At 64.1% G+C, this 112,723-nt stretch carries 108 protein-coding genes and 1 tRNA gene (2 of these 109 only partly in view); 71 read left to right on the top strand and 38 right to left on the bottom strand.

Going from position 1 to position 112,723, the window contains the following annotated elements; genetic code table 11:
* The 12 genes from IC614_RS05840 to IC614_RS05785 all read left to right on the top strand — a co-directional run.
* Nucleotides 1–116 carry the 3' portion of a hypothetical protein gene (locus tag IC614_RS05840; protein ID WP_200972950.1) on the top strand. The gene continues 76 nt to the left of window position 1, outside the view, so the window shows 116 of its 192 coding nt (coding positions 77–192); its start codon lies off the left edge, out of view; the stop codon is at nt 114–116.
* 73 nt (nt 117–189) lie between these two features.
* Complete coding sequence (locus tag IC614_RS05835) at nt 190–645, top strand: DUF6265 family protein (protein WP_200972949.1); 456 nt, start codon at nt 190–192, stop codon at nt 643–645.
* Nucleotides 646–776: 131 nt separating this feature from the next.
* Nucleotides 777–1,316, top strand: coding sequence for a hypothetical protein (locus IC614_RS05830; protein ID WP_200972948.1), 540 nt, complete (start codon nt 777–779; stop codon nt 1,314–1,316).
* Complete coding sequence (locus IC614_RS05825) at nt 1,313–2,641, top strand: DNA-packaging protein (protein ID WP_200972947.1); 1,329 nt, start codon at nt 1,313–1,315, stop codon at nt 2,639–2,641. Before IC614_RS05830 ends, IC614_RS05825 begins: the two co-directional genes overlap by 4 nt.
* Nucleotides 2,642–2,684: 43 nt before the next feature.
* The gene (locus IC614_RS05820; RefSeq protein WP_200972946.1) at nt 2,685–3,188 is read left to right on the top strand and encodes a hypothetical protein; all 504 of its coding nucleotides are present in this window, start codon (nt 2,685–2,687) and stop codon (nt 3,186–3,188) included.
* A gap of 62 nt (nt 3,189–3,250) precedes the next feature.
* Nucleotides 3,251–4,393, top strand: a complete 1,143-nt coding sequence (locus IC614_RS05815; protein ID WP_200972945.1) for a phage portal protein — start codon at nt 3,251–3,253, stop codon at nt 4,391–4,393.
* 106 nt (nt 4,394–4,499) lie between these two features.
* Nucleotides 4,500–4,814 (top strand): DUF6127 family protein, encoded by a 315-nt coding sequence (locus IC614_RS05810; RefSeq protein WP_200972944.1) that lies wholly within the window; start codon nt 4,500–4,502, stop codon nt 4,812–4,814.
* A complete protein-coding gene (locus IC614_RS05805) occupies nt 4,811–5,236 on the top strand; it encodes an HK97 family phage prohead protease (protein ID WP_200972943.1) in 426 nt (141 codons plus the stop codon). Before IC614_RS05810 ends, IC614_RS05805 begins: the two co-directional genes overlap by 4 nt.
* A 105-nt stretch (nt 5,237–5,341) precedes the next feature.
* Entirely contained in the window at nt 5,342–6,457 is a 1,116-nt protein-coding gene (locus IC614_RS05800) for a phage major capsid protein (protein ID WP_200972942.1), read from the top strand.
* Between the two features lie 73 nt (nt 6,458–6,530).
* Complete coding sequence (locus tag IC614_RS05795) at nt 6,531–7,061, top strand: head-tail connector protein (RefSeq protein ID WP_200972941.1); 531 nt, start codon at nt 6,531–6,533, stop codon at nt 7,059–7,061.
* Nucleotides 7,061–7,264, top strand: coding sequence for a hypothetical protein (locus tag IC614_RS05790; protein ID WP_200972940.1), 204 nt, complete (start codon nt 7,061–7,063; stop codon nt 7,262–7,264). The genes IC614_RS05795 and IC614_RS05790 overlap by 1 nt, the downstream gene beginning before the upstream one ends.
* On the top strand, nt 7,255–7,644 hold the full coding sequence (locus IC614_RS05785; RefSeq protein WP_200972939.1) for a DUF3168 domain-containing protein: 390 nt from the start codon (nt 7,255–7,257) through the stop codon (nt 7,642–7,644). Before IC614_RS05790 ends, IC614_RS05785 begins: the two co-directional genes overlap by 10 nt.
* 4 nt (nt 7,645–7,648) lie before the next feature.
* Here the strand turns inward: IC614_RS05785 and IC614_RS05780 are convergent, their stop codons facing one another.
* The gene (locus tag IC614_RS05780) at nt 7,649–7,984 is read right to left on the bottom strand and encodes a hypothetical protein (RefSeq protein ID WP_200972938.1); all 336 of its coding nucleotides are present in this window, start codon (nt 7,982–7,984) and stop codon (nt 7,649–7,651) included.
* 41 nt (nt 7,985–8,025) lie between these two features.
* Here IC614_RS05780 and IC614_RS05775 point away from each other — a divergent pair, with 41 nt between their 5' ends.
* The 4 genes from IC614_RS05775 to IC614_RS05760 are packed head-to-tail and all read left to right on the top strand — an operon-like array spanning nt 8,026 to nt 9,685.
* Nucleotides 8,026–8,433: a phage major tail protein, TP901-1 family gene (locus tag IC614_RS05775; RefSeq protein WP_200972937.1), complete on the top strand. Its 408-nt coding sequence runs from the start codon at nt 8,026–8,028 to the stop codon at nt 8,431–8,433.
* 41 nt (nt 8,434–8,474) lie between these two features.
* Nucleotides 8,475–8,819, top strand: a complete 345-nt coding sequence (locus IC614_RS05770) for a gene transfer agent family protein (RefSeq protein ID WP_200973116.1) — start codon at nt 8,475–8,477, stop codon at nt 8,817–8,819.
* Nucleotides 8,819–9,058: a phage tail assembly chaperone gene (locus IC614_RS05765; RefSeq protein ID WP_200972936.1), complete on the top strand. Its 240-nt coding sequence runs from the start codon at nt 8,819–8,821 to the stop codon at nt 9,056–9,058. Before IC614_RS05770 ends, IC614_RS05765 begins: the two co-directional genes overlap by 1 nt.
* Nucleotides 9,059–9,115: 57 nt before the next feature.
* Nucleotides 9,116–9,685, top strand: coding sequence for a phage tail tape measure protein (locus IC614_RS05760; protein ID WP_200972935.1), 570 nt, complete (start codon nt 9,116–9,118; stop codon nt 9,683–9,685).
* Between the two features lie 15 nt (nt 9,686–9,700).
* Here IC614_RS05760 and IC614_RS05755 read toward each other — a convergent pair whose 3' ends face one another.
* Nucleotides 9,701–10,060, bottom strand: coding sequence for an Imm50 family immunity protein (locus IC614_RS05755; protein WP_200972934.1), 360 nt, complete (start codon nt 10,058–10,060; stop codon nt 9,701–9,703).
* Nucleotides 10,061–10,142: 82 nt separating this feature from the next.
* Here IC614_RS05755 and IC614_RS05750 point away from each other — a divergent pair, with 82 nt between their 5' ends.
* The 9 genes from IC614_RS05750 (at nt 10,143) to IC614_RS05710 (ending at nt 20,308) form a co-directional block, all read left to right on the top strand.
* Nucleotides 10,143–12,443, top strand: a complete 2,301-nt coding sequence (locus IC614_RS05750) for a DUF2460 domain-containing protein (RefSeq protein WP_200972933.1) — start codon at nt 10,143–10,145, stop codon at nt 12,441–12,443.
* Nucleotides 12,444–13,256, top strand: a complete 813-nt coding sequence (locus IC614_RS05745) for a DUF2163 domain-containing protein (RefSeq protein ID WP_200972932.1) — start codon at nt 12,444–12,446, stop codon at nt 13,254–13,256.
* 1 nt (nt 13,257) lies between these two features.
* Complete coding sequence (locus IC614_RS05740; RefSeq protein ID WP_226372747.1) at nt 13,258–13,653, top strand: peptidoglycan endopeptidase; 396 nt, start codon at nt 13,258–13,260, stop codon at nt 13,651–13,653.
* Complete coding sequence (locus tag IC614_RS05735; RefSeq protein WP_200972931.1) at nt 13,653–15,830, top strand: phage tail protein; 2,178 nt, start codon at nt 13,653–13,655, stop codon at nt 15,828–15,830. The genes IC614_RS05740 and IC614_RS05735 overlap by 1 nt, the downstream gene beginning before the upstream one ends.
* Before the next feature lie 9 nt (nt 15,831–15,839).
* The gene (locus IC614_RS05730; protein ID WP_200972930.1) at nt 15,840–16,337 is read left to right on the top strand and encodes a DUF2793 domain-containing protein; all 498 of its coding nucleotides are present in this window, start codon (nt 15,840–15,842) and stop codon (nt 16,335–16,337) included.
* 202 nt (nt 16,338–16,539) lie between these two features.
* Complete coding sequence (locus tag IC614_RS05725) at nt 16,540–17,640, top strand: OmpA family protein (RefSeq protein ID WP_200972929.1); 1,101 nt, start codon at nt 16,540–16,542, stop codon at nt 17,638–17,640.
* A 192-nt stretch (nt 17,641–17,832) separates the two neighbouring features.
* Nucleotides 17,833–19,140 carry a UDP-glucose dehydrogenase family protein gene (locus tag IC614_RS05720; RefSeq protein WP_200972928.1) on the top strand — a complete coding sequence of 436 codons (1,308 nt, stop codon included), beginning with the start codon at nt 17,833–17,835 and terminating at the stop codon, nt 19,138–19,140.
* A 170-nt stretch (nt 19,141–19,310) separates the two neighbouring features.
* Nucleotides 19,311–19,736, top strand: a complete 426-nt coding sequence (locus IC614_RS05715; protein WP_226372746.1) for a superoxide dismutase family protein — start codon at nt 19,311–19,313, stop codon at nt 19,734–19,736.
* A 104-nt stretch (nt 19,737–19,840) separates the two neighbouring features.
* Nucleotides 19,841–20,308: a low molecular weight protein-tyrosine-phosphatase gene (locus IC614_RS05710; protein WP_200973114.1), complete on the top strand. Its 468-nt coding sequence runs from the start codon at nt 19,841–19,843 to the stop codon at nt 20,306–20,308.
* A gap of 10 nt (nt 20,309–20,318) precedes the next feature.
* On the opposite strand, the gene thpR is transcribed toward IC614_RS05710, so the two are convergent.
* Nucleotides 20,319–20,852 carry an RNA 2',3'-cyclic phosphodiesterase gene (thpR, locus tag IC614_RS05705; protein ID WP_200972926.1) on the bottom strand — a complete coding sequence of 178 codons (534 nt, stop codon included), beginning with the start codon at nt 20,850–20,852 and terminating at the stop codon, nt 20,319–20,321.
* Between the two features lie 123 nt (nt 20,853–20,975).
* Here thpR and IC614_RS05700 point away from each other — a divergent pair, with 123 nt between their 5' ends.
* Entirely contained in the window at nt 20,976–21,710 is a 735-nt protein-coding gene (locus IC614_RS05700; RefSeq protein ID WP_200972925.1) for a Bax inhibitor-1/YccA family protein, read from the top strand.
* A 109-nt stretch (nt 21,711–21,819) separates the two neighbouring features.
* A complete protein-coding gene (locus tag IC614_RS05695) occupies nt 21,820–22,662 on the top strand; it encodes a hypothetical protein (protein ID WP_200972924.1) in 843 nt (280 codons plus the stop codon).
* A gap of 10 nt (nt 22,663–22,672) precedes the next feature.
* Here IC614_RS05695 and IC614_RS05690 read toward each other — a convergent pair whose 3' ends face one another.
* The 4 genes from IC614_RS05690 to IC614_RS05675 all read right to left on the bottom strand — a co-directional run bounded on the left by IC614_RS05690 (nt 22,673) and on the right by IC614_RS05675 (nt 27,039).
* Nucleotides 22,673–23,551 carry a dienelactone hydrolase family protein gene (locus IC614_RS05690; RefSeq protein ID WP_200972923.1) on the bottom strand — a complete coding sequence of 293 codons (879 nt, stop codon included), beginning with the start codon at nt 23,549–23,551 and terminating at the stop codon, nt 22,673–22,675.
* A gap of 20 nt (nt 23,552–23,571) precedes the next feature.
* Nucleotides 23,572–24,204, bottom strand: coding sequence for a glutathione S-transferase family protein (locus IC614_RS05685; RefSeq protein WP_200972922.1), 633 nt, complete (start codon nt 24,202–24,204; stop codon nt 23,572–23,574).
* A gap of 195 nt (nt 24,205–24,399) precedes the next feature.
* Entirely contained in the window at nt 24,400–26,715 is a 2,316-nt protein-coding gene (gene clpA / locus IC614_RS05680) for an ATP-dependent Clp protease ATP-binding subunit ClpA (protein WP_200972921.1), read from the bottom strand.
* Between the two features lie 126 nt (nt 26,716–26,841).
* Nucleotides 26,842–27,039: a DUF1192 domain-containing protein gene (locus IC614_RS05675; protein ID WP_200972920.1), complete on the bottom strand. Its 198-nt coding sequence runs from the start codon at nt 27,037–27,039 to the stop codon at nt 26,842–26,844.
* A gap of 75 nt (nt 27,040–27,114) precedes the next feature.
* On the opposite strand from IC614_RS05675, the gene IC614_RS05670 reads away from it, so the two are divergent.
* The 11 genes from IC614_RS05670 (at nt 27,115) to queA (ending at nt 37,427) form a co-directional block, all read left to right on the top strand.
* Nucleotides 27,115–28,116 (top strand): NAD(P)H-quinone oxidoreductase, encoded by a 1,002-nt coding sequence (locus IC614_RS05670; RefSeq protein WP_200972919.1) that lies wholly within the window; start codon nt 27,115–27,117, stop codon nt 28,114–28,116.
* A 567-nt stretch (nt 28,117–28,683) separates the two neighbouring features.
* Entirely contained in the window at nt 28,684–29,676 is a 993-nt protein-coding gene (locus IC614_RS05665) for a TonB-dependent receptor (protein WP_200972918.1), read from the top strand.
* Nucleotides 29,568–30,152 carry a TonB-dependent receptor domain-containing protein gene (locus IC614_RS05660; protein WP_200972917.1) on the top strand — a complete coding sequence of 195 codons (585 nt, stop codon included), beginning with the start codon at nt 29,568–29,570 and terminating at the stop codon, nt 30,150–30,152. Before IC614_RS05665 ends, IC614_RS05660 begins: the two co-directional genes overlap by 109 nt.
* A 95-nt stretch (nt 30,153–30,247) precedes the next feature.
* Entirely contained in the window at nt 30,248–30,943 is a 696-nt protein-coding gene (locus IC614_RS05655) for a DUF1013 domain-containing protein (protein WP_226372745.1), read from the top strand.
* Complete coding sequence (locus IC614_RS05650) at nt 30,873–32,009, top strand: MBL fold metallo-hydrolase (protein ID WP_200972916.1); 1,137 nt, start codon at nt 30,873–30,875, stop codon at nt 32,007–32,009. The genes IC614_RS05655 and IC614_RS05650 overlap by 71 nt, the downstream gene beginning before the upstream one ends.
* Before the next feature lie 44 nt (nt 32,010–32,053).
* A complete protein-coding gene (locus IC614_RS05645; RefSeq protein WP_200972915.1) occupies nt 32,054–33,751 on the top strand; it encodes a long-chain-fatty-acid--CoA ligase in 1,698 nt (565 codons plus the stop codon).
* 147 nt (nt 33,752–33,898) lie between these two features.
* Nucleotides 33,899–34,144 carry an exodeoxyribonuclease VII small subunit gene (locus IC614_RS05640; RefSeq protein ID WP_200973112.1) on the top strand — a complete coding sequence of 82 codons (246 nt, stop codon included), beginning with the start codon at nt 33,899–33,901 and terminating at the stop codon, nt 34,142–34,144.
* 8 nt (nt 34,145–34,152) lie between these two features.
* Nucleotides 34,153–35,052: a polyprenyl synthetase family protein gene (locus IC614_RS05635; RefSeq protein WP_200973111.1), complete on the top strand. Its 900-nt coding sequence runs from the start codon at nt 34,153–34,155 to the stop codon at nt 35,050–35,052.
* A gap of 27 nt (nt 35,053–35,079) precedes the next feature.
* Nucleotides 35,080–35,583 carry a pantetheine-phosphate adenylyltransferase gene (gene coaD / locus IC614_RS05630; protein WP_200972914.1) on the top strand — a complete coding sequence of 168 codons (504 nt, stop codon included), beginning with the start codon at nt 35,080–35,082 and terminating at the stop codon, nt 35,581–35,583.
* A gap of 67 nt (nt 35,584–35,650) precedes the next feature.
* Nucleotides 35,651–36,385, top strand: coding sequence for a peptidylprolyl isomerase (locus IC614_RS05625; protein WP_200972913.1), 735 nt, complete (start codon nt 35,651–35,653; stop codon nt 36,383–36,385).
* 10 nt (nt 36,386–36,395) lie between these two features.
* Nucleotides 36,396–37,427 (top strand): tRNA preQ1(34) S-adenosylmethionine ribosyltransferase-isomerase QueA, encoded by a 1,032-nt coding sequence (gene queA, locus IC614_RS05620; RefSeq protein ID WP_200972912.1) that lies wholly within the window; start codon nt 36,396–36,398, stop codon nt 37,425–37,427.
* Here queA and IC614_RS12430 read toward each other — a convergent pair.
* Entirely contained in the window at nt 37,424–37,777 is a 354-nt protein-coding gene (locus IC614_RS12430; RefSeq protein WP_318963683.1) for a GNAT family N-acetyltransferase, read from the bottom strand. The two genes, queA and IC614_RS12430, sit on opposite strands and share 4 nt — an antisense overlap.
* A 395-nt stretch (nt 37,778–38,172) precedes the next feature.
* Here IC614_RS12430 and IC614_RS05610 point away from each other — a divergent pair, with 395 nt between their 5' ends.
* Together IC614_RS05610 and tgt are read left to right on the top strand one after the other, a co-directional pair.
* Nucleotides 38,173–38,619: a MarR family winged helix-turn-helix transcriptional regulator gene (locus tag IC614_RS05610; RefSeq protein WP_207791157.1), complete on the top strand. Its 447-nt coding sequence runs from the start codon at nt 38,173–38,175 to the stop codon at nt 38,617–38,619.
* Between the two features lie 42 nt (nt 38,620–38,661).
* Nucleotides 38,662–39,795, top strand: a complete 1,134-nt coding sequence (tgt, locus tag IC614_RS05605; RefSeq protein WP_200972910.1) for a tRNA guanosine(34) transglycosylase Tgt — start codon at nt 38,662–38,664, stop codon at nt 39,793–39,795.
* Between the two features lie 74 nt (nt 39,796–39,869).
* Here the strand turns inward: tgt and IC614_RS05600 are convergent, their stop codons facing one another.
* The 3 genes from IC614_RS05600 to IC614_RS05590 form a co-directional block, all read right to left on the bottom strand.
* A complete protein-coding gene (locus tag IC614_RS05600) occupies nt 39,870–40,082 on the bottom strand; it encodes a DUF1289 domain-containing protein (protein WP_226372744.1) in 213 nt (70 codons plus the stop codon).
* Complete coding sequence (locus IC614_RS05595; RefSeq protein ID WP_200972909.1) at nt 40,034–41,386, bottom strand: DEAD/DEAH box helicase; 1,353 nt, start codon at nt 41,384–41,386, stop codon at nt 40,034–40,036. Before IC614_RS05595 ends, IC614_RS05600 begins: the two co-directional genes overlap by 49 nt.
* An 84-nt stretch (nt 41,387–41,470) precedes the next feature.
* Nucleotides 41,471–41,914: a hypothetical protein gene (locus tag IC614_RS05590; protein WP_200972908.1), complete on the bottom strand. Its 444-nt coding sequence runs from the start codon at nt 41,912–41,914 to the stop codon at nt 41,471–41,473.
* A gap of 98 nt (nt 41,915–42,012) precedes the next feature.
* Here IC614_RS05590 and IC614_RS05585 point away from each other — a divergent pair, with 98 nt between their 5' ends.
* Nucleotides 42,013–43,446, top strand: a complete 1,434-nt coding sequence (locus IC614_RS05585) for an FAD-binding oxidoreductase (RefSeq protein WP_200972907.1) — start codon at nt 42,013–42,015, stop codon at nt 43,444–43,446.
* A 63-nt stretch (nt 43,447–43,509) separates the two neighbouring features.
* On the top strand, nt 43,510–44,313 hold the full coding sequence (locus tag IC614_RS05580; RefSeq protein WP_200972906.1) for a SapC family protein: 804 nt from the start codon (nt 43,510–43,512) through the stop codon (nt 44,311–44,313).
* A gap of 259 nt (nt 44,314–44,572) precedes the next feature.
* On the opposite strand, the gene IC614_RS05575 is transcribed toward IC614_RS05580, so the two are convergent.
* On the bottom strand, nt 44,573–45,445 hold the full coding sequence (locus IC614_RS05575) for an N-formylglutamate amidohydrolase (RefSeq protein ID WP_200972905.1): 873 nt from the start codon (nt 45,443–45,445) through the stop codon (nt 44,573–44,575).
* 146 nt (nt 45,446–45,591) lie between these two features.
* On the opposite strand from IC614_RS05575, the gene cpdR reads away from it, so the two are divergent.
* Together cpdR and IC614_RS05565 are read left to right on the top strand one after the other, a co-directional pair.
* Nucleotides 45,592–45,969 (top strand): cell cycle two-component system response regulator CpdR, encoded by a 378-nt coding sequence (gene cpdR, locus IC614_RS05570; protein WP_200972904.1) that lies wholly within the window; start codon nt 45,592–45,594, stop codon nt 45,967–45,969.
* A 53-nt stretch (nt 45,970–46,022) separates the two neighbouring features.
* Nucleotides 46,023–46,097 (top strand) — tRNA-Val (locus tag IC614_RS05565).
* Between the two features lie 43 nt (nt 46,098–46,140).
* On the opposite strand, the gene IC614_RS05560 is transcribed toward IC614_RS05565, so the two are convergent.
* Nucleotides 46,141–46,767, bottom strand: a complete 627-nt coding sequence (locus IC614_RS05560; RefSeq protein WP_200972903.1) for a DUF308 domain-containing protein — start codon at nt 46,765–46,767, stop codon at nt 46,141–46,143.
* A gap of 258 nt (nt 46,768–47,025) precedes the next feature.
* Here IC614_RS05560 and IC614_RS05555 point away from each other — a divergent pair, with 258 nt between their 5' ends.
* From IC614_RS05555 to IC614_RS05545, 3 genes are all read left to right on the top strand, one after another.
* Entirely contained in the window at nt 47,026–49,107 is a 2,082-nt protein-coding gene (locus tag IC614_RS05555) for an autotransporter assembly complex protein TamA (RefSeq protein WP_200972902.1), read from the top strand.
* Nucleotides 49,107–53,324: a translocation/assembly module TamB domain-containing protein gene (locus IC614_RS05550; RefSeq protein ID WP_200972901.1), complete on the top strand. Its 4,218-nt coding sequence runs from the start codon at nt 49,107–49,109 to the stop codon at nt 53,322–53,324. Before IC614_RS05555 ends, IC614_RS05550 begins: the two co-directional genes overlap by 1 nt.
* Before the next feature lie 73 nt (nt 53,325–53,397).
* Entirely contained in the window at nt 53,398–54,009 is a 612-nt protein-coding gene (locus IC614_RS05545) for a response regulator (RefSeq protein WP_200972900.1), read from the top strand.
* Between the two features lie 43 nt (nt 54,010–54,052).
* On the opposite strand, the gene IC614_RS05540 is transcribed toward IC614_RS05545, so the two are convergent.
* The 5 genes from IC614_RS05540 to IC614_RS05520 form a co-directional block, all read right to left on the bottom strand.
* The gene (locus IC614_RS05540) at nt 54,053–57,307 is read right to left on the bottom strand and encodes an autotransporter outer membrane beta-barrel domain-containing protein (protein WP_200972899.1); all 3,255 of its coding nucleotides are present in this window, start codon (nt 57,305–57,307) and stop codon (nt 54,053–54,055) included.
* Nucleotides 57,308–57,503: 196 nt separating this feature from the next.
* Entirely contained in the window at nt 57,504–58,742 is a 1,239-nt protein-coding gene (purT, locus tag IC614_RS05535) for a formate-dependent phosphoribosylglycinamide formyltransferase (protein ID WP_226372743.1), read from the bottom strand.
* Nucleotides 58,743–58,763: 21 nt separating this feature from the next.
* On the bottom strand, nt 58,764–59,246 hold the full coding sequence (locus IC614_RS05530) for an HAD family hydrolase (RefSeq protein ID WP_200972897.1): 483 nt from the start codon (nt 59,244–59,246) through the stop codon (nt 58,764–58,766).
* On the bottom strand, nt 59,246–59,659 hold the full coding sequence (locus IC614_RS05525; protein ID WP_226372742.1) for a hypothetical protein: 414 nt from the start codon (nt 59,657–59,659) through the stop codon (nt 59,246–59,248). The genes IC614_RS05530 and IC614_RS05525 overlap by 1 nt, the downstream gene beginning before the upstream one ends.
* A 358-nt stretch (nt 59,660–60,017) precedes the next feature.
* Nucleotides 60,018–61,469, bottom strand: coding sequence for a glycerol-3-phosphate dehydrogenase (locus IC614_RS05520; protein ID WP_200972895.1), 1,452 nt, complete (start codon nt 61,467–61,469; stop codon nt 60,018–60,020).
* Nucleotides 61,470–61,563: 94 nt separating this feature from the next.
* On the opposite strand from IC614_RS05520, the gene glpK reads away from it, so the two are divergent.
* Nucleotides 61,564–63,039, top strand: a complete 1,476-nt coding sequence (glpK, locus tag IC614_RS05515; protein ID WP_200972894.1) for a glycerol kinase GlpK — start codon at nt 61,564–61,566, stop codon at nt 63,037–63,039.
* Between the two features lie 31 nt (nt 63,040–63,070).
* On the opposite strand, the gene IC614_RS05510 is transcribed toward glpK, so the two are convergent.
* The 7 genes from IC614_RS05510 to IC614_RS05480 all read right to left on the bottom strand — a co-directional run bounded on the left by IC614_RS05510 (nt 63,071) and on the right by IC614_RS05480 (nt 71,304).
* Nucleotides 63,071–65,194 carry a M13 family metallopeptidase gene (locus IC614_RS05510; protein WP_226372741.1) on the bottom strand — a complete coding sequence of 708 codons (2,124 nt, stop codon included), beginning with the start codon at nt 65,192–65,194 and terminating at the stop codon, nt 63,071–63,073.
* Between the two features lie 78 nt (nt 65,195–65,272).
* Nucleotides 65,273–66,175 (bottom strand): 3-hydroxyisobutyrate dehydrogenase, encoded by a 903-nt coding sequence (gene mmsB, locus IC614_RS05505; protein ID WP_200972893.1) that lies wholly within the window; start codon nt 66,173–66,175, stop codon nt 65,273–65,275.
* A 65-nt stretch (nt 66,176–66,240) separates the two neighbouring features.
* Nucleotides 66,241–67,017, bottom strand: a complete 777-nt coding sequence (locus IC614_RS05500; RefSeq protein WP_200972892.1) for an enoyl-CoA hydratase — start codon at nt 67,015–67,017, stop codon at nt 66,241–66,243.
* Between the two features lie 47 nt (nt 67,018–67,064).
* Complete coding sequence (locus tag IC614_RS05495) at nt 67,065–68,111, bottom strand: enoyl-CoA hydratase/isomerase family protein (protein ID WP_200972891.1); 1,047 nt, start codon at nt 68,109–68,111, stop codon at nt 67,065–67,067.
* A 92-nt stretch (nt 68,112–68,203) separates the two neighbouring features.
* Complete coding sequence (locus IC614_RS05490) at nt 68,204–69,346, bottom strand: acyl-CoA dehydrogenase family protein (protein WP_200972890.1); 1,143 nt, start codon at nt 69,344–69,346, stop codon at nt 68,204–68,206.
* A gap of 5 nt (nt 69,347–69,351) precedes the next feature.
* The gene (locus tag IC614_RS05485) at nt 69,352–69,804 is read right to left on the bottom strand and encodes a hypothetical protein (RefSeq protein WP_200972889.1); all 453 of its coding nucleotides are present in this window, start codon (nt 69,802–69,804) and stop codon (nt 69,352–69,354) included.
* Nucleotides 69,805–69,807: 3 nt separating this feature from the next.
* Complete coding sequence (locus IC614_RS05480; RefSeq protein ID WP_200972888.1) at nt 69,808–71,304, bottom strand: CoA-acylating methylmalonate-semialdehyde dehydrogenase; 1,497 nt, start codon at nt 71,302–71,304, stop codon at nt 69,808–69,810.
* Between the two features lie 186 nt (nt 71,305–71,490).
* Here IC614_RS05480 and IC614_RS05475 point away from each other — a divergent pair, with 186 nt between their 5' ends.
* Nucleotides 71,491–72,498 (top strand): fumarylacetoacetate hydrolase family protein, encoded by a 1,008-nt coding sequence (locus tag IC614_RS05475; RefSeq protein ID WP_200972887.1) that lies wholly within the window; start codon nt 71,491–71,493, stop codon nt 72,496–72,498.
* A gap of 88 nt (nt 72,499–72,586) precedes the next feature.
* Here the strand turns inward: IC614_RS05475 and IC614_RS05470 are convergent, their stop codons facing one another.
* Nucleotides 72,587–73,216 carry a DUF1579 family protein gene (locus IC614_RS05470; protein WP_200972886.1) on the bottom strand — a complete coding sequence of 210 codons (630 nt, stop codon included), beginning with the start codon at nt 73,214–73,216 and terminating at the stop codon, nt 72,587–72,589.
* Between the two features lie 126 nt (nt 73,217–73,342).
* Here IC614_RS05470 and IC614_RS05465 point away from each other — a divergent pair, with 126 nt between their 5' ends.
* Both IC614_RS05465 and IC614_RS05460 read left to right on the top strand, forming a co-directional pair.
* Nucleotides 73,343–74,740 (top strand): M28 family peptidase, encoded by a 1,398-nt coding sequence (locus IC614_RS05465; RefSeq protein WP_200972885.1) that lies wholly within the window; start codon nt 73,343–73,345, stop codon nt 74,738–74,740.
* A gap of 89 nt (nt 74,741–74,829) precedes the next feature.
* Nucleotides 74,830–77,151, top strand: a complete 2,322-nt coding sequence (locus IC614_RS05460; protein ID WP_200972884.1) for a ribonuclease R family protein — start codon at nt 74,830–74,832, stop codon at nt 77,149–77,151.
* A 6-nt stretch (nt 77,152–77,157) separates the two neighbouring features.
* Here the strand turns inward: IC614_RS05460 and IC614_RS05455 are convergent, their stop codons facing one another.
* The gene (locus IC614_RS05455) at nt 77,158–78,369 is read right to left on the bottom strand and encodes a hypothetical protein (protein WP_200972883.1); all 1,212 of its coding nucleotides are present in this window, start codon (nt 78,367–78,369) and stop codon (nt 77,158–77,160) included.
* Between the two features lie 143 nt (nt 78,370–78,512).
* On the opposite strand from IC614_RS05455, the gene IC614_RS05450 reads away from it, so the two are divergent.
* From IC614_RS05450 to IC614_RS05440, 3 genes are all read left to right on the top strand, one after another.
* Nucleotides 78,513–79,124 (top strand): DUF1579 family protein, encoded by a 612-nt coding sequence (locus IC614_RS05450; protein ID WP_200972882.1) that lies wholly within the window; start codon nt 78,513–78,515, stop codon nt 79,122–79,124.
* A 98-nt stretch (nt 79,125–79,222) separates the two neighbouring features.
* Complete coding sequence (locus IC614_RS05445) at nt 79,223–80,710, top strand: ATP-binding protein (protein ID WP_200972881.1); 1,488 nt, start codon at nt 79,223–79,225, stop codon at nt 80,708–80,710.
* Nucleotides 80,711–80,729: 19 nt separating this feature from the next.
* Complete coding sequence (locus IC614_RS05440; protein ID WP_200972880.1) at nt 80,730–81,290, top strand: NADPH-dependent FMN reductase; 561 nt, start codon at nt 80,730–80,732, stop codon at nt 81,288–81,290.
* 30 nt (nt 81,291–81,320) lie between these two features.
* On the opposite strand, the gene dcd is transcribed toward IC614_RS05440, so the two are convergent.
* Entirely contained in the window at nt 81,321–81,875 is a 555-nt protein-coding gene (dcd, locus tag IC614_RS05435) for a dCTP deaminase (protein WP_200972879.1), read from the bottom strand.
* A 62-nt stretch (nt 81,876–81,937) separates the two neighbouring features.
* Complete coding sequence (locus IC614_RS05430) at nt 81,938–82,402, bottom strand: UPF0262 family protein (protein WP_200972878.1); 465 nt, start codon at nt 82,400–82,402, stop codon at nt 81,938–81,940.
* Nucleotides 82,403–82,505: 103 nt separating this feature from the next.
* On the opposite strand from IC614_RS05430, the gene IC614_RS05425 reads away from it, so the two are divergent.
* The gene (locus IC614_RS05425) at nt 82,506–84,017 is read left to right on the top strand and encodes a replicative DNA helicase (protein WP_200972877.1); all 1,512 of its coding nucleotides are present in this window, start codon (nt 82,506–82,508) and stop codon (nt 84,015–84,017) included.
* Nucleotides 84,018–84,080: 63 nt separating this feature from the next.
* Nucleotides 84,081–85,217: a sensor histidine kinase gene (locus tag IC614_RS05420; RefSeq protein WP_200972876.1), complete on the top strand. Its 1,137-nt coding sequence runs from the start codon at nt 84,081–84,083 to the stop codon at nt 85,215–85,217.
* 124 nt (nt 85,218–85,341) lie between these two features.
* Here IC614_RS05420 and astD read toward each other — a convergent pair whose 3' ends face one another.
* Both astD and IC614_RS05405 read right to left on the bottom strand, forming a co-directional pair.
* Nucleotides 85,342–86,769 (bottom strand): succinylglutamate-semialdehyde dehydrogenase, encoded by a 1,428-nt coding sequence (gene astD / locus IC614_RS05415; RefSeq protein ID WP_200973107.1) that lies wholly within the window; start codon nt 86,767–86,769, stop codon nt 85,342–85,344.
* Nucleotides 86,770–86,820: 51 nt separating this feature from the next.
* Nucleotides 86,821–88,485, bottom strand: coding sequence for a protein adenylyltransferase SelO family protein (locus IC614_RS05405; protein ID WP_226372740.1), 1,665 nt, complete (start codon nt 88,483–88,485; stop codon nt 86,821–86,823).
* Nucleotides 88,486–88,522: 37 nt separating this feature from the next.
* On the opposite strand from IC614_RS05405, the gene IC614_RS05400 reads away from it, so the two are divergent.
* The 6 genes from IC614_RS05400 to otsA all read left to right on the top strand — a co-directional run bounded on the left by IC614_RS05400 (nt 88,523) and on the right by otsA (nt 95,391).
* Complete coding sequence (locus IC614_RS05400; RefSeq protein ID WP_200972875.1) at nt 88,523–89,389, top strand: alpha/beta fold hydrolase; 867 nt, start codon at nt 88,523–88,525, stop codon at nt 89,387–89,389.
* Between the two features lie 62 nt (nt 89,390–89,451).
* Nucleotides 89,452–90,858: an NAD(P)H-dependent flavin oxidoreductase gene (locus IC614_RS05395; protein WP_200972874.1), complete on the top strand. Its 1,407-nt coding sequence runs from the start codon at nt 89,452–89,454 to the stop codon at nt 90,856–90,858.
* 13 nt (nt 90,859–90,871) lie between these two features.
* On the top strand, nt 90,872–91,357 hold the full coding sequence (locus IC614_RS05390) for an SH3 domain-containing protein (RefSeq protein ID WP_226372739.1): 486 nt from the start codon (nt 90,872–90,874) through the stop codon (nt 91,355–91,357).
* A gap of 88 nt (nt 91,358–91,445) precedes the next feature.
* Entirely contained in the window at nt 91,446–92,195 is a 750-nt protein-coding gene (otsB, locus tag IC614_RS05385) for a trehalose-phosphatase (protein ID WP_200972873.1), read from the top strand.
* The gene (locus IC614_RS05380; protein ID WP_200972872.1) at nt 92,192–93,982 is read left to right on the top strand and encodes a glycoside hydrolase family 15 protein; all 1,791 of its coding nucleotides are present in this window, start codon (nt 92,192–92,194) and stop codon (nt 93,980–93,982) included. The genes otsB and IC614_RS05380 overlap by 4 nt, the downstream gene beginning before the upstream one ends.
* Nucleotides 93,979–95,391, top strand: a complete 1,413-nt coding sequence (gene otsA, locus IC614_RS05375) for an alpha,alpha-trehalose-phosphate synthase (UDP-forming) (RefSeq protein WP_200972871.1) — start codon at nt 93,979–93,981, stop codon at nt 95,389–95,391. The genes IC614_RS05380 and otsA overlap by 4 nt, the downstream gene beginning before the upstream one ends.
* Before the next feature lie 94 nt (nt 95,392–95,485).
* Here the strand turns inward: otsA and IC614_RS05370 are convergent, their stop codons facing one another.
* Complete coding sequence (locus tag IC614_RS05370; protein WP_200972870.1) at nt 95,486–96,670, bottom strand: acetyl-CoA C-acyltransferase; 1,185 nt, start codon at nt 96,668–96,670, stop codon at nt 95,486–95,488.
* A gap of 223 nt (nt 96,671–96,893) precedes the next feature.
* Between IC614_RS05370 and IC614_RS05365 the strand changes: the two genes are divergently transcribed.
* The 7 genes from IC614_RS05365 (at nt 96,894) to IC614_RS05335 (ending at nt 104,091) form a co-directional block, all read left to right on the top strand.
* Nucleotides 96,894–98,048 (top strand): isovaleryl-CoA dehydrogenase, encoded by a 1,155-nt coding sequence (locus tag IC614_RS05365; RefSeq protein WP_200972869.1) that lies wholly within the window; start codon nt 96,894–96,896, stop codon nt 98,046–98,048.
* A 103-nt stretch (nt 98,049–98,151) separates the two neighbouring features.
* Nucleotides 98,152–98,406 carry a hypothetical protein gene (locus IC614_RS05360; protein ID WP_200972868.1) on the top strand — a complete coding sequence of 85 codons (255 nt, stop codon included), beginning with the start codon at nt 98,152–98,154 and terminating at the stop codon, nt 98,404–98,406.
* Nucleotides 98,403–99,998 (top strand): carboxyl transferase domain-containing protein, encoded by a 1,596-nt coding sequence (locus IC614_RS05355; RefSeq protein WP_200972867.1) that lies wholly within the window; start codon nt 98,403–98,405, stop codon nt 99,996–99,998. Before IC614_RS05360 ends, IC614_RS05355 begins: the two co-directional genes overlap by 4 nt.
* Before the next feature lie 76 nt (nt 99,999–100,074).
* Nucleotides 100,075–100,485 carry an endonuclease domain-containing protein gene (locus IC614_RS05350; RefSeq protein WP_226372738.1) on the top strand — a complete coding sequence of 137 codons (411 nt, stop codon included), beginning with the start codon at nt 100,075–100,077 and terminating at the stop codon, nt 100,483–100,485.
* Complete coding sequence (locus IC614_RS05345; RefSeq protein ID WP_200972865.1) at nt 100,482–102,410, top strand: acetyl/propionyl/methylcrotonyl-CoA carboxylase subunit alpha; 1,929 nt, start codon at nt 100,482–100,484, stop codon at nt 102,408–102,410. Before IC614_RS05350 ends, IC614_RS05345 begins: the two co-directional genes overlap by 4 nt.
* Before the next feature lie 240 nt (nt 102,411–102,650).
* The gene (locus IC614_RS05340; RefSeq protein ID WP_200972864.1) at nt 102,651–103,103 is read left to right on the top strand and encodes a MaoC family dehydratase; all 453 of its coding nucleotides are present in this window, start codon (nt 102,651–102,653) and stop codon (nt 103,101–103,103) included.
* A 139-nt stretch (nt 103,104–103,242) separates the two neighbouring features.
* Nucleotides 103,243–104,091, top strand: coding sequence for an HpcH/HpaI aldolase/citrate lyase family protein (locus tag IC614_RS05335; RefSeq protein ID WP_200972863.1), 849 nt, complete (start codon nt 103,243–103,245; stop codon nt 104,089–104,091).
* On the opposite strand, the gene IC614_RS05330 is transcribed toward IC614_RS05335, so the two are convergent.
* From IC614_RS05330 to ku, 5 genes are all read right to left on the bottom strand, one after another.
* Complete coding sequence (locus tag IC614_RS05330) at nt 104,078–104,776, bottom strand: hypothetical protein (protein ID WP_200972862.1); 699 nt, start codon at nt 104,774–104,776, stop codon at nt 104,078–104,080. The genes IC614_RS05335 and IC614_RS05330 overlap by 14 nt on opposite strands.
* The gene (locus IC614_RS05325; protein ID WP_200972861.1) at nt 104,773–105,510 is read right to left on the bottom strand and encodes a hypothetical protein; all 738 of its coding nucleotides are present in this window, start codon (nt 105,508–105,510) and stop codon (nt 104,773–104,775) included. The genes IC614_RS05330 and IC614_RS05325 overlap by 4 nt, the downstream gene beginning before the upstream one ends.
* A gap of 1 nt (nt 105,511) precedes the next feature.
* Nucleotides 105,512–106,702, bottom strand: coding sequence for a toxic anion resistance protein (locus IC614_RS05320; RefSeq protein WP_200972860.1), 1,191 nt, complete (start codon nt 106,700–106,702; stop codon nt 105,512–105,514).
* A gap of 92 nt (nt 106,703–106,794) precedes the next feature.
* Nucleotides 106,795–109,344 (bottom strand): DNA ligase D, encoded by a 2,550-nt coding sequence (gene ligD, locus IC614_RS05315; RefSeq protein WP_200972859.1) that lies wholly within the window; start codon nt 109,342–109,344, stop codon nt 106,795–106,797.
* A gap of 105 nt (nt 109,345–109,449) precedes the next feature.
* Complete coding sequence (ku, locus tag IC614_RS05310; RefSeq protein ID WP_200972858.1) at nt 109,450–110,352, bottom strand: non-homologous end joining protein Ku; 903 nt, start codon at nt 110,350–110,352, stop codon at nt 109,450–109,452.
* A 764-nt stretch (nt 110,353–111,116) separates the two neighbouring features.
* Here ku and recO point away from each other — a divergent pair.
* Both recO and apaG read left to right on the top strand, forming a co-directional pair.
* Entirely contained in the window at nt 111,117–111,899 is a 783-nt protein-coding gene (recO, locus tag IC614_RS05305; protein ID WP_200972857.1) for a DNA repair protein RecO, read from the top strand.
* Between the two features lie 8 nt (nt 111,900–111,907).
* A complete protein-coding gene (gene apaG, locus IC614_RS05300; RefSeq protein WP_404829146.1) occupies nt 111,908–112,330 on the top strand; it encodes a Co2+/Mg2+ efflux protein ApaG in 423 nt (140 codons plus the stop codon).
* A gap of 58 nt (nt 112,331–112,388) precedes the next feature.
* Here the strand turns inward: apaG and parE are convergent, their stop codons facing one another.
* Nucleotides 112,389–112,723: the final stretch of a DNA topoisomerase IV subunit B gene (gene parE / locus IC614_RS05295; protein WP_200972855.1), read on the bottom strand. 1,651 nt of this gene lie beyond the right edge of the window; the window shows 335 of its 1,986 coding nt (coding positions 1,652–1,986); its start codon lies beyond the right edge, outside the window; its stop codon occupies nt 112,389–112,391.

Genomic DNA, 112,723 nt, shown 5'->3' with positions numbered 1-112,723 from the left:
CGCTGACGGCGTGCGAGGCGCATCTCAAATTATCGTCGCTGCACATGGAGCGCGCGCGCATCAGCGAAACCCGGACCCTGGCGCAGGGCCACAGGTCGCTCGCCCAATGCGCGTGACGGCGTGATGCCAGTGGGCGTGACGTCCGCCGCCGCGTGACATAAGCTCCCCCCGATCAAAGGGGAGGCAGGCATGATCTGGACGGGCATCATCGCAAGTGCGGCGCTTGGCATGGCCGCGCAAGCGCCGCCAGCAAAGCCGGATCTGAGCTGGCTCGCGGGCTATTGGCTGGAATGCGACGGTGAGCGCGAAGTGACCGAGACGTGGAGCAAACCGAAGGGCGGCATTCAACTGGGCCACAGCATCACGATTGGCAGGAAGAGCGTCAGCTGGGAGCAAATGCGGATCGAATCGCGGAACGGCACCCTCGTCTTCCTCGCCCAGCCGCGCGGCGCGCCCGCCACGGCCTTTCCCCTGGTCGATGCCAAGCCCAATGAAGTGACGTTCGAGAACAAGGCGCATGATTTCCCGCAGCGCATCACATACCGCCGGGACGTGAACCGGCTGACGGCCACCATTTCAGGTACCAACGCTCAGGACAGCGCCTTGTGGATTTATCAGGCGGCGCCGTTCAATTCCCATTGCTGAACCAAATCGGTAAAAATACCTTGACATCGTCACGCTCATATGGCACAAGCAAGGCACGCTGAAGAATTGTAGCCAATGAAAAGGAAGGGCCGGGCGAGAAATCGCACCGGCCCTTTTGCATGGAGTGTGAGATGGCGGACGAAGTGGTGAAGATCGCGCCCGGCAAGGGCCGCTTGCGGCAAGTGCGATCGGTGCGGCGTGACGGCTGGACGCCCAAGAAAAGGAAGATCTTTCTCGATCACCTGGCGGCGGTTTGCAACGTGGCGAAGGCGGCGGAGGCGGCCGGGATGACGGATAACAGCGCGTTCGCGCTCCGCCGCCGCGATCCCGATTTCGCCGAGCAATGGCAGGCGGCGATGATGGCGGGTTACGCCCAGCTGGAAACCATGCTGGTCGAACGGGCGATGAAGGGGCCGCTGACGCTTGAAGGCAAACGGAATGACGATGAAGAAGGGGAGGCGGAGGACGTGCCCCCGCCGCCCGACATCCAGGCGATGGATACCGCGCTGGCCCTCAACCTCCTCCGGCACCAGCTCGGCACCATTCAGGGCAAGATGCGGGCCGCCGGGGTGAAGCCGCGCAAGGCCAGCAACGAGGAATTGACCGAGGCGATCCTGGCCAAGCTCAAAATCCTGAAAGCCCGCCGCGCCCGCAAGGCGGACGGCCAATGAGCGGCGGAGACGGCCTCCAAGAGGTTATCGAAGCCCTGACCGATGCTGAAGAGGACGATCATCGCTGGATCGTCACGCGGCTGACCGAACCGCAGAAGCGGACGCTCAACGAGCATTGGCCCGCCTGGGCGCATGACGGGCAGATCGAACCGCCGGGCACATGGCGCACCTGGCTGTTGATGGCGGGCCGGGGGTTCGGCAAGACGCGGGCCGGGGCCGAATGGGTCTGCGCGCTGGCGCGGGACCATGGCGATGCGCGGATCGCCCTGGTCGGCGGCACCGCCGAGGATGTGCGCAAGGTGATGATCGAGGGGCAAAGCGGCGTGCTGGCCGTCGCCGGCACCGGCGAGCGCCCGCGATGGGAATCCGCGAACGGCCGGCTGGTTTTTCCATCCGGCGCCGAGGCCGCCATCTATTCAGGCGGTGCGCCGGAAAAATTGCGCGGGCCGGAGCATCATTTCGCCTGGTGCGACGAATTGGCGAAATGGCGCTTTCCCGACCAGGCGTGGAGCAATTTGCAGCTGGGCCTGCGGCTGGGGGAGCGGCCCCGCACCCTCATCACGACAACGCCCCGGCCCGTGCGCCTGATCCGCGAACTGGCCGCGGGCGGCGAGGGCGTCGCCGTGCACCGGGGGAAAACGGGGGAGAATGCGAACCTGCCCCCGGCTTTCGTCAAGGCGATGATGCGTGCTTATGCGGGAACCCGGCTGGGGCGGCAGGAACTGGACGGCGAATTGATCGACGATGTCGAGGGCGCATTGTGGACCCGCGCGCTGATCGACGCCTGCAAGGTGGGGGACAAGCCCGCCGGCGAATGGCGCCGCGTCGTGATCGGCGTCGATCCGCCGGCGAGCGCGGAGGGCGATGCGTGCGGCATCGTCGCGGTAGGGCTGGGCATGGACGATGCCGCTTATGTCATCGGCGATCATTCGGTGCAGGGCGCCCGCCCCGAAGGCTGGGCGCGGGCGGTGGCGGGAGCCGCCGCGCGCCATGGCGCCGACCGGGTGATCGCGGAGGCCAATAATGGCGGGCAGATGGTGGAGAGCGTGTTGCGGGCGGCCGAAACCGGACTGCCGGTGAAGCTGGTCCATGCCAGCCGCGGCAAGGTGGCGCGCGCCGAGCCCGTGGCGGCTTTGTTCGAAACAGGGCGCGCCAGGTTCGTCGGGGCCTTCCCGGACCTGGAGGACGAGCTTGCCGGACTGGTGGCGGGCGGCGGCTATCAGGGCCCGGGCCGCTCGCCGGACCGGGCGGACGCGCTGGTGTGGGCGATGACGGAATTGATGCTGGGGAAGGGGGCGGGCGCGCCGTCGGTGCGGTCGCTTTGACTTTACAGGAAGGGCGCATAGGATCGCACCAAGGAGGCCGATCATGCGCTGGGTGGCTGGAATATGGATGCTTGCGGCGGGCGTGCAGCCGGTGACGGCGAAGGAATGGCCGGTGACGGCGGGCTGGACGATCGAGGAAAATGAGGAGCGCAGCGGCTGCCGAATGGACGCCTTTTTCGGGGACGATGCGCGGCTGCGGATCGACTTTTTCAAGAATGAGAGCCCGCTTCTGACCGTTGCCGACAGGGGATTGCGGTCGCCGGCAACCGGCAGCGGCGGCGCCGAATTGTCGCTGGACGAGGGACGGACATTCCATCCCAGCCAGATCGTCTATTTCACAAGCGAGGGGACGAGCGGGTTCATTGCCCCTATCAACGCCTTTTTCGTGGAACAGCTGATGACGGCGGACAGCCTGACCTATGTCTTGCCGGCGCTGGACTATGTCAAAAGGCTGGACGTCAAGAATAGCGGCGAGGCCGTGAGCATGCTGCGCCGATGCGTGGATGAGATGCCAGGCGCGGGCAGCGCGGCGAAAGCGGAAAATTGATGCCAGTGCCGGCTTTCCGCCAGGGACGGGAGCGGTGAAGACACCGTAGAACGGAGACAGATATGAAATGGTGGGGTCGCAAGGCCGTCCGGGATGCCGGGCGGCCTTTTTTGTTGGGCGCGTGGCAGGACCGGAGCGAGGCGGGTTGGCCGCGCTCCTATGAAGGACAGGTGCGGGAGGCGGTGCTCGCCAATCCGGTGGCGCAACGCGCCTTGCGGTTGGTGGCCGAGGGGGTGAGCGGGGCCCCGATCTTCGAAGCGGAGAGCGGCCAGGCGGCAGGTTCGGGACGGGCAACGGCCCTGACCAAGACGGGGGCATTGCTGGAGACGGTGGCGGCGCATTTGCTGCTGCATGGCAATGCCTTCATTCAGGTGATCCAGGATGCGGGCGGCGAGCCGGCGGAATTATTCGCGTTGCGGCCCGAGCGGGTGAGCGTGGAGACGGATGCGGGCGGGTGGCCTGTTGCTTACCTCTACAAGGCTGGCGCGGCGCGGACGCGGTTCGCGGCGCGAGACGGGTTGGGGCGGCCTTCGATCCTGCACCTGAAGGCGGTGCATCCGCTCGACGATCATTATGGGTTGGGATGCCTCGGCGCTGCGGCGGGAGCGGTGGCGATCCACAATGCGGCGACGCGGTGGAACAAGGCCCTGCTCGACAATGCGGCGCGGCCTTCCGGCGCGCTCGTCTATGCGCCGGGAGACGGGGCAGCGCTGTCCGGCGATCAATATCGGCGGCTGAGAGAGGAGATGGAGGCAGCGTTCCAGGGCGCGGGCAATGCCGGGCGGCCGATGCTGCTGGAGGGCGGCCTCAAGTGGCAGGCGATGAGCCTGACCCCAGCCGATATGGATTTCGTGGGGCTGAAGGCGGCGGCGGCGCGGGAGATCGCGCTGGCCTTTGGGGTGCCGCCGATGCTGCTGGGCCTGCCGGGGGACGCGACCTACGCCAATTACCGGGAAGCGAACCGGGCGCTTTGGAGGCTTACCTTGCTGCCGATGCTGGACAAGATTTTGGGCGGGATTTCGGCGGGGCTTTCAGCCTGGTGGCCGGGGGTGAAGCTGGACGTCGATCTCGATCTGGTGACGGCGCTGGCGGAGGACCGGGAGCGGCTCTGGGCGCAAGTGAGCGGCGCGGATTTCCTGACACGGGACGAGAAACGGGAGATGCTGGGCTTCTCCCCTCTCCCAGCGGGAGAGGGGCAGGGGTGAGGGCGAGCGGCTCTCGGTCACCCTCATCCAACTTCGCCTAGGCGGCAGAGCCGCAAGGCTTCGTATCCTTCTCCCACCGGGAGAAGGAACAGACGGGATTACGATAATGGAAAGTGGAAGCGCATCGATGCTGGCCCGCCTGATGGCTCAGGCGGAGGCGAAGGGGGTGGAGCTGGTGACGCTCCGCGCTCTGGTTGAGGAAGCGAGCCAGGCGGGGGCGGAGCGGGCGCTGGGCGCGATCGGCCTCAATGAGCCGGGGGCGCGGCGGGACATGGATGAGTTGCGCGAGCTTTTGCAGGCCTGGCGTGACGCCAAGAAGTCGGCGCGGGCGGCATTCGTCGGCTGGGCGGTGCGGATCGGGCTGATGCTGCTGGTGCTCGGCATGGCGGTGAAGATGGGGGTCAAGGATCTGCTGCCATGAGGCCCCTCTCCCCAACCCCTCTCCCGCAAAGGGGAGAGGGGCTTAGATTTGCGGGCTATGCCGCCGTGTTCGACCGGGTGGACCGGGGCGGGGACGTGGTGCGGGCGGGCGCCTTTGCGCGGGCGCTGAAGCGCGGGGGCGAAGTGCCCTTGCTGTGGCAGCATCAGGCGGGGCGGCCGATCGGGCGGATCGAGCTTTTGGCCGAAGACGGGCGCGGGCTGCGGGTGATCGGGCGCGTGGCGGATGGCGAGGCGGCGCGCTTGCTGGGCGCGGGCGCGGTGCGGGGGCTGTCCTTTGGGTATCGGGTGCGGGCGGCTTCGGGGGCCGAGCCGAGGGAGCTTACCGATCTCGATCTGGTCGAGGTGAGCCTGGTGACCTTTCCGATGCAGCCCAAGGCGCGGGTGCATGCGGTGGAAGGCTGAGGGCTTCCTATTCTGAAAATCTGTGTGGGTGGGGACATCACCCCTCCCCAACCTCTCCCCCCATCGAAGGGAGGGGCTTTTGATCATGCGTGAGGAGAAGAGCGAATGTTGGAAGTGAAAGCGGATCCGTTGGAGGCGTCGTTCGACGCGATCGAGCGGCAGGACGAGGATGTCGCGGCGCTTCGCGAGGAAGTCGCGGCGTTGAGGGGACGGGTCGACGCGGCGGCGGTGGCGGGGGCGCGGGCTCCGCTATCGGGCGTCAAGAGCGCCGCATTTGACGGTTATGTGCGCAAGGGCGTGGAGACGGGGCTGGAGGTGAAAGCGGTGTCGGGCGCCACGGACGCAGCGGGCGGCTATGCGGTGCCGGAGGAGATCGACGCGGCCATCGAGAAGACGCTGACGGCGATTTCCCCGATCCGCGCCATCGCCAATGTCGTGAAGGTGGGATCGGCGGGATATCGCAAGCTGGTGACGACTGGAGGCACGCCATCGGGCTGGGTGTCGGGCACGGCGGGGCGGCCGGAAACGAACACGCCGGATTTCGCCGAAGTGGCGCCGCCGTTCGGGGAGCTTTACGCCAACCCGGCGGCCTCTCAGGCGATGCTCGACGACGCGGCGTTCGATGTCGAGGCGTGGCTGGCGAGCGAGATCGCAACGGAATTTGCGCGGGCCGAGGGCGCGGCGTTCGTGGCGGGGAACGGGACCAACCGTCCGCGCGGCTTCCTGGCTTCGCCGAACAGCGCGCAGGCCGATGGCGTGCGGCCGTTCGGGACGCTTCAGTTCATCACGACCGGCGTCGCGGGCGGTTTCGCGGCGTCCAACCCGCAGGACAAGCTGATCGACCTCGTCCAGGCGCTGCGCTCGCCTTACCGGCAGGGCGCGGTGTTCGTGATGAATAGTGCGACGGCGGCGCGGATCCGGAAGTTCAAGACGAGCGACGGCGCGTTCCTGTGGCAGCCGGGCCTCGTGGCGGGGCAGCCGGACACCTTGCTTGGCTATCCGGTCGCGGAGGCCGAAGACATGCCCGACGTGGCGGCGGACAGCCTGTCCATCGCATTCGGCAATTTCAAGGCGGGCTATCTGATCGCGGAGCGGGCGGAGACGCAGATCCTGCGCGATCCGTTCACCAACAAGCCGTTCGTGCATTTCTATGCGACCAAACGCGTGGGCGGCGCTGTGGTGAATTCGGAAGCGATCAAATTGCTGAAGTTTTCGGCCTAACGCCGATCTTGTCTGCGCCGTCCCGGTTTCCCCCTTTGCCGGGGCGGCGCGACCCTTTCGGGGCGGAGGAATTATGGGGAATGTGATCGAAGGCGCGGCGTTGGCGGAAGCCCTGGCCGCGGTGAAGGCCTATGCGCGGATCGAGGGCGCGAGCGAGGACGCGGTGCTTGGCGTCATGACGGCGAGCGCCGCCGCCCTTTGCGAGGCCTTTACCGGCCAGTGGCTGGTGGCGCGGGATGGAAGCGAGACGATGGCGGGCGAAGCAGGCTGGCGGCGCTTGAGCGCAACGCCGGTCAACGCGATCCTGGGCGTCGTTGATCGGGATGGCGAGGCGCTGCCGACCGGGGATTATGAGATCGACATCGACGCGGCGGGCGACGGTTGGGTGCGGGTGACGAACGGCGTGAAGACGGTGCGCATCACCTTCCGTGCCGGAATCGCCGCGACCTGGACGGAGGTGCCGGAGGCGCTGCGGCAGGGGATCGTGCGGCTCGCGGCGCATTTATACGCGGCGCGCGATACGGGAGACGGCCAAGGTCCGCCGGCGGCAGTGACGGCTTTGTGGCGGCCGTGGCGGCGCATGCCGTTCGGACGATGTGCCTGATGTTCGATATTTTGGAAAAGCGGGTTCAGGCGGCGGCGGAGCGGCGGGTGGAGACGCTTGCCGCGGAAGCGCGCGCATCGCTGCCCGGGGACATTAAAGTGGAAGCCGGGCGGGAGGTCATCAGGCTGACCGGCCCGGGATTGCGGCGCAGGCTGGTTCTGGATCGGGCGTTAAGCTGGTTGCGGATGGGAGGATGGCGATGACGGGAGCGGCGCTTGCCGAAACGCTCAGCGCGGCGCTGACGAATTTGGCCTTGCCGGGCGGCGTGCATCACGGCGCGGCGCAAGGCGCAGCCTTTCCGCATGCGGTGGTCGAGATCGGGCCGGAGAGCGACTGGAGCTGCAAGGATCGCGCGGGACGGGAGGTACGGATCGCGGTCACGATCGCCGACAAAGGGCCGAGCGCGGCGCGATTGCACGCATTGATGGGCGCGGCGGAGGCGGCAATTCTTGCGTCGCCTGCAATGCTGGCGGATTGGGAAATCGTGACCCTGCGTTTCCTGCGCAGCCGCGTCGTGCGAAGCGGAACGGGATGGACCGGCCTCGCGGAATTCAGGGCCCGCTTGCTGGAGCTCGCGCGCTGACCGCTCAGTTCGGTTTCGTCTTGCTTTCCTGATAGCCGCGATAATCCTCCTTCGCGACGGCGAGATAGTCGTCGATCTGAAGGGCCGCGCCCTCTTCGGCATCCTTGCGCTTGAAGCCGCGGGCGAGATCGCTGGCGATCAAGGCCTTTTTCAATTCCGCCTCCGGCGCGGCGCAGGCGCCTTGAAGGAGGCCATCGAAAGCCGAGGCATCGGTTTTCTTGTCGAGATTTTCGATCGTCACCTTGTTGAGGCAGGCGGAATAGGCCTTGCGGGCGGGAATGACGGGATCCGGCGCCGCGGCAGCGGCGGCGAGGACCATGCTGAGTGCAAGAGAAAACATGGCGAATTCCATTGCTGTTTAACCTGAAAGGAGAATGACTCATGCCCGCCGAAAAAGGAAGCGCATTCCTGCTCAAGATCGGGAATGGCGGCGCACCGCCCCAGTTCAATACAGTCGCCGGCATGCGCACGACCCAGATGTCGGTGAGCGGCGAAGCGGTGAACGTCACCAGCAAGGACAGCGGGGGCTGGCGGGAATTGCTGTCAGGCGCGGGTGTGCGATCGGTTTCGGTGGCGGCCAGCGGCATCTTCACCGGTTCGGCGGCGGAGCTGCGGGTCAAGGGCCATGCGCTCACCGGAACGATCGACGATTACGAATTGAGCTTCGAAAGCGGCGAGCGGCTGCGCGGCAAATTCCTCGTCACGCGGCTCGACTATAGCGGCGATTATAATGGCGAGCGCAATTATACGCTGAGCCTGGAAAGCGCTGGCGCGGTCGCCGCCTTGTGAGCGCCGGGGCGGGAAAAGTGCCTGCCGGACACATGGGAACCATGGCCCGGCAGGCAGGGGGATCGTCCTGTGGGGGACGTAAGGCAATAACGGCACGCGGCGAGGCGGCTTTAATCGCGGGCGGCGAAACATTGCTGATCCGCCCGACCTTTGCCGCCCTGGTGGCGGCGGAAGAGGAATTGGGGCCCTTGTTCCCGCTGGCCGAGCGGGCTGCGGCAGGCGGGCTGACGGTAAGCGAGATGGCGGGATTGTTCTGGCATTGCGTTCATGACCGGCCCGAAACCTGCACGCGCGACCTGGTCGGTGCGGCCCTGGTGGAGATGGGGCTGGGCAAGGCCGCACCGCTGCTGCGCACGTTGCTGACGCAGATATTGCAGGGGCGGTGATGTTCGAAGCGGCGGCGGCGCGGCTCGCCGGGCTGACGGGCGTCCTGCTTGGCTGGCGGGCGGACGAATTCTGGAACGCGACGCCTGCCGAATTGGGCGCGGTAATGGCAGCGTTGATGCCGGAAGAGGCAGCCGCTTCGGCGGGCGATCTGAAGCGGCTGATGGAGATGTATCCCGACGGGCCTTGTTCGTCATTCCAGCGAAAGCTGGAATCCATGAACACCGCCTTGTCCGGATAGGTCCGTGTTCATGGACCCCGGGATCAAGTCCGGGGTGACGGTTAAGGTGCTCAGAAGATGGATGAGGAAATCGAAAGCCTGCTCGTCAGTGTGCGGGCGGACACGGCGGCGTTCGCGCGGGACGTGGCGGCTATGCGCGGCGAACTGGACGGGCCGCTGGCGGCGGGCGCGGATCGGGCGGGACGAGCGCTGGAAAATGCGCTGCTGCGCGCGGTGCGGACAGGCAAGATCGGGTTCGACGACCTGAAGCGCGTTGCGCTGTCTGCCATGGCGGAGATTGCCGGAAATGCGGTGCGTGGCGGGGTCGGCGCGATGGCGGGGAATGGCGGGCAGGGGCTGGTGAGCCTGGCCGGGCAATTGCTGGCCGGAGCGCTCGGCCTGCCCGGACGAGCGACGGGCGGTCCGGTGGCGCCGGGCCGTGCCTACCTAGTCGGCGAGCGCGGGCCGGAAGTGTTCGTGCCGACATCGAGCGGACGGGTGGAAACGGGGATCGCGCCAGGCGGCCGGGATGTACGGCTGAGCATCACGATCAACGCCGGGAGTGGCGATGGACCGCAGGCGCTGGCGCAATCAAGCCGTCAAGTCGCGCGAGCGGTGAAGCGGGCGCTGATGCAAGTGGGGGATTAGTCGAAAAAGCTTGGTTCAGACTTGGAGCGGTTCAACAGAAACAGAGATTTTACGGGCTCTAATCTCACCATCAAATCCGGATGATGATGTGATATCCATCACATAGGATTCTCCGTCATATTTGACGTCCAGATCTGAAACATGGTTATCGTTCCACCCTTCGAGATCCAGAGATTCTATTCCCTCGACATAGAAGGTCACTAATGCGTGAAGATCACGCCTAAAATTCTTCTTAGTTCGCCAATAGAATAGCTTTATCAACGAGGGATTAGGATCTCGGCGTAAATCAACAGCGAGGATGATGGCATCATGAAAGACTGGCTTATAGCCAAACCATTCCATCACATCCTTCATGCCAGGTATTTCGTCGTCCATCAGGAATGGATGATATCTGCAGCGTGAATGGCGCGCAAATAATAATCTGAACTTTCTTCACGCATATTGAAAGGATCGCCACATGGGGCACTGGCTGGCGAAGCCGGGCGCTGCGCGCGCGCACGGCACGATCAAGCGGTTCGATGCGCGGTTCTGGACGGTGAATTTTCCCCGGCCGATGATGGCGGGGGTGACGACGATCGGGCCCAATGCGCTGCGGGCCGATGCCGTTTTCTACAAGGCAGACGATCTGGCGGGGCTGATCTGGGAGGCGGAAGATCGGCACGATCATCCACTGCTGCGATACGAGACGAGCCGGGATTTCCGAGCGTGCGTGCTGAAATTCCGTTGGCGGAGCGGGGGATTGAAGGCGCTCGACGCGGTTTTCGGGCCGACGCTGACGATCGAGGGACGGGATGCGGGCGGCGCGGCGCGGGCCTGGTATGTCCGGCTGTGGAATTATGCCGCCGGCAGTCCGACCGACGCGGTGGTGACGCTGGATTTCGCGAAGCTGATGGACGGGTTCAGCCCGGACGGCGGCGATCCGGTCCATGCGGGCGATATCGACCGGCTGTTCATATCGCTGGCGCCCCCCGGCTTCACGCAAGCGGACCAGCCGCTTGGGGCTCCCCAGGAAGGCTGGGTGGAGATGAGCGAGATCGCCTGCGAGGGATCGGGATCGGTGCTGGGCATCGGCGAAACGCTGGTGCCGGAGCACGATCTGCGGATCGCGACGGGATATGACGACCTCTATCACCTGACGGCAGCGCGGGTGCTGCGGAATGCGCTGCATCTCGGCTACCGCGAGGTCATCAATCACTATGTCGGCATGAGCCATTATTTCCGGCTCGAGGCGAATGGCGGGGGTTTCTACATCAGCCTGGCGGGCGGCACGCTGAATGCCCCTTGCGCAGCCTGGCACCGCGACTTCGCGAGCCAGGCCAAGACGCTGGGTTATGAGATCATCTTCTCCCTCTCCTACGAATTGCTCGACCAGCATGTGTGGAACGATTGGAAGCAGAGGACCGAGCAGGGCGCGCCGGCGCTGACCGGATGGGAGCCGCCGTCGACCCTTTTGTCGCCCGCGCATGACGGAGCGATGTATTATCTGCGGGTGGTGGCTCTGGCCTTCGTCGCCATCGCCAAGGCGGCGGGGCAGAAGGTGCGGTTCCAGGTCGGCGAGCCGTGGTGGTGGGTGACGGCGGAGGGCAAGCCTTGCCTTTACGATCAGGCGGCATGGGCGGCGTTCGGCGCGGACATCGTTTCGATCCCGGACGTGAAGGCGCCGATGAACGCGGCGCAGAAACGGATGCTCGACAAAGCGGGGGCGATGCTGTCGGCGTCGACGGCGGCGCTGGCCGGGATCGTGAAATGGGATGCGCCGGGCGCCGAAACCTCGCTGCTCGTCTACCTGCCGACGGTGTTGGACAAAAAGGCACCGGACTTGAAGCGCGCCAATGTGCCGGTGGGATGGGCATCGCCCGCCTTCGATATTCTCCAGCTGGAGGATTATGACTGGGTGACGGCGGGGAATGAGGGGGCGAGCGCGCTCGGCTTTGCGGAGATGCGGCAGCGGCTCGGCTATCCGGTCGAGAGGCAGCATTATTTTTCGGGCTTTGTGCTGAAGCCCGAGGAGAAAGCGCAATGGCGGCCTATCGCCAAGGCCGCGCTGGCGGCCCGGCGGCGAGGGGTGGAGGACGTATTCGTCTGGGCCTTGCCGCAGGTGATGCGGGACGGATTCACTTACTTTCAAGAGGAGCAGCCGGTGGAGGCTTTCGAGGACGTGCGCTTCCCAGTCGCGATCGGGCGCGAGGCGAGCGTGGAGCCGGTTTTTTCAACCCAGGTGGTGACGACGGCGGGCGGGGCCGAGCATCGCACCAGCGATTGGGCCGACGCCCGCCTGCGCTTCGATGCCGGGCCCGGCGTGCGCGGGGAGGCGGAATTGGGCGAACTCATCGCTTTCTTCCGGGCGCGGCGCGGGCAGGCGGTGGCGTTCCGGTTCGAGGATCCGTTCGACCATAGCTCGAACGCGATGACGGTCGCGCCGGGGGCGGGGGACCAGCTGCTGGGCATTGGCGATGGGGTGCGGACGATGTTTCCGCTGGTGAAATCCTATGACGGGCAGGAACGGCGGATCACCCGGCCGGTGAGCGGGACGGTGAAGGTTTCGGTGGGGGGCGTGGAGCGGGTCGGCGGATGGACGCTGGCGCCGCTCGGCATCGTGCAATTCGGGGAGGCGCCCGCGACGGGCGTCACAATCCGGGCGGGATTCCGGTTCGACGTGCCGGTGCGCTTCGCCGAGGACCGGTTGAGCGTCAGCCGCGCGACATTCGCGGCTGGGGAGGCGGCGAGCGTGGCGCTGATCGAGGTGCGGGAGGCGTAGATGGCGGCTTTTCTGGAAGCGCCGGTCGGCACCATCGCCTTCTGTTGGCGGCTGGAGCGAGCCGACGGCGTGTGCATGGGCTTTACGACGCACGACCGCGATCTTGAGATCGGGCATTTGACCTACCGCGCGGCGCCGGGGATGGTGCCTTCCGCCATTGCGATGAGCGACGGGTTCGATGCCGCGCGCCTCGATATCGGCGGGGCGCTGACCAGCGCGGCGATCACCGAAAGCGACTTGCGGAGCGGGCGCTGGGATCGCGCGGCGGTGCGCATCTTCATGGTTGATTGGACGGATCCGGAAGGCGGGCAGGTCGCGCTGGCAAGCGGCGAAATCGGCGATGTGTCGATCGAAGGCGGCGCCTTTTCCGCCGAATTGCGCGGCGCCACCGCGATTCTCGACAGGCCGGTGGTCGAGCAAACGTCGCCCGAATGCCGCGCGCAATTGGGCGACCGGCGGTGCCGCGTCGACCTGGCGCCGCGCAGCCGGATGACGCGGGTCGTCAGCGCGGAGGAGGACGTGGTGGTGGTCGCGGAAGCGGCGGCCGGCAATCCTTACGGCTATGGCCAGCTGCGCTGGATCGGCGGGGCGAATAGCGGCCTTGCAAGCCAGATCGCGGCATCGGACGGGGCGCGGCTCACCTTACGCGAGCCGCCGGTTTTCGCGCCCGCCGCCGGAGATCTCATCGAGATCGTCGAGGGCTGCGACCGCAGCTTCACGACATGCCGGACTCGGTTCGGCAATGCGGCGAATTTCCGCGGCGAGCCGCACCTGCCCGGCATCGACCTTCTCACCCGCTATCCGGGAGCCTGACATGACGAAAATGGGAGACAAGGTCGCCGCGCGCGCGCGGCGGCTGGTAGGCGTACGCTTCCGGCCGCAGGGGCGGAGCGTGGAGACGGGTCTCGACTGCATCGGGCTGGCGGCGCTGGCCGTGCGCGCCAAGGATGTGCGGCGCGATTATGCCCTGCGCGGAGGGACGGCCGAGGAGTTGTTCGCGGGCTTTCGGGCCGCGAACATGCGGCCGGTGAAGGCTTCTATTCCGGGCGATGTGCTGGTGCTGCGCCCTGGTGTGGCGCAACTGCATCTCGCGATCGTGACGAACGGCGGCTTCGTGCATGCCGATGCGGGGGCACGGCGCGTGGTCGAGACGCCCGGGCGGCCGGACTGGCCGGTCATCGCCGTCTGGCGCAAGCGGGCGCGCGGCTGATGGCGACCCTGGTTTTCACCGCGGTCGGCACGGCGATCGGCGGGCCGATCGGCGGCATGATCGGATCGATCATCGGACAGCAGGTCGACAATGCCTTGTTTGCGCCAAAGGGGCGGCAAGGGCCGCGGCTCGGCGACCTCGCCATCCAGACATCCTCATACGGCACGGCGATCCCGAAAATATTCGGCACGCTGCGCGCGGCGGGAACGGTGATCTGGGCGACGGATATCAAGGAGTCGAAAAGCACGTCGGGAGGCGGAAAGGGGCGGCCCAAGACGACGGCCTACAGCTACTCCGCTTCCTTTGCGGTTGCCCTGTCCGGCCGGCCGATCCGGACGGTGCGTCGCATCTGGGCGGACGGCAAGTTGCTGCGCGGAGCGGCGGGTGACTTCAAGAGCAAGACGAAATTTCGCCTCCATACCGGCGGCGAGGATCAGGCGGTCGATCCCCTTATCGCCTCGCGGGAAGGATTGGGCGCAACGCCCGCCTTTCGCGGCATGGCTTATGCCGTGTTCGAAGACCTGCAACTCGCCGATTACGGCAACCGCATTCCATCGCTGACGTTCGAGATCGTGGCGGATGACGGCCCGGTCCCGGCCGGCGGCATCGCGGAAGGGCTGAGCGATGCCATTGCCGCGCCGGTCGCGACGCCCGCTTTTGGCGGTTATGCGGCCAGCGGCAACTCCGTGGGCGGCGCGCTGGAACCCCTCTTCGCGGTCATGCCGCTCTCGCTTTCGGAAATGGAAGGGGCGCTTTTGCTAAAGCCCCGACCGGAGATGCCGATTGAAATCGATGCCGACCTGACCCAGGCGACTTCCGGTGGGAAGGGCGGACGGAGTGAGACCAACCGCCGTGCGGCGACATTGACTCCGGACGATGTGACGATCGCCTATCATGAGCCGGTTCGCGATTATCAGACCGGGCTGCAGCGAGCCTCGCGGGGAAGCGGCGGCCTCAATCGCGAAAATATCGCCATTCCGGCCAGCCTGTCCGCCGCGGAGGCCAAGGGATTTGCCGAATATCGGCTGAAATCCGTCTGGGCCGGGCGCGAAACGGCGAAGGTCCATCTGAGCTGGCGCGATCTGGATCTGAGACCTGGAGAGGCGCTGACGGCCGCCGAATTGGGCGGCTTATGGAAGATCGACCGGCTGACGCTCGAACATATGGTGGTTTCGCTCGACCTCGTGCGCATTCCAGGAGGATTGCCGCAGCCTATCGCAGCCACGCCGGGGCGGTCATCCGAACAAACCGATGCCGTGCATGGCGAAACCGTCCTCGTTCTCGCCGATCTTCCGCTTGGCGAAGAAAGCGTGCGGAACAAACCCCTCCTTCTTGCGGCTGCTGCTGGAACGTCACCTGGTTGGCGGCAGGCGGAGTTGATCGTCAGCTACGATGGTGGAACGAGCTGGGAAGCAGGCGGAATGACTGCAGGCCCCGCGATCATGGGGCGGATCCTCGCTCCGCTCGGTCCTTCGGGGTCGGCCTTGCTGGACCTGACCAATACCATCGAAGTGGAATTGCTGCATGACGACATGTGGCTGGAAAGCTGCGACGACGATGCATTGGCGGCCGGTGCCAACCTGGCCCTGATCGGCAGGGAGCTGATCCAATTCGGAGAGGCGGAGCCGCTTGGCGGCAACCGCTTCAGGTTGAGCCGGTTGCTGCGGGGGCGGAGGGGAAGCGAATGGGCGGCCTCTCACGAGCCCGGCGCCCCTTTTGTACTCATCGAACGGGACAATCTCGCTTCATTCGAGCCTGAAGTCAGCCGGATCGGTCTATCGGCGCGCTTGATCGCTCAGGGTATCGGCGATGCGGCCGAAGGCGTCGAAACGGCTTGCCTCGTCACTGGGGAAGCGCTTCGCCCTCCTTGCCCCGTCCATCTGCAGGCTCGCAAGCAGGAGGATGGCGCTGTCCATATCGCCTGGGCGCGGCGAAGCCGCCAGGGGTGGTCCTGGCTGGACGGGGGCGACACGCCGCTGGTTGAAGAGCGTGAGCATTACATGCTGCGGATTTTCGGCACTGGCTTCTCGCGCATCGTCGAAACGGCGGCACCCCAGCATCTTTATAGCGCGAGTGAGCGAGCAGCCGACGGAAATCCGGACCGGATCACATTGGAAGTCGCGCAGATCGGAACGTTCCATGGCTCCCGGCCTGCAACCTTGACCATCGACCTATGAGGAAACAGCATGACTGAGAAAAGCGCGCGACTAAACCTGCCTTTCCTTGTTCCCGGCCAAGCGCAAAAGGAATTTTTCCATAACGAGGCGCTGGCGCAGATCGATATGATGCTCTGCGCCGCGATTGAAGGGGATGCTCTTTCGTCACCACCTTCGGCACCCGGCATTGGTCGGAGCTGGATCGTTGCGCCCTCTGCCGCAGGTGCCTGGAGCGGTATGGAACATGCCGTTGCATGCTGGACATCCGGCGGATGGCGTTTTGCAATGCCGGCGCAGGGCATGGCGGTCTGGGATAAGTCACGTTCGCTATTCCGGCATTGGAACGGAACCGCCTGGAGCAGCGGAGAATGGAGAGTTTCCAAACTCATTGTCGATGGAAATCAAGTTGTTGGAGCCAGGTTGCCGCCGATTGAAAGTCCTGCGGGCGGTGGCATAGTCGATGCTGAGGCCAGGCAGGCCATTGCCGCCATCCGTGCGGCTCTTATGTCACACGGACTCATCGCTTGAAAAAATTTTAGCTCCGGAATGAAACCTAAGCTCCAAAGCTACGTTTGAGGGCTCGTCTGTCGAAAGGCCGCATCCTGCCAGTCGCGTGAAATGCAGCTTTTTGGCAACAGTAGTGGGACAAGTGCGCTTGCGCCGAAACCTCGCTTACTTTAATTGGTTCTCGTCGTTCCTTGTTCGGAACGCAGAAGAAAGGGGAATATTTATGCGGAAGCTCGCCATTATCATGGCGTTGTCGTCCACGGCCATTGCGGCCCCGGCCGCCGCGCGCGACGGTGCGTGGTATGTCGGCGTCGAAGGCGGTGCGATGATCGTCGAAGACATCGATGTCGACATCGCGGACGACACCGAAGACGCTTTCACCATCGATTTCGATACCGGTTACGATCTTGGCGCCACTGTCGGCTACGATCTTGGCGGGTTCCGTGTCGAAGCTGAAGCAGCCTATAAGAAAGCGGATATCGACTCCATCGTTGATACGAGCGGCGCTCTCGGCGGCGGCGAAATCAGCCCTGTCGGCGGCAGCGCACGCGTTCTGAGCTTCATGGTCAATGCCATGGCCGATTTCGGCGATGACGATCTGAGCGGTTTCGTTGGCGGCGGTGCGGGTATCGCGCGCGTCAAGCATAACGACGTTCGTTTCTATTCGAACCTTGATCCGGTCCTCGACGATTCCGACACCGGTTTCGCGTGGCAGGTGATCGCCGGCGTTCGTCAGGCGGTTACGGAAAATATCGACGTTACTTTGAAGTATCGTTTCTTCAACGTGCCGAACGTCGATCTCGTGACGGCCGGCGGCGACGAGCTTGAATTCCGTCATCGTTCGCACAGCCTGCTCGGCGGCCTGAGCTTCAACTTCGGTGGTGCCGAGCCGGCTCCGCCGCCTCCGCCTCCGCCGCCGCCTCCGCCGCCTCCGCCTCCGCCTCCGCCTCCGCCGCCGCCTCCGCCGCCGCCGGTGCAGCAGGGTCCGTTCATCGTGTTCTTCGATTGGGACAAGGATGACATCACGCCGCAGGCTGCCGCGATCCTCGACAACGCCGCTGCCGCTTGGCAGCAGACGGGTCAGGCGCAGGTTATGCTCGCCGGTAACGCGGACAAGTCGGGTTCGGACGAATATAACGTTGGTCTGTCGCAGCGTCGCGCCAACAATGTTCGTTCCTACCTAGCCGGTCGCGGCATTCCGGACGGCCAGATGACGACCGAAGCCTATGGCGAAAGCCGTCCGCTGGTCGACACGGCCGATGGTGTGCGTGAACCGCAGAACCGGAACGTGCAGATCACCTTCGGTCCGGGTTCGGGCATGTAAGGTTAATCCCTGGGCTTTGACTCAGGGATTGAGAAAGATGGGGTCGGCTCACCAGGGCCGGCCCCTTTTCCATGCTACCAACAGAAGAAATAGACTGACACCTTTGCCAGGAGATGGCGAAATGCTGTTTGGGGCTTGGCTCCGCTATCCAGGCTGGTATCGAGCCATGCAGTCAATCGGTGAGGAATAGGCATGCGTATCGCGATGATCGGGACAGGTTATGTTGGCCTGGTTTCGGGTGCCTGTTTTTCCGATTTCGGTCATGACGTAATTTGCGTGGACAAGGATCAGTCCAAGATCGACGCCCTTCACAAAGGCGTGATGCCGATCTTCGAACCTGGTCTTGACCAGCTTGTCGAACGCAACGTTAGGGCAGGGCGCCTGTCTTTCACTACAGACCTGCAGGAAGGCGTCGCAGGCGCGGAGGCGGTGTTCATCGCGGTCGGCACGCCTTCGCGCCGCGGCGACGGGCATGCAGACCTGAGCTATGTCTATGGCGCGGCCGAGGAGATCGCCGCTGCGCTCACCGGACCGGCGGTGGTGGTGACCAAGTCGACCGTGCCGGTCGGCACCGGCGACGAGGTGGAACGCATCATCCGCGAGGCGCGGCCGGACGGGAAGGCTTTCGTCGTTTCCAATCCCGAATTCTTGCGCGAAGGCGCGGCGATAGAGGATTTCAAACGCCCGGACCGGATCGTCGTCGGGAGCGACGATGAGGAAGCCTGCGCGATCATGCGCGAGGTGTATCGGCCGCTTTACCTGAACAAGGCGCCGCTTCTCTTCACCAGCCGCCGGACGGCCGAGCTCATCAAATATGCGGCGAATGCCTTTCTGGCGACCAAGATCACCTTCATCAACGAGGTCGCAGATCTGTGCGAGGTCGTCGGCGCGGACGTGCAGGACGTGTCGCGCGGGATCGGGCTCGACAACAGGATCGGCGACAAGTTCCTGCATGCGGGACCGGGCTATGGCGGCTCATGCTTCCCGAAGGACACGCTGGCGCTCCTCAAGACCGCCGAGGATTATCAGACGCCGCTGCGTATCGTGGAGGCGGTGGTCGCAGTGAACGATGCGCGCAAGCGGGCAATGGGACGCAAGGTTATTCAGGCGCTTGGCGGCGAGGCGCGGGGCAAAACGGTCGCACTGCTCGGTCTGACGTTCAAACCCAACACCGACGACATGCGCGACGCGCCGTCCATCGCCATCGTTCAGGCGCTGCAGGATGCGGGCGCCGAGGTGCGCGCCTACGATCCAGAAGGCATGGAGCAGGCAAAAAGCGCGATGAAGGGCGTCACGTTCGCGGCGGGGCCTTACGATGCGGCTGCCGGCGCCGACGCCGTAGTGTTGGTTACCGAGTGGGACGCCTTCCGGGCCCTCGATTTAAAGCGTCTCGCCAAGGTCATGGCTCAGCCTGTGTTCGTCGATCTGCGCAACGTCTACCCGCGCCAGGAAATCGAAGCCGCCAGCTTCAAATGGCATGGCGTTGGAAAGCCTGAGTGAGACTATAAGCCTTTCTTTGCAACCGTTTCGCCGCCGGACCGTTTCGCAGTATTGGAACACGGAGAGAGACGATGCAGCGTGCTTTGGCCCTTGCCTCGATTTTGACGCTCGTACTAGGTGGATGTGCGACTTATGAGCCGGAGCCCTCTCCAGTTCCCGCACCAAGTCTCGTGCGTGCGAACCTCCTGGATAGGGATGGGCGTCAGGTAGGGACGGCGGCCGTCGAACAGGTCGGCGACAGCTTGCGCGTCACGATCGATGCGACGGGCATTGCGAATGGAGCGCATGGCGCACATCTTCATCAGACCGGTCTTTGCACGCCGCCCGGTTTCGAAAGCGCAGGCGCGCATTGGAATCCGACCAATCATCGGCACGGCAAGGATAATCCCGCCGGCCTTCACCTTGGCGATCTGCCCAATCTGATCACCGGCACGGATGGGCGCGGCACGCTGGAATATACAATCCCAACGGCTTCGCTTGGCGCCCTGCTCGATCGGGATGGGGCGGCGCTGGTCGTTCATGCGCAACCCGATGATTATCGCACGGATCCATCCGGCAATAGCGGCGGGCGGATTGCCTGCGGGATATTGGGCTAAGCTCCCGCTGCTCGCTGCCGAGGGCTAAACAGCGGCTCCTCTTCAATTGCAGCGCCTGTTGAGGAGAGCTAGTCCATGGCGGCAAGCATTGGAGTATGATGTCAATGAAGCCCGCCATCCTGTTCGTTTGCCTGGGGAATATTTGCCGCTCGCCGCTGGCCGAGGCCGCTTTCCGAGAAGAGGCGGCACGGATCGGGTTGAACGTCCACATCGATTCCGCCGGGACCGGCGACTGGCATATCGGCCACCCGCCCGATCGCCGCGCGGTCGCGGTGGCGGCGCGGAACGGAGTGGATATTACCGGCCTTCGCGCTCGTCAGGTGCGGCCTCGCGATTTTCACGAATTCGACCACATCGTCGCGCTCGATACCCAGAATCTTGCCGACCTGCAGGCGCTGGCGCCGGAAGATGCGACGGCGACGGTCAGTCTGCTGCTCGACCATGTCGAGGGTCGCAGAGGGGAAGCGGTAGCCGATCCTTATTATGGCGACGATAGCGGTTTCGACACAACCTGGGCCGAGGTGGTGGACGGCGCGAGGGCGCTGGCCCGGAAAATCGCACTTGGCGCTTGACCAGCCCCCGTCATTTCAGCCGGTAAGTTTCGATAATCACGTAATGGCTGCCGCCGGACGAAAGAATGCTTTCGTAAAGATGGAAGACGTCGACGGCGAATGGCGCCGTTGTGAAGCCTCCCATCCCCTCAATCACCGGCGCGACCGGACCTGAGGCGCGGTTGAGGCGGGCCAGTGTGACATGCGGGAGATAGGCGCGGCGCTCGGGCGGCAGCCCGGCGCGCTGGCAGGCCTGATCGACCTTCTTGTGCAATTCGCGAAGGGGCTGATGCTGTGTCACACCCGCCCAGAGCGCGGCCGGCGTCCCGCGACGCTCGAAAGTACCCAAGCCGTGGAGGGCGATCTCGAACGGCGGATGGCGAACGCCCTGAAGCGCGGTGTGAACATCGTTTGCGACGCGGCGATCGGCCTCGCCGATGAAGCGGAGCGTTAAATGGAACTGATCCTCGCTCTGCCAACGCGCAGCCGATATGCCGTCCATGATCGAGAGCAGCCGTTCACGCACGAATGCGGGCGGGCGAATGGCGACGAACAGCCTAGGCATCGGCGAATCCTTCAACGATACTTTATGAACGCGCCGCCTTGTCCGGTTTTCCTTGAAAGCGGAGCGAATCCCCACGATATTGCGTCCAACGGCGCCTTTCGCCTTGAAGGAGAGATATCGAAGATGGCAAATTGGTCTGACCCGCGTGCGACCGCGTCGCCGCAGCCGGGCACGCTCGGCAGGGAGAGCGTGGCCCAGGACGCGGGCCTGCGATCCTACATGCTTTCTGTCTACAATTACATGACGTCCGGCGTGCTGCTGACCGGCATCGTTGCTTTGCTGTTCGCCAATTCGGAGTTCGGGCGTAACATCCTGATCAACGGTGGCGTCTTGCGCTACCTTATCATGTTCGCGCCGCTGGCTTTCGTGATGGTGCTGAGCTTCGGCATCAACCGTTTGTCGACCGGAACCGCGCAGGCCCTGTTCTGGGCTTTCGCGGTGGTGATGGGCCTGTCGCTCTCGTCGATCTTCCTGGTTTTCACCGGGCAGTCGATCGCGACGACTTTCTTCGCGACGGCCGCGGCCTTCGCGAGCCTCAGCCTCTGGGGCTACACCACGAAGAAGGATCTGTCGGGTTTCGGCACCTTCCTCGTCATGGGCCTGTTCGGCCTCTTGATCGCGATGCTGATCAACATCTTCGTCCAGTCGACGGCGTTCCAGATGGCGATCAGCTTCATCGGCGTGCTGCTCTTCGCCGGCCTTACCGCCTACGATACGCAGCGGATCAAGAGCATGTATTATTACGTGCAGGGTTCCGACATGCTCGGCAAGACCGCCATCATGGGCGCTTTGAGCCTGTATCTCGACTTCGTGAACATGTTCACGTTCCTGCTCAACTTCATGGGCAACCGCGAATAGTACAGTTGCTAATGTCCGGAAAAGAAAAGGCTCAGCGGAAACGCTGGGCCTTTTTCAATTCAGGTAAATAAGTTTAAAGCTTTAAGCGCGAGAAAGCCCCAGGGGGACTATGTCTTATTATTCGCGGTATATCGGCGGCGATCATATAGCCGTTTGGCACGAGCTTCGGGCACTGCAAGAAGGTGTCCGCGACAAGGCATTCATCGAAGATGCAAGATCGGTTGCCCAGATCACTATGGAACGTGTGTACCAAAATCTTGTGCGCATCGAGCAGGGGCTGCGAGAAAGTGGCTATCGCTTCGGTTGGGATCTGGTCGGTAATACTCGAGAACCGGTGGTGAAATTTCAAGCTCCGGGCGGAAGCTTTGCTTTCGACGTGAACGGACCTGCAGAAGCTATGGCTTCGTCAGTAAGCAACTTGATTTTAAAGCAATTTGGCCTAGGCGTGCCGGGTCCATCTGCCTATCCCCTCGCCGACTTTACGAACGATCATCAGGTCTTCTTCGCGCCAGACACAAAGTCGCTGGAACAACTTAGCCGTTTCGAGAAAGAGGCTGGATATGTGCCATTGTCCCTCCACTCTTTCTGGACCGTAATCGGTGGTGTGGACTTCGTAGGTGTAATGGACGGCTGGCAAGGTGACTGTTCTGTGTGGAATCCGCTCGTGATCAATCCTCCCGACGAGCTTGCAGATGTGTTCGAGGATGAGGGGGAAGCTGGGAAAGTGGGCTACATTCTAGGTCCGGATGCCGACACGAAAGGCGGATACAGTGGGAGCGTAATCGATGTGCTGCTCCCAGATTCAAGCGCAGATTTCCGTCTCCCTGACGGCAAATGGTTTGTCGACGAATTAAGACTTGTTACCCGGCTTGCTGGCTTCCCAGGCTTTGACAACGTTGACGCCCTGCCAGCGGAACTTCGGCCCATAGCTGCCGGCTGGAGCGCCTTTTAGAACTTGGCTGTCAGCGCAGCTGCGTCCGGAAGAACTCCACCGTCGTTTGCCAAGCCCTTTCCGCCGCCTCCTTGTTATACCGTTCAGCCGACGTGTCGTTGTGGAAGGCGTGATTCACCCCCGGATAAATGATGCTAGTGACGCTATGGCTGCTTTTGCGAAGCGCCTCGGCCCAAGGCAGCGCCGTCGCGTTCACGCGCTGATCGAGTTCCGCGAGGAGGAGGAGGAGGGGGGCGCGGACCTTCGATGCTTCGGACGGGTCCGGAGCGGAGCCATAGAAGGACACACCGGCGTCCAGCTTATCCCCTGCGGCGGTCGCCAAGCGGTTCACGAAAGCACCGCCCCAGCAGAAGCCTATCGCGCCGACCTTGCCATTGCTGTGCCTGAGGCGCCGGAGCCTTTCCGAGAGTGTCACCGCGCTTGCAACGCTGACGCCAAGATTTAGCTTGCCGATCATCTCACGGGCCTGATCCTCGTTCGCCGGCGTGCCGCCGAGCGGCGTCAGAAAATCCGGCGCGACGGCAAAGAAACCCGCCAATGCCACGCGGCGCGCGACATCCTCGATATGCGCGTTGAGACCGCGATTTTCGTGGATGACAATGACGGAGCCGATCTTCTTGCCTGTCGCCGCGCGCGGCACCGCGATATAGCCTTTGAGGGCGCCCTCCTCCTTTCCCAGCGGTCCGCGCTTGGTGATAAGACGGGGATCGTCGGCAGGCACGATCGCAGCAGCGGCAGGGCTGGCGGCGATCGCGGCGATCAGCGCGTTGGCGGCCGCCACGCTTCCGGCGAGCTTCGTCATCTCACCCATGAAATCGCGGCGATCCATGCCTTCATGCGTGAACCGATCGTAAAGCGCGATGGCGCGCGATTTAATGCTCTCTGCCATGTTCCGGCCTCCTCGGTCTTTCAGCCTTGCCCCTGCTGCTTCGGGATGAGCGCGTCGTCCAGCTCGTTCGCGCGCTTGGCGGCCGGGCGCGACTGGATGCGGGCGAGATAGTCCATGAAGGCCGGACGCTTTTCGATGGTGCCGAACATCGTGCCCCAGCCAATCTGCGCGCCGACATAGAGATCGGCGGCGGTGAACTGGTCGCCGCAGATATAGTCGCTTTGCGACACGGCATATTCGAGCGCGTCGATCGTCGCTTCATAGCTGCCATAGCCCGCCATGCCGCTTTTGTCGGCGGGAGCGAGGAGGCCCAGCGCCTTAGCGGTAACGGCTGTTTCCACCGGCCCCGCCGCGAAGAACAGCCAGCGATAATAGGGCCCCCGGCGTGGATCCCCTGGCGGCGGCGCAAGATTCTTTTCCGGGAAAGCGTCGGCAAGATAAGCGCAGATGGCGGCGGCTTCGGTCACGACCACATCGCCATGCTTGATGGCGGGCACCTTCCCCATCGGATTGACGGCAAGATACTCTTCGCCCTTCATCGTCGTGCCGAAGTCGAGGATGACGGTTTCATAGGGCTCGCCGATTTCTTCCATCATCCAGCGGGCGATCCGCCCGCGCGACATGGGGTTTGTGTAGAGGGTAAGGTTGGTCATGAATGGCTCTCCCTGTTTTGCAGGAAGCTTAGCACATTGAAATCCTCCCCGGAACGGGGAGGTGGCAGCGCGCAGCGCTGACGGAGGGGCTGGCGCGAAGGCCGGATCAACCCCTCCACCAGCCTTCGGCTGGTCCCCCTCCCCGTGCCGGGGAGGATTTAGGAAAAGGCCCTCCGGTTAGGGAGGGCCTCTTCATCAGGCTTTGACTTCCGCTTTTTTGCCGCCGCCTTTCTTGCGCGGAGACTTGGGCGGAGCGGCGATGATTTCGAAGGCGGGCGCATTGTCCTTGATCCGGACCTGCACCTCGCCGCCGTTGACCAGCTTGCCGAACAGAAGCTCCTCGGCCAGCGGCTGCTTGATCTTCTCTTGGACAAGGCGGCCCATCGGGCGCGCGCCGTAGAGCTTGTCGTAGCCGCGGACGGTGAGCCACTGCTTTGCTTCGTCGTCGAGGCTGATGTGGACGTTCCGGTCCGCCAGCTGCAGTTCGAGCTGGAGGATGAACTTGTCCACCACCCGCGCGACGACTTCCGGCGGCAGATAGCCGAACGGGACCACGGCATCGAGGCGGTTGCGGAATTCCGGCGTGAACATCCGCTTGATCGCTTCCTCATCCTCGCCCTCGCGGGTGATGTTGCCGAAGCCGACGCCCTCGCGCGCCATGTCGCTGGCGCCCGCATTGGTCGTCATGATCAGGATGACGTTGCGGAAATCGACCGTCTTGCCGTGATGATCGGTGAGCTTGCCGTTGTCCATCACCTGCAGGAGGATGTTGAACAGGTCCGGATGCGCCTTCTCTATCTCGTCGAGGAGCAGCACGCTGTGTGGGTGCTGGTCGACCGCGTCGGTCAGGAGACCGCCCTGATCGTAGCCGACATAGCCCGGAGGCGCGCCGATCAGACGGCTGACCGAGTGCCGTTCCATATATTCCGACATGTCGAACCGCTGGAGCGGAATGCCCATGATGCTGGCGAGCTGCCGGGCAACCTCGGTCTTGCCGACGCCGGTGGGGCCGGAGAAGAGATAGTTGCCGATCGGCTTGTCCGGATCGCGAAGCCCCGCGCGGGAGAGCTTGATCGCCGAGGACAGCACGCCGATCGCGGCATCCTGGCCGAAGACGACGCGCTTCAGGTCGCGCTCGAGATGTTCGAGCTGCTTCTTGTCGTCGCTCGAGACCGATTTCGGCGGGATGCGGGCCATGGTCGAAATGACGCTCTCGATCTCCTTGGTGGTGATCGTCTTCTTCCGCTTGTTGGGCGGAACGAGCATCTGCATTGCGCCGACCTCGTCGATCACGTCGATCGCCTTGTCCGGCAGCTTACGGTCGTTGATGTAGCGCGCCGAAAGCTCGACCGCCGCCTTGATCGCATCGGGCGTGTACTTGACGCTGTGATGCTCCTCGAAGGCCGAGCGCAGACCGGCAATGATCTTGATCGTATCTTCGACCGTGGGCTCGTTCACATCGATCTTCTGGAAGCGCCGGAGCAGGGCCCGGTCCTTCTCGAAATGATTGCGGAACTCCTTATAGGTGGTCGAACCGATGCAGCGGATCGTGCCGCCCGACAGCGCCGGCTTGAGCAGATTCGAGGCATCCATCGCGCCGCCGCTGGTCGCGCCCGCGCCGATCACCGTGTGGATTTCGTCGATGAAGAGGACGGCGTGCGGGAGCTTCTCGAGCTCGTTTACCACCTGTTTCAGCCGTTCCTCGAAATCGCCGCGATAGCGGGTTCCCGCGAGGAGGGCGCCCATGTCGAGCGAGTAGATGACGGCGGGCTTCAGCACCTCGGGCACATCGCCTTCGACGATCTTGCGGGCGAGGCCTTCCGCGATGGCGGTCTTGCCGACGCCCGGATCGCCCACATAAAGCGGGTTGTTCTTCGACCGGCGGCAGAGGATCTGCACGGTGCGGTCGACTTCCGGCCCGCGCCCGATCAGCGGATCGACGCGGCCTTCCAGCGCCTTTTCATTCAGGTTGACAGTGAATTGCTTGAGCGCGCTCTCGCCCTTCTTCTTGCCGTCCTCAGCCTTGGCTTCCTCGGCCGCACCCTTGACCTCGGTCGGCTCGGCGGCCGTCTGGCCCTTGCCGACGCCGTGGCTGATGAAGCTCACGGCATCGAGGCGGCTCATGTCCTGCTGTTGCAGGAAATAGACGGCATAGCTCTCCCGCTCGCTGAACAAGGCAACCAGCACATTGGCGCCGGTTACTTCATCGCGCCCCGACGATTGGACGTGCAGGATCGCGCGCTGGACGACGCGCTGGAAGCCGCTGGTCGGGGACGGATCGGTTTCCCCGTCGACCTTCAGCGCTTCGAGTTCGGTATCGAGATAGGTGCGCACGGAATCGCGCAATTCTGCGGTGTTGACGCCGCATGCCTGCATGACCTTCGAGGCATGTTCGTCCTCGATCAGGGCAAGCAGGAGGTGCTCCAGCGTCGCATATTCGTGCCTGCGGCCGCTCGCTTCGGCCAAAGCCGTGTGGAGCGTCTGTTCCAATTCGCGGGCAAATGACGGCATGTCTTACTCCTTACTGTCCGGCCACGACGCCGGACGCCTTGCCCTCAATGTCGGGACGCCTCCCCCGATCATCAAGCAGGTGACCCAAATCGCTGGAGAAAGGTGTTCGATCCCCCGGCTTTCGAGTCACTTCTTAAATAGAGCCTCGGCGCTTGCTCGATGGTTAACCGCCGCCTCGATTTTACCCTTTATGCGCGCGATTTCGCCCTCCAGGGCGGCGATGCGGGCATGAAGCTCCTCGACCGACAGGGGATCCAGATCCTGCTTTAAAAGCTGGGTCAACGGATCGCCGGGTTTGTTCGGGAAGAGTTCGTCCAAATCCATGGTCGCAGCGTTGACCCCCCGAACCCCGGAGTCAATAAGCCGCAGGCCGCGCTTGCGACGAAATGTGGAGGTGACATGGCCGCTTTGCCCGAACGCATGATCGCCATCGATCCCGAAGGACCGGGCGGGCCGGAGGTGCTGGTGCCCGTGGAGCGGCCTCTGCCCGCGCTTGGCCCAGGCGAAGTGCTGATCCGCGTCTCGGCAGCGGGCGTCAATCGTCCGGACGTGATGCAGCGCCAGGGCCTTTATCCCCCACCACCGGGCGCGCCGTCCATTCCCGGGCTGGAAGTCGCGGGGGAGGTTGTCGCGCTGGGCGCCGGCGTCGAGGCCGATTGGACCGGCAAGCCCGTCTGCGCGCTCGTCTCGGGCGGCGGCTATGCCCAATATTGCACGGCGCCCGTCGGGCAATGCCTGCCCGTGCCGGATGCTCTCACCATGGTCGAGGCCGCAGCCATTCCGGAAACGCTCTTCACCGTCTGGACCAACCTCTTCGAGCGCGGTGGCGCGAAGGAGGGCGACACGGTGCTCGTCCATGGCGGGACGAGCGGCATCGGCACGATGGCTATTCTCCTCGGCCGTCTGTTCGGCATGGACGTGATCGTCACCGCCGGATCGGACGAAAAGTGCCGCCGCGCCTTCGATCTCGGCGCGGCGCACGCGATCAACTATCGCTCCGAGGATTTCGTCCAGGCCGTGGAGTCATTTACCGGCGGTAAGGGCGTTGCGGTCGTCCTCGACATGGTCGGTGGCGATTATGTCGCTCGGAACATCGCTTGTCTTCGAGCCGAAGGCCGCCACGTTTCCATCGCGGCCCAGCGCGGTGCCAAGGCGGAAATTCCGGTCTGGCAGGTCATGGCCAAGCGCCTTGTTCTCACCGGCTCCACCCTTCGCGCCCGCGACACCGCCTTCAAGAGCAGGGTCGCCGCCGATCTCGCCGCGAAGGTCTGGCCCCATGCCGCCGCTGGGCAGTTGAAGCCCGTCATCGATGCCACCTTTCCGCTGGAGCAGGCAGCCGATGCGCATCGCCGAATGGAAGAGGGGGAGCATGTCGGGAAGATCGTGCTGACCCTCAGCTAAGTCCGCATGCCCTTTTTGAAAGCAATAATCGGGAAGGCAGCTTCATTGCCTTACGCTAGCCCTCGCCTTGAAACGGGGGACATATGGCCAGATTATTCGGAAGTGGCGCGATCGCAGCATTGGTTGCGACGGCATCTTTTTGCGAAAGTGAACTTTACGCGCAAGCGACCGCCAATGCCGTTACAGGGGCATCGGATGCGTTCGGTTACCGGGTCGGCAATGAAAGCGTCGGAATCTACGATGAACGACGCGTGCGCGGCTTCAATCTGGAAGCAGCGGGTAACTATAGGATTAACAATTATTATTTCGTGCGAAGCTCAGGAACGAGCAGCCCGCTCGTTGAGAATGTCACAGTAGGCGTCGGCCGGAACACCTATGCGACCGATCTACCTGGACCATCCGGTGTCGTTGGATATCGTATGAAGCTTCCGTCCGAAGCGCGCGCAAGCCAAGCGACGCTGCATCTCAATACCTATGAACGGCCGCAACTGGAGTTGTTTCAAAATGCCACGTTTGGAGGGGATAAAGCGGGTGTGATCGGCACCTTGCTTCTAATGCCAGACGAAAATGATTTCCAGGGCGGCGATGGAAGAGGCGTACTATTGGGGGGGGGCGGCGAAGTTCGCTATCGCGAATGCTCAATTCCATCTGTTCGGCGTCGAGTATCGATACGAACGCGACGCACAGTTCCGGATCACGACGACAGGCCCGGTGCTTCCGCCCCATATCGAACGGCGGCGCTTTCTTGGACAAGAATGGGCACAAGAGAAAGGCCAGAGCCGACTTGCGGGGGTGACCGTCGAAAAGGGGATTGGTAAGGAATGGCAGCTTGGGGCGGGCGGCTTCTTTTCGCAAAACCATCCCGAAAAGGCTTTCCTTCAAATTTTTTCGAGCGCCGATGCCAATGGCAACGCTCGCAGCGTCATCCTGGCGTCGCCGCAGCAGCGCTTCACCGCCTGGTCGGGCGAAATGAAGCTGGGATGGCATCGCCAGCAGGGTACATTCGACCACCGGATTTCGGCCTATCTTCGTGGACGACGCTCGAGCGCGCGTTTCGGCGGCGATGCCTTGCTCAATCTCGGCATGGTGAACTTGTTCGACGAGCAGGTCCAAACCGATCCCCTCACCCTCTCGGCGCAAAGCCGGGATACGGATGTCGTTGATCAGATCGGGGCCGGGCTGACCTATCGTTTCGCCTGGGCGGACAGGCTTTTGACGTCATTGTCCCTATTCAAGACGCAATATCGCAAAGTTTTTACGCGGTCAGGCAGCCCGGCGGAGGAAACGACTGCCGATCCCTGGTTATACAATGGCATGGCGATCATTCCCTTGACGCCGAGTCTGTCCATCTATGGTTCCTATACACGCGGGCTCGAGGAAGCGGGTGTCGCGCCGCAAACTGCGGTCAATCGCAACGCGGTCTTGCCGCCGATCCATGTCAGGCAGAGGAAGTGGGGCTTCGCTATGCTCTGTCGCCCAATGCGGCGCTGGTCGTCGCGGGGTTCGATATCAACAAGCCTTATGCCGGCCTTCGCCGCGATACGAACGTCTATGATTTGATCGGTACCGTCCGCCATCGCGGGATCGAGGCGTCTCTGACCGGCGAAGTGGCGGAGGGTTTGACCGCTGTGATTGGCGGTTATGCGATGGACCCTAAGCTCAGCGGAATCGAGGTTCGCGCGGGCAGGATCGGACAACGCCCCGTGAGCGTTCCCGGCACACGCCTGACCTTCAGCGCCAATTACCGCTTGCCTTTCGATCCTAACATCGCCTTGGACGGCCGGGTAGAATATGCCGGCAGGCAAGCTGCCCATGCGACCGCGAACGCCGAAGGACGCAATGACCTGTTCCTTCCGGATGTTATGACCCTGGATATCGGGGGACGCTATCGCTTCAAGGCCGGCAAATTGCCGCTCGCGCTTCGCTTCCAAGTTCAAAACATCTTCAATGAATATTCTTGGCAGGTAAGCAGCGCGGAAGCCCTGAGCTACAGCGAGCCTAGGCGTTTCCGTCTGTCCCTGACGGCAGATTATTGATGCGGTGGCTTGCTCTTTTTTCGCTTCCCTACTACCTGTCGCAATAACGCTGGCCGCTCCGTGAGGGGCGGCCCTTATTGTTTCCGGAGGATTTCGTGGCCCAGCCGCTCATGCCCCATGCGACCGCTTCCTGGCTGGTCGACAATACCGCGCTCACCTTCGAGCAGATCGCCGCTTTCTGCGGCCTCCATGTCCTGGAAGTGCAGGCGATCGCCGACGATGCCGCCGCGACCAAATTGACCGGCCGGAGCCCGCTCCGCGCGGGCGAGCTGACTCAGGAAGAGATCGACAAGGGCCAAGCCGATCCCAATTACCGCCTCGTCATGCAGAAGGAGCCCGACCAGGCCATCCGCACCAAGGGCCCCCGCTACACGCCGGTCTCCAAGCGCCAGGACAAGCCCGACGGCATCGCCTGGATCATCCGCAACCATCCGGAAATTTCGGACGGCCAGATTTCCAAGCTGATCGGCACGACCCGCACGACCATCGCCGCGATCCGCGACCGCACCCACTGGAACATCGCCAACATCCAGCCCAAGGATCCGGTGACGCTCGGCCTCACCTCGCAGCGCGAGCTTGACGCCGTGGTCGCGAAGGCTGCCAAGGCCGCGGGCACGGACGGCCAGCCGCAGGACGCGCGTCTCGACGGCGACCGCGAGGCGCTGATCGAGGAACTGCGCCGCGAGCGCGAAGCCGCCGCTCGCGAGGCGGAGGAAGTCCATGCGCAGGAAAAGGCCGGTTTCGAAACCGGCGAAGACGATCTGGGCTTTGTCGACCCCTTCAAAAAATGATGCGCCGGACGCCTCGCTGGTCGACGGCGGGGCGTTCAGTCACAAGGGCCTGACCTATCCCTTCGGGCGCCGCGTGCCCGAGCCGGGCGCGCTGATCGAAATCGCCGAAGGCATCGGCTGGGCACGCCTGCCGGTGCCCGGATCGCTCAAACACATCAACGTCTGGGCGCTGGCGGACGAAGGCGGCATTGCGCTCGTCGACACCGGCCTCGATATCCCGCCCTGCCGCGAGGCGTGGGACGCGTTGCTGTCGGGACCACTGGCCGGTCAGGCCGTCACCCGCATCATCGTCACGCATTTCCACCCCGACCATATCGGTCTTGCGGGCTGGCTCACCGAAAGGTTCGACGTCCGGCTCTGGATGACGCGCGAGGAATGGCTGTTCGCGCGAATGCTGACCGCCGACGTGCGCGACACGCCGCCTCCCGAAGCCTTTGCTTATTGGCGTGCGGCGGGATGGGATGAGGACTGCATTGCGGCGGAGGCAGCAAAGGGCTGGGGCCGCTTCTCTTCGGTGGTGAGCCCCGTGCCGGTCAGCTTCGTCCGCATGATGGAAGGCGATACGATCCAGGTCGGCACCCGCGACTGGCGGGTTGTCGTCGGCAACGGCCATTGCCCGGAACATGCCTGCTTGGTCGACGATGTCGGAGGAGTGATGATCGCGGGCGACCAGGTGTTGCCGCGCATCACATCGAACGTGTCCCTGTCCTTGAGCGAACCGGAAGCCGACCCGTTGGGCGACTGGCTGCGCTCCATCGACAAGCTGCGCGGCCTTCCGGACGCCCTGCTCGTTTTGCCCGCTCATGGCGAACCTTTCACCGGCCTCCACGCCCGCCTCGACGCGCTGGCGCATGGCCATCGCGACCGTCTCGACGCCCTTCATCGCCATCTCGACGAGCCGCGCCGCGCCGTGGATTGCTTCCCGGTCCTGTTCGGCCGGAAGATTGATGACAGCGTCCTCGGCCTCGCCACAGGCGAAGCGATGGCGCATCTCCGCCGCCTCGAAGTGGAAGGCCGGGCACAGCGTGAAATGCGAGACGGGGTTCACTGGTATCGGTCTGTCTAACTGACACCCTTGTCAGCGCCCGGCGGCCCATTTACGTTAACGTCATGGCCGATCCTGCCGATCTCTGGCGTTCTCACTACCGGCATCCCGGCGTGTGGGAACGATCTTTCCCGCCCTTGTCCTTGCCCGCTTTGTTCGACGAAGCGGCCGGGAAATTCCCCGACGCCATCGCGATCGATTTCCTCGGCCGCAAGTACAGCTACAGGGAAACGGCGAATGGCGTGGACCGCGTTGCGTGCGGCTTGCGGAAGCTGGGTGTGGGGAAGGGGGACCGGGTGGGCCTCTTCCTTCCCAACGTCCCCCATTACGTCGCGGCTTATTACGGCGCGCTGAAGATCGGGGCGACGATCGTCAATTTCTCGCCCCTCTACACGGTGGACGAGCTGGCCGCGCAGGTCGCCGATTCCGGCACGCGCATCCTTTTCACCATCTCGGCCCAGTCGCTGCTGCCGACCGCGCTCGCGGTGCTGGAGAAAAGCGGGCTGGAGCGGCTCGTCGTCGGCTCCGTCGCGGGCGTCCTGCCGTCTCCCAAGTCGCTTTTCTATCGCCTCTTCAAGGGAAAAGAGATCGCGCACCGGCCGGACGATCTCCGGATCATGGCCTTCTCGGCCCTCATCGCCAATGACGGTGCCTGTGCGTCCGCAACCATCGATCCTGAACGGGACATCGCGCTTCTCCAATATACGGGCGGAACGACCGGCGTTCCGAAGGGCGCGATGCTCACCCACCAGAATTTGAGCGCCAATGCCCGGCAGGTCGAGGCCCTCGATCCGCATCCGGAAGAGGCGGACCGGATCATGGGCGCGCTGCCCCTGTTCCATATCTTCGCCAATACCTGTGTACTCAACCGCACCATTCACAAGGGCGGCGAGATCGCGCTGGTGCCGCGCTTCGACGCGGGCCAGGTGCTCGCCACCATCGCGCGGGTGAAGGCGACCTCCTTCCCCGGCGTTCCCACCATGTATCAGGCCCTGCTCGATCATCCGCGCATCGCAGGGGCGGATCTCTCCTCGCTTCGCGTCTGCATTTCCGGCGGCGCGCCGATGGCGGCGGAGCTGAAGGAGAGGTTTGAGGCGGTGACGGGCGCCAAGCTCGTCGAAGGCTATGGTCTCACCGAATCCGCGGGGGTCGTTTCGACCAATCCCTATGACGCGCTGAACAAGCCCGGTACGATCGGGCAGCCCATCCCCGGCACCGAAATCCGCTTGCTCGACCGCGAGGATCCCACCCGCCTCGCACCGGAAGGAGAGCCGGGCGAGATCGCGGTGCGCGGCCCGCAGATCATGAAAGGCTATTGGAACCGCCCGGAAGCCGACGCCGAAGTCTTCGCCGACGGCTGGCTCCGCACCGGCGACGCAGGCCTGATCGACGAGGACGGCTATATCCGCATCGTCGACCGCTTGAAGGACATGATCGCCGTATCGGGCTTCAAGGTCTTCCCCAGCCAGCTCGAAAGCCTCCTCTACCATCATGAAGCGGTGAAGGAGGCGCTCGTGATCGGCATTCCCGATCCTTATACGGGCGAGAAACCCAAGGCCTTCGTGACCTTGAACGAAGGGGCGGCGATCGATGGCGCCGACCTGATGCGCTGGCTCAACGCGCAGCTCGGCAAGCACGAAAAAGTCGTCGCCTGCGAGGTGCGGGACTCCCTGCCGAAAACTTTGGTTGGGAAATTGAGCCGCAAGGAATTGCAGGCCGAAGAGCGCGCCAAGGTTCCCTCTCCCCTTGCGGGAGAGGGTTAGGGAGAGGGGCATATCCAAGCCGCTCGATGCGGCTTCGGATATACAGTCCGGCCATCGCTCACCCCCCTCTCCCCAATCCCTCTCCCGCAAGGGGAGAGAGGCTTTACTTTCTTGACCCTCGACGGTCTCGACGCCAAAGCTGGCGCCATGGAACAAGCCGAACCGATCGAACAGCTTTCCTTCGAAGCCGCGCTGAAGCGTCTGGAAGAAATCGTCCGCAAGCTCGAAAGCGGCGAAGCCGCGCTCGACCACTCGATCGAGCTTTATGCAGAGGGCGACCGGTTGAAGAAGCAATGCGAGGCGCGGCTGGAAGCGGCCAAGGCGCGTATCGATACGATTCAGTTCGGTGCCGACCGCCAGCCCACCGGCACGACCCCTTTCGACAGCGAATGATGCCCGCCATGGCCCCGGCCGCGATCGACCTTCGATCCGCCATCGCCCAGGTCGGGAGCGAAATCGACGCCTTGTTCGAAGAGCTGCTTCCCGTCGCGGAGGATCAGCGCGCACCGCTTTACGAGGCCATGCGCTACGCATCGATCGGCGGCGGCAAGCGATTGCGACCGTTGCTGGTGGCGGCGGCATCGCAATTATTCGCTATCCCGCGAGACAGCGCGCTTCGCGCCGGCCTCGCGGTTGAATGCATCCACGTCTATTCGCTGATCCACGACGATCTTCCCTGCATGGACGATGACGATCTGCGCCGCGGCAAGCCGACGACGCACAAGGCATTCGACGAATGCACGGCCGTGCTCGCGGGCGATTGCCTCCACGATCTCGCCTTCCAGGTGCTGGCCGACAGCCGCATTCATGCCGACCCCGCCGTGCGGATTGAATTGGTGGCGGAACTTGCCCGCGCATCCGGCCCGGCGGGCATGGCGGGCGGCCAGATGATGGACCTGATGGCTGCGCAGGCGGACATGGATCTTGGCACCGTCACCCGCCTTCAGCAATTGAAGACCGGCGCGCTCATCGCCTTCTGCCTGGAGGCGGCGGCGATCATGGCGCGGCTCCCGGCTGACGAGCGGACATCCTTGCGCGGCTATGCCCACGATCTCGGCCTTGCCTTTCAAATCGCTGACGACCTTCTCGATGTCGAGGGCGACGAGGCGGTGACGGGGAAAAAGGTCGGCAAGGACGATGCGGCGGGGAAGGAAACGTTCGTGTCCCTGCTCGGTGTCGACCGCGCGCGGCGGCAGGCGCAATTGCTCGTCGATCAGGCGGTCGATCATCTCAAGACGTACGGGCCGGAAGCCGACCTGCTGCGCGCCATCGCCCGCTTTGCGGTCGAACGCGATCATTGACCGGCGCCTGAGGGGGGATTTCAGCGCATGACACGGACAGCCGTTTATCCGGGAACCTTCGATCCCATTACGCTTGGCCACATGGACATCATTCGGCGCGGGGCGAAGCTGGTCGACTGCCTCGTCATCGGCGTCACCACCAATCCGTCCAAATCGCCGATGTTCAGCCTCGACGAGCGGCTCGCCATGGTGCGGCGCGAAATCGAGGGGATCGAGGGCGACATCAAGGTCGTCGCCTTCGATTCGCTGCTGATGGATTTCGCGGAGCGGGAAGGCGCGTCGATGATCCTGCGCGGCCTGCGCGCCGTCGCGGACTTCGAATATGAATATCAGATGGCGGGCATGAACCAGCAGATCAACGACCGGATCGAGACGGTTTTCCTGATGGCCGACGTGTCCCTGCAGCCCATCGCTTCCCGTCTCGTGAAGGAAATCGCCCTTTACGGCGGCGATATTTCGAAATTCGTGACCTCCGCCGTCGCGGCGGACGTTTCCGCGCGGGTCGAGGCGATCGGCCGCAAAGGCTCTTGATCGTTCAGGCCCGGCTAAGCAGAAGGGCGGCAAAGCCGCGACCGGCATTCCAAGGACAATGACACACATGCGCTTCAAATCCGCTTTCGCCCTGATCGTTGCCGCCGCGTTTGCGGGTCCGCTCGCCGCGCAAACGATCAGCAGCCCGGTCCCCCGCGAGGCGAGCGCCGGCACTGCCGCGATGACGGAGGCGGCCGCAGCCGAAGCCACCGCGGCCAAAGCGCAGGCCCTTCTCGTCACCCCGGCGCTGGATCCGGAAAATACGCTTTACCTCGATTTGTCGACCGGCGGCCGGGTCAGCGTTCAGCTGCGCCCGGACATTGCGCCCAACCATGTCGAGCGGATCAAGACCCTGGCGCGCCAGGGTTTCTATAATGGCTTGCTCTTTCACCGCGTGATCGAAGGGTTCATGGCCCAGACCGGCGATCCCCGGGGCACGGGCGAGGGCGGCTCGCCGCTTCCCGACCTGGAAGCCGAATTTAACGGTCTGCCGCACGTGCGCGGCGCCGTTTCGATGGCGCGGGCCAATGCCGAAAACAGTGCGAACAGCCAGTTCTTCATCATGCTCGCGCCGCGCCTCGGCCTCGACAACAAATATACCGTGTTCGGCCGGGTGGTGAGCGGCATGCAATATGTCGACGCGATCCAGCGCGGCGAGCCCCCGGTCAATCCGTCGAAGATCGTTCGCGCCTCGATCGGCGCCGACAATGTGCCGCCGCCGTCGGCCGCGGAGCTGGCCGCCGCGGCGCAGCCGGCCGCGCCCGCCCCGGCGCCAGAGCCTGCCCCGGCCCCGCAAAACTGACGGCGCGCCGATGCGCGTCGACCTCTTCGATTTCGATCTTCCGCAGGATCTGATCGCCCTGCGCCCGGTATCGCCGCGCGATAGTGCACGGCTGCTCGTGGTCCGGGGCGAGAGCCTGGAGGACCGGATCGTCACCGACCTCCCCGGCCTCCTGCGCCCCGGAGACATGCTCGTCTTTAACGACACCCGCGTCATTCCCGCGCAGCTTGAAGGGATGCGCGGAGAGGCGCGGATCGGCGCCACCCTTCACAAGCGGGAGGGCTTGCGATCCTGGCGCGCCTTCATCCGGAACGCAAAACGGCTGAAGGAGGGCGGCCGGATCGATTTCGGCGCCGATGTTGCCGCCATCGCTGGCGCGCGCGAGGCAGATGGCAGCTTCCTGCTCACCTTCGAAGGCGACGAGCCTGTGGAGCTCCTGCTCGAACGCGCCGGGCGCATGCCCTTGCCACCCTATATCGCCGGCAAGCGCGAGACCGACGACCGCGACCTCAGCGACTATCAGACCATGTTCGCGAAGGAAAAAGGCGCGGTCGCCGCGCCGACCGCGGCGCTTCACTTCACGCCCAACCTGCTGGCGCGACTGAAGGCGGCGGGCATCCTCCACGAAACGCTGACCCTCCATGTCGGCGCGGGCACCTTTCTCCCCGTCAAGGCGGAGGATACGGAAGACCACCGGATGCACAGCGAATGGGGCCGCATCGACGCCGCGACCGCCGCCCGCATCAATGCTACCCGCGCCGCAGGAGGCCGCGTCATCGCCGTCGGCACCACCAGCCTCCGCCTCCTCGAAAGCGCGGCTGATGCGGATGGATTGGTGCAACCCTTCGAGGACGATACCGCCATCTTCATCACGCCCGGCTATCGCTTCAAGGTGGTGGACGGGCTGATGACCAACTTCCACCTCCCCAAATCCACCTTGTTCATGCTGGTCTCGGCTCTTATGGGCCGCGCGGTCATGCAGGCCGCTTACGCCCATGCCATCGCCAAAGGCTATCGTTTCTATTCCTATGGCGATGCGAGCTTACTGCTTCCTGATCGCTAGGCCTCGCAACGGCTCAGGATTGCCGTGATCATTGGAGCGCGGACTTGCCAGCCTAGTCGTTCGTAAAGCTCGATCGCCATCCGGTTGGTTGCATAAGCGTGCAGGAAGGGCGTGTCGCCCTCGTCCAAAATCCGTTGGGTGATGATGGCCATTAACGCCTGTGCATAGCCTTGGCCGCGATGATCCGGATGCGTACAGACGCCGCTTACCTCCCGAAAACCCGGCATGGACATCCGTTCACCCGCCATGGCGATGAGTTGGCCGTCTTGCTTGACTCCGATGAACCGTCCCAAGCGATGGGTCATAGGGGCAAAGGGCCCAGGAACGGTGAGCAGCGCCAGTTCCAGCATTTGGGAAGCATCCCGTTCGCTAAGCGGTTCGAATGCGATCGTGTGAGAGGGTGAGGCGATGCGTTCCACGACCATTTGCGTAACGGGAGCCGCCTTCCGAATGGTCGCCCCGGGCGGCGCGGTTACGCCCTCCCGCTGCACCAGCCACAGCTCGCCAGCAGGAGGAATTATCCCCGCCAATGCATCAAGGCTTTCCGACGAAATGTCCGGGACAGCTCCGAAGGGGCCATAATCCTGATTCAGCCGGAGTGCATGTCCTTCCCCCTCCGCCAAGTGCGACCATCCTGTCCTAAGAGCGGACCAAACCGGCCGGTCCAGCACATCCATCCTTGTCATCAGGTCAGCCTCGATTCGATTTAGTTGACTTTGGCAACTATATATCTCAAGTCAATCCGGTGATTAGGACGACAACCGAAGCGATCGAGGCGCTGCGAGCCTTCAACCGCTTCCACACACAATTCTTTGGCGTTCTCGAAGCCTCGTTCATGGGCAGCGGCCTTTCGCTTGCGGAAGCGCGGGTGCTCTTCGAAATCGCCCGTTGCCAACCCGTTCCGGCGTCCGGCATTCAGGCTGAATTGGGATTGGATGCAGGCTATTTGAGCAGGATGATCCGTCGGTTCGAAGCCTCTGAACTTGTATACCGCGATCGCGGCGTCGACGCGCGGCAGCGACCCATCAGCCTTACAGTGAAAGGGCGCGATGTGCTCGGCGCGGTCGACAGCGAAGTCCAGCAGGACGTCGCCGCTAGCATCGCCCATCTTGATTCTCTGGATCGGGCCGCCCTGGTCGAAGCGTTGCAAACCGTCACCGCTCTTCTGAGTAGGGGCAAGGCAGAGCGCTAAAGTCGTTTCGTTCGGCGTCGGACATGATTAAGAGCCCCATCCATGTCTGATCGACCCGGTTTTTCCTTCCATATCTCCGCCACCGACGGCGCCGCCCGCACCGGCACCATCTCGATGTTGCGCGGCGAAATTCGCACGCCCGCCTTCATGCCGGTCGGCACGGCGGCGACGGTGAAGGCGATGAAGCCCGCGGACGTGCGGGCGGCGGGCGCGGACATCATCCTCGGCAATACCTATCACCTGATGCTGCGGCCGGGCGCGGAACGGATGGCGCGGCTGGGCGGGCTTCATCATTTCATGGGCTGGGAACGGCCGATCCTCACCGACAGCGGCGGCTATCAGGTGATGAGTCTGTCCGAACTTCGCAAGATGAGCGAGGAGGGGGTATCCTTTAAAAGTCACCTCGACGGTTCCGCGCACATGATCACGCCGGAACGATCGATGGAGATTCAGCGGCTGCTCGGCTCCGACATCGTCATGGCCTTCGATGAATGTACGTCCTACCCGGCGACGCGCGACCAGGCGGCGGCCTCGATGGAGCGTTCGATGCGCTGGGCCAAGCGCTCGCGCGACGGCTTTGACATGGGGGAAGATCACGCCGCGCGCGCGGCTCTGTTCGGCATCCAGCAGGGATCGATGGAGGAGGATCTGCGCCGCATTTCCGCCGATAAGCTGATCGATATCGGTTTCGATGGCTATGCGGTGGGCGGCCTCGCAGTGGGGGAGGGGCAAGCCGAGATGTTCCGCGTCCTCGATTTCGCGCCCGATATGCTGCCGCACGACAAACCGCGCTATCTGATGGGCGTTGGCAAGCCCGACGACATTGTCGGCGCCGTCGAACGGGGAATCGACATGTTCGATTGCGTGCTGCCCACGCGCTCGGGCCGCAACGGCCAAGCCTTCACCCATGACGGGCCGCTCAACATCCGCAACGCCAAATTCGCCGAGGATCAGGGACCGCTCGATCCCGATTGCAGCTGCCCGGTTTGCGCCACCTGGAGCCGCGCCTATCTCCACCACCTGATCCGCGCCGGAGAGATATTGGGTGCGATGCTGATGACGGAGCACAATATCGGCTTCTACCAGCAGCTGATGCAAGGTTTGAGAGACGCCATTGAAGAGGGGAAGTTGAAGAACTTCGCGGATGGATTCCGGACCAGATATCTGAAGAAGTGAAGGTCGTGCTCCTGCGAAAGCAGGAGCCTAGCGGCACCGAATGAAGAAACTGGGCTCCTGCTTTCGCAGGAGCACTATGAACGCGGCTTTCGTTTGCAGGCAGCCGCGACGATTTCCCGTTTCTGCTCGTCGCTCGCGCTTATCCATTCCCCGATCTCGCTTAGAGTCCGGCCGCAGCCGATGCAGATGCGCTCGGGATTAAGCGTACAGATCCCCGTGCAGGGGGAAGGAATCTCGCTCAGCTTGGCACGCTGAAATTGAGGAAGTCCGGAACCGGTCCGTTCCACCCTTCGTCGGGCTCATCGTCCCGGCCGCGCGGAGCTTGACGGGGCTCGGCCGGGCGATCGTTCCTCGGGCGCTCCGTCCTGGCGGGCTCGGGCCCCCGCTCTTCGCGTGGCGCTTCGTCCTTCTTGCGGCGGCCGCGCGCGGGCCTTTTCTTCGGGGTCTCCGCCTCGGCATCCGGTTCCGCGGCGGGCGCGGCGCCTTCCAACGGCGGGATAGTGGTGCCGATCAGCTTCTGAATCGCGCCAAGATGCTCGCCATCCTCGGCGGTCGCGATCGTCACAGCCATGCCCAGCTTGCCCGCGCGGCCGGTGCGGCCGATGCGGTGAATATAATCGTCGGGCTGATAGGGCACGTCGAAGTTGAAGACGTGGCTGACGCCTTTGATGTCGAGGCCGCGCGCGGCGACGTCGGAGGCGACGAGAATGTTGATCTCGCCCGCCTTGAAGCGGTCCAGTTCCTTCAGGCGTTCGGGCTGTTCCATGTCGCCATGAATCTGCCCCGCCGAAAAGCCGGAGCGCTTGAGGCTGGTCGTCAGTTCGCGCACCGTCGTCTTGCGGTTGGCGAAGATAATCGCGGTCGCGACGTCAAGATCGCGCAGCAGGTTCTTCAGCACGTCCCGCTTCTTGCGGCTTTCCGTGCGGACCAGGCGCTGGTCGATCGACGCATTGGCCGTTGCGGGCCGCGACACTTCGATCATTTTCGGATTGGACAGGAATTTGTCGGCCAGTTTCTTGATGGGTGGCGGCATCGTGGCCGAGAAAAGCAGGGTCTGCCTGTTCGTCGGCAGCTTCTTGCAGATATCTTCGATGTCCGGGATGAAGCCCATGTCGAGCATCCGGTCCGCTTCGTCGATGACGAGCAGGTTGCAGCTGGTGAGCAGGATGTTCCCGCGCCCGAACAGGTCCATCAGGCGGCCCGGAGTCGCGATCAGTACGTCGACGCCCTTTTCCAGCGCCTTCACCTGATCGCCCATCGATACGCCGCCGATGAGGAGCGCCATGGAGAGCCGGTGGTGCTTTCCGTATTTCTCGAAATTCTCGGCGACTTGCGCGGCGAGCTCCCGGGTCGGCTCCAGGATCAGCGATCGGGGCATGCGCGCCCGGCTGCGCCCTTGGGCCAGGATATCGATCATCGGCAGCACGAAGCTCGCGGTCTTTCCGGTGCCGGTCTGCGCGATGCCGATCAGGTCGCGGGCCATGAGAACGGAGGGGATCGCCTGACGCTGGATCGGCGTCGGGTCGTCATAGCCCGCTTCCGCTACGGCGCGGAGCAATTCGTCGGAAAGGCCGAGATCGGCAAAGGTCATTTAAAATCCGGAAAAATGCGCTCGGCGGGCGATACGCTTCTCCCTGCGGCTTGTGCCGACATCAGGGCTTTTGTCAAGGACAGGTCAGCGTTTGGGCGCTGCGGTGAGCGTGCGGAATGCTTCTATCTCGCATTGACCGCCGACGCGGGAGCGGATGAGGTCGCGGTCCGCACAAATCTTTCCGTCACTGCTTCGGGTCAGATAGAAGCCGTAATAATAATCGAGCGCCGGGCATTTATTCTCGAGCCGGGCCCGGATGCGGCGATTATTCTTCAGGATCAGATCGACGCTATTCTGGCCGAGGAAGGTGGCGCCGACGATCTGCGCGGTCGGGATGCAATCCGGACCACGCCTTTCTTCCCAGTCCACCGCCGTTGTCGCGGACGGCTGGCGGAGGCGGACAGGGATGCGGATGATCGTGCGCTGATGGACGACGACTTGAGCCACATTGCCCGCCGGAATCGGGCGCAGCTGCTCCGCTCCGTCCGCAGCGGACAGGAGGAAGAGCGCGGCGCTCAGCAGGATCATCGGGCAAGCTCCATGGACGCCGCACATCCCCTTCCGTGGTTGAACATTCGCTGAATTGCCCCTCCGCCCTGATGCGATTAATATCGGCCCCGACGCATATGGCAAATCCTTCCCCCGCTCTGCTTGCCCGCCTTGCCGACCTCCTTGGTTCCAAAGGTTTTTCCGCCGATGCTGGTGAAATGGCGCCATGGCTGACCGATTGGCGCGGACGCTTTCAGGGCCGCGCAGCGGCGCTGCTGTCGCCATCGTCCACAGGCGAAGTGGCGGAAATCGTCCGGCTTTGCGCCGGGGCGGGCGTCCCCATCGTGCCGCAAGGGGGGAATACGTCGATGGTCGGCGGGGCGACACCATCGCCTGACGGCGATGCGCTCATTCTCTCGCTTCGCCGGATGAACCGCATCCGCGACCTGTCGCCGGAGGACAATCTCGCCATTTGCGAGGCCGGAGTCATTCTCGCGCATCTGCATGAAGCGGCGGAAGCGCAGGGGCGCCGCTTTCCGCTCAGCCTCGGAGCGAAAGACAATGCGACGATTGGCGGCCTCGTTTCAACAAACGCCGGAGGCACGCAGGTTCTCCGCTTCGGCACGATGCGCGGATTGGTCGCCGGACTCGAAGCGGTGCTGCCGGACGGGACGATCTTCGACGGCCTTGCGCCACTCAAGAAGGACAATCGCGGCTACGATCTGCGCCATTTGCTGATTGGCGCGGAGGGGACGCTTGGCATCGTCACCGCCGCCAGCCTCATCCTGGTGCCGGCGGTGGCCGAACGCGCGGTCGCCTGGGTCGGTCTGCGGGATCCGGAAATTGCGCTCGCCTTGCTTCACCGGCTGGAGGAGAGGATTCCTGGCGCCATCGAAAGTTTCGAACTGGTGCCAGCCGTCGCGCTCGATCTCGTGCTCGCGCACATTCCGGGCGCCCGCGCCCCGCTCGCCGGACGTCATGACTGGCATGTTCTGGTCGAAGCCGCGGGCGTGGAGGCCGAAGCGCGCCTCGCGGCCGCCCTGAACGATGCACTGGGGCAGGGGTCGGCCGACGACGCGCTCATCGCAGCATCGCAGGGCCAGGCCGATGCGCTCTGGCGAATTCGCGACAGCATTTCCGAAGCCGAGCGAAAGGATGGGATCGCCGTCAAGCATGACGTGTCCGTGCCGGTCGCGGACATGCCGGCCTTCATGACCGCGACGGCCGTGGCGGTCGAAGGCGCCTTTCCGGGCACGCGGGTCATTGCGTTCGGCCATCTCGGCGACGGCAACGTGCATTTTAACGTCCGCGCGCCACGGGACGCCGCCGCATCGTGGCTGGATAATGAAGGCGCCGCCGTGACTCGCTTCGTTCACGACGCCGTGGTCGCCGCAGGCGGTTCGATTTCCGCCGAACATGGCATTGGGCAGATGAAGCGTTCCGAATTGGAACGTGTCGGCGATCCGGCCCGGCTTTTCATGCTGCGCGCGATCAAATCGGCGCTCGATCCCCGGGGCATCATGAACCCCGGCAAGCTCGTCCCGCTTGCGCACGAGCCGCGTCCCTCGTAGACGGCAGGCAGCAACGGGGCGGCCATCCGGCAGCCTTATACGCAAAATCAACGGAGACGACCGATGGCGACCGCAGCGCCGGCCAATCAAATGCCGCTTTTCTACAATCAGCTCGAGCCGCTTTCGAGCAACGTCCACCCGAATTTCAAGGTCCGCGCAACGGACAAGGCGCCATTCCTTGCCGGTGCCAATGCGATTCCGGTCACCGTCGACGAATTCGTGCTGGCGCAGCGCCATTATCCGATCGTCTTCACTGCGGACGAAAATCCGGTGCCCTTGGCGCTGATGGGTCTCAATGAAGGCGTGAACGTCTATGTCGACGACGAAGGCAAGCTGCTCAACCAGGACGTTTATGTTCCGGCCTATATCCGCCGCTATCCCTTTATGCTGGCGCGTCTTCAGCCGGACGCCCAGGATCTGACGCTCTGCTTCGACCGGACGGCGGACGTCGTCGGCGAATTCGAGGACGGCCAGGCGCTGTTCGACGGCGACAAGCCGAGCGAGACGACCCAGAATATCATGAAGCTGTGCGAGGACTTCGAAATGTCCGTGCAGCGCACCGGCGCCTTCGTGAAGGAGCTGAAGGACGCCGATCTGCTGATCGATGGCGAAGTCTCGATCCAGCTGTCGGACGGCCGCCCGCCTTTCATCTATCGCGGTTTCAAGATGGTCGCCGAGGACAAGCTGCGCGAGCTGCGCGGCGATGCCCTGCGCAAGATGAACCAGAGCGGCATGCTGCCGCTCATCTTCGCCCACCTCTTCTCGCTGTCCTTCGCGCGGGACATCTTCGGCAAGCAGGCCGCGCAGGGCAAGGGTCCGGATCTTGCCGCCACCGCTCCGAAGGCGGAGGACAAGGCGGACGCCTGACCGGAAAAGCGGCACGCTTTGCCGCGCCGACGTGTCAATGATAGACGGCCGGGACAGCGTCCCGGCCGTTTTTTCATGGCCGCGACAAAGAATCTATTTATTTTACAAGAAGTTGATCGGGTGCTTGAAAGCCAGGGCACCCTCCCTAAATCGTAAGAGATACAACGCGGTTTCCCCCTTACCGCTTTGTATTACGTCCCTTTGAGGGCGTTCCTCCCTGAACCTTGGCCACTCCGTGCAACGCACGGGGTGGTCTTTTTTATTCCGCGGCCAGTGCGGGGCTGTCGCCGATGGCGGCTTCCGCCAAGGCGTCAGCGAGAGCGGCGATGAGACGGGTCACCCGGTCGAAACCCGGGCCCGGTTCCTTGAGGGCGGCGTCAAGATAGAGCGAACGGTCGATTTCGATCTGCAAGGCATGGATATCGTCCCCTGGGCGGCCATGGGCCACGGTGATGTGCCCGCCCGCATAAGGGGTATTGAGTGCAACGCGGAACCCGGTCCGCGCCGCGACCGACAGGGCCGTGTCGCGATATTGGAGACCCATACTCGTCCCATGCCGGTCGCCGAACACGATGTCCGGCCTTTCGCGTCCATGACGGGGCGGCATCGAATGGCAATCGAGCAGGATGGCGACTCCGAAAATGCCCCGCGCTTCTTCCAGCAGACCGGCGAGCGCCGCATGGAAGGGGCGGTGAATGCTGGCGATTCGCTGCTCCAATTCCGTCACGCTCAAGCGGTGGCGCCAAATCGCGCCCGCCGTCGGATGGCGGGAAGGAACGAGGCCGAGCCCGCTTTTCGTCCGTGCCGATTGGATGAAAGCCGAATGCGGCAGCGGCGAGGCGACCGACAGCGGGTCCATCTCCCGCTCATGACGGTTGAGGTCGATCTCGGCGCGCGGAACCTCGGCGATCAGCGCCGTCGCGCCGGCCGCGACCGCGCGCCAGACGAGGCGATCGACCAGCCGGTCCTCCAGCGACTGCAAGGCGTGCAGCGGAATGCGCGCGGCGGCGATCAGCGCGTCGCTATACCGGCGTCCGGCATGAGGAACGGACAGGATGACGGGCGAGGCGAGGGCTTCCGGTCCAACCCGGCGGAAGGGGCGTGAATCGCCATCGGCGGGGCGGTCGGCCATGCTTCAGCGCTACGCCCGGCGAGGCCGCGCCGCAACCGCAATCCTGAAATATCGCCCGGCACGGCACCGCTGGCAAAGTGCCGCGTTCTAACGCATAAGGCGTCCGCCTCCCCGATTGGAGGCTTTCTTCCAATACCGGAGCGCGCATGACGAGGATTTTGCTGGCAGAGGACGACACGTCGATGCGCGTCTATCTCTCCCGCGCGCTGGAGAAGGTTGGGTATGAAGTAACGGCGGTCGACAGGGGCACCCACGCGCTCCCGATCCTTGAGCGGGAACGCTTCGACTTGTTATTGACCGACATTGTCATGCCGGAAATGGACGGCATCGAACTGGTCCAGAAGGCGTCAGCTATCGATCCTAATATGCGCGTCATGTTCATCACCGGCTTTGCCGCCGTCGCGCTGAAAGCCGGAAAGGCCAATCCGGACGCCCGCATCCTGTCCAAGCCCTTTCATCTGCGCGATCTGGTGGCGGAAGTCGACCGTCTGTTCCAAACCGAGGATCAGCACGGAAGATTGTGACATTGGGCGCTTGCGCGGGGAGGAAGTGCCCGCTAATAGCCGCCTCCACGAGTGGGCGTGTAGCTCAGTGGTAGAGCACTGTGTTGACATCGCAGGGGTCGCAAGTTCAATCCTTGCCACGCCCACCATATTCTTCCCCAGAAATCAAAGCGATGTCGCCGCCAGGCGGGACTATTCGTCAATGCCGCGAGCCTCTTCCCGCGCATAGCGGGGTCGTGAAATGCCGATCAGGAACAATCCGGCGGCGGCAAGGCTGACCCCGGCGAACAGGAAGGTGACGTGCGAAGCGGTCGTCGGCCAGCCCATCAGGCTTTCCCACCACGCGGTGGTGCCGAGGCCGATATAGGAGACGAGGCCGAGGACGAGGTCGACCGAGGCGCGCAGCAGCCGGCCTTCCTCCGAGAACAGGTCGCCGGTCAGAAACGCGGCGAGCATGTCGATCCCGCCTCTCGAGAGAAGCCACAACGTCAGCAGTCCGGCGAACCGCACCGCCGTATAAGCGGGGGACAAAAGGAAATAAGCGGCCACCGCGAGCGAGATGATGCCGAGGATGACGTCCAATCGCCCTTCAGTCTGTTCAAAGCGGCGATGGGCGATGCCTGCGATGACCTCCAACCCTCCAGCGATCAGCAGCAGGACGCCGGTCTTGCGCACCACGTCGCGCGGGTCGGCCGCATCGACGATAATCGTCGCTGCCCCGCAAAGAAGGATGAGAAGACCGCAGAGGAGCAAGACCAACCGCTGCGAGCGGTGATCGGCCGTTCCGGTTTTTTCTTTTTCAAACGTCGAAAGCACCATCTCTACACTCCCATTCCGATCCAGCGTTCCTGATGCCATGCGCCAACAGTGGGAGGATGGCATAACAACGATTCATTCGCGTCTAAGTTACAGAGGCTTTCAAGGATCGTCGGGCAAAGGGCCGGTTCTTTCGGGGTCGGAACGAAATAGGCTGCAATTGGTTCTGCGCCTGCAATGAAAATCTCGCGGGGCATAGGGACGATGGCGACTTCTGTCCGTGGACGGAATTGCCCTGGCGGCCTGACCGGGTGCAATCGAATGACGGTTCTCCCGCTCGCTTTCTCCCTCATCGCAGCCATGAGCGGCCAGGCTCTTGCCCAGCAAATACCAGATGAAGATGAGCCAATCGTCTCCGACAGCCAGTTTGAGGAAGCGTTGCCGCCGCTCGACCCCGCGCTCGAAGCGCCGCTGGAGCCGATCGAGACCTTCGAACTGCCCACCATCGATGCCGAAGGTCCGCTGCCGCCCGTCTCGCAAGGTGCCGTGCCCAATGCTGTCGCGCCAGCGGTGCCAGTATTTGATCCCGCGCTTCAGGAGCCGCTCGCGCCGCTTGCCACCTTCGATGTCAGCGTGCCGGAGGCGACAACCGAGGTCGATCCTGCCGCGCCGGAGCCAGTGCGTTTCACCTTCCGCACCGAAGGGCTGGAGGAAGTGGAGCTGCAGGACCGGTTCCAGGATCTCTCCGCCCTTGAGGATGCGGACGGCGAACTGACCAATGGCGCGCAGGTCGCGGCGCGGGCGCGGGAAGATGAGCGGCTGGCCGTCACCATCCTCCGTTCCGAAGGCTATTATGACGGCGCTGCGGTCGCGACCGTGACGCAGCTGCCGGACCAGCCGGGGCAGCTCGACGTGGTCCTCACCGCGGCTCCAGGCGACCAGTATAAGCTCGGCAGCATCGCCGTCACCGGCGCGCCGCCCGAACCGACGCAGATCGCCACGAAAGCGCTGGACCTGGAGAGCGGCGATCCGACTGTCGCAACCGACATCGAAGCCGCCGAGGCACGGGTCGCCCTCCAGCTGCCACAACAGGGCTATCCGTTCCCCGAAATCGGCCTGCGCGACATTGCGCTCGATGCGGCGACGCATACCGGCGACTATGTGCTGCCGCTCAATTCCGGACCGAAGGCGCGCTTCGGCGGCTACCGGACCGAAGGCGACCTCGCTTTCGATGCCGAACATGTCGGTGTCCTTGCCCGCTTTGAGCGGGACGAACTCTACGACCGCCGCCTCGTCGACGACCTGCGCGAGGCGATGGTCGCGACCAACCTGTTCGACAGCGTATCGGCCGAGCCGGTCCTGACCGGCGAGACCGCGCCGGACGGCACGCAATATGTCGACATCCTCGTCCGCCAGGATGCGGGGCCGCCGCGCTCAATTGCCGCCAATGCGGGCTACAATACGGGCGAGGGCTTCCGCGCGGAGGTGAGCTGGGAGCATCGCAATCTCTTCCCGCCGGAGGGCGCGCTGCGCGTGGCGGCGGTGGGCGGTACGCAGGAACAGTCGCTTGGCGTCCAGTTCCGCCGCACCAATGCCGGGCGGCGCGACCGGACGGTCTCGCTGACCGCCGAAGCCGCGCGGCGCGATTACGATGCTTATGAAGCCTATACCGCAACGCTGGCGGGCAGCATTTCGCGCGTGTCGACGCCGATTTGGCAGAAGGTGTGGACCTGGTCCTATGGCGCCGAGCTGGTGGCGACGAACGAGGACCGCTTTGATTTCGATCTGGGCGAACGCGACCGCGCGACCTTCTTCATCGGCGCAGTGCCGCTGGAGATCGGCTACGACCGCTCCGACAGCCTGCTCGATCCGACGCGCGGCTTCCGCCTGAAGGCGCGGACCAGTCCCGAAGTCGCCTTGCAGGATGGCACCCGGCCTTATGCGCGTACCCGGATCGACGGCAGCGCTTATTATCCGGTGTCGGACAGCCTCGTCATCGCGGGCCGCGCGGCGTTCGGCACGATCACCGGCATCGACCGCGACGATCTGGCGCCCTCGCGCCGTTATTATGGCGGCGGCGGCGGATCGGTGCGCGGCTTCGGCTATCAGCAATTGGGTCCGCGCGATCCCAATGGCGATCCGCTGGGCGGGCGCAGCTTCAACGAATTCGCCATCGAGGCGCGCTACCGCTTCGGCAATTTCGGCATCGTGCCGTTCATCGATGCGGGGCAGGTCTATAGCGGCCAGTTCCCGAAATTCGGCGACATGCGCTTCGGCGCGGGCATTGGCGGGCGGCTCTACACCAATTTCGGCCCGCTTCGCGTCGACGTCGCGACGCCGCTCGGCCGCCGCGAGGGCGAGAGCCGGATCGCCGTCTACATCTCGATCGGGCAGGCCTTCTGATGGCGGAGGAGGCCGACACAGCGCCCATCGAGGAAGTCCGCGTGCGGCGCCACACCGGCCGCCGTGTCGCCAAATGGACCGGCATCGGCCTTGCCGCGCTCCTGGTGCTGCTCGCCTTGCTGGTGGTCGGGATCAACACTCAGCTTGGCCAGCGTTATGTCGTCCGGCAGATCAACAATCTGGAGCTCGCCTCCGGCCTCGACATCGACATCGGCCGGGTGGAGGGCAATCTCTACGGCGACCTGATCGTCCACGACCTCATCCTGCGCGACGCGAAGGGCATCTTCTTCGCGGCGCCCCGGGTCGAGCTCGACTGGCGGCCTTTCGCCTATTTCCGCAATCATATCGACATACGTTCGGCGGTGATCCCGCAAGCGGGGCTGTTCCGCCTGCCCGAGCTCCGCTCCAGCGGCGATCCCAACGCACCCCTGCTGCCCGATCTCGACATCGATATCGGCCGCCTCCGAATCGAGCGCCTCGGCGTGTCCGCCGCCGTGACCGGGCAAAAGCATCTGCTCAGCCTCACCGGCCAGGCGAAGATCGCCGATGGCCGAGCCCAGCTTGCGCTCGACGCGGGCGCGGTCGCGGCGTTGGGCCTCGCGGGCGGGGACCGGCTGCGTCTGCGGCTCGACGGCGTGCCGGAGCAAAATAAGCTCGACATCGCGATGCGGCTTCAGGCGCCCGGCAATGGCTTCGTGGCTGGCCTCATTGGGCTGGACAAGCCGCTGGACGTCGCTGTCGGGGGGCGCGGAAGCTGGAAAAACTGGCAAGGCCGCGCCCGTGCGATGCTTGGCGGACGGGGTCTGGCCGACCTGTCGGTCACGGCCCGCGACGGCACGTTCGACGTCACTGGCCTGCTGCGCCCCGCCTTGCTGCTCGCCGAGGGGCCGTTGCAAAGGCTGATGCAGCCGAGCGTGCAGCTCAATCTCGTTACGACGCTCGAAAACCGGAGGGCCGAAACGAAGCTCCGGCTGAACTCCCAGGCCATCGCCTTGGCAATGGAGGGCATGCTCGATCTTGGCCAAAGCCGCTTCGAGGATGTCCGGGTCGCGGGCCGCCTGACCCGTCCCGGGGCCATCGCGCCCAACCTCACCGCGCGCGACCTCCGCCTGGCCTTGGTGCTGAACGGCGCCTTCGCGACACCCATTGTCGCCTATCGCCTCAACGCGGTGCGCCTCGGCTTCGGCGAGACGATCGCCGAAGGACTGTCGGCGGAAGGCCGGGCGCGCGTGAATACGGACCGCATTCTCGTTCCCGTGTCGGCACGCGCGACGCGCATCGCCGGGCTCAATCCGGCGCTCGGCGGCCTGCTGACCGGCGTCCGCCTCGACGGCACTTTCGCCCTGGGCGACAACCGCATCCTGTCGGACGACCTTCGCATCCGTTCCGACAAGCTCAATGCCACCGCCGTCGTCGTCGCCGATCTCGAACGGGGCCGCTACACAGGCGCCCTGCAGGGCCGCGTGAACAATTACCTGATCGAAGGCATCGGCATCGTCGATCTCGACACCGACCTCGACGTGGTCAGCACCGCCGCCGGGTTCGGAATCGATGGCCGCGTCGCGCTGCGCACCAGGCGGATCGACGTGTCCGCCGCGCGCGACCTCTTCGGCGGCAACGCCACGGCCAGCGCCAATATCCGGATGCGTCCCGACGGCGTGATCGCCTTCAGCAACGTCAGGCTGTTCGCCCACTTATTTCGCGTGACGTCGGGCGAAGGGACTTATGCGCCGGGCGGCGGGATCAACATCCGTGGCACGGCTATGTCCAGCCAATATGGACCGCTCGCTGTCGTCGTCACTGGCACCGCAGACCGGCCGCTTGTCCGGCTCCGCGCCGCGCGGCCAGGCTTCGGCATCGGTCTCAGCGATGTCGAGGCGACGGTGCGCGGCACCGGGCGCGGCTATGCGGTCACGGCCACCGGCCAGTCGCAATATGGGCCGTTCAGTGCGGACGTGACGATCTTGTCGGGCGCGGGGCCGCTCACCATCGATGTCGCCTTGGTGCGCTTTGCCGGGATCGATTTCGCGGGCCGCATCCGCCAGACCGCCGCCGGACCCTTCGCGGGGCAGCTTTCGCTGAACGGTGCGGGCCTCAGCGGCATCGTCCAGCTCGCCGCCGCCGGACGCAATCAGCAGGCGCGGATTCAGGCGACGGCGAACGGCGCGCAAATTCCGGGCGAACAGCCGATCCTTATCCAGCGCGGGCTGATCGACGCGACGGTGACCCTGTTGCCCGGCGGCCCATCGATCAACGGCGACGCGCAGCTGGCCGGGGTGCGCGCAGGCCAGCTCAGCATCGCCCGCGCCCGAGCCCGCGCAACCATGCAGGGCGGCAGCGGCCGGGTGCAGCTGTTCGCCGAAGGCAGCAGAGGCGTGCCGTTCACCGTGGCCGTCAACAGCCAGGTGACGCCGGATCGCATCCTGGCCGCGGCGCAGGGCCAGGTGAACCGCATCCCTTTCCGACTCGAACGCCCCGCCGACCTGCGCAAGATTGCGGGCGGCTGGCGCCTGACTCCGGTGACGGTCGTTCTGCCGCAAGGCAATGTGCGCCTGGCCGGACGCTTTGGCGGCGGAACGGCGCTTCAGGCCCGTATGAACGGTCTGGATCTGTCGATCGCCAACGCATTCTCGCCCGGCCTCGGCCTTGGCGGCCGAGTCACGGGAGGATTGGACTTTGTCCAGGCGAGCGCATCGGCTTTCCCGCGCGCCGACCTGCGGGTGAATGTCGACGATTTCACGCGCACAGGGGTCGCCACCCGCTCCGCCCCGGTCGACATGGCGGTGCAGGGCACGCTGCGTCCCGAGGGTGGTGCGTTCAATGCCGTCATCCGGCGCGGCGGTCCGGTCATCGGCCGCGTCCAGGCTCGCCTCCAGCCACTGTCGCCCGCCGCCGGAAGCTGGACGCAGCGCCTGCTCGCCTCGCCGCTGGGCGGTGGCATCCGCTACAATGGCCCGGCCGAGGTTCTGTGGTCGCTGACCGGCCTTTCCGACCAGCAGGTTTCCGGCCCGATCGGCATCGCCGCCGACTTCAGCGGCCGGGTGCAGCGGCCGCAGTTCAACGGCGTCGTGCGCGCGAACAACCTGACCTTCGTCGACGAAACTTACGGCACCCGCCTCACCAATATGGCGGTCCAGGGCCGGTTCGCCGGATCGCGCCTGGAATTGTCGCGGATCAGCGCGCGGGCGGGCGAGGGCACGATCAACGGGCGCGGCAGCGTCGATCTGGCGTCGGCCGCCGGTTTCCCGATCGACGTCCGGCTCGATCTCGCAAACGCCCAATTGGCGCGCTCCGACGCCTTGGGTGCTATCGTGTCCGGTCAGATCGCCATTACCAACGGCCCCAATCAACCCGCGCTCATCAGCGGTGACCTGCGCCTGCCCGAGGCGCGCTACCGCTTCATCCGGCAAGGCGCGGCGGATGTCGCGGTGCTGGAGGGCGTGCACCGCCGGGGCGAACCGGTTGGACGTCCCGAAGAGGAAGACGGGTCCGCCGCCCCCAGCATCTGGAATCTCGATCTGCGGGTGCGTGCCGACAATCAGGTTTTCGTGTCCGGCATGGGCCTTGAATCCGAATGGGAAACCGACCTTGCCGTGCGCGGCACGACGAGCGCGCCGCGCGTGGAGGGAACGGCCGAGGTCATTCGCGGCACTTATAGCTTCGGCGGCCGCCGGTTTGAAATCACCAATGGCCAGATCGCGTTCACTGGCGGCAGGCGCATCGAGCCGCGCATCCAGCTTTCGGCCAGTACCGAGGTCGAAGGCATCACTGCCACGATCAATGTCAGCGGATCATCGGCCAACCCGCAAATCGCGCTGACGTCCACGCCAGCCTTGCCGCAGGACGAAATCCTTGCACGCATTTTCTTCGGCGGGTCGGTGACCGATTTGTCGGCGACCCAGGCGCTGCAGCTCGCGGCCTCGCTCAATTCCTTGCGCGGCGGGGGAGGGGGGCTCAATCCGCTCGGCAAGCTCCAGTCGGCAAGCGGCATCGACCGGCTCCGCATCCTCGGCGCCGATCAGTCGACGGGGCGCGGAACCGCGATCGCGGCGGGGTTCTACATCAGCAACGACATCTATCTCGAGATCATCACCGATGCCCGGGGCTTTACCGCCACTCAGCTGGAAGTCGCCTTGTCCCGGGCGCTCAGCATCCTGTCCCAGGCAAGCTCGTTCGGCGGGTCCGGCGTAAGCGTCCGTTACAGAAAGGAATATTAAAAGGCCGGAGCGCGGCCGAATTGGTCTAGTATCTCAATTGCCGATTCGCATAACCGGGTCTGAAAGGGAGCAGATGACCAAGGTTCTGCTGGCGGAAGATGACCCCCTGACGCTGTCCGGGATCAAACTTCTGCTCGCCAAGACCAATTACAAGATCGTGTCAGCCGTCACGAGCGGAGAGGAAGTTCTTGAGCAGCTTCCTACCGCTCGCCCCGACATGCTGATCTTGGATGTCGACATGCCGGGCCGGACCGGGCTCGACATTCTCCGCATCCTCCGCAGCCGGGGCAGCGACTGCCCCATCGTGCTGCTGACCGGGCGGATCGACGACCGCAAGGCGACCGAGGCGATCCAGCTGGCGGTGAACGGCCTCGTCATGAAATCGGCGGCGCCGAACGATTTGATCCCCTGCCTGGACAGCGTCGTGCAAGGACGGCGTTGGGTCGACCGTGAAGTCTTGCAGCGCGCGATGGATTATACATTGTCGAAGGACAAGGACGATCCGCTGAAAATATTAAGCCCGCGCGAAAGGGGGATTGCCGCCTTGGTGCAGCAGGGCTTTCGCAATAAGGAAATCGCGACGGAGCTGGGATTGACCGAGGGAACGGTGAAGGTTCACCTGCACAAGATTTTCGACAAGCTCGGCATCAGGAGCCGGACCGAACTCATCCTCCTCTGCCGCTGAGAAAACAAGGCCCCCACCCAGAGCGGGCAGGGGCCTGCTCTCATCAAAAAGCGGCGTTGAGCCCGATGCGGAAGGCGACGGCAGCCTTTCCATATTGTTCTTCGGCGCTGAATTCGCCGCCCAAACGGAAGATCGGCGTACCGCCCGCGAGGCGCAGGCGGCCGACCCAGCCGCTTTGGCGCTCCTCGGCCATCAAGGTGAAATCGTCGCCGCCCGCGAAGCGGGCAGTGGTGCCGCCAAGCTCTCCGGCCACGATTTCGCGCCGTCCGCCTTCGGCTTCGATCCTGAGCCAGGTGCCGTCGGGCTGCATGCTGCCAAGATCATAGCCGACCGTCATCGTGCCGGTCGCGGCCAGTTCATCGCCGCTCCGCTTGTCGACCGACAAGTCGAATGCCTCGCCGCCGCCGCTTTCGGTATAGGCGCCTTCGGACAGGCGATAATATTCGATCGCCGCGCCAGGACGGAAGCTCAGACGGCCCGACTGGATTTCATAGGACGCACCTGCCGTGCCGGAAAAGAGGGTGCCGTTCCAATCGCCTTCGGTCGTGCGAGTGACGGTCTGATCGCCATCCGTGCCGACGAAGCGGCGCAGACCTTCGAATTTGATGAAGGCGCCCGATGCCCGTGCATAAGCCTGCAACGGCCCGAAGGCGCCGCGCCAATAGCCGGCGAGTTCGAAATGGTTGGTATCGACCTGGTTGTCCGTATTCCCGTCGGCATTCTTGCCGAGGAGATAGCTGAACGATGCGCCGAACATGCCCGCGTCGCCGAGCGGGGTTTCGGCGCCGGCCGATGCGCCCCAGCCGCTGACATCATAGGCCGCCGTGTTGCCGAGATCCTTGCTCGTGCCCCAGACGACTTGCTGCGCCCACAGGCCGACACGGCCGGGCTCCGCGGCCGGAATCCGCCGGTCCTGCAGCATGCGCGCGCTGGTGCGGGAGGCCTGCGTCACGGTTTCGAACGTGCCGCCGGCATGGTCTGGCAACAGCTGCCGGTAGGCGGCATTGAAAGCCTCGGCATTGCCGATGCCCAGGAACACGTCGGCCACCTGCTCGTCGGCGTCCAGCGCGTTGAAAATCGCGCCATAGGCCGCCCCTTCGGAGGCGTTGAAGCCGAGTTCCGTCGCGGTCTTGCGGCGTATGGTGAGCGTGACGACATCGGTGGTCTCATTCGCCGCGACGCTGCCCATGTACAAATAAGGCAGGCTCGTCGAATCCGCCGAAAGGTTTGCGCCGCCCGTCAGCGTGCCCGCGCGAAGGATCGTGAAAGTCCCTTCCGATTGGGCGATCGTGTCGAGCTGGACCACGACCTGCGTGTTCGTGCCGAACGTGGCGGCACCGGCCACATCATATAACGTGTTCGTATGCGCGACCGGGTCGATCGTTACATTCAGCTTCGAACCAGTACCCATGCTGAGCGACGCAAGCGCGACACTGTTCGTGTTAGTGACGCCAAATGTGCCGCCGGCCACCGATACCGCGACGCTTGCGCTATTGGCCAGCCTGCCCCTGAACGATGAAGTGCCGGCAAGGGTCAGCGTGTCCGCGCCGCCGCCGAAGTCGATATTTCCTTCGAACGCCGAAGTTCCGGCAAGGGCAATGGTGTCGATACCCGCGCCGAAGGACGCGTTGCCGGTATAAACCGCGTCGCCCGCCAGGCTGAGGCGGTTGGAACCGGCACCGAAGGTCGTGTTGCCGGCGACCGTGCCATCCAAAATGTCCAGCACGTCGTTTCCAGCGCCAAATCGAATGTTGCCGGCGATGCGTGGGGCGGTCGCGGATGCGGCGACCGCATTTTGGCGCACCGTCACGCCGCCGCCATTGGCGCTGACATCGATGGCGACGATGCGATTGGTGTCGAGCGCCGCGCCTGCCGCGATGATCTGTCCCGTATTTTCAATGAGATCGAGCCCGCCCGAGCGGTCCATGATCGCGGTGGCATTACCGTTGCTGCCGGTCAGCGTGGCGCGAATGCCGCCGCTATTGGTGATCCGGTTCACGGTCGCGCCCGCATCGATGGCGATGCCTTCCACCTGCGTCGAGGCCGAGGAGCTGCCGCTGCTCGCGAGGATGCTGCCGGTGGTGACCGCGATCTGGTCGACGGTCGCGGCATTGCCGATCCGGAGGCCCGTGGCATTCGCGTTGAGCGATGCCGCAGTGACCGTCGCGCCGATCGTCATGCCGCCGGCGACATTGACGGCGCCGCCGCGCCCGCCAATCTGGATCGCCGTCGCTGCCACATCGCTGTAAAGGCCGCTCGCCGCGACCGTGCCGTTAACGATCAGGCCGTGGCCTGACGTGTTGCCGGCGATCGGGCCGATGGCGATAGCGTCGGTGACCGATCCGATCCGGATCGCGGGCGCCGCGCCGAATGTGGCAATGTTCGACGCGCCTTCCGTGGCGTCGGGAATGCCGTCATTGTCTTCGTCATTGTTGGTCGTGCTGTTGTCGGGCGGCGCGACCGCGAAAATGATGCCGCCCGTCACATTGCCTTCGATGCTGACCGCCGGACCGCCTTGCAGCAGATCGTCGGCGTCGAGCCGCGAGACATTGGTCGGCGGCGTCGTGTAGCGATATCCGGTCGAGGAAATCGCCCCCTGAAATTCCAATGCGCCGGTGATGTCGCCCTCCAGCGCCACAGCGGTCGAATTGCCGCCGCGAACGACGATCGCGCCCGCGATGCGCGTCCTGCCGGTGATGTCGTTCGCGCGAATGCCATAGCTGTCATTGCCCGTGACGTTGATGGATCCGTTGTTGGTCAGCGGGCCCGCCAGCGCGCTTTCGATGCTGATGCCCGCGGAGTTATTGCCTTCCACCGTGATCGTGCCGGCATTGGCGATGCTGCCGGTCAGCGTGCCGCCCGGCAGGACGCGAATCCCGTAGCGGTTCGTGCCTTGGGCGAACAAGCCGTCCAGATCGCCGTCATTGTCGCCGTCGGCGGGGGTGAAATCCTCGACCACCGAAATGGTGCCGCCGGACGCATTGTTGATGTTGGCGGTCAGGTTGGGATTGACGAGGATGCCCGTCGAATTGTTGACGCCGGTCGTTCCGATCCCGCCGTTGGTGGAGGATTCGTTGGTCACGTCATTGCTGCTGTCGACGATGACCGCGCCGCCCGCCGCTGTCGGGCGTACCGAGCCGCCAGTCGCGACGCGAATGCCGGATGCCGCGCCGTTGTTCGCGGTGGAAGTGGAAATCGATGTCGTCCGCGCGGTGTTGATGACGACTTGGGCGGATGCCGGCGCCGCTAGAACGAGCGCGACCGGCGTGAGGCACGTGGCAGCAAGCAAATGACGCATTGTAAATTAAACCCCTTGCGTGGCGGCTCCTGTTCCGCCGGTTGGTCGTTCAGCGACGAACGGCACGGCCAATGGCCTTGAAGGGCCGCCCATGACGAGCGTGCCCGCGCACCAAATGTTTGTCGCTGTCCCCTGCTGAGCGAGCCATGCCAGATACGGAAGCCGGAGAAAAGATGGCTTGCGTTCAAGTGCCGAATTATCCGACTTCGCCGTCCCGATAAACGATGCGCACATGGTCCGCCGCCGAGCGGGCGCGCTGAACGGCATCATTTGGCGCAGTGCCCGAAGCGAGGGCGACGCCCATGCGGCGATTGGGCCGCGTAACCGGCTTTCCGAAGATGCGGACGTCCACTTCGTGACTCTCCGATCCCGAAGCAAGGGCGTCGGCGATCCCTTCGACGGCGAAGTCCTCCGCCGCCCGATCCGCCAGGATCACCGCCGAGGCTGCCGCCGGGTAGCGGAGCATGATGGCGGGAATGGGAAGGCCCAGGATCGCGCGCAGGTGAAGGTCGAATTCCGACAGGTTTTGCGACAGCAGGGTCACCATGCCGGTATCGTGCGGGCGCGGCGAGAGTTCGGAAAAAATGACCTCGTCACCCTTCACGAAGAATTCGACGCCGAACAGGCCATAGCCGCCGAGATCGTCGACCACCTTGCGCGCCATGTCCCGTGCACGGTCCAGTGCCGCGCCGGTCATCTCCGCGGGTTGCCAGCTTTCGCGATAATCGCCGGCTTCCTGGCGATGGCCGATGGGCGGGCAGAACAGGACGCCGTCGCGGGTGCGGACAGTGAGCAAGGTGATTTCGAAATCGAAGTCGATAAATTCTTCGACGATCACCCGCCGCCGGTCGCCGCGCATGTTGGCGACTGCATAGGTCCAGGCCGCTTGGAGTTCCGCGGCGGTCCGGACCGTGCTTTGCCCCTTGCCGGACGAGGACATGACCGGCTTCACCACGCAGGGCAGCCCGGTATGCAGGGCCGCTTCTTCCACCTCCGCCATAGTCTCTGCAAAGCGGTAGCGGGAAGTGCGAAGGCCGAGCCCGTTGGCGGCAAGATCCCGGATTCCGTCGCGATTCATCGTCAGCATCGTCGCACGGGCGGAAGGAACGACGATCGTGCCCTCCTTCTCTATGTCCTGCAACGCCTCGGTGCGGATCGCTTCCACCTCCGGCACCACGAAATCGGGCTGGTGCCGGGCGACAACCGCGCGCAGCGCCTCCTCGTCCAGCATCGAAAAGACTTCCGCCTCGTCCGACACCTGCATGGCGGGCGCGCCTTCATAACTGTCGCAGGCGATGACGTGGCAGCCGAGCCGCTTGGCGGAGATCGCGAATTCCTTGCCCAGCTCTCCCGAACCGAGGAGCAGGATCGTGGCGGTCGGCTTGGCGGTCATGAACGAAAGCTCCGGCTGGCGAGACGGGAGCGATAGAGCCATGCGGCCTGCCTCTCAAGCCGGCTACGCGTTTTCCGTCGCCAGCGGAAAAAGCGCGGCCAGCTCTTCCAGCGTGCGTTTCACGTTGCGATGATGGATGAAGATGCCGCCTGCTTCCTCCCACAGATGCCGGTGCTTCAGCATGTCGTCGACCAGCACGTCGCCCGCCGCCGCGTGATTGCGCTTGTCCACCGCCATGCAGGTGATGATGCGCGTGCCGGGAAAATGCTGGGCGGCCCAGCGCACCTTCTGCGGCGTCGCCCAATCGCCGCGCGGCAGGCCGGTAAGGATAATCGGATCGAGGTGGCGCACGGCCGCGAAGAGGGTCATCGCACCGGGCATCAAGGGCAGGGTGCCGTAAAAATCGGGGTGGCGGGCAAGCTGCGCCCACATCTTGCCCAAATTGTAGCGCCGCGCATAATCGTCGGGGAGGGCGCCGAGAATGGCGGCCGCGCCCGCGTCGAAATCCGCCAATACGCCGTCGCAATCGAGATAGAGCTGACGCATCAGGGAAAGCGCCTCGGCTGCAGGATGACCGGCATGGGCAAGGCGATGGGCTGCCAACCATGCCGGGCGATCACGTCGTTGCTTTCCTTGGCTTTCCGGCCCTTCGAAAGGGACCAGGTGATATGATAGGTGCTGCCGTCCGGCCGGTCCGTTGTGCCGCCGATGCTGACGACCAATGCCTCCACGCCTTCGCCATCGTCGATCCGTCCGACGATCTCTCCTTCCGTTTCGCCTGGAAGCGCCGCATTCGCGTCGGCACGCGCTTTCAAGGTGACATGATCCGCCACCAGCTCGCTGAATTTCGGCGGAAATTGCTGGAGAAGCTCGCGCCGCTGCTCACGGTCCAGGGCCCAGCCGATGACATATCTTCCCTCGCCGGCATGCGCCGCCGCTTCTTTCGCGTTCATGGTCATGCCTATCAAATTCACGCCGTGGCGGAGCGGTTCCTGCCGATGCTGCGTTTCACAGAGTGAAAGGGCGCCGGAAGAGTCAGCGATTGACCGTAATTCAACCTTCCCTCCGTCATTCCGGCGAAGGCCGAAATCTCCCTGACCTTTGGAGCGGAAGTGAAATGAGATTCCGGCTTCTCCGGAATGACTTGGAGAAGGAGATGTGGAACGTGCGGACGCAAATGGATGGGAAACAGGATCAGCCTTCGAAGGAAGGAAATCAGCCCTCGCACAATGGGGAAAGACGCAAGACGGGTGAGGAGCATCGTCGCGAACTCGACGAAATCCCGCCGCCCGGCACCGACCCGCTGCATGAGGGGCCTTAGACGATATAGTCGCTGTCCAGATAGCGGCGCAGCCCATTCTGCTCCTCGGGATCCAGGAAGAGCCCGATTTTGGTGCGCCGCCACATGATGTCTTCGGCGGTGCGTGCGAATTCTTTCCGCAGGAGATAATCGACCTCCGCTTCATAAAGACCGGACCCGAAATGGCGGCCGAGCTTCTCAAGGCTATCCGCAGCGCCAATGACAGCACTTATTCTTGTGCCATAGGAACGGACCAAGCGATGCGCCAGCGTTCGGGGCAGCCAGGGATATCCCGCCTCAACTTGCGATAGCGTTTCGAAATCGCCGCCCGGCAAGGATGCGCCGGCCGTCCAGCGGCCCGTTGTCACGCCCAGCATGTTGAGCGCCTCTTCCGCCAGAGCCCGCGCCGTGGTGATCTTGCCGCCGAACAGCGAGAGAAGGGGCGGCCCATCTTCGTTCAGCTCGAGATGGTAGTCGCGAGTCACGGCGCTCGCATTCGCCGCTCCGTCGTCATGGAGCGCCCGGATGCCGGAATAGCTCCAAACCACGTTTCGGGCCTCGGCCCGCCGCAGGAAGTAGCGGTTCACGGCCGCGCAAAGATATCGAATCTCGGCGTCGTCGATCCGTGCATCCTGCGGACTGGCCACAGCGATGTCGGTGGTCCCGATCAGGGTGAAGCGGCCTTCATACGGAAGGGCGAACACGACCCGTTTATCCGGCTGCTGAAGGATATAGGCGTGATCCCCGTCATACAGGGCGGGCACGACGATATGACTGCCCTTGACGAGGCGCGCGTGGCTGTCTCGATGGGCGTGAAGCCGCCCGCCAAGCACCTCTTCGACCCAGGGGCCGGCCGCATTGACGATCATCCGGGCGGCAACCAGGCGGCCATTGGACAAGTGAGCGCGCCAAAGCCCGTCCTCCCGCCTGGCGGAGAGGAGAGCGGTGCGGGTGGAAATTTCCGCACCTCTTTCCGACGCGTCGACGGCATTCAACGCGACAAGCCGGGCATCGTCGACCCACGCATCCCAATATAAAGCGAGCTTGCCCCGCAGATGCGGCTTCAACGGTTCGCCGAATGCCGCGTCCTGAGCACTGAGAGTCCGGGCGGCAGGCAGGCGGTTCCGGCCCGCGAGCAGGTCGTAGATGCGAAGGCCGAGACGGACCATCCACCATGGCCGGCCTTTTTCGGGGTTGGGCAGAATGAAGGCGAGCGGCTTCACAAGATGCGGCGCGGTCCGCAGCAGCACTTCGCGCTCGTGCAACGCCTCGTGAACCAGCTTGAATTCCAACTGCTCCAGATAGCGCAGGCCGCCATGGATCAGCTTCGAGGAAGCGGACGACGTGCCGCTCGCCAGATCGTCTTTCTCGACCAGCAGAACCGAAAGCCCTCGTCCCGCCGCATCCCGCGCGATCGCAGTGCCATTGATTCCGCCGCCGATGATGAGAAGGTCGTAAGGCTGGGCCATCGCCGCTTCTTACGTCATTCCAGCGAAAGCTGGAATCTCGACAATCTTCGTGTCACCACTATGTCCTCCAGCTTCCATCCTGACGCATGAGGTTATGGCAGAATTGATCCTCGTCATCGATGCCGGAACGACCAGCACGCGCGCGATGCTCTTCGCCCCGGATGGACGCTGTCTTGGCACCGAGCAGAGAAACCTCACCCAATATTATCCCGCTCCGGGCCTGGTCGAACATGATGCCGACGAAATTTGGCGCTCCAGCCTGATTTGCGCGCAGGTGATGGTAGAGAAGGCCGGTGGCGCATCGCATGTCGCCGCCATCGGCATCGCCAATCAGCGCGAGACGATCATCTTCTGGGACAGGCGCACCGGCCGTCCGCTTGGGCCCGCCATCGTCTGGCAGGACCGGCGCACGGCGGACCTGTGCCGGACGCTGAAGGAGGCGGGGCACGAGACGGCGTTGCAGGAGCGGACGGGCTTGTTGCTCGATCCCTATTTCAGCGCGAGCAAGATGAGCTGGGCGCTCGAAAACTGGCCGCAGCTGAAGGAGGCGGGCGGCAATCTCGCCATCGGAACCGTAGAAAGCTGGCTGGTCTGGAAGCTGACCGGCGGGCTGCACGTCAGCGACGCGACAAATGCCTCGCGCACGGCGCTGATGGATATCGCGCGCGGGAAATGGGACTGCGCTCTGCTCGAACTGTTCGGCGTCGATTTGGCGTCGTTGCCGGAGATCGTGGATTGCGCTGGCCGCTTCGGGAAGACCGATCCGGAACTGTTCGGCGCGGCCATTCCCATCACCGGCCTGGCGGGCGATCAGCACGCGGCAGCCATTGGACAGGCCTGCTTGAAGCCGGGCGACACGAAAGCGACTTATGGGACCGGCGCTTTCGTTCTGACCCATACGGGCGCGGACCGGATGCCTTCGAGGAACCGGCTGCTGTCGACTGTCGCATGGCAGCTGGGCGGCGAGCGGACCTATGCGCTGGAAGGATCGGTCTTCGTTGCCGGAAGCCTCATAAAATGGCTGCGCGACGACCTCGGCATCCTTGCCGATGCGGCGGAAAGCGCGGTGCTCGCTCGATCCGTGCCCGATAGCGGTGGCGTGTCGTTGGTGCCTGCCCTATCGGGCCTTGGCGCTCCATATTGGGATCCGAACGCGCAGGCGGCCATCACCGGCCTCAGCTTCGCGTCGGGCCGCGCCCATATCGTTCGCGCCGCGCTCGAGGCGATGGCGCATCAGACGCACGATCTGATGACCGCTTTCGCGGCGGATGGGGCGGGCTGGGAATGCTTGAAGATCGATGGCGGCATGGCCGCCAACGACTGGATCGCGCAGGATCTCGCCGACATGCTGGGGCTGGAGGTGGAGCGTCCCGCCTTCGTCGAGACGACGGCCTTGGGTGCGGCGATGCTCGCCGGGCTGGGCTGCGGCCTTTTCGCGTCCCTGGAGGAGGCAAGCGGGATGCGCGGGGGCGTGCGGCGCTTTCGCCCTGCCATGACGGATGACGTGTGCCAGCAGCGGCTCGCAGGCTGGAGGCGCGCCATCCAAGCCGCGCTCGCCCAGGCCCGTTAGAAGAAAGGGGGCCAAAGGCCCCCTTCCAGCTTTACCAGATGCGCGCGCGTTCTTCCGGCGGGATATAGAGCGCGTCGCCCGGCTGAATGTTGAACGCGTCATACCAGGCGTCGACGTTGCGGAGCGGCGCGAAGGCGCGGATCTGGCCCGGCGAATGCGGACCGTTGACGATCTGCTGACGCAGCGCATCGTCGCGCCACAGCGTCCGCCATACTTGCGCCCAGCCCATGAACAGACGCTGTTCGCCGGTGAAGCCGTCGATTACGGGCGACTTCTGGCCGTTCAATGAATTCTTATAGGCATTGTAAGCGATGGTGATGCCGGCCATGTCGCCGATATTCTCGCCCATCGCGACGCGACCGTTGATGTGCATGTCCGGCAGGGTCGGGAAGCTATAAGCCTCGTATTGAGCCCCGAACTTGGTCGCCTGCGCTTCGAACTTCGCGGCATCTTCCGCCGTCCACCAATCGCGCAGGACGCCCTTGCCATCCGACTTGCGGCCCTGATCGTCGAAGCCGTGGCTGATTTCGTGGCCGATAACGCCCCCGATGCCGCCATAATTGACGGCGGGATCGGCCTTCGGGTCGAAGAAAGGCGGCTGCAATATGGCGGCTGGGAAGACGATCTCGTTCTTCACTGGGGAGTAATAAGCGTTCACCGTCTGGGGCGTCATGCCCCATTCGGCGTCGTCCACGCGCTGGCCCAGCCGGTTGGTCCGGTAATTCCATTCGAACGCCGACGCCCGCTCGACATTGCCGAACAGGTCGCCGTTACGGATTTGAAGCGCGGAATAATCGCGCCACTTGTCGGGATGACCGATCTTCAGGCCGAAATTGGCGAGCTTGTCGAGCGCCTGAACTTTCGTCGCCGGGCTCATCCATTGAAGACCCTCGATGCGCGTCTTCATCGCGGCCTTCACGTTGGCGACCAGGCTGTCCATCGCCGTTTTGGCTTCGGGCGTATAGTATAGCTTCACATAATCGCGGCCAATGGCTTCCCCCATCGCACTTTCCGCGACGGCGACGCCGCGTTTCCAGCGCTCGCGTTGCTCGGGCTGGCCGTTCATGAATTTCGAACGGAAATCAAACTGCGCCTGATCGAACGCCTTGGACAGGAGCGGCGCTGCATCGTCCACGGTGTGGAAGGCCTGCCATGCCTTCAGCGTATCGAGATCAGCATCGGCGAAAATCTTCGCGATCTTCGGGAAAGCGGTATTCTGCGATACGATCGCCTTGTCCGCCTTACCGACATTGGCGGCCTGCATGAACGCCGCCCATGGAAAACCCGGTGCCTGGCTGTTCAAATCGGCCAGCGTCATCGGGTTATAGGTCTTGTCGCGGTTGCGGCTTTCGGCGCGGGTCCAGTGCGCTTCCGCGATCCTGTTTTCCATCGCCACGATATCGGCTGCGGCCTTTTCCGCATTCGCCCAGCCCGCAAGGCCGAGCATCTGCGCGACATATTGCTGGTAGCGCGTCTTTTGCGGCGCGAATTTCTCCTGCAGATACAGCTCTCGGTCGCCGAGGCCGAGGCCCGATTGGCTCATGTAAAGCGCGTAGTAATCGGGGTTCTTGCTGTCGTCTGTAACGAAGGCGCCAAAGAAGCTGCCCCCGATGCGGCCGAGCGACTGGCCCATCAGTTTCGCCATATCGTCCTTGTTCTTCACGGCGCGAATGGCGGCGAGTTTCGGTTCCAGCGGCTTCGCGCCCAACTTTTCGATCGCGGCTTCATCCAGGAAGGATCGGTAGAGCGCGGCGACTTTCGCCTGGTCGCCATCCTTGGCAGGGTCGCCGAGCTGGTAGCTTTCAACGAGTTGGCGGACGCGGGCTTCGGAAAGGTCGCGCAGAACCGCGAAACCACCATAGGAAGAACGGTCGGCCGGAATTTCGGTCGTCTTGGCCCAGGTGCCGTTCACATAGCCGAAGAAGTCGGCACCCGGCTTCACGGATGTGTCCATGCCCGCCGTATCGATGCCCCATGTTCCCATGCGGGGGGCTTCGATGATCGCCGTCGCGGCGCTGCTGCTCGCGGAACCCGCTCCATCGAACAGCGACAGCATCGAGCAGGTTTCGTCGATGCAATCGTGCGCGTCGTCCGCCATGGCGGGAGTCGCGGCAAGCAGCGCAAGGCCAAGCGCGGTGGAAGAAAGAAGTTTCATCTATGCCCCTATATCTCGTGAGCGAGAATCGCCCGAATGGCCGGGAGTTTTTCAGGAGCGCGGATGAACGTCAAATGATCAAGCGTTTCGGGGCTTGGGCCAGCTGTCGTCGATCATCTTGATGATGGCGGAAAAATCCTTTCCCGCACCCCCGAGATTGGCGAAGCGCTCGTACAATACCTCGGCCTCCGCGCCCATGGGCGTATAGGCGTCGACGCTTTGCGCCGCTTCCATGGCGAGCTTTAAATCCTTCAGCATCAATGCCGTGGCGAAGCCGCCTTCATAATCGCGGTCGGCGGGCGTTTCGGGGCCGACCCCTGGAACCGGGCAGTAACTCGTCATCGACCAGCATTGGCCGGAAGCCTGGCTCGAAATAGCGTAGAAGGTGGCGGGATCGAGACCCAGTTTTTGCGCCAGCGCAAAGGTTTCGCAGGTGGCGACCATCGACGCTCCGAGCAGCATGTTGTTGCAGATTTTCGCCGCCTGGCCCGCGCCCGCGCCGCCGGCGTGGATCACCGCCTTGCCCATGATTTCGAGAAAGGGCTTGGCCGCGGCAAAGGCGCTCTCCGTCCCGCCGCACATGAAGGTCAGGGTACCGGCTTCCGCCGCCGCGATGCCGCCGGACACCGGCGCGTCGACCATCTGGTAGCCCGCCGCTTCGGCGTCCGCGATCACCTTGCGCGCGGTCGCGACGTCGATGGTGGAGCAATCGATCAGGATCGCCGTCTTGGGTGCCGCGCCGAAGATGCTGTTTTCATAGACATCTTCCACATGCTTGCCCGCCGGCAGCATGGTAACGACCGCGTCGGCGTCCGTCGCGGCTTCGGCAGCGGAGGCGACGCGGAGGCAACCCGCCGCTTCGGCCTTGGCGAGCGCGGCTTCGGACAGATCGAAGGCCCGCACCTCATGCCCCGCCTTGGCGAGATTGGCGGCCATGCCGCTCCCCATATTGCCGAGCCCAATGAATGCGACCTTTGCCATGTCATTACCCTTCCGTCATTCCAGCGAAAGCTGGAATCTCATTTACTAAGTGAATGACGCTGGCGTCAGCGCCCCTTCCACTCCGCCTTGCGCTTGTCGACGAACGCAGCCATCCCTTCCTTCTGATCCTCGGATCCAAACAGCCCATGGAACAGCCGACGCTCGAACACGATCCCCTGTGCCAGCCCCATCTCAAACGCGGCGTTCACCATTTCCTTGTTGGCGATGGCGGCGAGCGGGCCCATCGAAGCGATCGTCTCTGCGGTCTTCAGCGCTTCGTCGAGAAGCTCAGTTACTGGAACCACCCGCGCGACGAGGCCGGCGCGCTCCGCTTCCTCGGCGCCCATCATCCGGCCGGTCAGGCACATTTCCATCGCCTTGGCCTTGCCGATGGCGTGGGTCAGGCGCTGCGATCCGCCCATGCCGGGCGTGACGCCGAGCTTGATCTCCGGTTGGCCGAACTGGGCATTGTCGCCTGCGATGATGAAGTCGGCCATCATCGCCACCTCACAGCCGCCGCCGAGCGCGTAGCCCGCCACCGCCGCGATCCACGGCTTGCGCGTCGCCGTTACCTTCTCCCACCCGGCGAAGAAATTGGATGCATACATCTGGGCAAAACCCTGATCCTGCATCTCCTTGATATCCGCGCCCGCCGCGAAAGCCTTTTCGCTGCCGGTCAGCACCGCGCAACGCTGGCTGTCGTCCGCGTCGAAGGCTGCGAAAGCCGCGATCAGCTCCTGAAGAACGGAAGTGTTAAGCGCGTTCAGAGCCTTAGGACGATTGAGCGTGATGAGGGTCACCGCTCTGCGCTGTTCAACCAGAATGTTTTCGTATTCGGCCATTCTTGTCTTCCTTTCATCGTCACCCCGGATCAAGTCCGGCATGACGGTTACAGTTTCAGCGGCGTCCATTCCTCCGCCTCGGACAAAGGCGAGAAGATGGTATCGATCATGTGATCGCTGACGCCCTCCGGCGTGTCCGGATTCCATTTGGGCTGGTTGTCCTTGTCGATCAGCACGGCGCGCACGCCTTCCGCGAAGTCGGGGCGCTGCACGACATGTGTTGCGATGCGATATTCCATCCGCATCTCATCCGCGAAATCGGTCATTCGCGCGCCCTCGGCAAGTTGGCGGAGCGAGACCTTGCAGGCCTGCGGGCTCTTCGAGCGCAAGGTGACAAGCTCCGTCTGCGCCCATTCGGACTCGTCCCCTTCCAGGGATGCGAGGATATCCTCCAAACGGTCCGATGCGAAATGGCGATTGATGGCGATCAGATTGCCCGCGATCTTCGCGTCCGGCGCAGTGGCGCCCGCCGTGCCGAGAATGCCCTCAATCCGGTCAGGCTTCACGACGATCTGCGCCTTCACGTCCTCCAGCTTCTCGGCGGGAATATAGTGGGTGGCGAGGCCGAGATAATGACACTCCGCACCGTCCATCCGGGCGCCAGTCAGCGCCAGGAACTGGCCGACCCGACCGGGCAGGCGGGAGAGATACCAGCCACCGCCCACATCCGGGAACAGGCCGATTGCCGTTTCCGGCATGGCAAAGCGCGTATTCTCCGTCGCCACGCGATATTTGGCCGGCTGCGAAATGCCGACGCCGCCGCCCATCGTGATGCCGTCCATGAAAGCGACGACGGGCTTGGCATAAGTGAAGAGCAGATGGTTGAGCCGATATTCCTCATGGAAAAAGGCGCGGGCATCGGCGCCGTCGGACGATCCGCTTTCCGCCAGCATCCGTACGTCGCCGCCCGCACAGAAGCCGCGTCCTTCGGCATGGTCGATGATCACGGTTTCCACGCCGGGATCGTCGCGCCATTCCATCAGCGCCGCGATCATGGCCGAGCACATGTCCTTGGTCAGGGCATGGATCGCCTTCGGCCGGTTGAGGCGGATGCGGCCGACCTTGCCGTCAATGAACGTCAAAACGTCACTCATTCTCAAACTCCGTTCGTCCCGAGCGCAATCGAGGGCGCCGGTACGATCATCACACATTCGTCCCTCGACTGCGCTCGGGATGAACGAACTTGCTACTGCCGCAACATCTCGCGCGAAACGATCACGCGCATGATCTGGTTGGTGCCTTCCAGGATCGAATGGACGCGCAGGTCGCGCCAGAAACGCTCGATCGGATAGTCCTGCAGATAGCCGTAGCCGCCGTGCAGCTGCAGCGCGCGGTCGACGACGCTGCTGCCCGTGTCGGTGGCGAGGCGCTTCGCCATCGCTGCGAACTTGGTCTTGTCCGGCGCGCCCGCCGTCACCTTCGCCGCCGCCGTATAGAGAAGGATGCGGGCGGCCTGAAGCTCGGTCTCCATATCGGCCAGCATGAACTGCGTGTTCTGGAAATCCGCGATCGTATTGCCGAACTGCTTGCGGTCCTTCGTATATTTTACCGCTTCGTCGAGGCAGCGCTGCGCCCCGCCCAGCGAGCAGGCGCCGATGTTGAGACGGCCGCCGTCAAGGCCCATCATCGCGATGCGGAAGCCTTCACCTTCGCCGCCGACGCGGTTCGCCACCGGCACGCGCACCTCGTCGAAATTGACCTGCGCCGTCGGCTGCGAATGCCAGCCCAATTTCTTCTCCTGCGCACCGAAGCTGACGCCCGGCATGTCCTTTTCGATGACGAGGCAGGTGATGCCCTTCGGCCCATCCTCGCCGGTGCGGACCATGGTCACGTAAATCTCATTCTCGCCGCCGCCGGAGATGAAGGCCTTGGAGCCCGACACGACATAATGGTCGCCGTTCAGCACCGCCTTGGTCTTGAGCGCCGCCGCATCGGAACCAGAGGAAGGCTCAGTCAGGCAATAGGAGCCCATCTGCTCCATCGTCACCATCGGCGGCAAATACTTGGCCTTCAAATCCGCCGACCCGAAGCGGTCGATCATCCACGCAGCCATGTTGTGGATCGAGATGAAGGCGGAGGTGGAGGGACAACCATAGGCCATCGCCTCCATGATCAGCGCCGCCTCAAGCCGGCCCAGCCCGATGCCGCCGCTGTCCTCGGACACATAGATGGAGCCGAAACCAAGCTCCGCCGCCGCCCGGATCGTATCTTTCGGGAAAATATGCTTTTCGTCCCATTCGCCCGCGAAAGGCGTGATGGCATCGGCGGTGAACTTCTGCGCCATCTCCTGGATCTGGCGCTGGTCGTCGGTCAGGTCGAATTGGGTCATCGAAATCACTTTTGTTGAGCCAGACAGGTTACGGCCTTTTCGGCCGTAGGATCGAAGTTAATTCGATCGAAGAACCACTTGTCCTTCGTAAAACCGCGAAAAGCTGGGCTGGTGATACTGAGGAGGATAGGCTGTTGATCGTCCACGACATAAAAGATGCGGCCGTTTTCAGAGCTCTGGCGTAAAATGCCTTCCGCGATTTTCTGGACGCGCTTCCCGCGAGGAGCTACCGGTGACGATGTCGCCTCCACCCGCCGACCGGCAAGGTCCAGGCTGATAGTGGCTGTATCGATCCGTTGCGAGGTGAATGTCACCTGCTCACCTTTTTCGAGTCGCACGAGAAAGCCGCCACCGCAATAATAGCCTGGCCCTACAAACCGCATTTCAACGGTTGAAAACGTGGATGGGGCCGGAGAGAGCCAAGCAATTGCAACAAGCGAGATGAAGGTGGGCGTCACATCTTATCCCATCGTCGGAATGACGAAGGCGTTCTCGCCCGTCACTGATCCGTCCGGCCAGCGCTGCGTCACCGTCTTCGTCTTGGTCCAGAAGCGGACACCTTCCATGCCGTGTTGGTTGATGTCGCCAAAGGCGGAGCGCTTCCAGCCGCCGAACGTGTGATAGGCGACCGGCACCGGGATCGGCACGTTGATGCCGACCATGCCGACATTGACGCGCGCCGCGAATTCCCGGGCGGCGTGGCCGTTGCGGGTGAAGATCGCGACGCCATTGCCATATTGGTGGTCGGAGGGGAGGCGCACCGCTTCCTCGAAGCTGTCGGCGCGGACGATCTGCAGCACGGGGCCGAAAATCTCTTCCTGGTAGCTCTGCATCGTCGGCTTCACATGGTCGAACAGGGTCGGGCCGACGAAGAAGCCTTTTTCATGCCCCTGTAGCGTGAAGCCGCGTCCGTCGACGACCAGCTCGGCGCCTTCATCGACGCCCATCTGGATGTAATTTTCGACCTTCTGCTTGTGCGCCGCGTTCACCACCGGGCCGTAATGCGCCTCGGCGTCGGTGGAGATGCCGACGCGCAGCTTTTCGATTGCGGGGATCAGCTTTTCGCGCAGGGCATTGGCGGTCTTGTCGCCCACCGGCACCACGACCGGAAGCGCCATGCAGCGCTCGCCCGCTGAGCCGAAGGCCGCACCGGTCAGATCGTTCACCACCTGGTCGAGATCGGCGTCCGGCATAACGATGCCGTGATTTTTCGCGCCGCCCATCGCCTGGACGCGCTTTCCGGCCGCAACGCCGCGCTTGTAGACATAATGGGCGATGTCGGAAGAGCCGACGAAGCTCACCGCCTTGATATCCTCATGGTCAAGGATCGCGTCGACCATTTCCTTGTCGCCGTTGACGACCTGCAGGATGCCGTCGGGCAGCCCCGCCTCCTGCATCAGCTGGGCGAGGCGGACGGGCACGGAGGGATCGCGCTCGGACGGCTTCAGGATGAAAGCGTTGCCGCAAGCGATGGCGACGCCGAACATCCACATCGGGATCATGCCGGGGAAGTTGAACGGCGTGATGCCCGCGACGACGCCGAGCGGCTGGCGCATGGAAAAGACGTCGATGCCCGGCCCGGCGCCCTGCGTATATTCGCCCTTCAGCGCGTGCGGGATGCCGCAGGAAAATTCGATCACTTCCAGGCCGCGCTGAATGTCGCCCTTGGCGTCCGCGATTACCTTGCCATGTTCGGAGGAGAGGAGGTGGGCGAGCTCGTCCATATTCTGTTCGACGAGCGCCTTGAAGTTGAACATCACGCGGGCGCGGCGCTGCGGGTTGGTCGCCGCCCAGGCGGGCTGCGCCTTCAGCGCATTGCCCATCGCCTTTTGAAGATCGGCCGCGGTGCCGAGGCGAACTTGCGCCTGGACGACGCCATTATTGGGGTCGAACACGTCGCTCGTCCGCTCGCCCGACGCATAAGCCGCGCCGCCAATGAAATGATCGATGTTCCGCATGGCATCCTCAAATGTGAGTCTTTTTGATCTGCGCTGCCCCTAGCCAAGCAGGAGCGGAAATGCCAGTTGGTTGGTCAATAAGCGTCACCCCGGCGGAGGCCGGGGTCTTTTTGGTGAAGTGCCGCGCCCTCTCGTCCTGAGATTCCGGCTTTCGCCGGAATGACGGCAAAGGCAGAAGGAGAGCGCATGAAACTCGGATCGCTAAAAGGGGGGCGCGACGGGCGCCTTGTTGTCGTGAGCCACGACCTCGCCTGGTGCGCGGACGCGACGCACATCGCGCCGACCCTGCAGGCCGCGCTCGACGATTGGGAGCGGGTCGCGCCGCAACTCGAACTGCTCGCCACCGATCTCGCCCACGAAGCGATCCCGATGATGCGTTTCCACGAACGCAATGCCGCCGCGCCGCTGCCGCGCGCCTATCAGTGGGCGGACGGCTCGGCTTATGTGAACCATGTCGAGCTGGTGCGGAAAGCACGCGGCGCCGAGCTTCCCGAAAGTTTCTGGACGGACCCCCTCATGTATCAGGGCGCGTCCGACGAAATGCTGGCTCCGCGCGATCCCATCCCGCTCGCCGACGAAAGCTGGGGCTGCGACCTCGAAGCCGAGATCGTCGTCGTCACCGGCGACGTGCCGCGCGGCGTCTCCCGCGAAGAGGCGCTGAACTGCATCCGCCTCGTCGGCCTCGTCAACGACGTGTCCTTGCGCAACCTCATTCCCGCCGAACTCGCCAAGGGCTTCGGCTTCGTGCAATCCAAACCCGCCAGCGCCCTCTCTCCCGTGCTCGTTACGCCCGACGAGCTTGGCGACCGCTGGAAGGACGGCAAGCTGCATGGCCCTTTGAAGGTCGATCTCAACGGCCAGCCCTTCGGCCGCGCCGACGCGGGTGTCGACATGACCTTCGATTTCGGAACGCTCGTCGCCCATCTCGCCAAGACCCGGAACATCGGCGCGGGTTCGATCATCGGCTCCGGCACGGTATCGAATCGGGATGCGGACGGCGGCCCCGGCAAGCCCGTCGCCCGTGGCGGCTTAGGCTATAGCTGCCTGGCCGAAGTGCGGATGATCGAAACGATCCTCGACGGCAAGCCGTCCACGCCGTTCCTCAAGGCCGGCGACACGATCCGCATCTGGATGGAGGACGAACATGGCCACGCCATTTTCGGTACCATCGAGCAGGCTGTAGAGAAGGCCTGAAGCCAGTGCTCCTGCAAGAGCAGGAGTCAGCAACGCGATGAGTGAAAACAGGCCCCTGTTTTCGCAGGAGCCTGTTTGAATAGACGGCTTACGCCTTCCGCTTTGTGAAGGTCATGAAGATGAGCTTGCGGAATTCTCCCGTCTTCGCGTCCATTGTGTCCATCTGAAACGTACGCTTGTCGCCCATGAACTGTTGGGTGATGCGGAAGCGCGTGGTGACACCATCCGGCTGCATCGTGTCCGATTCCCAGCGGAAGGTATGATTGTCCGGATTGTAATAACCGATATCGTGGCGGACGAGATAATGGCTGCCGTCCATCCAGACCCCGGTATAGCGGTTGGTGAAGGCGTCCCAGCCCCACAGCCCCGTCCCTTCGTAGGTGCCGTCGAGATATTTCATCTCGTTCAGCATGTAGCGCCCACTCGACACCATGCGATTGGTCTGAACGCCCTTCTTGCGGATCGGCTGGTTGGCGGGATCTCCCACATATAATTCAATATCTGCGTCCCATGTGCCAACTTCGGCAAGCATTGGCTCCAACACTGAATCCGGTGTGTTGACCGGGAAAATCGAGTTATATTTGATCTGACCTTGGTTGATCTTCGGTTTTACCGGCGCAGCCGCAGCCTGAGCCGGTTTGGCGGCCTCCTGGACTGCAGCATTGGCTTGGGCAGCAAAAATCAACGCCGTAGCGGCAAGTAAATAGGTACGCATCATATCCCCCCAAAGAGAATTTTCAGGTTAGCGGATAAGGCGATGAGAAGAAGGAGCATTCGACCAATCCATGCGATCGGGCCGACGAAGGGCGTTGTCACAAGCAAAAAGCGCGGGCAGTGTCCTTCCATGACCAAGCCCCACCTTTTGCTTCTGGCGCCCCTTCTGATCGCCGCCGCGCCCGTCCACCCCGCTGCCGACGCCGTCAGTCAAGACCGGCTGCGCGCCGATATCGACAAGCTGGTGAGCTTCGGCACCCGCCACACTCTCTCATCGCTCACCGATCCGAAGCGGGGCATCGGCGCGGCGCTCAATTGGGCGGAAGGGGAATTCAAGGCGGCTTCGAAGGCCTGCGGCAATTGTCTCACGACCGCGCGGCCCGAGGACACGGTCACCGGCCGCCGCATTCCCAACCCGACCCGGGTCGTGGATGTCATCGCGGTGCAGAAGGGGACGGAGCGCCCCAACGACGTCGTCATCATCACCGGCCATATCGACAGCCGCGTCACCGACGTCATGAACGCGACCGCCGACGCACCGGGCGCCAATGACGACGGTTCCGGCACCGTCGCGGTGATCGAGGCCGCGCGCGTCCTGTCGAAGCACAAATTCCCCGCGACCATCGTCTATGGCGTGCTGTCGGGCGAGGAGCAGGGGCTGGTCGGCGCGAAGATCCTCGCCGATTATGCCAAGGCGCAGGGCTGGAACGTCATCGCCAATTTGAACAACGACATCATCGGCGGCAGCTGCGGATCGGACGGCGTCTGCGACAACGCCCATGTCCGCGTCTTCTCCGAAGGCCCGCGCTGGCAGGGCGGCGCCGATCTCCGCGGGCCGCAACGAAGCCTCGGCGGCGAGAATGACAGCCCGTCCCGCAACCTGTCGCGCTGGCTCGATACATTGGCCGATAATCTGTCGCTCGGCCTCGACGTCCGGCAGATCTGGCGCAATGATCGCTTCGGAAGAGGCGGCGATCACACCGAATTCCTCAACGCGGGTTATCCCGCCATCCGCTTCTCCGTTGCTATCGAAAATTATAACGAGCAGCACCAGGATCTGCGGACCGAAGGCGGCATCGAATATGGCGACACGCCGGACAAGATGGATTTTGCCTATCTTGCGAAGGTCACGAAGCTGAATGTCGCCGCCCTCGCCGCGCTGGCCAGCGCCCCGCCGCCACCTGCCCCCAGTGTTGAAGGCGCGGTATCCAATGATACAGTGATTTCCTGGCCTGCGGTCGCCGGCGCTCAGGGCTATGTCATCCGCTGGCGGAGGACGGATGCGAGTCAATGGGAGCATGAGCTGCGCTTTAAGCCGCAATCCTCGGCGCAAGGCGCGACGACTATGTACGTGCAAGGGATTGCCGGCATCCGCGTTGACGATTGGATCTTTGGGGTTTCCGCCGTGTCTAGCGATGGTCATGAAAGCCCCGTTGCATCCGCCGTGCCGGGTGGTGCGTTCCGGCCCTATGAAGCGCCCGCACCCGTCTCAGCTCCGGCAGCCCCTCCCACGTCACCCCGGACTTGATCTGGGGTCTATGAACCCGAACATTTCCGGACAAATCCGTGTTCATGGATACCGGGTCAAATCCGGCATGACGGCTTAGAAGGTCTCCAATGGCGAAACGGCAACGGCACGGCCTTCCGACACGCGAACAGATTCTCGACTTCATCCAGTCGAGCGACGCGCCTGTGGGCAAAAGGGAGATCGCCAAGGCGTTCGGCCTCAGCGCGCAGGACAAGATCGGATTGAAGCAGCTCCTTCGCGACATGGGCGACGAAGGACTGATCGACAGCGGCCCCGGCCGCGCTTTTCACAGGATGGGCGGCATCCCCAAGGTGACGGTGCTGCGCGTTCAGGACGTGGACGATGGCGGCAATATCTGGGCGGTGCCCGAACGCTGGGAAGCCGAAGGGCCGCAGCCGCGCATTCGCGTGCAGGAGCGGGGGCGGAAGGGAGCCTTGGGCATCGGCGACCGCATCCTCGCCCGCACTGAGGAACGCGGCAACGGCTATATCGCCCACCCGATGAAGAAGCTGCTCAAGGGCAGCGAACTCGTCATGGGCGTCGTCCATCAGGAGGGCGAGCGTTACTGGTTGCGTCCCGTCGACAAGCGCGAACGCCGCGAGCTTCCCATATCCGACAAGGGCGAGGCGGAAGCCGGCGATCTCGTTCTCGCCGAGAAGACCGGCCGCCCGCCGCGCGTTTCGGCGCGGGTCGACACGATCCTCGGCGACCCCTTCGCGCCGCGCAGCTTCAGCCTGATCGCCATCCACAAGCACGGCATTCCCCACACATTTCCGCAGGAAGTGCTGGATGAGGCCGAGCGAGTTGCGAGGCAGGATTTAGGCGAGCGGGAAGATCTCACACATATCCCGATCGTCGCTATCGACCCGGCCGATGCGCGCGATCATGACGACGCGGTCTGGGCGGCGGAGGATGACGATCCGTCGAATTCGGGCGGCTGGAAGGCGATCGTCGCCATCGCGGATGTCAGCTTCTACGTTCGTCCCGGGTCAGCGCTCGACAAGGAAGCGCGCAAGCGCGGCAACAGCGTCTATTTCCCCGACCGCGTCGTCCCGATGCTGCCCGAGACCCTGTCCGCCGACGTCTGTTCCCTAAAGCAAGACGAGGATCGCGCGGCGCTCGTTTGCCACTTGCAGGTGTCGAAGAGCGGGGAGCTGAAAAGTTGGCGCTTTACCCGCGCTCGCGTCCGCATCGCCGCGAACATCGCTTATGAGGATGCGCAGGCGGCGATCGACGCCAGCCTGGGGCAAGAGCGGATCGAAGTGTCCTCCGCTCCCTGCGCGATGCCGGAGCTGCAAGGCGGGGAGGGGACGGTTCCGGCCGCGCTCCTGGACGGTACGCTGAAGCCGCTCTGGCAATTCTGGAACGCGCTCTACAAGGCCCGTCAGAAGCGTGCGCCGCTCGATCTCGACCTTCCCGAACGCCGCGTGATGCTGGACGAGAAAGGCCGCATCCTCTCCGTTGCCCCGCGCGAGCGCCTGGATGCGCACAAGCTGATCGAAGATTATATGATCGCCGCCAACGTCGCCGCGGCCAAGGCGCTGGAGGCGAAGAAGGCGCCGGTCATGTATCGCGATCACGAGCCGCCTAGCCGCGAGAAGCTCGTCGCCTTGAAGGAATATCTCAAAACCTTCGAAGTGGAATTCGCCTTGGGCCAGGTCGTCCGGCCGCAAACTTTCAACCATATCCTCGAACGGATCGGCGATGCCGATTTCCGTCCGCAGGTGATGGAACAAGTGCTCCGTACCCAGACCCAGGCTTATTACAGCCCCGAAAATCACGGCCATTTCGGCCTCGCGCTCGGCTCCTATGCCCATTTCACCAGCCCGATCCGCCGCTATGCCGACCTTATCGTCCACCGCGCCCTGGTCCGCGCCTACCGCCTGGGCGATGGCGGCCTGACCGACCAGGAAGCCGAGGCGATGGAAGTGACGGGCGAGCTCATTTCCCAGCACGAGCGCCGCGCCATGGAGGCGGAGCGGGAGACGATCGACCGCTATGTCGCCGCTTATCTATCCGACCATGTCGGCGAGCTGGTCGATTGCCGGATCACCGGCGTCCAGCCTTTCGGCTTCTTCGCGACGGTGGTGGGATTGGGCGGGGACGGTTTGGTGCCGGTCTCGACACTTGGCACCGATTATTTCCGTTATGACGAGGCCAGCCAGACGCTGACCGGCGATGAGACCGGCGAACAATATGCGCCGGGACAGCGCCTGAAACTGCGCCTTGCCGAAGCCGATCCGGTCAGCGGCGCGCTTCGCTTCGCGCTTCCCGAAGGCGGCACGGATTCGCCTGTCCGCCGCGCCCTGCGCCGTGATGGCGGCCGCACCGGCAAGCCGGAAAAGCGGATGCAGGGCAAGCGCGGACGGCCCGCCAATATCCGGCACAAAGGCGGACGAAGCTCCCGCTAGGCGTCATCAGGCGATATGCGCCAGCCGATGCTCGCGCTGGCCGACCGACCGGTAGACGCGCGGTCCTTGGTCAAGGCGGAAGGCCCCCATCTTGCCGGTCTGCTGGGCTTCGACGCCGACCATATAGGATTTGGAGGTCTGGCCCGATCCACCCTCCCATTCGTAGATGGCGGTCACCGCGACGATCGGGATGAAGAGGCGGCGGCCTTCGATTTCAAGTGGCGTGATGTCCGCGACCGGGATCGGGACTTCGCCTTGAATGCCGAACCGCTCGCCGGACGGCAGCGGCTCGGGCAGAGGCACAACGCGGCGCTGCAGGGGTTGAGAAAAGAAGGCGCCGATGTCCGCATCCACCCGGTTGCCCGCATTGAAGACGCGCGCTTCTAGCCGGACGTTCCGTGCCGGGATTGCGCCGCGATTGTGGATGGTGAGGATGAAATGAACGATCGCATCCTTGTCGCCGAGAACGGTGGATGTCGGCTCGAAGATCAATTCGATTTCCGCCCGGGGGCCGGGGGCCGGCCGGCCGGCCGGTCGGGGCGCTGCCGGCAAGGGAGCGACCGGCATTGGACCCGGCTGCGGCGCGGGAACCGGGGCCGCCGTGCGCGTCGCCGCAGCGGGGGCAGGCGCGGCGCGATTGCGGCGGCCAAAGGCATAAGCCGCGAGGACCAGCGCCAGAATGCCTCCGGCAAGCGGCCATATCGGCCAGCCCTCCGCCGGCGCTTCCACCGGGACGGGAAGAGCGGGATTGTCCATCGCCGCCGGCGGGACGGCATCGGGCGCGAACGCCGCGCTGGAACCTGCGGGGGGAATGGAGGGTGCCGCGACGGCCGCAGGCGCGGCGGCCGATGCCGTTTCCTGCGCGATTGGAGGCTGGCGCGTCACGCCCTGCCGTGATGGCAGAGTTGGCGTGGTGGCCGTGCCGCGCGAGACGGGCGGCGGCGCCGGTTCCAGGCGCACGGGCGCCGCCTGCGGCGGTTGCTGGACGGGCGCCGCCGTCTGGGCCTGCGGCTGGGGCTGTTGTGCCTGGGGCTGGGCATTGCGTTCGGGATCGACGGGTCCGGTCCGGTCAGGCACCACCCGCTCGCCGCGCAAGTCGAAATTCTGGAGAGCGGGCGTCCCGATCGCTCCACTGTCTTGCGTCTGCGGGAAAGCAGGGGTGGCAAGCGCCAGCAGGGCTGCGCCCGCGGCAAATCGGATCGTTGTCGGTTTCGGCATTGTCATCGGCATGGTGGTTCAAGCGTCCTATTGCCCTCGCGCGCTGAGTCCAGAGGCATTTCGTCCGGCATGCGATGAGCGACCCATCCTGAGTGACGAATGAATGGCTTTGCCATGATTAGGAAATCTTCTATCTGCCTGCCATGCGCGCGGGGGAAAAGCGCGTGGGATCATGGGGAGGGATTATGAAGAAAATTGCGATTTGGGCGTCCGCTTTGGCATTGGCTTGCAGCCTTGGCACCGCCGCGTCGGCGCAGACGGCGCCGGCCGCAGCCCCGGCGCCCGACAGGGTCGCCGAATTCAAGGCATTCATGGCGGATGCGGCCGGCACCTGGGATGCGGACATTACCTTCCCCTCACAGGAAGCAGGAAAGCCCGATCAGAAGGCGAAAGGCGTCATGAAGCGGACACTGAAATCCGCCGGCATGTGGCTGCTCGACGAGCTTGCGGTCGACGGCACGCCCTATCAGGGTACTGCCATTCTTGGATTCGATAGCGTCAAGAATGAGATGGTCGGCGTGTGGACCGACAACAACATGCACAACATGCGCCTCGACAAGGGTCGGTGGGATGCGGAAAAAAAGAAGCTGACATGGCACGCTGACGTGCCCGGCCTTATCCCAGGCACCTACAACCGCTATCTCTTCAGCGAGGAAGTAAAAGGCCCGGACATTCGAGAATTCAAGAGCGTTGCTCTGTTCCGTACTGGGGAGGTTCCTATGGTCCACATCATTTTCACGCGCCGAAAGAATTGAAAAATCACAAGAGGTAAGCCGGGCTTATCCCCAGCTTTCTCGATCCTTCTGCCGCTCCCGCCTTGCCTCGCGGCCGCCAAGCCGTTCAAAGGCGAGGGGTGAGCGTGCAGATCGACATGGGGGTGGACGGCGCCGGGCAGCCGATCGAGATGGATCTCGAAGAGCTGCTGGCAACTCGCTTGCTCGTCCAGGGCAATTCGGGCTCCGGCAAGTCGCACCTTCTCCGCCGCCTTCTCGAAGGCAGCGCGGGCACTGTCCAACAGATCGTCATCGATCCGGAAGGCGATTTCGTCACGCTTTCCGACGCCTTCGGCCATGTCGTGGTGGAAGGCGCCGATTACAGCCTGGTCGAGATCGCCCGTCTCGCCCAACGCATCCGCGAGCATCGTGCCTCTGTCGTCCTCAGTCTCGAAGGCTTGGAGATGGAGGAGCAGATGCGCTGCGCCGCCGCCTTCCTAGGCGCGCTGTTCGACGCGCCGCGCGATCATTGGTATCCTGCGCTCGTCGTGGTGGACGAGGCGCAGGTCTTCGCGCCCGCCGCCGCCGGCGAAGTCTCGGACGAGGCGCGCCGCACCTGCCTTGGCGCGATGACCAACCTTATGTGCCGGGGCCGCAAGCGCGGCCTGGCGGGCGTCATCGCCACCCAGCGCCTTGCCAAGCTCGCCAAGAATGTCGCGGCAGAGGCATCCAACTTTCTGATGGGTCGCACCTTCCTCGACATCGACATGGCTCGCGCCGCCGACCTGCTGGGCATGGAGCGGCGGCAGGCCGAGGGGATACGCGACCTTGCGCGCGGCCATTTCCTTGCGCTGGGCCCCGCAATCTCGCGGCGCCCGGTCGCGGTGAAGATCGGCGCGGTGAAGACGTCGGCGCGCACCTCCAGCCCGAAGCTGATGCCGCTTCCCCAGCCGGGCGGAGGCGACCTCCAATCGCTCCTTTTCGCACCGATCGAGGCAAGCCCGCCACCGCCTCCGCCCCCACCCCGCGAGGCGGTGCCAGCGGCAGACCTCATGCGTTCCATCGCCGCGCCCGCACCGTCCGCCACCGCGCCGCAAGTGCCACATATCGGGGATGAAGAGAAAGAGGATATCGTCGCGGAGGCGTTGCGCGAAATCGTCGCCGATCCGGCCTCCGCCTTCCAGCAGCCTGCCGTCCTGTTCCAGGATTTCGCCACGCGCTGCCGCATGCGCCGGCTCGGCAATCCCGGTCTCGACATCGCCGCCTTCCGCCGCCGCCTCGGCATGGCGAAGGCTGGCATTTTCCGCGAGGATGAGGAAGGCTGGGCCGATGCGCTCGCCATCGCGGGCACTTTGCCGGAGGACATGCTCGGCACCTTCCTCTTCATCGCCCGCGCCGCGCGTCACGGGGCGGAATGTCCGTCAGACGACGCCATTGCCGAAATATACGGCACCCGCTCACCCGGCCGCGTCCGCCGCCTCCTTCAATTCATCGAGGACCAGGGCCATATCGTCGTCCGGACCGATCTCTCCGGCCGCCGCTCGATCGGCTTGCCTACGCTCGGCTGGACCACCGCATCCGCCGAGCCCAAGCCGGAACCGGCGGACCTCTTCACGCGCTCTCGCTGACAACCAAGAGGGAAGCCTTATGCCGCAGGATCGCAAAGTCGCCGTCTTCGTCGGAAGCCTCCGCAAGGCATCCTTGAGCCGCAAGACTGCTCTTGCGCTGGCGAAGCTCGCGCCCGCACATTTGACGCTCGACATCGTCGAGATTGGCGATTTGCCGCTCTACAACGAGGATCGGGACAAGGATGCGCCGCCCGCGCAGTGGACCCGCTTTCGCGATCAGGTTCGCACCGCCGACGCATTTCTGTTCGTAACGCCCGAATATAACCGCTCGGTGCCAGGCGCCCTCAAGAACGCCATCGACGTCGGTTCGCGCCCCTATGGCAAGGGCGCGTTGACGAAGAAGCCGGGCGGCGTCGTCAGCGTTTCACCCGGCGCGCTGGGAGGGTTCGGCGCGCATCATCATCTGCGCCAATCGCTGGTCTTCCTCGACATCCCGGTGATGCAGCAACCCGAAGCCTATGTCAGCGGCGCGGGCGACCTGTTCGACGAGACTGGCGAAATTCAAAAGGAAGGCACCCGCGATTTCCTCCGGACATTCATTCATGCTTATGCGGACTGGGTGGAAAAGCTCGCCGCCTGATACCGGCTCAAGTTCGGCCTGACGAAGGGATTACAGCTTCGGCAAAGTCACCCCGCGCTGGCCCATATATTTGCCCGCGCGGTCGGCGTAGCTCGTTTCGCAGGGTTCGTTGCCCTGCAGGAAAAGGAACTGGCAGGCCCCTTCATTGGCGTAAATCTTGGCGGGAAGCGGCGTCGTGTTCGAAAATTCGAGCGTGACATGGCCTTCCCAGCCGGGCTCCAGAGGGGTCACGTTGACGATGATCCCGCACCGCGCATAAGTGGATTTGCCAAGGCAGATGACCAGCACGTCGCGCGGCACCCGGAAATATTCGACCGTCCGGGCGAGCGCGAAACTGTTGGGCGGAATGATGCAGACATCGGTCTTGCGGTCGACGAAGCTGTTCGACGCGAAATCCTTGGGGTCGACCACGGCGTTGTCGACATTGGTGAAGATCTTGAACTCGTCGGCGACGCGGGCGTCGTAGCCGTAGGAGGAGAGGCCGTAGCTGATCGTGCCTTCCCGCCGCTGGCTGTCCACGAACGGTTCGATCATGCCTTCGGACAGCGCCTTCTCGCGAATCCACTTGTCCGACATGATCGACATGAACGCCCCCCGATTTCGAATATGCGGACGAGCTTTCGCGGCTCGCGCGGCAGAGGGCAAGCCTATTTGATGTGCAGCACGCAGATCAGGGTGAAGAGCTGGCGCGCGGTATCGAAATCCAGCTCGATCTTGCCGTCTAGGCATTCCTGGAGCAGCTCGGCCGCTTCGTTGTGAAGGCCGCGCCGTGCCATGTCGATCGCTTCAATCCCTTGGGGCGAGTCGGACCGCAGTGTTTTGAAATAGCTGTCGCAGATGGCGAAATAATCTTTCACCGGCCGCCGGAAGCGGGCGAGCCCGATCCGCACCGTCTCCAACAACTCTTCCTCGGCATCATGGATGTCGATGGCGAGGCGATTGTCCTCCACCCGCATCAGCACCTTGAAGGGGCCATCGAGACCCTCGGGCGCGAAATGGTTGTTTTCGAGCAGGTCGAAGATCGCGACCTGTCGCTCCCGCTCGACATCCTCGCCGCGGCGGATGATCGTCCGCTCGTCGAGCTTGATGTCGATGATGCGCGGCTCGCCCATCCGCTCCTGTTAGCGCGTGCAGCATGGCTTATCCACAGGCCATTCCACGGAAATCGTCGCCGGCATCCTATCTGGCGAACCGATAATCGTCTATTGGGACGACATGGCCGACGCACTCCGACTTGTTGATCCCCCCGCGCCCGAAGCGACTGCGCTCCCGCACAACATCGAGGCGGAGGCGGCGTTGCTCGGCGCGCTGATGATCGACAACCGCCTGTGCGAAGACATTCAGATGAAGCTGCGGCCCGATCATTTCCACGAGCCGCTCCACGCTCGCATCTACGAGGCGATCCTGAAGCTGGTCGACCGCAACATGATCGCCAGTCCCGTCACCCTCCGCCCGATGTTCGAGGCGGATGAGGAGATGAAGGAGCTTGGCGGCCCTGCCTATCTCGCGCAGCTGACTGGTTCCGGTGCCGCGATCATCGGCGCCCGCGATTTCGCCGGGCAGATTTACGATCTCGCCTTGCTCCGCGCCCTGATCGGCGTCGGCCGCGAAATGGTCGAAAGCGCGCTCGACACGTCCGAGGAAGTCGACCCCAAAGGCCAGATCGAGGCGGCGGAAGGCGCGCTCTACCGCGTGGCCGAAGAAGGCGGCGGGGAGGGGAGCACCAAGAGCTTCGCCCAGGCGACCCGCATGGCCATCGAAATGGCCGAAAAGGCGCTGAATACCGGCGGCGGCTTGTCCGGCGTCACCACCGGTCTCGACACGGTGAACGTGAAGACCGGCGGTCTCCACCCGTCCGACCTTCTGATCCTCGCCGGACGCCCCGGCATGGGCAAGACCTCGCTCGCCACCAACATCGCCTTCAATGCGGCCCAACGGTTGGTGCGCGACCTTGAGGACGGCATCCCGCAGGAGAAATCGGCGGGCGCGGCGGTGGCCTTCTTCAGCCTCGAAATGTCGGCGGACCAGCTCGCGACCCGCATTCTCTCCGAACAATCCGGCATCAGCTCGGAAAATCTGCGCATGGGCAAGATCAGCCAGCAGGATTTCCGCAATCTCGCCCGCGCCGCCGCCGATCTCGAAAGCCTGCCGCTCTATATCGACGACACGGCGGGCCTTACCATCGCGGCGCTGCGCACCCGCGCCCGTCGTTTGAAGCGCCAGCGCGGCATCGGCCTGATCGTCGTCGACTATCTCCAGCTTCTCCAAGGCAGCGGCAAGTCATCGGACGGCAACCGCGTTCAGGAAATTTCGGAAATCAGCCGCGGCCTCAAGACCCTGGCCAAGGAGCTCAGTGTCCCCGTCCTCGCTTTGTCGCAGCTCAGCCGCGCCGTCGAGCAGCGCGAAGACAAGCGCCCGCAGCTTTCCGACCTTCGCGAATCCGGCTCGATCGAACAGGACGCCGATATCGTCATGTTCGTCTATCGCGAGGAATATTATGTCGCCGCCCGCGAGCCCAAGCGCCCGATCGACGGCGACGATGCCAAAACGTTCGAAGCCCATGAAAGCTGGGCGCGCGACATGGAGCGCGCCTATGGCCTCTCCGAACTCATCATCGCCAAACAGCGCCACGGCGCCACCGGCAAGGTCAAGCTCCGCTTCGACAGCAAGATTACCCGGTTCAGCGACTATATCGACGACAGCTACACGCCGGAAATGCGGGGATAAGAACAAGCAGCTGGAACCCTGCGACAGCAAAACTGTTCAGGTGCGAAACGTTCGCGAGGGTTCATGCGGGTACTCAATAAAAGGCTCGATATCGCGCCTCCGCCTGTAAGAGAGGCCGCCCAACTCGCTTTCGTCCTGATCTTCGCGGTCGCCTCGATCATCATCCTCACCAATTTCCTGACTGGGCGCATCGAGCATTTCAGCGAGTTCGTCGGTTCCGTTTTCGGCATTGCGGCGGGCGTTCTCGCATCCGGCATCTTGCTCGTCACGATGAAGGTGCTAGCCGGACGGCCGCTTTGGCTCGGGCTTCTTCTCATTCCGCTTGCCTTGACCGTCGCGGCAGCAGTCCAGACCTTCCTCGATTACGGCATCCAGAATTCCATTCACCTGATCATCCCCAGCCACCGGCCGCTCCCCCTCGTGCCGCGTTTCATGGTGATCGTGGGCTCCTTTTATTGGATACAGCTCGCCTGCGTCCTAGCCTTGCTGTGGGTCGCGTCCTCCGCCCGCAAGATCAGGCTGCGCGAGACCGAGCTTGCCGACGCGCGCGCCGCGGCGCTGCAAAACGAGCTCAGCATGCTGCGCATGCAGCTCAATCCGCATTTCATGTGCAATTCGCTGAACGTCATTTCCAGCCTGATCGTGGACAACCGCACGGACGAGGCACGCCGGATGAGCGACAATCTCGCCGGCTTTCTGCGCGCCGCGACGGCGGCGGACGATCAATGGGAGCTGGGCGAAGAGTTCGAAGTGCTCGAATCCTATCTGAACATCGAAACCGCCCGTTTCGGCGACCGGCTCGATGTCGCCATCGATTATGACGATGCGGTCGAACATGCGGCGGTGCCCAATTTCATCCTCCAGCCGCTCGTCGAAAACGCCGTGAAATATGGCGTGCACCGCAATCGCGGTTGGGCGGAAATTCGCGTGACCGCGAAGCGCGATGGCGGCGATCTGGTTCTGGAGGTCAGGAACGAAGGCGAGGAGAATGTCGCGCCGAGGCAAAGTGGCGAGGGCGGCGGCGTCGGCCTCGCCAACGTCCGTGCCCGTTTGAGCCTCATCTTCGACGGCGATGCGTCACTCGAAACGGAAAAGCTGGAAAAGGGCTTTCGCGCCACCATTCGCTTGCCCTACCGGCAGGCCGACGAGCGGCAGGGGGCGGAGTCGCTGGCGAAAGAGGCGCGAGACGCGCCCCTTTAAGCGGCTTCCATCCCTCCTTCCTCTCTCCCGTCATTCCAGCGCAAGCTGGAATCTCACTTCCCCTTACTGCCGAGCGAAAGAAGGGAGATTCCAGCTTGCGCTGGAATGACGAGTGGTGGCGCCCTCAGCCTTCCAGCGTTACCGGATCGCGAAGGCCGGTGGTGATCGCGCCCCGAATCTGCTCGGCTTCCGACGACACGACCGGATAGGCGCAATAATCGGCGGCGTAATAGGCGCTCGGGCGATGATTGCCCGACAGGCCGACGCCGCCGAACGGCGCGTTGGACGGGGCGCCGTTGGTCGGCTTGTTCCAATTGATGACGCCCGCATGGACGAAGGTCCAGAATCGCTCGAACAATTCGGGGCCGCCGCCGATCAAGGCGGCGGACAGGCCGTAAGCGGTGTTATTCGCTTCCGCGAGGGCCGCGTCGAAATCGGGAACGCGGATGATCTGGAGGACCGGGCCGAACAATTCCTCGTCCGGCCGGTCCGCGACATCGGTCACATCCAGGATGGCGGGACTGAGGAAGGGGAGGGCGGGATCGCGACGCTCCAGGGCACGAATCACCGTGGCACCTTTCGCCACCAGGCTCGCATAAGCGGCTTGCAGCTGCTCGGCGGCTTGATTGTCGATCACCGGGCCCATGAACGGCGCGGGCTTGGCGTGCGGATCGCCGACAATGATCCGGTCGACGATCTTGAGGAGCGGCTTCAACAGCTTTTCCTCTGTCCCGTCCTTGACGATCAGGCGGCGGGCGTTGCTGCACCTTTGCCCCGCGCTCAGGAAAGCCGATTGCGCGACGATCGCCGCCGCGGCCTCCATGTCGCCCGCATCCCAGACGGCGATCGGATTGTTGCCGCCCATTTCGAGCGCCAGGATCTTCTGCGGCGTTTCCGCGAACTGCTTGTGCAGCGACACCCCCGCGCGGGCGGAGCCGGTGAAGAGCAGACCGTCGATGCCGGGATGGGCCGCCAGCGCCTTGCCCTGTTCGGCGCCGCCGATCAGGCATCGGACAACGCCCTCCGGAATGCCCGCCTCGTGAAACAATTTGACCAGGATTTGCCCGGTCGCGGGCGTCTTTTCGGACGGTTTGAACACGACGGCATTCCCCGCAAGCAAGGCGGGGACGATATGTCCGTTGGGCAGGTGCGCCGGGAAATTATACGGCCCAAGCACCGCGAGCACGCCGTGCGGCTTATGGCGCAGCGCCACCTTGGCGCCCATCGCGCCCTCGAAGCGGTGCTGCGCGCTCCGCTCCGAATAAGCGTTGATCGAAATATCGACCTTGTTGACCACCGCCTCGACCTCGGTCGTGGCTTCCCACAGCGGCTTTCCCGTCTCGCGTGCGATCAGGTCGGCGAATTCGGCCTGGTGCGCGCGCACCGTGTTGGCGAAGCGGCGCAAGGCTTCGGTGCGAACGGCGAGCGGTTCGGCAGCCCAAGCCGGGAAGGCGGCGCGCGCCGCGGCGACTTCGGTCTCGACGTCGCCGATTGGGCTTTCCCAGATTGCCGCGCCGGTCGCGGGCTCCGTCGAAACGAGGATTTCGGTCATCATATCTTTCTCTGCGCGCGGGGATTGCCCCACCATGTTTGGCGGCGACGGTCAAGCGCCGCGCATGGCCTCGCCCATGCGCCGGATCGCGGCGATCTTGTCCTGAAGCGGGCTCCAATCGTCCTGCTCGTTGATCGCCGCCCAGATCGCCTCGACCTCTTCGATATGCAGGGAGCAGGGCTCCGCATCGGACCAGTAAGGATGGCTGCAGACGCTTGAAGCCGCGGGATGGCCCGGCCTCGTTTCACGTCCTGAGGTCGGTCCACTGTCGGCAACCCCATAAGCCCCGGCAGCTCTATTGTCCCAGCCCGCATCATCCCAAGCTGCCTCATAACCCGCAACCGCCTCCCGGAAGGCGGCAAAGGCACCGCTCTCATAAGGGTGTTCCTTATAAGGCGCCTTATAAGGGGTATCCTTATAAGAGGAAGCGGCGAAAGCCGCGGGTTCCCCTGCTGCACCAGGTTTATGCGCAACCTCCGCCGCCTCTGATGCCTGGGCTTCGTCCGCGACACCTCCCGGATCCTGCATCGGCCCCGTCTCCCTTGCCCCACCGTTCGCTCTGCGCAGGCGGCCGCCGCGCCAGTCGAAGAAGAAGCGGTCGATGGTCACCGTCTTTTCGGACAATGCCCGCTCGATGGCGATGAGCAGGGCGGCGTCCTCCGCGGGGCTCTTCGGGCTGACCCCCAGCCGCCACAGCATCGCGCCTGCCAATTCGCTCCGGAACAGGTCCGGGAAGGCTTCGATCATTGGCGTCAACGCCTCGGCTTCCGCAATGAGGCGAAGCGCGGCGGCCAGCTGGACCAGGTTCCAATGAATGGCCTCGGGCTGGCGGCCGAAGGAATAGAGGCCGGTCTGATCGAAATAAGCGGCGGTGAAATGGCCGTCCCACATTGGCGTGAAGCGCCAGGGGCCGTAATCGAAACTTTCCGCCGTGACGTTGATATTGTCGGTGTTGAGCACGCCATGAACGAAGCCCGCCGCGATGTAGGAGGCGGCGAGCCGCGCGCAGCCCCTTGCCACGTGGCCGAACAGCCGCGCCGGGCCATCCTCGCCGCCCGCTTCGCCGAAGAAATGCGTCAGGCAGTAATCGGTGAGCCGCCGCATCGCGTCCGCGTCCTGATGATAGGCCAGGCGCTGGAAGGTGCCGATGCGGATGTGGCCGTGGCTGAGGCGCACGAGAACGGCCGATCGGGCAGGGGAGGGTTCGTCGCCCCGATGCAGCGCCTCGCCGGTTTCGATGAGGGAAAAGGTCTTGGACGTGCCGACCCCCAAGGCCTCCAGCATTTCCGTCGCGAGGATTTCGCGCACGCCGCCCTTCAGCGTCAACCGCCCATCGCCAAAGCGGCTATAGGGCGTCTGACCCGATCCCTTGGTGCCCAGGTCGAGCAGCCGCCCCTCGCGGTCGCGCAATTGCGCGAACAGGAAGCCGCGTCCGTCGCCGATATCGGGATTGTAGGTACGGAATTGATGGCCGTGATAGCGGAGCGCCAGCGGCTCCGGCAGACTGTCCGGCAGGGGCTCGAACCGCCCGAAATGACGAACCCATTCCGTATCGCTCAGGGTTTCAAGGCCGACCGCCGCCGCCGCGCGGTCGTTGCGGAAGCGCAGGATGGCCTGCGGAAAATCCGCCGCTTCGACCGCGTCGTAAAAGGGTGTGCCCAGGGACAGGATCGCCGTTTCCGGCCGGTAGTTTGCGGGTTGTGGAAGTCCGTTCATCCGTCAATATGTGGCGCTTATCGTAGAGGGTGCAAGCATGGCGGCGTGGGCCGAAGGACATTGGTTGTCGAATGACGGACTGCGGCTCCATTATCGCGACTATGCGGGAGATGAAGGGCGTCCGCCGATCATCTGCATCCCCGGCCTCACCCGCAATGCCCGCGATTTCGAAGCCGTGGCGGGCCGGCTGGCGGGCGATTGGCGGGTCATCTGCGTCGAGCTGCGCGGGCGGGGTGAAAGCGCTTATGCCAAGGACGCGATGACCTATGTGCCGCCCGTCTATCTTCAGGATCTCGAGGCGCTGATCCGCGAACTGGCCTTGGACCGTTTCATTCTGTTCGGCACCTCGCTCGGCGGGCTCCTCACCATGCTCTTGTCGAACAGCCAGCAGGGCCGCCTCAAGGGCGCGCTCATCAACGATATCGGTCCGGAACTCGACCCAGCGGGCCTCACCCGCATCCGTTCCTATGTCGGGCGGTCGCAAAGCTGGCCGACCTGGCTCCACGCCGCCCGCTATTTCGCCGAGGCGCAGGCGGGCATCTACCCCGGCTGGACGCTCGACCAGTGGCTTGCGCAGGCGAAGCGCCTGTGCCGGCTCGGTCAGAACGGCCGTATCGTCTTCGATTACGACATGCGCATCGCCGAACCGTTCAAGGCGCCGGACGGCACGGCCGGTTTCGATCCGTGGATGGCGCTTGCGGGGCTGGAGGATGTGCCCACTTTGGTCGTCCGGGGCGAACGGTCCGACCTCCTGTCGGCGACGACGTTGGAAAAGATGCATGCGCGCCTGCCGGACATGGAAAGCGTGACCGTTCCGAACGTTGGTCACACGCCGCTGCTTGACGAACCGGAAGCCGTGGCGGCGATCGACCGCCTTCTGGAACGCGTGCTAGCCCGCGCCTGACAGGTTTTTTTGGCAAGATGTCATTTCGCCGGTATAGCCGCGCGAAATTGTTTGGAGGATGGATGTTCAAGGGTATCAGGCCGATCGTTTATGCGGGCCGGGAAGTGTGGCCGCTGGTGGAAGGCGGCAAAGGCGTATCGGCGACCAATCACATGAGTTCGGGCGCCTGGGCCGCGGCGGGCGGCATCGGCACCGTATCGGCCGTCAATGCGGATAGCTACGACCCTGAAGGCCGCATCATCCCCCAGGTCTATAACGCCCTCACCCGCCGGGACCGGCATGAAGAATTGATCCGATATGCCATCGACGGCGCCGTCGAACAGGTCCGCCGCGCCTATGACCTGGCGAACGGCAAGGGCGCGATCAACATCAACGTCCTTTGGGAAATGGGCGGTGCCCAGCGCATCCTGCACGGCGTACTCGAACGCACGAAGGGCATGGTCGCGGGCGTCACCTGCGGCGCGGGCATGCCGTATAAGCTCTCCGAAATCGCCGCTTCCTATGGCGTCTCCTATTTGCCGATCATCAGCTCGGCCCGCGCGTTCAGCGCGCTCTGGAAGCGCGCTTATTCCAAATATGCCGATTACCTTTCCGCCGTGGTCTATGAAGACCCCTGGCTCGCGGGCGGCCACAATGGCCTCTCCAATGCCGAAGACCCGCTCGTCCCGCAGGATCCCTATCCGCGCGTCAAGGCGCTGCGCGACACGATGCGCCAGGGCGGCATTTCCGACGATGTGCCGATCGTCATGGCGGGCGGCGTCTGGAATTTGAAGGAATGGGACGGCTGGATCGACAATCCGGAGCTTGGCCAGATCGCCTTCCAGTTCGGCACCCGCCCGCTCTTGACGCAGGAAAGCCCGATCCCGGAAGAGTGGAAGGCACGCCTGATGACGCTGGAGGAAGGCGACGTCCTCCTCCATCGCTTCTCCCCCACCGGCTTCTACTCTTCGGCGGTGCGCAATCCGTTCCTGCGCAACCTCGAAGCCCGCTCGCATCGCCAGATCGCCTTCACCAAGGAAGAGCTGGGCGATCATGCCTTCCAGCTTGATGTCGGCGTTTTGGGCAAAAAGAATGTCTGGGTGACGAAGGGCGATCTGCTCCATGCCCGCGAATGGTATGCGCAGGGCTATACTGAAACGCTCAAGACGCCTGACGAAACGCTCGTTTTCGTAACGCCGGAGGAAAAGGCGATCATTCGCAAGGATCAGGCCGACTGCATGGGCTGCCTGTCGCAATGCGCCTTCTCGTCCTGGGCGGACAATGAAAAGAACAGCACCGGCCGTCTCGCCGATCCGCGCAGCTTCTGCATCCAGAAGACGCTGCAGGACATCGCCCATGGCGGCCCGGTCGAGGAAAACCTGATGTTCGCCGGCCACGCCGCTTATCGCTTCAAGAGGGATCCTTTCTATTCGAACGGCTTCGTGCCGTCGGTGAAGCAACTCGTCGACCGCATCCTGACCGGCGATTGATCGGAGACGGAGGGTGCGCGCATTGGGGAAACTTCTCTTCGCATTGGCGGTTACCCTGTCGGTCACCGCGGCCTCCGCCCAGGAGGAGCGGAAGACGCCATATTGGGCGTCCATTTCGGCGGGCGAGGCGATGATGCGGACGGGGCCGGGGCGCAATTATCCGGGCACCTGGCTCTACCGGCGCGCCGATCTGCCGATCAAGGTGGTGGAAGTTTATCCGAGCTGGCGGAAAGTGCAGGATCCGGACGGCACGACCGGCTGGATGCTGGTCCATCTATTGAGCGAGACGCGCACCGCCCTCGTGACCGGCAACGAACCGCGCCCGATCTATGAAAAGCCGAGCGAAGCTTCCCGCCTCCGCTTCCGGGCCGAACCGGGGGTCGTCGGCCGCATCTCCCGCTGCGACGGGACATGGTGCCGGATTGAGGTGAAAGGGAAGCAGGGTTTCATCCAGGCCGCCCATTTTTGGGGCACGGACCGGGGCGAAACGCTCGACTAAAATAACCCTCCCCCATCAAGGGGGAGGAGAAGATGGTGGAACAGCCGGGCGCCTGATGCTTTTCTTGAAAAAGCTATGCAGGGGCCGCATGTCATCTTCTTATCTTCCCCCGCCGCCGCTTTCTCTCCTGGAAGGCGCGGCCTTGTTTCTCGATTTCGACGGAACTCTTGTCGAGCTGGCCGATACGCCGGATGCCATCACCGTGCCCGAAACCCTGGGGCCATTGCTCGGCCAATTGTCGGAACGGCTCGATGGGCGCCTGGCGCTGGTGAGCGGCCGGGGCATTTCCGATCTTGAGAAATATGTGAATTGCGCCAGTATCGCCATGTCGGGATCGCATGGGCTGGAGCTCCGCGCGCCGGGCGGGGAGATCGTCGCCCCGCCGCTTCCTCCCGCTCTCATCGATGCGGTGAAGGCCATTCAGGATTTCGCCGCCGTTGCCGAAGGCATCATCGTCGAGAACAAGTCGATGGGCGTCGCGCTCCACTATCGCAAGGCGCCGGACATGGAGGCGAACGTCCTCTCCTTCATGCGGGGCGTCGCCGAAAAAGCGGGCCTTGCCGTTCAGCATGGCAAGATGATGACCGAGCTTCGCCCCCATGGCGCGGACAAGGGGGATGCCGTCCGTGCTTTCATGACGGAACCGAAATTCATGTCCGCTCGTCCTATATTCGTGGGTGACGACCTGACCGACGAGGCCGCCTTCGTGGCCGCGGCGGCGCTTGGCGGCGGCGGCGCGCTCGTCGGCCCGCCGCGCGAAACGGCCGCGCTCTGGCGTTTCGACGGCGTCGCGGCCGTCGCCCGCTGGTTGACCGATTTTGTCGAGGAGACGGCGTGAAGACCCTCAATCTCTGGCCGATCGGAAATTGCCAGGTTAGCGCGCTCATCGACGAGGCGGGCGGCTATGTTTGGGGCTGCGCGCCGCAGGTCGATGGCGATCCGCTCTTCTGCTCCCTCCTCGATCCCAAGGGGGAGAGCGACGTGCCGCGCGGCGAATGGCGGATCACGCTCGAAAATCAGGTGAAGGCGGAACAACGTTACCTGCGCAACACGCCGATCCTGGTGACCAAGCTCACCGATTCTGACGGCGGCGTCGCGGAGATTTTCGATTTCTGCCCGCGCTTCGAACGGTCGGGCCGCATGTATCGCCCGGTCGCCTTCGCACGGATCGTCCGGCCCGTCGCCGGGACGCCGCGGGTGCGGATGACGCTCAATCCAGCCACCTTCTGGGGGGAGGAGGATGCGGAGCGGACCAGCGGCACCAACCACATCCGCTATCTACTGAAGCCGCAGCCGCTGCGCCTCACCACCGATGCGCCGGTCGGCCATATTCTGGAAGGACGCTGGTTCCGGCTCGAAAAGGCGCAGCATTTCTTCCTCGGGCCGGACGAGCCGTTCACGGGCAATGTCGGCCACGTCCTCGCGACGATGCTGCACCAGACCGCCGACCATTGGCGCGAATGGGTGCGCGGTCTCGCCATTCCGCTCGAATGGCAGCATGTCGTGATCCGCGCCGCCATCACGCTGAAGCTCTGCCAGCATGAACAGACCGGCGCCATCGTCGCGGCGCTCACCACCTCAATCCCGGAAGCCGCCAACAGCGGCCGCAACTGGGACTATCGCTATTGCTGGGTGCGCGACGCTTATTATACGGTGCAGGCCCTGAACCGCCTCGGCGCTCTCGACGTCCTCGAAGGCTATTTAAGCTATCTGCGCAACATCGTCGACGACGCGAAGGGCGGGCATATCCAACCGCTCTACGCCGTCACTGGCGAGGCGAAGCTGGAGGAATGGGAAGCGAGCAGTCTTGCCGGCTATCGCGGCATGGGCCCGGTGCGGGTGGGGAACGCTGCCTACACCCAGGTCCAGCACGACGCCTACGGCCAGATCGTCCTGTCCAACGCCCAGGCCTTCTTCGACCAGCGCCTGTTCCGCGTCGCCACCAAGGCCGATTTCACGTCGCTGGAAAAGGTCGGCGAACGTGCGTGGGCGATGCACGATCAGCCCGACGCGGGCCTATGGGAATTCCGGACCCGCACGTCCGTCCACACTTATAGCGCCGCGATGAGCTGGGCGGCTTGCGACAGGCTCGCCAACGCCGCCGAGGCGCTGGATCTGCCGGACAAGACCGCGCTCTGGCGGGAACGCGCCGAAAAAATCCGGGAACGGATCGAAGCGGACACCTGGATGGGGGATGAGGAGCGCTTTGCCGCCACGTTCGGCGGACGCGAACTCGATGCGAGCCTGCTCCAGCTTGCCGACATCCGCTTCGTCGCGCCGCGCGACCCGCGCTATGTCCGCACCGTGGAGGTCGTGGAGCAGGGCCTTCGCCGCGGCGAACATATGCTCCGCTATGCCGACGAGGATGATTTCGGCCTTCCCGAAACCGCTTTTAACTTCTGCACCTTCTGGCTGATCGAGGCGATGCACCTCACCGGCCGTACGGAGGAAGCGCGCGCGCTGTACGACAAGATGCTGCAGCGCCTGACCCCCGCCGGCCTGTTATCCGAAGACACCGATTTCGAAACCGGGGAATTGTGGGGCAATTATCCGCAAACCTACTCGTTGGTCGGGCTCATCAACTGCGCCGTGATGCTGTCGAAACCGTGGAGCGCGATCCGATGAGCCGCCTGGTCGTCATTTCCAATCGCGTATCCGCGCCGACGGGAGAGGGCGGGGCGGGCGCGCAAGGCGGCCTGGCCGTCGCCCTGGGCGCCGCTCTGCGCGAATATCGCGGCCTTTGGTTCGGCTGGTCCGGCCACCGCACCGATGAATTTACCGGCCATATCGAGCTGCAGCGCGCGCATGGCGTCACCACCGCGACCATCGATCTCGAGGATCAGGACGTGGACGAATATTATAACGGTTACGCCAACCGCACCCTCTGGCCGCTCTTCCACTACCGCATCGATCTGGCCGAATATGACCGCAGCTTCGACAGCGGCTATCAGCGGGTGAACGAGCGGTTCGCCGAAACGGTGACGCCGCTCATCGATCAGGACGATCTCGTCTGGGTTCACGATTACCATCTGATTCCACTGGGTGCAGAATTGCGGGCCCGGGGCCTGAAGAATCGGATCGGCTTCTTCCTCCATATCCCATGGCCGCCGGGACGCCTGCTCGTCTCGCTACCCGATCACCAGAAACTGGTGCGTTCGCTCCTCGCCTACGACCTGATCGGCTTTCAGACTCGCGAGTGGCTGGAGGCGTTTCGCGATTATGTGGTGCGCGAACTTGGCGGCAACCTGGACGCTGACGGAACGCTGCACGTCGGCGACCGCACGGTCCATGTCGCGGCCTACCCGATCGGCATTGATTATGACGATTTCATGGAAGCGAGCCGCTCGCCGCTCGCCCATCAAGCCTGCAATCGCCTGCGGGAAAGTGCGGCCGACCGAAAGGTCATCATCGGCGTCGACCGCCTCGATTATTCGAAGGGGCTCCAGGAACGCTTCACCGGCTATCAGCGGTTTCTGGAAAACAATCCCGACCGCCATGGCGAGCTATTCATGCTCCAGATCGCGCCGCCGACACGCGAGGAGGTGTCGACGTACGAGGAGATACGCGACAATCTCGACGGCCTGTCGGGGCGCATCAACGGCGCATTCGCGGAAATCGACTGGGTGCCCGTCCGCTACGTCAACCAGGGCTATGACCGCGCCAGCCTCGCCGGTTTCTATCGCGCCGCGCAGATCGCGCTCATCACCCCCCTGCGCGACGGCATGAATCTCGTCGCCAAGGAATATGTGGCGGCCCAGGATCCCGACGATCCCGGCGTTCTCATCCTCTCCCGCTTCGCGGGCGCTGCGCTGCAATTGAAGGATGCTCTTCTCGTCAATCCTTACAGCGCCGACGAAGTGAGCGACGCGATCAAGACCGCGCTCGAAATGCCGCGTGAAGAGCGCATCCGCCGCTGGCGGAGCATGATGGAAAGCGTGCGGGACGAGGATGTCGTCAAATGGCGCCACGATTTCGTCGCGGCGCTCGAAGGGGCGCGAATACGCGAACCGGAACCGCCGCCGGAGGGGAAATAGCCTGTCGTCATTGCGAGCGAAGCGAAGCAATCCAGATGCTGGTACCGCTGGATTGCTTCGTCGCTACGCTTCTCGCAATGACGAGGTTACGCGCTCAATCCACCAGCTCAACCGCCATCGCGGTGGCTTCGCCGCCGCCGATGCAAAGGCTGGCAATGCCCCGCTTGCCCCCGGTCCGCTCAAGCGCGGCGAGCAAGGTGGACAGGATGCGCGCGCCAGAGGCGCCGATCGGGTGGCCGAGCGCAACCGCGCCGCCATGCACGTTCACCTTTTCGTGCGGAATGCCGAGGTCGCGCATCGCGGCCATCGACACGCAGGCGAAGGCTTCGTTGATCTCGAACAGGTCGACATCCTCGACCTTCCAGCCGGTCTTTTCCAGCAGCCGCTCGACCGCGCCGATCGGGGCGGTGGTGAATTTCTCCGGCTCGCGGGCGTGGGCGGTGTGGCCGACGATTCGCGCCACCGGCTTCAGCCCCTTGGCTGCCGCGACGGATTCGCGCGCCAGAACAAGGGCGGCCGCGCCATCGTTGATCGACGATGACGTCGCCGCGGTGATCGTGCCGTCCTTGGCGAAAGCGGGCTTCAGCGACGGGATTTTTTCGGGTTTGCCCTTCTTCGGGCTTTCGTCCTGGCTCACCACCTCTTCGCCCGCGCGGGTCTTGACGGTGACGGGCACGATTTCCTTGTCGAATCCGCCGCTATCCTGCGCTTTCACGGCGCGCGCGAGCGACTCGATCGCATAGGCATCCTGCGCCTCGCGCGTGAACTGATATTCGCGCGACGTATCCTCGGCGAAAGTGCCCATCGCCCGGCCCGGCTCATAGGCATCTTCCAGACCATCCAGCATCATATGGTCGTAAATCGCGTCATGGCCGATCCGCGCGCCGCCGCGATGCTTCTTCATGAGGTAGGGCGCGTTGGTCATGCTCTCCATGCCGCCCGCGATGATGATGTCGCTCGATCCCGCCGCGATGGAATCGGCCGCCATCATCGCCGCTTTCATGCCCGAACCGCACATCTTGTTGATGGTGACGGCCTCCACATTCTTCGGCAGTCCCGCCTTGATCGCCGCCTGCCGCGCGGGCGCCTGACCGAGGCCCGCGGACAGCACGCAGCCCATATAGATGCGCTCGACATCGTCGGTCGAAATCCCCGCGCGCTCGACGGCGGCTTTCACCGCGACCGCGCCAAGCTCCGGCGCGCTGACGCTCGACAAACTGCCCTGAAACGCGCCCATCGGCGTGCGGGCATAGGAAAGAATGACGACTGGATCGGTCATGTGAAAGGCTCCGTATCTAAAGCCCTCCCCCTTGATGGGGGAGGGTTGGATGGGGGTGATGTCTCCGGAAGGAACGAGCCCTACGTCGTAGATCATCCCCATCCAGCCTCCCCCATCAAGGGGGAGGAGAAGTGAATGTTGCACTGCACATAAGCCGCCTTGCCGCCTTGTTCAAATCCTTCCCCTTCGCTAGGGCCGGATCAAAATAAGGGAGAGGCTGCACATGTCCGACTTCGGACTCGATTTCGCGCTCGGCGAGATGGCGGATGCCATCCGCGACACCACCGCCCGTTTCGCCGCCGACCGCATCCAGCCGCTCGCGGCCCGCATTGACGAGGAAGACTGGTTCCCGGTCGAACTCTGGCCCGAAATGGGCGCGCTCGGCCTCCACGGCATCACGGTGGAGGAAGAATTTGGCGGGCTCGGACTCGGCTATCTCGAACATGTCGTCGCTCAAGAGGAGATCGCCCGCGCTTCCGCCTCGATCGGCCTCAGCTACGGCGCCCACTCGAACCTCTGCGTCAACCAGATCCGTCGCTGGGCCTCGCCGGAGCAGAAGGCGAAATATCTCCCCAAGCTCATCAGCGGCGAACATATCGGCTCCCTCGCCATGTCCGAAGCGGGCGCCGGGTCCGACGTCGTCGGCATGAAGATGCGCGCGGAAAAGAAGGGCGACCGCTACGTCCTTAACGGCACCAAATTCTGGATCACCAATGCGGCCTATGCCGATACGCTCGTCGTCTACGCCAAGACGGGCGAGGGGAGCCGGGGCATCACCACCTTCATCATCGAAAAGGACATGCCCGGCTTCTCCATCGGCCAGAAGATCCCGAAAATGGGCATGCGCGGATCGCCGACGGCGGAGCTCGTCTTCAACGACTGCGAGGTGCCCGAAGAAAATGTCATGGGTCCGCTCAACGGCGGTGTCGGCGTCCTCATGTCCGGCCTCGATTATGAGCGCACCGTGCTCGCCGGCATCCAGCTCGGCATCATGCAGGCCTGCCTCGACGTCGTCCTTCCCTACGTCCGCGAGCGCAAGCAATTCGGCAACCCGATCGGCAGCTTCCAGCTCATCCAGGCCAAGGTCGCCGACATGTATGTCGCGCTGAACAGCGCCCGCGCCTACGTCTACGCCGTCGCCCGCGCCTGCGATGCCGGCAAGACGACCCGCTTCGACGCCGCGGGCGCGATCCTGCTCGCGTCCGAGAACGCCGTCAAAACCTCGCTCGAGGCCATCCAGGCCCTGGGCGGCGCGGGTTATACGAAGGACTGGCCGGTCGAACGCTACATGCGCGACGCCAAGCTCCTCGACATCGGCGCGGGCACCAACGAAATCCGCCGCATGCTGATCGGCCGCGAACTGATCGGGGCCGCATGACGCTTTCCACCCCCAATCCTTCCGCGTCATTCCGGCGACAGCCGGAATCTCGGCACGGAAAGGACACTGAGACTCCGGCTTTCGCCGGAGCGACGGGGAAGATGTGAGCCAGAAACTCGTCGAAATCGTCGAATGGTATGCGGCCGGAAGCGCGGCCTTCGCCGCCCTGCTCGTCGCGCTCGACCTCGGCCGCAAGGTCACCGGCTATGCGATGGTGCTGTTCTGCACCTCGTCCATCGCCTTCATCGTCTATGGGCTCACCGATGAAGAAGGCGCGCTCTGGACGCAGAACGCCATCCTCCTCTGCATCAATCTCGTCGGCGTCTACCGCTATCTGATCAGGAAAAAACCTGCATGACGGCTCTCACCTCGAAAGTGGACGAAGGCTCCGACGCCTTCCGACGCTACTCCGAACATAATCGCGGCCTCGTGGACGCACTCCGGACCAAGGCGGCACAGGCCGCGCAGGGTGGTCCCGAAAAGCATCGCGAACGCCACGTCTCGCGCGGCAAGCTGCTGCCGCGCGACCGAGTCACACGCCTCCTCGATCCCGGCTCGCCCTTCCTTGAAATCGGCCAGCTCGCCGCGAGCGGCATGTATGGCGACGAGGCGCCCGGCGCCGGCATGATCTGCGGCATCGGCCGCGTGTCGGGCCGCGAGGTGATGATCGTCGCCAACGATCCCACCGTGAAGGGCGGCGCCTACTTCCCGATGACGGTGAAGAAGCACCTGCGCGCCCAGGAGATCGCCCTCCAGAACCTGCTGCCCTGCGTCTATCTGGTCGATTCAGGCGGCGCGAACCTTCCTCACCAGGCGGAAGTCTTCCCGGACAAGGAGCATTTCGGCCGCATCTTCTTCAACCAGGCGCAGATGTCCTCCCAAGGCATCGCCCAGATCGCCTGCGTGATGGGCAGCTGCACCGCGGGCGGCGCCTATGTGCCCGCAATGTCGGACGAGACGGTGATCGTCCGCAATCAGGGCACGATCTTCCTCGGCGGCCCCCCGCTGGTGAAGGCCGCGACGGGGGAAGTGATCAGCGCCGAGGATCTCGGCGGCGGCGACCTCCACGCCCGCAAGTCCGGCGTGGTCGATCACCTCGCCGAAAATGACGAGCACGCCCTCGCCATCGTCCGCGACATCGTGGCCCGCCTCAACACGGTGAAGGCGCTGGACATCGACATCGCCGATCCGGTCCCGCCGAAATTCGACGCCGAAGACCTGTACGGCATCATCCCCGACGATGTCCGCACCCCCTATGACGTGCACGAAGTCATCGCCCGCATCGTCGACGGCAGCGAATTCCACGAATTCAAGCCGCTCTACGGCTCGACCCTCGTCTGCGGTTTCGCCCGCATCTGGGGCATGCCGGTCGCGATCCTCGCCAATAACGGCATCCTGTTCAGCGAAAGCGCGCAAAAGGGCGCCCATTTCATCGAACTCGCCTGCCAGCGCCGCACACCCCTCCTGTTCCTCCAGAACATTTCGGGCTTCATGGTCGGCGGCAAATATGAGGCGGAAGGGATCGCCAAGCATGGCGCCAAGCTCGTCACCGCTGTCGCCACCGCGCAGGTGCCCAAGATCACCGTGCTGATCGGCGGCAGCTTCGGCGCCGGTAATTACGGCATGTGCGGCCGGGCTTATAGCCCGCGCTTCCTCTTCACCTGGCCGAACAGCCGGATCAGCGTGATGGGCGGCGAACAAGCAGCGAGCGTGCTCGCCACCGTCCACCGCGACGCCGAGACTTGGGGCGCCGAAGAAGCCGAAGCCTTTAAAGCCCCGATCCGCCAAAAATATGAAGACGAAGGCAACCCATACTACGCCACCGCCCGCCTGTGGGATGACGGCATCATCGACCCCGCCCAAACCCGCGACGTCCTCGGTCTCGCTTTCGCCGCCACCCTCAACGCCCCCATCCCCGAACGCGCCCAGTTCGGCATCTTCCGGATGTGACGATGAGCGCCAACCTAGAAATCCTCCCCGGAACGGGGAGGGGGACCAGCCGAAGGCTGGTGGAGGGGGCCCTATAGTGCTCACTTCCCCAATCAAGCTGGTCAAAAGAGCCCGTTCACTTCGCAAAGAAATGAGCCTTCCCGAAGTCCTGCTCTGGCGCGAACTGAAGCGGCGGCCCGGAGGATTCAAGTTTCGCCGCCAGCTCCCGCAGTGCGGCTACATTCTGGATTTCGCCTGCTTGGAAGCACGGCTAGGAATTGAGATCGACGGCGAAGCCCATGAACGCGAAGATCGGGTTGAACGCGACCGGGTGAGAGATCAACAGCTGATCCAAGTCGGCTTCAACACCATCCGCTTTCCCGCACGCGACGTGCTGCAGAATATAGAGGGTGTTGTGACGAGCATAATCGAATGGTGCCGGGCCTCGGGCCCCCTCCACCAGCCTGCGGCTGGTCCCCCTCCCCGTGCCGGGGAGGATTTTGAATGATCCAATCCCTCCTCATCGCGAACCGGGGCGAGATTGCCTGCCGGATCATCCGCACCGCCCGGCGGCTCGGCATTCGCACGGTCGCCGTCTATTCCGACGCGGATGCGGGGGCGCTGCATGTGCGCGAAGCGGACGAGGCGGTGCATATCGGCCCGCCGCCCGCGCGCGAAAGCTATCTCGTCGGCGACAAGATCATCGCGGCCGCGAAGGCGACTGGCGCGGAGGCCATTCACCCGGGCTACGGCTTCCTCTCCGAAAATGCCGACTTCGCTGAAAAGGTGATCGCGGCGGGTCTGATCTGGGTCGGCCCGCAACCGCATTCCATCCGCGCCATGGGTCTCAAGGATGCCGCCAAGAAATTGATGGACGAAGCCGGCGTTCCCACCACGCCCGGCTATCTCGGCGACGACCAATCGCCGGATCGTCTGCAAAAGGAAGCCGACGCCATCGGTTATCCCGTCCTCATCAAGGCCGTGGCGGGCGGCGGCGGCAAGGGGATGCGCAAGGTCAACGCCGCGTCCGACTTCGCCGATATGCTCCTCTCCTGCAAGCGGGAGGCGGCCTCCTCTTTCGGCGACGACCGCGTCCTTATCGAAAAATATATCGAGCGCCCGCGCCATATCGAAGTGCAGGTGTTCGGCGACACGCACGGCAATGTCGTCCACCTGTTCGAACGCGACTGCTCGCTCCAGCGCCGCCACCAGAAGGTGATCGAGGAAGCCCCCGCACCCGGCATGGACGAAGCCACCCGCGCCGCCGTCTGCGCAGCCGCGGTGAAGGCCGCCAAGGCCGTCGACTATGTCGGCGCGGGCACGATCGAGTTCATCGCCGACGGCTCGGCGGGCCTTCGTGCCGACCGCATCTGGTTCATGGAAATGAACACGCGGCTCCAGGTCGAGCATCCGGTGACGGAGATGATCACCGGCCAGGATCTCGTCGAATGGCAACTCCGCGTCGCGAGCGGGGAGCCGCTTCCCAAGCGCCAGGATGAGCTTTCCATCACCGGTTGGGCCATCGAGGCCCGCCTCTATGCCGAGGATCCCGCCAACGAATTTCTGCCGTCCATCGGGCGGTTGGACCATCTTTATTTCGATGCGATGGAAGAACGGCATTCGGGTGCAACGTCGCACGCGCGGGTGGATAGCGGAGTGGCGCAGGGCGACCGGATTTCGCCCTTCTACGATCCGATGATCGCGAAGCTGGTGGCCTGGGACCGCGATCGAGCCTGGGCGCGCCAACTGCTGATGAAGATGTTGAACGCAAGCTATGTGGCGCCGCTCAGGACCAATAAAGGATTCCTCTACGAATGCGTCGCGCATCAGGATTTCGCGCTTGGCAGGCTCGACACCGGGCTGGTTCCGCGCGAACTGGACCGGTTGCTTCCCGCCCCGTCGCCGTCGCAAGCGGCGATCGACGGCGCCGCCGCCTTCTACCGGGCCTATGCGCCTTATGAGGGCGCGGACGACTATGCCTTTCGCAACCAGAATGCCGGTTTCCGCCTCAACGCAGAACCAGATCCGGAGATCGCCTTTTGGCTGAATGGCAGCCGCGTCGCGGGCGACTGGACCGGGGGCATGCCGGATTACAGCGCGATATTGTCGATCCGGTCGCTGGGTGAAGAAGGCGCCATCGTCACAGAGCGCGGCCAGACCTACTTGCTGCAAACCCGCTACCCGCAATCCGCCGATGCGCGGGAGGCGGGCGACGGCGCGATGATCTCCCCCATGCCCGGACGCATCATCGCGGTCGACGCGCGGCAGGGGGATCGGGTGGCGAAGGGGCAGAAGCTCGTCACGTTGGAAGCGATGAAGATGGAACACAGCCTCGCCGCCCCCTTCGACGGCATCGTCACCGAACTCAACGCCAGCGAAGGCGCGCAAGTGGTGGAGGGGACGCTGCTGGTGAAGATCGAGAAGGCGGAATAAATCCTCACGGCACGGGGGACCATGCGAAGCATGGTGGAGGGGTTGCTCGGAACTTCTTACCAGCCCCTCCGTCAGCGCTATGCGCTGCCACCTCCCCGTACCGGGGAGGATAAAAAGGCTGTCCTACACGCGTGCTTCCTGCCACCATCGGGCCGTCGCCGGTTCCGGTGATGCGGGAAAGGAAACTGAAAAACTTCGCCACAGCATCAATTTCATCAACTTCACGGGATTTAGCAGGCAATGGCAGGGCGCTTTTACGATGAATGGCAGGTCGGCGACCGGCTGACGCACCAGCCGCACCGCACGGTGACGGAAACCGACAATCTCCTCATCTCGACGCTCACCCACAATCCGCAGCCGCTGCATCTCGACGCCGAATATGCGGGCGCGACGGAGTTCGGCCGGATCGTCGTCAACGGCACCTTCACCTTCGCGCTGATGATCGGCCTGTCCGTGGGCGACACCACGCTTGGCACGCTCGTCGCCAATCTCGGCTACGACAAGGTGCGGATGCCGAAGCCCGTCTTCATCGGCGATACTTTGCGCGCCGAAACCGAAGTGATCGCCTTGAAGGACAGCAAAAGCCGCCCGGATGCGGGCATCGCGACCTTCGAGCATCGCATGTTCAACCAGCGCGACGAACTCGTCTGCATCTGCGAACGTACTGCCCTGATGCAAAGGAGACCGGCGTGACCCCCCCTTTCAAAGCCCTCCCCCTTGATGGGGGAGGCTTGGGTGGGGGTGATCTCTCCGCCTGCACCGAACCTAGCCCAGCCATCACCCCCACCCAGCCTCCCCCATCAAGGGGGAGGGGCCTCTTGGAGCGCGGCCAATGAAGCTCCGCTCCCTCCTCTTCGTTCCGGGCGACCGCCCCGAACGGATGGAAAAGGCGCTCGGCCTCGGCGCCGACGCGCTGATCCTCGATCTCGAGGATGCCGTTGCGCCCGAGAAGAAGCCCGAGGCGCGTCGTCTTGTCGCCGATTTCGTTTCCGCTCACCCTGCCGCCCATCTCTGGGTGCGCATCAATCCTCTCGATGGAGGGGAGGCGGACAAGGATCTCGACGCGCTCGCCTCTGTCCGGCCGAACGGGGTCGTCCTTCCGAAGGCCGAAGGCGGCGCCTCCGTGGACGCCTTGGCGCACCGGCTGACGATGATGGGCAACGCCACCGCCCGCATCCTCGCCATCGCGACCGAAACCCCCGCCGCCATTTTCCAGCTCGGCACCTATGGCGGGGCCAAGAGACTGGAAGCCCTCACCTGGGGCGCCGAAGACCTCCCTGCGGCCATTGGCGCCGCCACTTCTCGCGAGGAAGACGGCAGCCTCACGCCGCCTTACGAACTCGCCCGTTCTCTCTGCCTGTTCGGCGCGGCGGCGGCGGGCGTGGCGCCGATCGAGACCGTCTATCCGAACTTCCGCGACCTCGACGGCCTTGCCGCCTATGCCGCCCGCGCCCGCCGCGACGGCTTCACCGGCATGATGGCGATCCACCCGGCGCAGGTGCCGGTCATCAACGCCGCCTTCACCCCGTCCGAGGTGGAGATCGCCCATGCCCAGGCGATCGTCGACGCCTTCGCCGCCAATCCTGGCGTCGGCGCGCTGTCCCTCGACGGCAAGATGATCGACCGGCCGCACCTCGTGCAGGCCCGGCGCACGCTCGGCCTAATGATCACTCCGCCTTGATGTCGTCGCGATAGCGGCTCTGGATGAAGCGTTGATGCGCCTCGAAGGTCAGGCGGCGGTCGCGGCTCACCTGGGTGCACAGGTCGCCAAGCTCGTCCGCCAGCGTGTCGAGGCCCTGGGCAAGGCGGTAGGCGAAGCTCGGATCCTCCGCCCGGGCGTGCGCGGGCAGCTCGCAATAGGAACGGACGAGGCGGGGCAGGTGGTCGCCGATCAGCCGCCGCGCGTCCCAGGCGAGGGTCGAATTGGGGTCGATCTCGCCCAATTGCGGCTGCAGGTCGCCAAGCCGCGATAGCACGCGGTCGAGAGGGTCTCCGGCTTCGCGCGGCATCCGTTCGCGCAGGTCGAGCAGCCAGCTTTCGGCCTTGCCGGGAAGAGCGGTCAACTCCTCCCGCGAAAAGCCCTTGAGCGTCCGGCCTTGCCAGCGTGCCGCAAGAACGGCGAGCCCCACCGTCGCCACGCCGCCAGCCAGCAGGAGCGGCGTCGCAAGCGGGGCGACGGCGAGGCTGTAGGCAGCGATGCTTCCGCCCGACACGGCGGTAGCGGTCGCCGCCCGCCCGAACTTCCGGGCCGCTTCATGCCGCTTGCGTTCCTTGCGCCGTTTCTCGGCCGCGCGAACCGCTTTGGATTTGATGTGCTTCCGAAGGAACGTCTCGGCCGCGTCGAAAGCCTCGCCCAGACCGATCACTGGCCCCCGACGCCTCCGTCGTCCTTGTAGCGGCTCTCGATGAAGCGGCCCTGCGTCTCGAAGGCGTCGAGATCGCCGCGCGTCAACCGGGCGCCGAGATCGTCGAGCGCGGTCTTGGCGGCGTCGAGACCCGCGACCAGCCGCTCGTCGACAGTGAGACCCTCGCCGTCGCGCTGCTGACGGTAGGCGGGCGGCACACGTTCGTAGCGTTCGATCAGCTCGGGCAGATGCTGCCCCATCAGCCGCCGCGCATCCTGCGCCAGCGGATCGAGCGCGTCGAGCTCGCCCAGCCGGGATTCGAGCAGCGGCAGCTGCGCGGAGATCGCATCGACCCGGCGCCCGGCGGGAGAGGGAAGGGCAGGGCGCTTCAGGTGCAGGATGGAATCGAGGCGGCTCACCACTTGCCGGTTCGACATGTCCTGCGTGTAGGGCTTCTCCGCCTTCTCGCCCGGCCAGACCGACATGAAGATGAGGATGAAGATGATGGCGAGCGCCACCAGGAACAGGCCGCCGATGCCGATCGGCCCGACGATCCAGCCGAAGCCGATTGTCGCGACGATCAGGGCGCCGATCGCTGCCGTCATCGCTCCCACGCGTTTTCCAAGCGATCGCGCCGACCGTCCGTAATGCCGCCGCGCCGCCGCCCGCGTGGAGGGCGCATGGCCGTCCAGCCGCGCGCTGATCTCGTCGAAGCGGGCGAGGGTGTCTTCGACGCGGCGGGGCGTGCGCGCCATTTTACCCCTCAAGCGCCGTGAACGGCGATTCCGCGGGCCCAGCCAGCTTGTTCTGCTCCACGCCTTCCGCCCTGGCGATATAGCCCCGGCTCTTTTCGACTTCGGACGACAGGACGTTCACCGTCTGCTTCATGTTGCCCAGGGCCTCGACCTTGAACCGGTCGATCGTATCCATCGTCTCGTAGATGTTCTGGAAGGCGCGCTGCAGGGTTTCGAGCGGTATGGTCGCGGACGCGGCCTGCTTGTGGATTTCGCCGGACTGGCTCTTGAGCAACGTGCCCGTCGTGTCGATCATGTTCGCGGTCGTCGTATTGAGGGCGCTGATCTGATCGAGCACCAGCCGCTGGTTGGTCAGCGCCTGTGCCACCGTGACCGCCGTGCGGAGTGCCGCGACGGTCGTCGTCGATGCGCGATCCACGCCCTTCACCAGCTCGACATTGTTCTTTTTGACCAAGTCGAGCGCGAGATAGCCTTGCACGCTGACCGCCATCTGGGTCAGCAGGTCTGTGGTCCGCTGGCGCGTGTAGAAAAGCGCCGTTTCCCGGATCGCCTTGGCCTTGGCGGGCTCGGTCGCATCGAGCTCGTTCGCCTTGTCCTCAAGCTTCTGGTCGAGCGTCTTGGAGATGTGGATCATCTGCTCGAGCTTGCCCATGGTCTTCCACAGGTTTGCCCGCTCGACGTCGATGGCGGCATTGTCCATCAGAAGCTCGTCCTTGCCCGACGCGAGACTGGCGAGAATCGACGAAATATGGGTCTGCGCGGACTGATATTTCATGAAATAGCTGCGCATCCGGTTGCCGAACGGAATGATCCCCAGGATCTTGCGCGGCTTGGTGAGCGCGCCGCCCCGGCCGGGGTCCAATTCCTCCACCGTCTTGCGGAGCTTGGTGAGATCCGATCCGATGCCGGTGTCGCTGTCGATCGCCTTGACCGGCCGGTCGAGGAAGCGGTTGGAATGACCGGCGGCTTCCGCGATTTCCTTGCGGCCCATGGTGGTCAGCTGATCCACTTTCTTGCCGAAATCCGGGCTGTTGGCGTCGAGCGCGACGAGATCGGTGATGAAGCTGTCCACCTTGGATTCAAGCGCGGTCTTTTCCTCCGCCTTCAGCGGCACCAGACCCGCGGCCTCGGCGGGCTCGATCGGCGCCACGACGTCCGGAGCTTCCAGTTTCAGCTTGGTTTCAGTGGCCATGCGCTAACCCCTTGGTTGTTCGAGGGTGAAGATGGGGCTTTTGGGCCATTCAGCGCAAGGGGAAAAGTGTATTGTTTTTACAATACACCTATTCAAAGGTCCGGCAGCACCTGCTCCGCCTCGCCCCAGCCTTGGAGCAGGCGCCCCGACGCGCGCTTCAGCAGCAGGTCCACGTCCTTCACCGTGAAGCGCCCGCCGCTATCCATTTCGTCCAGCTCGTTCCAGTTGATCGGCGCCGACACCGGCGCATGCTCGCGTGATCGGGCGGAGTAAGGCATGATCGCCGTCGCCCCACGTTGGTTGCGCAGGTAATCGAGGAAGATCCGGCCTTTCCGTTTCGCCTTGGCGAGGTTGGCGGTGAAGCGCTCCGGCTCCGCTTCCGACAAGGCAAGGGCGAAGCGCTGGGCGAAATCCTTCACCTCTGGCCATTCCGCTTTGGGTGCCAGCGGCACGACGATGTGCAACCCCTTACCGCCTGTCAGCAGCGGGAAGGTCTGAAGGCCCATGTCGGCAAGGTGCCCCTTCAGATCCACCGCCGCCTTCTTGACCGCCTCGAAACCCAATCCTTCGTCGGGATCGAGGTCGAAGATCAGCCGGTCGGCCTTCTCGATATCGGCAACGCGCGATCCCCAGCCGTGAAACTCGATCGTTCCCATCTGCACGCAGGTGAGCAGCCCGGCCTGGTCGGTGACGTAAAGATAATCTTCCGTATTCCCGCGTTTTTCCAGCACCGGCACATGGTGGACGTGGGTGCCGAACGTGCCCGCATCATGCTTCTGGAAGAAACATTTCTTCGCCCGTCCCTGCGGACAGCGGACCAGACTGATCGGCCGCTCCTTCACCCATTCGAGCATCAAGGGCGCTACGGCGCGGTAATAATCGGCGAGCTGCCCCTTGGTGACGTTGGCGTCGGGGAAGATGACGCGATCGGGATTGCTGATCTTCACATCGTCGCCCGCTGTTTCAGGCATCGGCTGCGGCTTTTCCTCGACCACCGCTTCAGCCGGCTTGTCGTCGCGCAGGCCGAGGAAACTCGCGTGGCGCACTGATCCCTCGCCGGTAAATTCGGCGAAGGCGACCTCCGCCACCAGTTCCGGTTTCACCCAATGCGCCCCACGCGATTCCGATCGCGGCACCGCGACCGGCGCCTCCTTCGTCTCCAGCTTTTTCAGCCTGCCGAGCAGGTCTTGGAGTGTCGCCATCGAAAAGCCGGTGCCGACCTTGCCGACATAGCGCAGCTTGCCGACCTCATGGACCGCCAGCAGCAAGGCGCGAAGCGCTCGCGCCTTGCTCTCGCTCGGCGTCCAGCCGACGATCACGAACTCCTGGCGCCGCGTGCATTTGATCTTGAGCCAGCTCTTCGTGCGCGTGCCCCGATAGGGCGCGTCGGCTTTTTTCGAGATGATGCCTTCCTGTCCAGCATCGCACATCGCGTCGAACAGCTTCTCGCCGGCGCCAATAACGTGATCGGCATAGAGGATGAAGGGCGGCTTGCCTTCGCCGAGCAGGGAGGACAGCCGTTGCTTCCGGTCGATATTGGGAAGGCGCGTCAAATCTTCGCCGTCCACCTCGAGAAGGTCGAAGGCGAACAGGGTCAGGCCCTTGCCGCCCTCGCTGATCGCCTGTTGAAGCGCGGAGAAATTGGTACTGCCCTTGTCGTCGACCTTCACGATCTCGCCGTCGATCAGTGCGGAGCCGACTTCCAGTTCCTGCGCGGCCGCGACGATCTCCGGAAATTTATCCGACCAGTCGAGCCCGGTGCGCGTGTAGATTTTCGCTTGGCCCTCCGCGATGGCGAGGAGACAGCGATAGCCGTCGAACTTCATCTCGTGCAACCAGGCCGAGCCGCTCGGCACATGATCGACGAGGGTGGCTTTCTGCACCTCGCGAAAGGCCGGGAGCTTCAATCCTCCCCGGGACGGGGAGGGGGACCGCGCGGAGCGCGGTGGAGGGGTTTTCGCGGACTTCCGGCCAGCCCCTCCACCAGCCTTCGGCTGGTCCCCCTCCCCGTCCCGGGGAGGAGACTTTTCCGCCCGATCACTGTTCCAAGGCGGATCGTCGCCTTCCGCAATCTCGTTCATCGTCCGGCCGGTCTTGACGGAAGTCAGATATTTCTCGGTCAGCCCGACCGAGCTGCCCGCATGCACGTCCTCGATCTTGCGCAGCAGCCAATTCTCGTTCCGCTCGCCGGGACGCGGCTTGAGGCGGATGAGGATCCACTCGCCCTTCATCCGCTCGCCGTCCAGGCTGAAGTGGAGATGGCCCTTCTCCAGCGTCTCGCGCGGATCCTTGCCGGGTTCCGGCGTCCAGGTGCCGCGATCCCACAGCATAACGGTGCCGCCGCCATATTGGCCCTTGGGGATCGTGCCTTCGAACGTCGCATAGGACATCGGATGATCCTCCGTCCTGACCGCAAGGCGCTTGTCGGCGGGGTCGAGGCTCGGCCCCCGCGTCACCGCCCAACTCTTCAGCGTCCCGTCCAGCTCCAGCCGGAAATCATAGTGGAGCCGCGTCGCGTCATGCTTCTGCACCATGAAGATGTTCTTGCCGGTCGCCTCCACCCGGCCCGCGGGCTCGGCGGTCTTCGTGAAATCGCGCTTGGCCTTGTATCGGGCGAGGGGATCGGCTGCCTTTTTAGCCATGGACCCTCCCCGTCGCCCCGGCGAAAGCTGGAGTCTCTCTACGGAAGAGGCACGTTCTCGTCCTGAGATCCCGGCTTTCGCCGGGATGACGAAAGAGGGGAGGCATCATGCCCGCTTCCGCGCCGGTGCTTTGGCGGCCGCCTTCTTGGCAGGCGCCTTCTTCGCGGAGGGTTTTCGGGAGGGAGAGGCTTTCTCGGCCGCCGGTTTCGCATCCCCCGCGTCCCCCCCGCCCTTGTCGAGCGATTTCTTGAGCGCCGCCATCAGATCGATGACGTTGGATCCCCGGCTCGGCGCTTCTTCCTCCTCGGTTTCGATCGTCTTGCCCTTGCGCTTGCGGTCGATCAGCTCCTTCAGCGCATCGATATAGCGGTCGTGATATTCGTCGGGGTGGAAGGGGCCCGTCTTCTTTTCGATCAAGGTCTCGGCGAGGTCGAGCAGCTCCTCGTCCGGCTTCCCATCGCCGATGTCGCGGAAATAGCTCTGCGCCTTGTTGACCTCGTCGGCATAGCGCAGCGTCTCCAACACCAGACCGCGCCCGCACGGTTTCAGGCTCACCACATATTCGCGGCCGCGCAGGGCAAGCTGCCCAAGGCCGACCTTCTTCGTCCGCCGCAATGCCTCGCGCAGCACGATGAACGCCTCTTCGGCGAGATCGTCGGCTGGAACGACATAATAAGGCTTCTCGTAATAAAGGACGTCGATCTCGCTCTGGTCGACGAATTGGGTGAGCTCCAGCGTCTTCTTGCTCTCGAGCTTCACCGCCTCGATTTCATCCTCTTGCAGAAGGACATAGTGGCCTTTCTCATATTGGAAGCCTTTGACGATCTCGTCGGGGTCGACGGGCCCGACGCCAGGCACGACCTTTTCATATTTGACGCGTTTGCCCGTCGGCTCGTGAATCTGGTTGAACGCGATGGTCGCGCCGCTTTTGGTCGCGGAATAGATTTCGACCGGGATCGAGACGAGGGCGAGCCTGATCTGTCCCTTCCAATAAGCCCGTGCGGCCATGACCTGCTCCAAATGATACGCGGGCGATTCAATGAGCGGGGAAGGGGGAGGGTTCCGCCATCAAGGGCGGCGCCCGCAGTCGAAACTCTTCTCCATCACCGCTACCACCATTCCTCCACTACCCCCAATCCCCCCAAATTCCCCCAAATCACTCCACTCCCTCCTTCTTCTTCTCCGAAGCTAATCATCTATCCTTATAAGGGATCCTTATAAGGGTCCCTTATAAGGATGTCACCGGGTTTCTGCTGCTGATGTGCATTCAGTACTTGGCTGGGATGCTTGGATCGTGGCTATGCGGGGATTGGAAGTGAGGGGCTGAGACCAAAGCCAGGCATGGTGCATAAAGTGCCGGAACGCTGCGGCATGCGAATGAATCCAAGGGTGCGACACGTCCTTGAAACTGCCCTGCTTACGGGCCATCACTGCGGGGCGAAGGGATGAACATGAGCGTGAACAGGCGGCTTTTCCCGGGCGATGCATTGGGCGCCGGAATGGCGGCGATCCAGACGTCCGCCGCTGCGGTTCAAGACGCGCGGTTGGGCCCCGTGTCGCGACCCTATGTTGCCGTGGCCTGCGCGGGAACGTTCCGCTTCGATAGGGCGCAAGGAGAGAGGCATGGCAGAGCCGCGCCTCTTCGGTCCGATGATGAATGAACGGTCCCGCCGGCGGGTGCCAATCATGGTAGCGGGACATCGCGGTGCCAGGGCTTTCTGCCAGCCGCCCCGGCCGGCAGGGTCTGCGCTGCCGTCCATCCTCGCATCGCAATGGATGAATTCTCTCGCGCGCCTGATGCGGCGCAACGGTGGCTGAAGTCGGTGCACCTTGCCACGACCGCCATCGTCCTTTCGCTGCGCCCGCATGGCGAACATGGGACGATCGCGCGCTTTCTCACACCCGAAGCAGGGGTGCAGGCCGGTTACGTAAGGGGCGGGCGGTCGCGGCGGCTCAAGCCGGTGCTGGTGCCCGGCAATATCGTCCAGGCCGAATATCGTGCGCGAACCGACGAGCAATTGGCCCAGCTCGCCGTCGAGCTGGTCGCCAGCCGTGCGCCATTGTTCAGCGAAGCGCTGCCTGCCGCCGCCATCGAATGGGCGGCGACCTTGACGGCCACGGCCTTGCCGGAGGGGCAGCCTTATCCGCGTCTTTACCAAGCGCTTGACGGCCTTCTCGCCGCCATTGAAGCCGCGCCATCGGCCAAGGGGTGGGCGGCGGCGTTCGTCCGCTACGAATTGCTGCTGCTGTCGGAATTGGGCTTCGGCCTCGACCTGTCCGAATGCGCGGCGACAGGCGCTCGGGACGGCCTCGCTTTCGTCAGCCCTAAAAGCGGGCGCGCGGTGAGCCGGGAAGGCGCGGGGGCGTATCGCGATCGCCTGCTGCCCTTGCCCCCCTTCTTGGTCGGAGGCGGGGAAGGCGGATGGGACGCGATCCTGGACGGCTTCAGGCTCACCGGCCATTTCCTCGCCCGCGATGTCCTGATCGACCGGCAGGCGGAGGCGCTCGCCGCGCGCGACAGGCTGATTGATCGTTTGCGTCGCGTCGTGCGTTGACGGCGGCAATGGAAACAGGAAAACTCTTTTCCGTGAGATCGCTCTTCCCGCACAGCGCCACGACGCGCGGCGTCACCGTCTTGGTATCGGTGAGCTTTCTCGCCGATCAGTCGGAGCCCGCCAAGGGCCGCTGGTTCTGGGCCTATCATGTGCGGATCGAAAATGACGGCGATCACGCCGTTCAACTCCTCAGCCGCGAATGGCGGATCAGCGACGGGGACGGCATCGTCCACGAGGTGAAGGGCGACGGCGTCGTCGGCGAGCAGCCGGTCATCGAACCGGGCGGGTCGTTCGATTATGTTTCCGGCTGCCCCCTCGGCACGCCCAACGGCGCGATGGAGGGGCGTTACAATATGATCGCGGCCGACGGCGCCGTCTTCGCCGCCGCCATTCCGCGCTTTCCGCTGCAAACGTCCATAGTGGAAAGCTGACGCCCCGGCCGGGGCGTCAGCTTCCCCCTTACTTCGGCGCGATCAGGACGCCAATCGGTCAGGCGTCGATTTCTTCCTCGTCCACGGTCGCCGCATTTTTCTGGATGAAGGCGAAGCGATGTTCGGGATTCTTGCCCATCAGCCGATCGACGAGATCCTTCACCGGCTGCTGGTCCTGATAATCCTGGGGCAACGTGATGCGGATGAGGCTGCGGGTTTTGGGGTCCATCGTGGTTTCGCGGAGCTGGGCCGGATTCATCTCGCCCAGGCCCTTGAAGCGGCCGATATCGACCTTCTTGCCTTTGAAAACGGTGGCTTCCAGTTCGGCGCGCTGGGCATCGTCCCGGGCATAAGCGACGGTTCCGCCCGCCGACAAACGGTAGAGCGGCGGCT

This window comes from Sphingosinicella flava (assembly GCF_016025255.1).
In the GTDB taxonomy this organism is placed as follows: Bacteria; Pseudomonadota; Alphaproteobacteria; order Sphingomonadales; family Sphingomonadaceae; genus Allosphingosinicella; species Allosphingosinicella flava.
Note: the sequence above shows the minus strand (reverse complement) of the source record. Positions and strands in the feature narration are given on the sequence as shown.

Bases quoted from the DNA above. Each gene is read 5' to 3' on its own strand.
- IC614_RS05835 (WP_200972949.1), top strand. From the start codon at position 190: ATGATCTGGACGGGCATCATCGCAAGTGCGGCGCTTGGCATGGCCGCG.
- IC614_RS05830 (WP_200972948.1), top strand. From the start codon at position 777: ATGGCGGACGAAGTGGTGAAGATCGCGCCCGGCAAGGGCCGCTTGCGG.
- IC614_RS05825 (WP_200972947.1), top strand. From the start codon at position 1,313: ATGAGCGGCGGAGACGGCCTCCAAGAGGTTATCGAAGCCCTGACCGAT.
- IC614_RS05820 (WP_200972946.1), top strand. From the start codon at position 2,685: ATGCGCTGGGTGGCTGGAATATGGATGCTTGCGGCGGGCGTGCAGCCG.
- IC614_RS05815 (WP_200972945.1), top strand. From the start codon at position 3,251: ATGAAATGGTGGGGTCGCAAGGCCGTCCGGGATGCCGGGCGGCCTTTT.
- IC614_RS05810 (WP_200972944.1), top strand. From the start codon at position 4,500: ATGGAAAGTGGAAGCGCATCGATGCTGGCCCGCCTGATGGCTCAGGCG.
- IC614_RS05805 (WP_200972943.1), top strand. From the start codon at position 4,811: ATGAGGCCCCTCTCCCCAACCCCTCTCCCGCAAAGGGGAGAGGGGCTT.
- IC614_RS05800 (WP_200972942.1), top strand. From the start codon at position 5,342: ATGTTGGAAGTGAAAGCGGATCCGTTGGAGGCGTCGTTCGACGCGATC.
- IC614_RS05795 (WP_200972941.1), top strand. From the start codon at position 6,531: ATGGGGAATGTGATCGAAGGCGCGGCGTTGGCGGAAGCCCTGGCCGCG.
- IC614_RS05790 (WP_200972940.1), top strand. From the start codon at position 7,061: ATGTTCGATATTTTGGAAAAGCGGGTTCAGGCGGCGGCGGAGCGGCGG.
- IC614_RS05785 (WP_200972939.1), top strand. From the start codon at position 7,255: ATGGCGATGACGGGAGCGGCGCTTGCCGAAACGCTCAGCGCGGCGCTG.
- IC614_RS05780 (WP_200972938.1), bottom strand. From the start codon at position 7,984: ATGTTTTCTCTTGCACTCAGCATGGTCCTCGCCGCCGCTGCCGCGGCG.
- IC614_RS05775 (WP_200972937.1), top strand. From the start codon at position 8,026: ATGCCCGCCGAAAAAGGAAGCGCATTCCTGCTCAAGATCGGGAATGGC.
- IC614_RS05770 (WP_200973116.1), top strand. From the start codon at position 8,475: ATGGCCCGGCAGGCAGGGGGATCGTCCTGTGGGGGACGTAAGGCAATA.
- IC614_RS05765 (WP_200972936.1), top strand. From the start codon at position 8,819: ATGTTCGAAGCGGCGGCGGCGCGGCTCGCCGGGCTGACGGGCGTCCTG.
- IC614_RS05760 (WP_200972935.1), top strand. From the start codon at position 9,116: ATGGATGAGGAAATCGAAAGCCTGCTCGTCAGTGTGCGGGCGGACACG.
- IC614_RS05755 (WP_200972934.1), bottom strand. From the start codon at position 10,060: ATGGACGACGAAATACCTGGCATGAAGGATGTGATGGAATGGTTTGGC.
- IC614_RS05750 (WP_200972933.1), top strand. From the start codon at position 10,143: ATGGGGCACTGGCTGGCGAAGCCGGGCGCTGCGCGCGCGCACGGCACG.
- IC614_RS05745 (WP_200972932.1), top strand. From the start codon at position 12,444: ATGGCGGCTTTTCTGGAAGCGCCGGTCGGCACCATCGCCTTCTGTTGG.
- IC614_RS05740 (WP_226372747.1), top strand. From the start codon at position 13,258: ATGACGAAAATGGGAGACAAGGTCGCCGCGCGCGCGCGGCGGCTGGTA.
- IC614_RS05735 (WP_200972931.1), top strand. From the start codon at position 13,653: ATGGCGACCCTGGTTTTCACCGCGGTCGGCACGGCGATCGGCGGGCCG.
- IC614_RS05730 (WP_200972930.1), top strand. From the start codon at position 15,840: ATGACTGAGAAAAGCGCGCGACTAAACCTGCCTTTCCTTGTTCCCGGC.
- IC614_RS05725 (WP_200972929.1), top strand. From the start codon at position 16,540: ATGCGGAAGCTCGCCATTATCATGGCGTTGTCGTCCACGGCCATTGCG.
- IC614_RS05720 (WP_200972928.1), top strand. From the start codon at position 17,833: ATGCGTATCGCGATGATCGGGACAGGTTATGTTGGCCTGGTTTCGGGT.
- IC614_RS05710 (WP_200973114.1), top strand. From the start codon at position 19,841: ATGAAGCCCGCCATCCTGTTCGTTTGCCTGGGGAATATTTGCCGCTCG.
- thpR (WP_200972926.1), bottom strand. From the start codon at position 20,852: ATGCCTAGGCTGTTCGTCGCCATTCGCCCGCCCGCATTCGTGCGTGAA.
- IC614_RS05700 (WP_200972925.1), top strand. From the start codon at position 20,976: ATGGCAAATTGGTCTGACCCGCGTGCGACCGCGTCGCCGCAGCCGGGC.
- IC614_RS05695 (WP_200972924.1), top strand. From the start codon at position 21,820: ATGTCTTATTATTCGCGGTATATCGGCGGCGATCATATAGCCGTTTGG.
- IC614_RS05690 (WP_200972923.1), bottom strand. From the start codon at position 23,551: ATGGCAGAGAGCATTAAATCGCGCGCCATCGCGCTTTACGATCGGTTC.
- IC614_RS05685 (WP_200972922.1), bottom strand. From the start codon at position 24,204: ATGACCAACCTTACCCTCTACACAAACCCCATGTCGCGCGGGCGGATC.
- clpA (WP_200972921.1), bottom strand. From the start codon at position 26,715: ATGCCGTCATTTGCCCGCGAATTGGAACAGACGCTCCACACGGCTTTG.
- IC614_RS05675 (WP_200972920.1), bottom strand. From the start codon at position 27,039: ATGGATTTGGACGAACTCTTCCCGAACAAACCCGGCGATCCGTTGACC.
- IC614_RS05670 (WP_200972919.1), top strand. From the start codon at position 27,115: ATGGCCGCTTTGCCCGAACGCATGATCGCCATCGATCCCGAAGGACCG.
- IC614_RS05665 (WP_200972918.1), top strand. From the start codon at position 28,684: ATGATTTCCAGGGCGGCGATGGAAGAGGCGTACTATTGGGGGGGGGCG.
- IC614_RS05650 (WP_200972916.1), top strand. From the start codon at position 30,873: ATGCGCAGGAAAAGGCCGGTTTCGAAACCGGCGAAGACGATCTGGGCT.
- IC614_RS05645 (WP_200972915.1), top strand. From the start codon at position 32,054: ATGGCCGATCCTGCCGATCTCTGGCGTTCTCACTACCGGCATCCCGGC.
- IC614_RS05640 (WP_200973112.1), top strand. From the start codon at position 33,899: ATGGAACAAGCCGAACCGATCGAACAGCTTTCCTTCGAAGCCGCGCTG.
- IC614_RS05635 (WP_200973111.1), top strand. From the start codon at position 34,153: ATGGCCCCGGCCGCGATCGACCTTCGATCCGCCATCGCCCAGGTCGGG.
- coaD (WP_200972914.1), top strand. From the start codon at position 35,080: ATGACACGGACAGCCGTTTATCCGGGAACCTTCGATCCCATTACGCTT.
- IC614_RS05625 (WP_200972913.1), top strand. From the start codon at position 35,651: ATGCGCTTCAAATCCGCTTTCGCCCTGATCGTTGCCGCCGCGTTTGCG.
- queA (WP_200972912.1), top strand. From the start codon at position 36,396: ATGCGCGTCGACCTCTTCGATTTCGATCTTCCGCAGGATCTGATCGCC.
- IC614_RS12430 (WP_318963683.1), bottom strand. From the start codon at position 37,777: ATGCTGGAACTGGCGCTGCTCACCGTTCCTGGGCCCTTTGCCCCTATG.
- tgt (WP_200972910.1), top strand. From the start codon at position 38,662: ATGTCTGATCGACCCGGTTTTTCCTTCCATATCTCCGCCACCGACGGC.
- IC614_RS05595 (WP_200972909.1), bottom strand. From the start codon at position 41,386: ATGACCTTTGCCGATCTCGGCCTTTCCGACGAATTGCTCCGCGCCGTA.
- IC614_RS05590 (WP_200972908.1), bottom strand. From the start codon at position 41,914: ATGATCCTGCTGAGCGCCGCGCTCTTCCTCCTGTCCGCTGCGGACGGA.
- IC614_RS05585 (WP_200972907.1), top strand. From the start codon at position 42,013: ATGGCAAATCCTTCCCCCGCTCTGCTTGCCCGCCTTGCCGACCTCCTT.
- IC614_RS05580 (WP_200972906.1), top strand. From the start codon at position 43,510: ATGGCGACCGCAGCGCCGGCCAATCAAATGCCGCTTTTCTACAATCAG.
- IC614_RS05575 (WP_200972905.1), bottom strand. From the start codon at position 45,445: ATGGCCGACCGCCCCGCCGATGGCGATTCACGCCCCTTCCGCCGGGTT.
- cpdR (WP_200972904.1), top strand. From the start codon at position 45,592: ATGACGAGGATTTTGCTGGCAGAGGACGACACGTCGATGCGCGTCTAT.
- IC614_RS05560 (WP_200972903.1), bottom strand. From the start codon at position 46,767: ATGGTGCTTTCGACGTTTGAAAAAGAAAAAACCGGAACGGCCGATCAC.
- IC614_RS05555 (WP_200972902.1), top strand. From the start codon at position 47,026: ATGACGGTTCTCCCGCTCGCTTTCTCCCTCATCGCAGCCATGAGCGGC.
- IC614_RS05550 (WP_200972901.1), top strand. From the start codon at position 49,107: ATGGCGGAGGAGGCCGACACAGCGCCCATCGAGGAAGTCCGCGTGCGG.
- IC614_RS05545 (WP_200972900.1), top strand. From the start codon at position 53,398: ATGACCAAGGTTCTGCTGGCGGAAGATGACCCCCTGACGCTGTCCGGG.
- IC614_RS05540 (WP_200972899.1), bottom strand. From the start codon at position 57,307: ATGCGTCATTTGCTTGCTGCCACGTGCCTCACGCCGGTCGCGCTCGTT.
- purT (WP_226372743.1), bottom strand. From the start codon at position 58,742: ATGGCTCTATCGCTCCCGTCTCGCCAGCCGGAGCTTTCGTTCATGACC.
- IC614_RS05530 (WP_200972897.1), bottom strand. From the start codon at position 59,246: ATGCGTCAGCTCTATCTCGATTGCGACGGCGTATTGGCGGATTTCGAC.
- IC614_RS05525 (WP_226372742.1), bottom strand. From the start codon at position 59,659: ATGACCATGAACGCGAAAGAAGCGGCGGCGCATGCCGGCGAGGGAAGA.
- IC614_RS05520 (WP_200972895.1), bottom strand. From the start codon at position 61,469: ATGGCCCAGCCTTACGACCTTCTCATCATCGGCGGCGGAATCAATGGC.
- glpK (WP_200972894.1), top strand. From the start codon at position 61,564: ATGGCAGAATTGATCCTCGTCATCGATGCCGGAACGACCAGCACGCGC.
- IC614_RS05510 (WP_226372741.1), bottom strand. From the start codon at position 65,194: ATGAAACTTCTTTCTTCCACCGCGCTTGGCCTTGCGCTGCTTGCCGCG.
- mmsB (WP_200972893.1), bottom strand. From the start codon at position 66,175: ATGGCAAAGGTCGCATTCATTGGGCTCGGCAATATGGGGAGCGGCATG.
- IC614_RS05500 (WP_200972892.1), bottom strand. From the start codon at position 67,017: ATGGCCGAATACGAAAACATTCTGGTTGAACAGCGCAGAGCGGTGACC.
- IC614_RS05495 (WP_200972891.1), bottom strand. From the start codon at position 68,111: ATGAGTGACGTTTTGACGTTCATTGACGGCAAGGTCGGCCGCATCCGC.
- IC614_RS05490 (WP_200972890.1), bottom strand. From the start codon at position 69,346: ATGACCCAATTCGACCTGACCGACGACCAGCGCCAGATCCAGGAGATG.
- IC614_RS05480 (WP_200972888.1), bottom strand. From the start codon at position 71,304: ATGCGGAACATCGATCATTTCATTGGCGGCGCGGCTTATGCGTCGGGC.
- IC614_RS05475 (WP_200972887.1), top strand. From the start codon at position 71,491: ATGAAACTCGGATCGCTAAAAGGGGGGCGCGACGGGCGCCTTGTTGTC.
- IC614_RS05470 (WP_200972886.1), bottom strand. From the start codon at position 73,216: ATGATGCGTACCTATTTACTTGCCGCTACGGCGTTGATTTTTGCTGCC.
- IC614_RS05465 (WP_200972885.1), top strand. From the start codon at position 73,343: ATGACCAAGCCCCACCTTTTGCTTCTGGCGCCCCTTCTGATCGCCGCC.
- IC614_RS05460 (WP_200972884.1), top strand. From the start codon at position 74,830: ATGGCGAAACGGCAACGGCACGGCCTTCCGACACGCGAACAGATTCTC.
- IC614_RS05455 (WP_200972883.1), bottom strand. From the start codon at position 78,369: ATGCCGAAACCGACAACGATCCGATTTGCCGCGGGCGCAGCCCTGCTG.
- IC614_RS05450 (WP_200972882.1), top strand. From the start codon at position 78,513: ATGCGCGCGGGGGAAAAGCGCGTGGGATCATGGGGAGGGATTATGAAG.
- IC614_RS05440 (WP_200972880.1), top strand. From the start codon at position 80,730: ATGCCGCAGGATCGCAAAGTCGCCGTCTTCGTCGGAAGCCTCCGCAAG.
- dcd (WP_200972879.1), bottom strand. From the start codon at position 81,875: ATGTCGATCATGTCGGACAAGTGGATTCGCGAGAAGGCGCTGTCCGAA.
- IC614_RS05430 (WP_200972878.1), bottom strand. From the start codon at position 82,402: ATGGGCGAGCCGCGCATCATCGACATCAAGCTCGACGAGCGGACGATC.
- IC614_RS05425 (WP_200972877.1), top strand. From the start codon at position 82,506: ATGGCCGACGCACTCCGACTTGTTGATCCCCCCGCGCCCGAAGCGACT.
- IC614_RS05420 (WP_200972876.1), top strand. From the start codon at position 84,081: ATGCGGGTACTCAATAAAAGGCTCGATATCGCGCCTCCGCCTGTAAGA.
- astD (WP_200973107.1), bottom strand. From the start codon at position 86,769: ATGACCGAAATCCTCGTTTCGACGGAGCCCGCGACCGGCGCGGCAATC.
- IC614_RS05405 (WP_226372740.1), bottom strand. From the start codon at position 88,485: ATGAACGGACTTCCACAACCCGCAAACTACCGGCCGGAAACGGCGATC.
- IC614_RS05400 (WP_200972875.1), top strand. From the start codon at position 88,523: ATGGCGGCGTGGGCCGAAGGACATTGGTTGTCGAATGACGGACTGCGG.
- IC614_RS05395 (WP_200972874.1), top strand. From the start codon at position 89,452: ATGTTCAAGGGTATCAGGCCGATCGTTTATGCGGGCCGGGAAGTGTGG.
- otsB (WP_200972873.1), top strand. From the start codon at position 91,446: ATGTCATCTTCTTATCTTCCCCCGCCGCCGCTTTCTCTCCTGGAAGGC.
- otsA (WP_200972871.1), top strand. From the start codon at position 93,979: ATGAGCCGCCTGGTCGTCATTTCCAATCGCGTATCCGCGCCGACGGGA.
- IC614_RS05370 (WP_200972870.1), bottom strand. From the start codon at position 96,670: ATGACCGATCCAGTCGTCATTCTTTCCTATGCCCGCACGCCGATGGGC.
- IC614_RS05365 (WP_200972869.1), top strand. From the start codon at position 96,894: ATGTCCGACTTCGGACTCGATTTCGCGCTCGGCGAGATGGCGGATGCC.
- IC614_RS05355 (WP_200972867.1), top strand. From the start codon at position 98,403: ATGACGGCTCTCACCTCGAAAGTGGACGAAGGCTCCGACGCCTTCCGA.
- IC614_RS05345 (WP_200972865.1), top strand. From the start codon at position 100,482: ATGATCCAATCCCTCCTCATCGCGAACCGGGGCGAGATTGCCTGCCGG.
- IC614_RS05340 (WP_200972864.1), top strand. From the start codon at position 102,651: ATGGCAGGGCGCTTTTACGATGAATGGCAGGTCGGCGACCGGCTGACG.
- IC614_RS05335 (WP_200972863.1), top strand. From the start codon at position 103,243: ATGAAGCTCCGCTCCCTCCTCTTCGTTCCGGGCGACCGCCCCGAACGG.
- IC614_RS05325 (WP_200972861.1), bottom strand. From the start codon at position 105,510: ATGGCGCGCACGCCCCGCCGCGTCGAAGACACCCTCGCCCGCTTCGAC.
- IC614_RS05320 (WP_200972860.1), bottom strand. From the start codon at position 106,702: ATGGCCACTGAAACCAAGCTGAAACTGGAAGCTCCGGACGTCGTGGCG.
- ligD (WP_200972859.1), bottom strand. From the start codon at position 109,344: ATGGCTAAAAAGGCAGCCGATCCCCTCGCCCGATACAAGGCCAAGCGC.
- ku (WP_200972858.1), bottom strand. From the start codon at position 110,352: ATGGCCGCACGGGCTTATTGGAAGGGACAGATCAGGCTCGCCCTCGTC.
- recO (WP_200972857.1), top strand. From the start codon at position 111,117: ATGGATGAATTCTCTCGCGCGCCTGATGCGGCGCAACGGTGGCTGAAG.
- apaG (WP_404829146.1), top strand. From the start codon at position 111,908: ATGGAAACAGGAAAACTCTTTTCCGTGAGATCGCTCTTCCCGCACAGC.